Source organism: Glaciimonas sp. Gout2 (genome assembly GCF_035018905.1).
GTDB lineage: Bacteria > Pseudomonadota > Gammaproteobacteria > Burkholderiales > Burkholderiaceae_D > Glaciimonas.
In genome coordinates this window covers 115,343-230,685 of the sequence record NZ_JASJXA010000002.1, presented here as the reverse complement: position 1 = coordinate 230,685, position 115,343 = coordinate 115,343, and the positions used below count along the sequence as shown (strand labels likewise).

Sequence of the window (115,343 nt, the reverse complement as noted above, 5' to 3'; positions counted from 1 at the left end):
GACAAGATCGTTACCATTGAAGACCCGGTCGAGTACCAGTTAGCCGGCGTATTGCAAATCCCCGTCAACGAGAAAAAAGGTCTTACCTTCGCCCGCGGACTGCGCTCGATTCTGCGCCACGATCCTGACAAGATTATGGTGGGTGAGATTCGTGATCCGGAAACAGCCCAGATTGCGGTGCAGGCCGCGCTGACCGGGCACCAAGTATTTACGACCGTCCATGCCAATAATGTATTTGATGTCATTGGACGATTTGCCAATATGGGGGTTGACTCATACAGCTTCGTGTCGGCACTGAACGGTATTCTGGCCCAGCGTCTGGTGCGTATTAACTGTCCGATGTGCTCAGTCCCGGACACTCCGTCTGCAGAACTAATTGCACGCTCCGGACTGACGGACATTGCGTTCGCATCCGTTGACTTCAAGCGCGGGCTGGGATGCGGACATTGCCGTGGAACAGGCTTCAAGGGACGACGTGCCATCGCCGAAACTTTGGCGCTGGACGATATCCTGCGCGACCTGATGGGTGAACGCGCAGCGTTATCCAGAATCAAGCACGCTGCCAGGCAAGCAGGACTCAGAACGCTGCGTGAAGCTGCGGTCGATTTAGCCACCCAAGGTTTGACTACTCTCGAGGAGATCAATCGTGTTACACCTGTGGAATAAAACGGCTACGCTGGTGATCGATACCGATCAAGTTAGGGCGAAAATTGGCCCTCTTGAAAACCTCATCGTGGAAGTCGCGGGAAGCGTAACCGATATGCCCTATGGCGTGGCCCGCTCCGAGCATCTCAGCGCGGCTATAAAAGAGGCACTGGCCGATCTGACGACCAAAGTTAAACGACCATTTCACGCGGTCAACGTCGTGATCGCCGACACTCTGGTGTTTTACGATGTGCTGGAGATCGATGCCCGCATCATCTCATCAGTTGAATTACAGCGGCTAGCTGGATTGAGCTTGGCCGATACCCTTGGGCTGGATGCGGCTGATCTGATGCTGCGCTGCTCGATTCAAAAAGGTGGTCTGAGCGTAGTAATGTGCGGTATTCCTATCCCGATACTTGACGCTATCAAGCATGCGATACAACAGGCCGGATATACCTTAAATCGGGTAGAACCCGCATTCGCAGAATTTTTAAATTGCCGCGCCACGCTGCTGACCCAACCGAATGCGATGGTGGCTAAACTGCGCCATCATTCATTGACACTAGGATTAATACGAGAAGGGAAATGGCAGGCCTTCGCGAACGAACGTTTGTCGCGGCCGGTGTGGACAGAGTTGCGCGATAGCTGCGATGCTTTTTGCAGTCGGGTAGGAATCCCGGATCCGCATCTGTTACCGATATTATTCGACGCCGATATCGAACAAATTCCGACTGATGCAACCGGTCGCTGGCAACCGTTACTACTCACAACGACGCTGTCGTAGGAGTCATTATTGTGTCCTCATTTTATCGTCTTCATTTGAACTTCGGGGCGCCGCAGCGAGCTACGCAACCATTCGCAATAGCCTTGTTATCCGTCGGTTTTTTAGCCAGCGGATACGGGGTACTACAGTTAAGTTCGGCCTATACGAATCGCCAAAATCAAATGATGGAAAGCGATGCATTGACGCTTCGCAAGAGCGCTTTCCAACAAAGTGACGAGACCCCCACGAAGGTTTCAGCAGTCCAACTTCAGCGCTTTCGTAATGCTGCGCTAGTGGTGAATGAATTGCGGATGCCGTGGGATGATTTACTCCAGATACTAGAGTCAGCGCCGATGGAACAGATTGCGCTACTGTCGATTGAACCGATCGCCTCGCGCCACCAGCTGCGGCTTTCTGCGGAAGCGCGCAACGTGTCGACGATGCTGGATTATTTGGTCTATCTACAGCGCCAACCCTCATTGCATCAAGTGATTCTGAGTTCGCATCAGGTCCAGCGTCAGATACCGGGATCGCCAGTGCGCTTTCAGATACAAGCCCGTTGGAGCGAGAAATGAACATCTCATCCGCTTTGGTCACCGCCAATTATGCTTTAACCCGTCGATTGGGAATGAAGGGGCTGATCGGGCTTGTCCTGATCATTTTTACTTTACTGGCAGTGCTAGTGGTTACGCCACGTTTGCAACAAACTACACGCCGTCTGCAATTGCAAACCGCAGTGCAACAGAAGGCCTTGAATCGTGACCGTCGGATCAAGAAAGTGGCGCCAAAATCAATTGATCAGCTTGCACAATTCAATGACTGGTTTCCCACTATTAATCAGAATGCTGGCGATCTACGGCGCGTTTTGGACGAAGCAAGCAAAGCAAAACTTGACATTAACAAAGGAGATTATCAAATCTCGACTGAAGCAAGTACCGAATTTATCAAGTACGAGATCGTATTTCCAGTCAAAGCCAACTACAGCACGCTGCGCAGTTTTGTCGCAGGAGTACTCAATGCGGTACCGAATGCCTCACTTGCGGAACTCCACATGGAACGCCCTGCGGCAAGTAACGACATGCTTGATGCCCGCATTCACTTCACACTTTTTTATCGAGGAGCATGATATGCGAGTCGACATTCCCCGCCCCCGGATAGTGTTGCTGCTGATTGTCGGCATGCTGACGGCATATTTGGCAAACCATTTTCGCAGTGGCCCAGGTGAGGCCACGATAGTGGAACCACTCAGTCGCACGCATGCCAAGGTTGCATCTGATCCGCATACCGGATCATCATCTTCATCGACCTCATCGCTTGTGCTGCCTAAGCGTGCCGATCTGGATCAGGTCTCAAAAAATAATTTATTCGCAGCTACCGACTGGACCCCTCCACTGCCACCGCCACCGGCACCGCCAAAGGCTGCACCAGCGCCACCACCGCAAGCGCCGCCGATGCCTTACCGTTTTGTAGGGATGTTGGAGGATCGCACCAAACCGGCCGCCTTTCTCGCCAAGGGAGAAGCGCTTCTGATCGTCTCCGCTGGCGATACCATTGATGGCAACTACCACGTTGACACAGTCAGTTCCAAGGAAATCGCACTGACGTATCTGCCGTTAAATCAGAAACAAGTCATCCGAATCCAAGGAGAACTCTAGTGATCCACCTCAAAACCAACAACATCCGTCTGCACCGCGCACTATTACCGTTGCTGATCGCAGCTGCGCTCGCAGGATGCGCGGCGCAACGGCTTAACAAGGACGGACAAAGGCAGGTGCAAGAAGGCCGATATGAACAAGGACTGGTAAGCCTGCGACAAGCGAGTCTGTTAGAACCGGATAATTTGCGTTATCGCCGTGATTATCTGGATCGCCTGGATGATGAGACCAAAAATTTGAACCAGCGTGGGGAGGCTTTGCGTTTAGCCGGTGACTTCACCGGTGCGCATTATGCTTTTCTGACGGCGCTCAATCTCGATCAATCGAATGAGCGTTCACGTCGCGGCATAGTTGATGTGGCGCGGGATGTCCGCCATAGCGATATTCTTGCAGATGCCGATAAATTGACCGCTGCCGGGAAGCTCGACGCTGCTAAGGATCGCATCCGGGTCGTTTTGCTGAGCGACCCGGCGAATAAACGCGCCAATGAGGCAATGCGCAAGATAGATGACCAACTGGATGCCCAGCACCGTGCAAAAGAGGCGGTGATCGTGAGCCAGTCAATATTAAAAAAACCGGTCACACTACAATTTCGGGATGCCAATTTGCGTATGGTGTTTGAGGCACTCTCACGTACGACAGGTCTGAATGTCATCTTTGACCGCGATGTCAGGGCTGATTTAAAAACCACTATATTTGTCCGCGACGGGTCCATCGAAGATACCGTCGATTTAATTTTGCTGCAAAACCAGCTTGAAAAAAGAATTCTTAACGCCAACACGATGTTCATTTATCCGGCGATAGCGACAAAGCAAAAAGAGTATCAAGAACTCAAAGTACGTACCTTCCAGATTTCCAACGGTGATGCAAAATATATTCAGGGGATGCTGAAGAGCGTGCTGAAGATCAAGGAAGTACAGGTCGACGAGCATACGAACACGCTGGTACTGCGCGACACGCCAGAAGCATTGTCGGTCGCGGCGCGGGTAATTGCAGCCCATGATCTTCCCGATGCAGAGGTAATGCTTGAAGTCGAAGTACTTGAAATTTCGCGTGATCGACTTTCCAACCTTGGCATCGTATGGCCTGACAACTTCAACGTGTCGACCCCAACCGATGTAAATGGTGGCGCGTTGACATTGGGTGCATTGAAACGTCTTTCTTCCAACAGCTTGCTCACAACGCCGCTCCAAGCCGGATTGAATCTCAAACTTCAGGACACCGACGCCAATCTTCTTGCGAGTCCGCGCATTCGTGTGCGCGAGCACGAAAAAGCGAAAATACTCATCGGCGATAAAGTCCCTATCATTACCAATACGGTAACGCCGGTGTCAACCGGTACGCCAGTGATCACCGGCTCCGTTCAATACATTGATGTCGGTATAAAGCTTGAGGCTGAACCGCATGTCTACGCTGAAGGGGACGTCGGGATCAAATTAAATCTTGAAGTCAGCAATATCGTTAAAGAAATTTCGGGTCCTGGTGGCTCGTTGGCATATCAAATTGGCACACGAATGGTTTCTACCAGTCTGCGACTGCATGATGGAGAGACCCAGATATTAGGTGGGCTGATCAGCGATTCGGATCGTAATACCGCAGCCAAAGTGCCAGGAATTGGTCAGCTTCCGATACTTGGCCGCTTGTTCTCAAACAACAATGGTAACCATACCAAAACTGAAATCGTACTGTCGATCACGCCGCGTATTTTACGGGCGAAAGGGATTGCTGAAGATACCATGGCCGATGTCTGGTCTGGGACGGAAGGCACCATTCGAGAAAATCCGTTACGTCTGGACCCTATTTCAAGTGTCAGCGCAAGTCCAAATAGTCCCGCAGCGAATAGCGCTGCCCGGATCGAACCCATGCCGCTAACCTTGCCCGCCAAGCCGATTGAGACAGTCAGCAATGCTGTTCCAACCGGGTCCGAAATAGTCGTTGCGGTACCCGTCCCACCGGCGCCAAAAGAACCAGCTATTTTGACCCCCACGATTATCCCGACATCTGCCCTTCCTCCGGAAAGTGCAATCGTCCAGCCCGCCCTGCCCGGCGGCACTGAGGTGGCGGCTAAAACCAGCATGACGAAGATCGATGGCGACAATAATCCTGACGCCGCTTCAACCAGCGTAGGCATACCAGTCAGCGTGGCCGCTATCATTCCGGCGGCAACTGGCGCTAGCCCAAAAATTATCTTGAGTTCGCCTGACAATGTCAAAGCCGGAGAACGGTTCAACGTGACCCTGAGCGGTGAAAATTTCGACAATATTCATGCCCTGCCGCTTTCCATTCAGTACGATGCGGTGGTCCTGACATTGGTCGAAGTTACGCTGGGGGAATTTAGCATTCGCTCCCATGTTGGTAACGTTGCCCCCTCCATCAATCAGCCTGCGGGCCGCGCCAGTATGCTGCTGACAGCTGATCAAGCAGCATCGTTCATGGGGTCTGGTGAATTACTCAATCTTGGATTTGTCGCGAAATTATCACGCAAGCGGACCCAGGTCTTGGTGGCAAAAGTCGATGTCAATGATGGGCATACTTTACTCACTATACCGCGCCCTCAGCCACTTACATTAGCCGTCAATCCTTAACAGCGGTTTGGGAGATAAGACTTTACCTGCGTTGACTTTATAGAAGAAGTTGACGCCTGTGAATACTGATAAGCGATGATCCTGAATATGTATCTTTAAGGTGCTATCGATGAATACTTTAAATTACCAGCAGATAAAGCGCGCTTCGGTTTGGCGGCTGAGGGCGCAGCCTTGGAGATGGTTGGCCAGCGCAATATATTCGTTATGTTCGCTATGTTCGCTATGTTCCCGATCCGCTCTAAGCTACCTTCCGCGGCCAACGAGGCAAGCAGGTGATGGAGCTCGCTCAACCATCGCAATTTGCCGAGTATCTGCGCGCGGGTTCACGCTGATTGAGTTGGTCGTCACGCTCGCGTTGGTGGGGGTAGTGGCACTGGTCGTTCTACCACTATATGAAATTTCATCCGTGCGGGTGAAGGAAACCGAATTAAAACTTGCCCTTCATCAAATTCGCGGCGCACTTGATGCCTACAAAAGAGCCTCAGATAATGGCCAGATTCCTAAAGCTACGGGTGAATCTGGCTATCCACCGACTCTGGAGTTGTTAGTAAATGGCGTGGAAAATCCTTCTGATATCAAACATGGGCGGTTAATCTTTCTGCGCAGTGTTCCGCGTGATCCATTTTTTTTAGATGCGACACTGCCAGCCGCCCAAACCTGGATGCTACGCAGTTATGGGAGTCCGCCTGAGGCGCCGCAACCGGGCGAAGATATCTTTGATGTTGCCTCTTTATCGCCTCGCAGGGGGCTTAACGGCATTTACTATAAGGATTGGTGATCATGAAACGTGTGCCTTCCATCCCTGCCTACTCCCGCAACAAGGCCTTTACCCTCATCGAGATGGTCATCGTCATGGCCCTCATCGGCCTGCTCCTTACCCTGGCCGTGCCACGATATTTCACGGCACTGGAAAACGGAAAAATCAAGGTTCAGCAGCAAAACCTAGCCTCAATACGTGATGCGATCGATAAATTTTATGGCGATCAGGGCCACTATCCTGAAACGCTTGATACGTTGGTGCAAAGCCGTTACCTGCGCAGCGTTCCGATCGATCCATTGACCGAAAAGAGCAATTGGACGATTGTGGCGCCTGTGGATACAGTATCCAGTAGGGAACCGAACCCTGCAACGGGCACAGATGCAAACGGGAATAGTGGAGGAATAAGTGGCGTTTATGACGTGCATAGCGCCGCAGAGGTAAGTGATGCAAAATAAATATCTAACCACCCGACCCAGTCGCGGTATTGTATTACTTGCGTTGCTATTAACGCTGGCACTAATGGGGATTGCTCTGATGGGGGCCGTTAGCTGGTGGTCTCTGGAACGCCAGCGTGAAAACGAAGAAGACCTGCTTTTTATCGGTAATCAATATAGGCTAGCGATTGAACGGTATTACTATGCAACCCCTGGCAATGCCAAGGCGTTGCCGATGCGTTTGGATGAGCTGATTGAAGACCAGAGATTTCCCATACCTGTGCGGCATTTACGCCGCCTCTACCTCGACCCGATGACGGGCGAGCCGTTTGAATTAATCCATATCGGGGAACAGATTCATGGTGTGGCGAGCACATCGCAGAAAAAAGCCATTAAACGAAGCGGTTTTTTTCCACCTTACACAGCGTTCGAAGGCATAGAAACATACGATCAGTGGAAGTTTTTATTCACCCCGCCGCGAGGCAGAAAAGCAATATCTGTCACACCGAAAGTAGCAGCAAAACAAGAAAAAAATCAGGGAGTAAAACCATGAGCCATCGCGTGTTAATCGTTGAAAATCATAATTTATTACGAGAAGGCCTCCGATCCATGATCATGCGACTGCCCAACTATGAAGTTGTTGGTACAGCGCGGGACGGCAAGGAGGCAATACAGAATGCTGTTCTTTTGCAACCCGATCTGATTTTAATGGATCTGTCCATGCCTGGCATCAATGGGATTGAAGCTACTGCACAAATAAAACGACGCCTGCCTAACATCCGTATCCTTGCGCTGACAGGATATAAAACCGACGAATACGTACGCGAGGCGTTTCGGGCCGGGGCGGATGGCTATGCACTCAAAGATTCTTCGTATGAAGAATTTATTGGTGCGATGCATACCGTCGTTACCGGGAAAAAATTCATCTGTCCAGACTTGTCTGTGCACCTGATCGATATTATTTTACGCGGCGACGCAGAGCCAGCAACCGTTGCCCCGTGGAGTACACTGACCTCCCGTGAACGCAGCATTATTAAGCTAATCGCGGAAGGTCGTACGAATCGCTTGGCTGCTGAGTTTCTTAACATCAGCTCTAAGACAGTCGAAAAGCATCGGGCCAATTTGATGCACAAACTTGGGCTTAAGAATGCAACAGAACTTGTGCTATTTGCGTTGAATATGGGATTAATTGAAAACAAAAACGAACCCAAGACTGTAGTAATCTCGGATTAGCTAATCGCACAACCACTCGAGTATAGGCAGACTCCCTATCCACTGCCGCGAATAGCTTCCATTGATCACTAAATCGATAAGATGTTCCCGCGCCAGTCCGCTTTACTTTATAAACTAAGAATGTATTACTAATCTCTTCATAATTAACGCCAATATACAGTGGCCCTTTTTCGTATTCGGCCGCCAAATGCATATTGTTATTGCCACTAACCTCCGGCAACGGTGTGCCGCCGCCAACAGCTACTCTCGCAAACGCCCCCTGGATTTTGAACCCGCTCATATCTGGCGAAAAAATACCAATCGCATTGTCCACTCGGGGACTGCACCGAACATATCTTTTGGCGTGCGGTTCATTTACTGTAGACACCATCATCCACTCCGCAACGCGCACAATAGACGCCGCTGACGGACCGCTTATGATGAATGGATACATGCTTCCCAGCACTAAGCCATTGATAATTTGTTAGATAAAGGTATCCGTGATTTCCTTGTTATGTAACGATTTTTATGTTGGATTTTGGTAAATCCCCGACAAAGTCGAGGATTACCTTATGGATGGCTACAAGCGTTGAGGTTATTGATAAATGCGGCAGTTCCCCACAGTGAAGCTATCCATCGAACTTGTACTGTTCAAATTAAAACTTGTGCCGCAGACCGATACCTACACCGTTGCGCGTTGAGGCGGCATTGGCGCTGCCGGCTCCGAGGCTGGCGCCGGCAAACGGCATGACCCCGTTGACATCCTGGATTTCACCGCCGGACAGGGACGTGCGGTCGATTTCAACGTAGATATCTGTGCGCTTGGAGAAATTGTAATCAGCAACCGCATAGAGGGTCGAGACCCTGCCGCTGTCGCCTGCGGACGAAACGTTTTTAATCGAATCACTCATGTAGCCGAGGATAAAGCTAGTAACCGCTGTAGCCTGATACAAGATGCCCGCAGTCCACACGCTATCGGTACGCTTGAGCGTATTGCCTGCGTTGGAAAGCAAGGTGGTATTGGCAAGCGCCCCACCACTATTGGACGCCGCCTTGGCGAAACCAGGATCACGCTTGGCGTTGAAGTATTGCACGTACAGGGTCGCTGGACCAGCAACATACGATCCGCCCAAGCCGGCGACCTTGAGCAACGCAGAGTTGGCATCCTTCGATTGCTGATAAACGCCGCCGATGCTCAACGGGCCTTGCGTATAACTCAGTGCGGCACCGCTTGTTGCGCCAATGCTGGTTTGCCCTGCCCTCTCTCCGACCGAGTATTGAAGTTCAGCCGTGACCGGGCCAAAGCTCTTGGTGTACTTCAATGTGTTGTCAAAGCGGGTGCCATAGTAGAAGGAGGCCCATTCGTTTTCGTTGAAGTTACCAATCCCCAAAGGATCGTAGTTGCTCAGTAGGTCATTAGCAATACCATATTGGCGCCCAAGGTCGAGCTCACCCCAACTCTTGTCCTTTAGACCGACAAATGCCTGACGGCCGAAGATCTGCCCTTGCTGGTCAATCGCGCCATTGTTGCTCTGGAAACCGTTTTCAAGTTTAAACACGGCGGAGGTCCCTCCACCCAGGTCTTCCTCTCCCTTAAATCCAACACGCGAACCCTGAAAAGCCCCTTCGGTCATCGCCGTCTGGCTGCCTAATTTACCGTTTGATGTCACCTGATTATTTGTGTAACGGATGGCAGTATCGATCACGCCATACATCGTGACGTTCGTTTGCGCAAATGCCGTAGAGGATAATGTGCCCATTACGGACAGTGTTAATATTGTTTTTTTCATTGAATAACCCTGGATATAAGTTATAAAAAATTTTTCAGAAGCGAGACACAATGCGCACTAATGCGCACTTCTTCCACGCTTTAATTCCCCACACCTTTGCATGAGCGTTTCAAACGCTCTCTACCAGAATGACGTCAAATTATCTTCATAAATATCCTCGTGAAAATTCTAAAAATAAGAAACTAAGGTAATTGGAACGACTTGAATTTGATGTATTTTTTGATCAATATCAGACTGAATTTTCAGAGAAGATATGAAAGCAGCCCTTCTATGAACTACACCAGAATCAAGCAGCCACTGATGTAACGTCAGACGGACTGATGGCGCATGCACCCTCCCTTGGGCTAAAGTTGAAATACTGTTTGATCATCTCATCGGTGATATGCGGATCGCAGTTACGCCCGCCTGTAAGCGACCTGCCCCACTTCGTTCAGTCGACAATTACTTTCGCAATGGCCTCAGCGACGTACTCGACGTTTCGGCTATTAATGCCGGCGACACAAATACGACCGGAGCGAACCAGATAGATACCAAATTCATCCCGCAAACGGTCGACCTGATCTGCAGAAAGTCCTGTGTAGCTAAACATGCCTCGCTGCTTCAGGAGGTACTGCAGATCCCAACCCGCAAGCCTGCTTGATAATGCATAGAAAAGCTTCTGACGCATCGTCTTGATCCGAACCCGCATGGCGGTAACCTCAGCCTCCCATTCTTCGCGTAGCAAAGGATCCAGAAGCACGCGAGCGACAATCTGCCCCCCGTGGTTTGGTGGGCTCGAATAATTCGTTCCTACCGTGCACTTCAACTGTCCAAGAACGCGCGCGGCTTCCGATTTGTCTGCGCAGACTACCGACAGGCTGCCGCATCGTTCACTATAGAAGGAAAGATTTTTGGAAAAAGAATTGCTAACGAGGAATCGCGCACCAGTTTGCGCCATCGCACGGATTACAAACGCATCTTCGTCAAGGCCGTCGCCAAAGCCCTGGTACGCCATATCAAGAAATGAAATCAGTTTACGATCGAGCACGACTGAGAGAATTTCTTCCCATTGATTATTAGAAAGGTCCGCGCCCGTCGGATTATGACAACAGGGCTGAAGGAGAATCACGGTTTGTTCAGGCATGCTCTTGAGCGCCGCAAGCATGTCGTCGAAACGAACACTGGCTGTAACCGGATCGTAATAGGGGTACGTCCTGACCTTAAATCCTGCACCCTCAAATATCGCATGATGGCTGCCCCAGGTTGGATCGGATAGCCATACCTCACTGTCGGGGAAGTAGCGTTTTAGAAAATCGGCGCCGACCTTTAGCGCACCAGAGCCTCCAACCGTTTGAATGGTGGCAATGCGACCGGAGGTTACCGCCTCATGCGACGCGCCGAACACCATGTCTTGAACGGCCTCTCGATACGCAGCAATTCCCTCCATCGGAAGATACGGCCGAGCATGGACCTCCAAAGCCAGCGCCGCTTCCGCCTTTGCAACTACCGGCAACAAGGGAATGCGCCCATCCTCATCATGGTAAAGACCAATCCCTAGGTTGATTTTGTGGGAGCGGGGGTCCTTCTGCAATGCATCAGTTAGGCCAAAGACGGGATCTCCAGCATAGGAAGCTATGTGGTCAAACATACTGTTTCTTTCCTTGAATTTGTTCAGACCTGAGTAGCCTGAAATGATAAAACGATGAACGCAACCCAAGCATCAGTTGCTCCTGAGACAAGCCCAGATTACGATTGGAACCCATGCAAAGAAACCGGCGAAAGAGAGGCGTTCCGTTCCTGTGCACGCGTCTTCCACTTCGTAAGCTTCACCATCCTGAGAACGGGCTCCGCGAGGGCCATCCGCCATCAATTGCTAGGGATGCATGCGGGCACCGTCGGTGATCTTGTCAACCCGCTTCTTGCTGTCTCGCAAGGCGACGCCGACGATGCGAGCGTCCTCCTTCCCGAACTTGGCGAACACCGCTCGGTTTGCCCCATCGTGTCCCGTCGTAAACATCTCTTCGGTATAGGCGGATGTAGTTACCCCTTTTTCGATCGCTCGCCGGTGGATCGTGCGCAGCGTGTCGGCATTGGCCGCCATGCAAATGATCGGCTGGCGGCACAACCGGTTGTAGACCTGACCGTCGGCATCTACGTAGGGCTCGCCCATGATGTCCGGGTGCTGCGCGGCAATGCCACTGACCAGAAATGCCGTGACGTTTAGCTTCTGCCAGACAGGCAGATCCTCTAGCACGACAACGGCAATCTTCGTGTCGAATCGGACGACTTCAGTGGCTTCAGTGGCTTCGGATGGGAGGTTGGTTTTCATTGTTGACATAAAAAGTGATGTGGAAGATTAAAGGGACTCGCGGTCGCCGCCGAACGACTTCTTCAATACGACGGCTTGGTGACGCGCGGGCGAAACTGCTCGTCAAACGCCTCCAGCGATGGCATCGGAAGAGTGGGCCTCCGGTCGACTACGCGCATCTCGCGATCGAGCTGGTCCAGCATAGCGCCACGCGCCTGGTCATCGACATAGGGTACGTGGTGGGCATAGAACGGTTCGCACACGTCGAACCCCACGTATCCGAGGGTTCCCTGCAGCAGATGTCTCAGCATGCCGTTGAGTTCGCCATGGATAGCTTCTGGCCCGAACATGTGGCTTTGGCCTCCGAGCGAAGTGACCACCATCGCGCGCTTGCCTACCATACCGCCCTGGTCGTAGATACGGCGGCCGCCGAAGAAGGTACCCGAGAGGAAGACCCGGTCGACCCAGCCTTTGAGTTGCGCGGGCATCGAATACCAGAACAACGGGAAGACCAGCACCAGGAGTTCTGCATCGACGATCTTCTCAACCTCCGCGGCGATGTCCTTCGCGATGGTTTTGTGTTGCCAGCCATGCCGCTGCTCAAGGCTGTACACGAGATGGTCGGAGCGTTCGCGCTGGCCGAAGTCTGCGGCGGAAGCCACAGGGTTGAACTGGCTCGCGTGAAGGTCGCTTAGAGTGACCTGCCAGCCCGATTCACTCAGGGCGTGACATACTGTGTCGCGCATCGACCCGACGAACGACTTCGGCTCCGGATGGCAGTACACTACATGCACTTTTTTCATACTTCGGCCTCGTTATCAGTTGGGTTGACCGCTGCTGCGGCGCAACACTGTCTCGTTGATGGCAGCGATTTCCGCGTCGATCTGCGCCGTGTAGCCACCAGCGGGATGCAGCCAGCTTTTGATTTGACGCAAGGCATGAGCATCTTTGGCGGCGAGCATCCGTGCGCGCTGCCAAGCTGTCACCCGAACTTGGTCAGCTTCGGCAAGCTCGGTGACCAGGCCCCACTCATGCGCTTGCTTCCCTGTGAACGGCTCGCCGCCCATCAGTAGGCACCGTGCACGCTGGAGCCCGATGGCGCGCGCAAGCAGTATGCTGCTCGCGGCCTCGGGCGCGATGGCGAGGTCGACAAAGGGCAATCGCAGCGCAGCATCGGGGCTACAAATCACCCAATCGGCATGAAGCATCCAAGTCACCCCGATACCTGCGGCGCTGCCATGCACCGCGAGCACTAGCGGCTTGCGTAGTTCGGCGATGGCATGCAGGAAACGCGGCACCGGGTCGCCGCGACCCTGCGGCCACTCGGCAAAAGCTTGAAGATCGTGGCCTGCGCAGAAGGCCTGACCGGTACCCGTCACGAGGACGGCCTTGACATCTTCCCGGGACTCGGCAAGCGCCAGGGATTCGGCAAGTGCTACGAACATGGGCATCGTGAGCGCATTGCGCTTGTCGGGACGATTGATCTCGATGTGGCAGATGCCGCCTTCGAAAGCGCATGCGATCTCCTGTGCCGACGTGGCCGTCACAACTTCTACCGAACTCATGAGGGATCCCCTTCGGGGTTAGTGTCGCTTGCCTCAAGCGCCAGCACCGCCGCCTTGACGTCGGTTTGAAAGCGCTGAAGCGCCTCCAACGGGTAGGGCCGCGAACCGAAGCCGGCCACGAACACGTCGGTCAACTGCTGGGTCGTCTCGTCGAGCGAGGGCTTGCGACCCGATGCGACATAGCCCCACAGCACGTGCTCCATGGCGCCATACACCATGTCTCGCATCAGACGGACGGGAATGTCGCCGCGCAACTCGCCGGTCGCCTGAGCTTCATGCAAGGCGCGCACGAGGGGCGCCGTGTACCGCCGCTTGAATTCCAGGATGACAGCGGAGAACGCCTCGTCGACCGTACGCCCCTCGCCCAACACCAGAGCGCAAAGTCCGGTGCCTTCCCCCATCAGATGCGTAAGGTGCCTGCGAATGACGAACTGCAGGCGCGCACGCATGCCGGGAAGCGCGGGCACGTCACGCTCCAGTTCTGCGCTGATCTCGTCGTACCAGCGGCGAAGCACCTCGATGCACAGTTGCCGCTTGCTGCCGAAGTAGGCAAAGACATTAGCCTCGGAGACACCGGCCTTTTGAGCGATCTCAGCGGTCGTCGCTCGCTCATAGCCTGACGCGACAAACACGGCTTGCGCGGCGACCATCAGGGCTTCGACTGTGCGCTCGGATTTCTGTCCTTTAGCCTTCCGTGTACCAGTCGTAAGAGTAGAAGATGGCATGATACCTCGATCGTTTGTAAGTGACACTCACAATATATATCAAAAGAAGATAAAAGGCAAAATCCTTATAAAAATCAAGAAAATACTTGCATAAAGCAAATGCCGAATCAAAATAAATGAGTGTAAATCACATTTGGTGATGCCTTGGTTTTGACGACAATCGATGGACGCCAGATGTGCGGCCCGGGCGCACCCCGTCAGGCCCGTAATCGTGGTCAAGCTGCGCAGTCAAGGTCAGCAGGATTTCCTTGAGGTAACCTAAAAAAAACAGACCTACGCGTTTGATAAACTGAATTCAAAGGAGTGCGGATAACAAACGCAAAATAAACAATCTGAACTCGGCTCCCGTTCTGGCGTCGAAGTAAATATAGACAACTATTCTGGAGGCATTATGAAACGTCTCTCTATTTTGCTGATGCTAGCCGCACTATTGGGCGGGTGCGTCGCAGAACCATGGGGTCCCGGTGGTGGAGACTATTATCACGGCGCTGGCGGCGACCGCGGCCATGATCGAGACCGAGACAGGGATAGAGGTGGAGACGATTATCATCGGCCAGGAGATGGTTACGGCCGCGGTAATAGCTATCATTAGGACGTTTTTTTGGTTCTGTCGCATTGTTGAGCCTGACACGGATTAATCATGTTGAACATGACCCGGCTTACACTGGACGGACTTGCCCTGCCAGCGCATAAAATTGGTCGGCGAATGACATCTCATTTGCGCCATTGGTCGCGAACTGGCCCTTGCGGATCATGTGCATGAGCTCGATGCCGGCAAGTACGCAGCGAGCGGAGCGAAACGATTTGAAGTTGAGCATCGGCTTGGTCACTCGCTTGATGGCGCGGTGGTCTTGTTCGACAATGTTGTTGAGATATTTGACCTGGCGCACCAGGATATTTGTTCCCTCACGATCCATTGAGGAGGTTGTCATGCGGATGATCATCGAGGCGCGAATTGACGATGGCGATGGCGTTGGCGGCGGCGAGGCAATACGCTTGGCTGAATTTGAACGGCTTGACGGCGATCTGAAGCAGCTAGGCCTCAGCTTGGCTGAAGGTCGAGGTCTGGTGTACGAGGCGCAGCACGCTTTGGTCAACGCACAGGCGCACGTTTTTGTTGTCGCTTCCAGGGCTTGCCCGTAGTGCGGTGCGGCGTTGTCGATCAAAGCGAAGCACACGATCCGATACCGAACGGTCTTCGGTAAGGTTTCGATCGACAGTCCGCAGCTGCGCGCGTGCAACTGCGCTCAACACCACAGCACCAAGTCGTTCAGTCCGCTTGCGCTTACCATTCCGCTGTGAACTGCACCCCAAAAGTTGGACACCTATGGTAGAGAATCACTCAGTATTATCGTGCGCTCTGGTCATCAAGCGCTTGCGAAACGGTCGTTGTCAGTATGACCCTCGCGCCAAGCGCGAATTAGTGGAAGCCGGTTTGCGACCGGGTGTATCGGTGGCCAAACTGGCGTATCAGCACGCCCTCAATGCTAATTTGTTGCGCAAGTGGATCGTCCAGTATCAGCGCGAAGGGGGTGCGGCATCCACTACGGTGGGGTGCGTGCCAGCGATTGCCTCTGCGTTTATCCCCGTGGTGGCGGTTAGCGCCGCAGCGCCGATGACGGTTGCGACGCTGCGTGCCAGATTACCCAACGGCGTTGAGATCGATACCAGCTTCCCGGCTTGCGATGACTTATTCTCGCTCCTTCAGATGCTCTGCCAATTGCCATGTTCCGCTTCGACCCGGGACTGAAGGTATTTCTGCACCGGGATGCAGTCGATGGCCGCAAGAGCATTAACGGACTTGCCGCATTAGTGGAGCAGGCCTTGGGGCTGAATCCGTTTGCGGCTGCGGTCTATGTCTTCTGCAACAAGCGCCGCGACCGTATCAAACTCTTGCTCTGGGATCGCACCGGATTCTGGCTTCTCTTAAAGCGCCTGGAAGCAGACCGGTTCGCATGGCCACGCGAGGTGGCAATGCTGGAACTGACGGTCGAGCAGTTACACTGGCTGCTCGATGGCATTGACCTGACGGCCATGCGCAAACACCCGCACCTCAGCTATGAACGCGCCAGTTAATTTCTTTCGCTGACTAAAACAGCGTTATTTCACCCGGTTGTTGTGGGCAAACGACGGGTGATGGAATTATTTAAAAATGACGTAAACCTACGGCGTGATGAAATCCGCTATGTTAACGATCATGACCAGTTCCCCTCTTACTGCCGAACAATCCCGTGCGCTCATCGCTGAGCTTGATGCGGTACGTGGCGAACTGCGGGTTACGCAAGTCGAGCGCGATCTGCTCAAGGAACAACCCAAAGCCTTTCAGCGCCGATTATTTGGTGCCAAGAGCGAAGCCCGCAGCGCCGATCAACGTGACCTGTTTCTCAATGAGGCAGAGGCGCTGGCCGCAAACACTGCCCTGCCATCGCAAGAGAGCGACGTAGAAATTACCGTTCCCGGTCATTTGCGCAAGAAACCGGGCCGCAAGCCGCTGGACCCGGCGTTGCCACGCGTAGACGAAAGCAAATTCGTCCAAAAATTTTACCCTCCTTTCATATCGGAGCCATCGCGCATTTGGACAAATTTACTTTCTTATTTGTGTGGGTAAATTTGTCCTTTGGCAGCGGGACTGTTAAAAATGTGGGGGTAATTGCCTATAATCATGATGAGCAGAGTGTTCGGGTGTTGGAAACGAGGGGTTAGTAAGCAACTCTCGGGAGAGCAGCATGAAGATCGTCGTTCGGGCTGAGCTGGTGACGGATTGGGGCGAAATCCCAATAATCGAAGTAGCGCGGTTTGATCGCCCTGTCCAGTTACTCGACCCAGAGTCGATTGGATTATCGCTTGCCGACGGCAAGCAATTGCTCTCCGGGTTACAGCAAGTAGTGATTCCGGCGCAAGCGGATGAGTACTGCGAAATACGACGCGTGTGCAGTCATTGTCAACGATAGACGCAACTGAAGGACTACCGACGACTCAAGATCGATACCGTATTCGGTACAGTCAGCGTTCTTAGCCCGAGACTCATGTCGTGTCCCTACGAACCGCCATTCTATTTGGAGGTTCTGTTTAGCCCGTTATCGCAAATCATACCGGAACGTGCTGCACTGGACCTGCTCCTGCTGCAGTCAAGACTGGCCGCGCAGATGCCATACCGGCAGGTGGTTGTGATAATGAAAGAATTCTTGCCAGGGACCGAAAAGCTGAATCATGTGACAGTACGGAATAGGACATTACGGGTAGGGGTAAGGATAGACGCTATTGAATTGGCACCCAGCGAAGCACTATCACCGCACACGGAGTGGTCAATCGCAGTCGACGGCGGATTCGTGCGAGGACGAGAGAAGGTACGGCCGGCCTCGTTCGAGATGCTGACGGGACGTCTTGCTGCTTCAGCGGTGAAGCCTCGGGTTTTCGCTTGTGTGCGTAGCGAAGTTCCGTCGATTGCAGACAGATTTGCCGCATTGCTTCAAACATGTGCAGGAACCACGTCTCCGAAAGTTTGTGTGATTTCGGATGGCGGCAATGGCGTCCAGAGCATACATCGCCAGCTGCCGTTTCCCGTAACGCCCATCCTGGACTGGTTCCATCTCTCTATGCGCATCCGATATCTGGAGCAAATCTCGCAAGGTATGCAGGCATGTTCCGAGACAGAAACACATATAAAGAATCTCCTGCGTCGAGAGATAACAAAACTGCGATGGTGCTTTTGGCATGCCAGCTTTGAGAAAGCTGAGGACAAGATCCGACAGGCGCTTGTGCTCTGTCGAATCATCGTCGCAGAAACGCCTGCTTTTGAAGAGAGCTTGCGTCATCTGGACTATCGATTGCGAGATCTTTGGGGATACATCGAAGGCAACAAGACTTCACTTGTCGCCTATGCAAAGCGACAGGAAGCAAACAAGCCGATTTCAACAGCGATGGCAGAATCTGCGGTCAACCTAATCATCAATGCCCGAATGTGCAAGCGCCAACAGATGAGGTGGACACCCGCGGGGCGCATTTGCTGGCACAAGTACGGTGTGCCGTGATCAATCACGATCTCCCGGCGAAGCTTGCCGCTTATTACAAGAAAATGAGCGAATTGCCTGAGCACATAAGCCGATTCCTTGAACTTTTACGTCAGGGGGCTGACCAAGAATCCCAGCCTTTTTAACAGTCCCCTTTAAGTTCTGCAATCACCTCGGCACGCGTCTTAGTTGAAACAAAAGGTTTTTCAATAGGATAAGGCGCGCCAGCGAATACAGCACTGGAAGTGAAAGCGAGGGTGGCGATGGCGATAATATGCTTTATGTTCATGGTGATTTTTCGCTAGATTTATGTTCTATTTCGTAACAATGACTCATTCATCGTTGAACATAAGTGTAAAGAGGCCAGCACAACCAGAACGTTACACGGACATTACAAGTTTGTAACGCAGCACAAAATAATCGGGCAATACGCGCCAGAAAAAAACGCAATGCGCGCGGTGATTAGCACTTTATTTGTCAAATCGAGAAATCGCTCTCATCGATCTCGTCACCCCTAATTGCCCTGTTTGTTCATCGATCACTGCCAATTCGGCACGGACGGTATTGAACAGCAAGCTGAGTGATAACTCTACATACAGCAGCTTTTTCGCCAGAACATTGATCTGAATTTCTCCTTCTCTGTCGGCCAGAGCACGGATGCAGTGCAGTCCGGGTGAGACGTCGATTGCTACATAGGTATAGGGAGCGATTTCGGCGAGAGGTTTGCCATCAAATAGTATTTTTGAGGTTTGTCGTCGAACACTGATGGAAGGGCGAAGAATATAGATTCTTGCCTGACCGTCATTAGGCTTTGAGAATCCTTTCGCGGTGATATCTTCCGAATTACTTGCCAGCGGTACCGTGACACATTGTTGATGGGAGCGAGCATAACGACACGTGTTGTCGCCCTTGGCATGCGCTTGTGGCACCGCCAGCGCAAGCAACGAAGTGATAGCCAGAATCCCTCTTTTTGAATTATTCACATTCTGCTCTCGCCGGTTGAACGATTTGCCGTAAATATCTTTATAGCTTTTGCCTATTTGCAAACATTACCTTTACAGTTCGGTCCACCGGAGGCGTAACGCGTTGCTAATAACCGATACCGAGCTGAGACTCATGGCTGCGCTGGCGATCATCGGATTGAGAAGGACACCAAGCCAAGGGTAGAGTAAGCCGGCGGCGATGGGGATACCTAGCAAGTTATAGACAAACGCAAAGAACAAGTTTTGGCGTATGTTCTTCATGGTGCGCTGGCTTAATACTCTCGCCTTGGCAATACCGCGCAAGTCCCCTTTCACCAGTACAATCCGCGCGCTGTGCATGGCCACGTCCGTGCCAGTGCCCATCGCGATACCGACGTTTGCCTGGGCGAGCGCAGGCGCGTCATTGACGCCATCACCAGCCATGGCCACGATCTGCCCTTGCGTTTGCAACTCCTGAATGTAACGAAATTTATTTTCTGGGAGCACATCGGCCCTTACATCGGTCAGCCCCAGCTGCTTCGCCACCGCCGCGGCCGTAGTGGCGTTGTCGCCTGTGAGCACGACAATACGAATACCTGCTGACTGAAGTTGCGCAAGCGCCTCCGCAGTGGTGGCCTTGATCGGGTCGGCCACACTGACGAGTCCCGCCAGGCGATTGTTAATTGACAGGAACATCACGGTTTGCCCGCGTTCACGCAGACTTTCCGCCTGCGTCTGAAGTGGACCCACATCGATTCCGGCGTCCTGCATCATTTTGATGTTGCCCAATGCAGCCTGTTGCGTACCCACCCGACCTTGTACCCCTTTACCGGTAATAGATTCAAAATGTTGAACCGGATCAAATGCCGCGTTCTTTTCGGCAGCATAAGCGAGGATCGCCTGCGCAAGCGGATGCTCGCTCATTTTTTCTAGCGCCGCTGCCAGGGCAAGCACCGTACTTTCGTTGAAGCCCTCAGCAGCGATAACACTTTGCACCTTGGGTGCACCTTCGGTCAAAGTGCCCGTTTTGTCGACAACCAAGGTGGTGACTTTCTCCATCAGTTCCAGTGCCTCGGCGTCCTTGATCAATACGCCTTCCTTGGCGCCGCGCCCGATACCGACCATAATCGAAATCGGCGTTGCAAGTCCTAGTGCGCAAGGGCATGCAATGATCAATACCGATACGGCGACGACCAGCGCATTGGCAAACGCCGGACTGGGGCCGGCAAGCGCCCAGACGAATGCGGAAATCACGGCGATTGCAATTACCACAGGCACAAACCAACCCGACACTCGATCCGCAATTTTTTGAATCGGTGCCCGCGAACGGCTCGCTTCGTTAACCATATTGACGATTTGCGCCAGCAATGTATCGGCACCCACCTTGTCGGCGCGTAGCAGGAAAGACCCGGTCTGATTGACAGTCCCTGCACTCACTTTGCTGCCGGGTCGTTTTTCTACTGGCATCGGTTCTCCAGTGATCATCGACTCGTCCACATTTGAACGTCCGTCGGTCACTTCACCGTCGACCGGGACTTTACTACCCGGCTTTACCCGCAGTAGATCGCCGGTAACGACTTGATCGAGATCGACTTCCTCCTCAGCACCTTCGGCATTAATACGTAAGGCAGTATTTGGGGCCAGTGCCAGCAATGCTTTGATGGCACTGTTCGTTTGCGACCGCGCGCGCAACTCAAGCACCTGTCCAACTAACACCAGCGTAACAATGAAAGCCGCAGCTTCAAAATACAGCGGCACCGTGTCATGCATTTTGAAGGCTGCAGGTAACAGGCCAGGAAAGAGGAGCGCCATGACACTGAACAGATAGGCGGCGGCAGTCCCCAAGCCGATCAGACTGAACATATTCAGATTCCACGTCTTAAATGAGGCCCACCCACGGACAAAGAACGGCCAGCCTCCCCACAGCACAACCGGTGTTGCCAGCGCTGCCTGTAGCCAGTTCGACAACGTTATCCCTAGCCGTTGCGGTAAATTTATGCCGGGTAGGAATTCGCTCATCGTAATGATCACTATAGGCAAGGTCAATACGAGGCTGACCACAAGACGTCGCCGCATATCATCATATTCAGATGTGTCTTCGTCAGCCGTTGCCAGCAGGGGTTCTAAAGCCATCCCGCATTTTGGGCAAGCGCCGGGGCTAACCTGCCGGACTTCCGGGTGCATCGGGCAGGTATAGATTGTGCCTTTTGGTGGTGTTATATCAATGCCTTGGTATATTTCCGCATACTCGTCTGGATGGGCGTGAAATGTTGATAAACAGCCCTCGCTACAGAAGTAAAAAGGCTTACTCTTGTATTCAACATATTTTTTGGGGTCCGGGACGACGTTCATTCCACAGACAGGATCTGTATAGATGTTTTCTGTGGATGCAGGAACGATGAGCGGATGTGTACTATCATCGTCTTGATGCAGAGAGTTAGTAGCATGATCATGTTTCATTCAGGACTCCTTTTTGCTGGGTTCTGAGAGCGCAATAGGTCTCACTGAACCAACCTCACACCCGTCCCTTACTAGTGGCACGGACCGTTTGTGAATCGTGTAGAAAAGGTTGCGAAATAATGAGGCACAAACCTAAGCGAGTGAGCCAATTCCGGTTTGTGTCTCTTTCTGGGCCATCGCCCTGACAAGAGCGACATGTGACTTCGTCGCACCCGATTCAAAAAGGAAGCGTTGTCGTCAGATAAGACCGTTGGTAATTAGCCGTCGGTTTGCATCTTGGTCACCGTCAATGCGCCATTGGCTTTTTCCGCGACAAAATGAATCTTGTCTCCCGGTTTCACCTGATCGAGCATAGCAGCGTCCTGCACCCGAAAAACCATCGTCATGGCGGGCATCCCCAGGTTGTCCAGGGGACCGTGTTTGATCGTGATCTTGCCTGCGTCTTTGTCGACTTTCTTCACTTCTCCGGTCGACATCGCCGCAGCGTCCGTGGATTTCATTTGTGCCATGTCGGTTTTGGTCATTTCCTCGGCGGCAATGGCGCCGAACGGCATAGCGACGGAGACCGCGAGTGTCAGGGCGAGTGTTGCAAATAGAATGGAACGGGTGTTCATCGGAATTCCTTTACGGTGTTTATGTGTGAAAAATTATTGAACGACGATCTTGCCGCGCATGCCGGCTTCGAAATGCCCCGGCTGCAAGCAGGCAAAATCAAACGTGCCAGCTTTACTGAACTTCCATACCAGTTCGCCGGTTTTACCGGGCTCCACCGCTATCTGATTTGGATCGGAATGTTCCATTTCCGGAAATTTAATCATTAATGCCGCGTGCTCCTTGAGCTCGTTGATTGATCCCAGGACCATTTCATGCTTGACCTTGCCGGTATTTTTGACAACAAACTTGACAGTGTCCCCGCGTTTGACCGAGATGGTCGATGGCGTGAATCGCATGGCGTCGCTCATATCGACTTCCATCGTTTTTGATACCTTGTTAGCGTCGCCGGGTCGGCCCATTGTTGCGGCATGGCCTTCCTTTTCACCCGATGCTGCATGGCCTTCATCACCATGGGCAAAAGCATTCAGTGACAATAATGAGAGAGCTAGAGCAGATGCAATTAAAACGGATTTCATAGAATGATCCTTACAGGTGAAAAGTGGATGTTGTGGTGCTTGAAATAGAAGAAACGGAAAAATGGTTTAGTGACCGCTATGTCCGCTTCCTTTAATGACTTTCAGAATTTTTTCGCCTGGCTGTGCGGCCATGCGCCTGGCATCGGGTGCTTGCGTGGCGTCCGGCATCGCGGCATCGTCGCCTTTCCATTCATAGGCCGAGGTGCCAGCAGGATGCTTGTACCAACCAGGGTCCTTGTAATCATTACGCGCTATCCCTTGACGTATTTTTACGGTGGTAAACATGCCACCCATTTCAATGCCGCCAAACGGACCGGTACCGGTCATCATCGGTAACGTGTTGTCGGGCAAAGGCATTTCCATCTCGCCCATTGAACCGCCTTTGTCCCCCATCACCATGTAGTCAGGTACCAGCTTGTTAATTTTGCTGAGTACATCGCGCTGATCGACCCCGATCATAGTTGGTACGTCATGCCCCATCGCGTTCATCGTGTGATGAGATTTATGACAATGAAATGCCCAGTCACCCAACTCATTGGCATCGAATTCAATGGCCCGCATTTGACCGACAGCGATATCTGCCGTCACTTCCGGCCAGCGCGATCCCGGTGGGGTCCAGCCGCCATCGGTCCCGGCGACCACAAATTCATGCCCATGCAAATGGATCGGATGATTGGTCATGGTCAGGTTGCCCATGCGAACGCGTACCCTGTCATTCTGGTTGCACACGATCGGATCTATGCCCGGAAATGCGCGGCTGTTAAACGTCCACAAATTGAAGTCCAGCATCGTGCTGGTTTTCGGGGTGTAGCTGCCCGGGTCGATGTCGTACGCATTGAGCAGAAAGCAGAAATCGCGATCGACCCGGTGCTGACTTGGGTCTTTCGGATGCGTTATCCAGAACCCCATCATGCCCATCGCCATTTGCGTCATTTCATCCGCATGCGGGTGGTACATAAAGGTACCAGGCCGTTTTGCAATAAATTCATATACGTATGTTTTACCCGGTTGAATACCGGGTTGGGTCAGGCCGGTCACACCATCCATGCCATTGGGCAGGCGTTGCCCGTGCCAATGCACACTGGTGTGTTCGGGTAATTTATTGGTGACAAAGATGCGAACACGATCCCCTTCGACTACTTCAATGGTGGGTCCCGGAGACTGACCGTTATAGCCCCATAAATTGGCCTTCATGCCGGGCGATATTTCGCGCACCACCGGTTCGGCCACCAGGTGAAACTCCTTGACGCCGTTTTTCATGCGCCACGGCAAGGTCCAGCCATTAAGGGTCACCACCGGATTATAGGGCCGGCCGTTAGGGGGCGACAAAGGGGGTTGTGTGGCAGCCCCGTCCATTGTGACGGCTTCAGGAAGTGACGCTGCGCCAACCCGGCTGACTAAACCGGCACCAATCGCGACAGCACCCGCACCGTTAATAAAATTTCTACGTGAGACCATAATATGTATCCTTGTATTGTTCGTCGATTAATCTGTGGACATAGCGGCAGAATTGCTTGCCTTAGCACCACTGCCAGCAGACGACCGGCCGGTCTGCGCCATTTTTAATGCCGAATCGGCGATCCAGTAATCACGTAGTGCTTCGATAGCGCCATTGACGCTGATGACTTGCGCGCGGGCGTCGGCCAACAAGGTAAATACGCCGATCAGCATGCCGTTGTAACGCAGCATTTGTTCATCTGAAATGCGTTTCTTGAGGGGCACGATTTCATCGCGATAATGGCGGGCAATATCGTAGGTGCTGCGATAGTCGGCATACGCTACACGCACCTCTGAGCGGGCGTTCACTGCCAGCTCTGCGGCACGATTGACTGCTTGCATGTACAACGCCTCGGATTTTGCCACCCGTGCACCGCCCCAATCGAACAAGGGAATTTCAAGCTGGATCGAATAGCCGTTCTCACGCGAGGGGCTCTGGTTATAGTTGTTATGCATCAGGCCGACGTCGAGGATATTGATGAACCGCGTCGTCTTGGTTAGTCCTAACGAGGAGGCGAGACCTGCCAGTTCGCGCTTCGCCATCATGATATCGAGCCGATTTTGCATGGCCTGGACTTCGATATCGCCAATCGCGTCTGGTGCTTTGGGTAAATCAGGCAGGCGATCCGGTAGTTGAAATCCGGTATTGCTGCCCCAGAGGCCCAGCAAACGCGTCAGCTTTTCTCGTTCAGCAACTTGCATCTGCGCCGCCCGTGCTAACTGTACGGTCACGTCGGCATAGAAAGACTGCTGTCGCATTTGCTCCAGTTTGCTCCAGTTGCCGACCGCCGCCATTTTGTTTGCCAGTTGCGCCCCACCTTCCGCGGAAGCGGTGACTTGTGTCATATATTTCACCGTTTCCTGCGCGGAGACCGCAGAAAAATAGGCGTGACGGGTTGCATCGGCAACCGCTAACGCTTCCGCGGCTGCACGCAATTGTGCCTGCTCGAAGTAGCGCCGTTCAATCTTGCTGGCGATGGGCATGGTCAATAAGCTCATCACCGGCAACATCAACGAGCGATCGATTTCGATATCGTCGCCGCGGCGCAGACGACCAAACGTGAACGAAGGATTCTTGAGACGTCCAGCCTGGACTAAATTGGCTTCAGCGATACCCAGTTCGCTATAGCTCGCTTGCAAACCTTTGTTGTTGAGCAAGGCGATCTTCACCGCATCGTCGACGCTTAACGGTTGCGCAAGCAGCGGTTGGATGGTCGTGGCAACGCTGTTCGCATCAGCGTCAGACTTGACCCATTTGACTTCCTGACCGATGCGCTCCTTCGTCATCGACTGTACCGACGAAAAGCCGCTATCCTGCGACAGCGAAGCGCAGCCTCCCAGGAATAATACTGAGGCTGACAGGAAAAGCGGGCGAAAAGAAACAAAAGATAATGGCATGATCGTTCCTTAGCGGGATGGCATGCCGTCGTGCGCTGGCATGGAGGGCATGGAGGGTGGCATTTGATCAGACGGCGATATTGTTTTTTTGCCTGCGGGTGCGAGACTGTTTGCTTTCATATCGCCCATGCTTTTGTCCGACATGCCTTTCATATCTCTCATACTTTTGTCCGACATACCTTTCATATCACCCATACTTTTGTCGGGCATACCTTTCATATCACCCATACTTTTGTCGGGCATGCCTTTCATATCTCCCATGTTTTTGTCTGACATGCCTTTCATACCTCCCATGCCGGAGGACTTCATTGAATCGGACTGGCGGACGTCAGCATTAGACTTTTTCCAGGACTGTACATCCGGATCCTGATAGCTTTTGTAATCTGAAAAAACCGAGTGATACGGCGGGGCGGAAACCGCAGCATCCGGATTTTTCGGATCGTCCGTTACGGTCTGTGCGCTCACGGCGAGCGGAATTAACGCGATAGCGGCAAACATCGCGCGCCTCGCTGAGAGGGTAAAAATCATGTTCGTCCTCGATGATAAAAATAGAATTGTGTGCAAGCTGCGCCCGCAAGCGCATGTCTAACGCAAAGGCTGCGCGGCGGAGAAAAGATGCCATACGGCAACCTTGCCGACAGGAGTTCGCTTTTTAACTATCGAGGGAATGGGGAGGCCGTTCGAGGCCTTCGGGAAAGTAGGCGGTGAATCGACCTTCTGACTGGCCATTGAATTCCCGGCCTGTTTGGAGCGGAGCAATCGGATCAAGCCATACGGGAAAACTGATCGCCGTAGTCAGACAGCAACTGGAGCAGGCATTACATTTGGCGGTGCCGTGATGATGACTGCCGTCCCCTGATTGATCTGAGGAGATATGCGCTTCCCCTGCGGTGTCTTGATGAAAACTGCTGAAAGAAAATTGCCCATTGTGATCAGCATGATCTCGTGCCACATCCGAATCCTGCCCGTCATGCTGTAATACCGTCGACATCACGTGATGATGTGCACCACCGCACGCAAGCATTCCGGACGATGCAAAGCCTTGCAGAGGCAGAGCAAAGACCAACAGCCAGAATATTACGATTTTGAGTGTGCGGGACATAGAAAAGAGTATAGGTCAAAATTAAATGCCGAACAATCTGGCTTGCGCTGTTAAGTTAAAATTACACCGTAAAAGGTGATCTGTTGGAGGTCAATCACTCAATGGGGCGTTGCGCTATATTTATGCTCCATCATATATGCTGGCATCATAGCCACTTGCATTAGCGTGAACATTTGTTGATTGAAACTGATCGCGCGTTTTTCTTGGTGCTGTCAGTATGATCGGATAATTATTACGATTGGTGATTAACCCCTGCGCCTGCGCCTGTTTTAATTCAGCAACAACTTCTGCCCGTGTCTTCGTGGATATCGAGGGAATGACAGGATAGTCGTTACGCGGATACGCCAAATGTGTGGATTTTCCCGATATCGCGGCGCTAGCTGGCTGAGCAAATACGGCAGCGGAAGATATAGAAATAACAAGAATGGCGATCAGGTGATTGGTCTTCATAACAATTCTCCAAAAAAAAAATTAAATTCCCGGCAAACAACCGAGTATTTATCGGCTATTCACAACTGTAAGGGACGGATACGATACGTCGTTAAAGCTATCAAGCAATTACTGTATCGTTGGGATGAATTATAGAAAAATTACTCGCACAAGAACATTGCAATCACATTACAGATTTGTAATCTTTTTCCCCTCGTTTTTTCGAGAAAATGCTGGGATATCAATTTCTATACAGGAAAATCTATGCGCATTCTTTTGGTGGAAGACGAACCTAAAGCCGGTGAGTATTTACGTAAAGGTCTGGCAGAATCAGGCTTTATTGTCGATTGGGCGCAAACTGGTCCGGAGGGACTGCACCATGCGTTACAGGAAACCTACGATCTGATTATTCTCGATGTCATGTTGCCTGGGTTGGATGGCTGGCAGTTGCTAAAAGAGTTGCGAAAAACACGCGAGACGCCGGTTCTTTTTTTAACAGCGCGCGATGATGTCGAGGATAGAGTCAAGGGCTTGGAGTTGGGCGCCGACGACTATTTGGTTAAACCGTTCGCATTTACGGAATTGATGGCACGAGTACGTACCTTGTTGCGTCGCGGTCCTATCCGAGAATTACAAATCATTGACATTGCCGACATGCAGATCGATGTCTTAAAACGCCGCGTCACTCGTAATGGGGAACGATTGGATCTGACCGCCAAGGAATTTGCGTTACTTTATTTTTTGGCAAAACATCCTGGAGAGGTGCTGTCACGCTCGTTGATCGCCTCTCAGGTGTGGGATATGAATTTTGACAGTGACACCAATGTTGTTGACGTCGCAGTGCGTCGCTTGCGCGCAAAACTCGATGACCCGCATACGCGTAAACTTATTCGCACGGTCCGTGGCATGGGATATACCATTGAGTCGATACAGTGAAGATATTCCGCGATACATCCTTGAGTACCAGACTAGGAATCCTTCTCGCACTGGTTGCCATTATTACCTTTGCTGGCGTCGGTACTTATCTATATCATTCATTGTCAAACCAACTTGAAGCGCGCGACGACCAGGAACTAATTGGAAAAATAGGGTTGATGCGCCACTTGGCACAAGAAGCGACTTCAATCGATGCTATTCGGCGTAACCCGCACTTGTTCTTGGATGCAGTAGTCAGTCACGACCAAATGATCGTCTTATTGAAAGCTGCTGATGGTAAGTTGGTGTTGGAAAACTTGCGTGGTCAAGGAGAGTTACCTCGAATAAAAGTTGTGCCTGTCGGCATTGCCCCCCCTCATGATGCCATTGCCCAGATCACAACTTCGGCTGGTCTCAACGTACGGGCGGTTGCAGCACAAGCGAATGTGGGCAACAGCGACGAAAAACTTACTATTACCATCGCTCGTCCTCTTTCAGATAGAGTGGAATTGCTTAACGCATATCGGATTGAAGTATGGATTGCTGCCATATGCGGAACACTGTTCGTGACCAGTCTTGGTTATCTACTAGTCCGTCAAGGGTTGTCTCCAGTTCGTATTATCGCCCGTCAGGCAAGCATGATTACGGCAAATCGGTTGGATACACGCCTTGATCCCGCATTGGCGCCCCGCGAGTTACAGGATATGGCACAGGCTTTTAATGCTATGCTTGATCGACTACGCGATAGCTTTCAACGGCTGAGCCAGTTTTCTGCTGACCTTGCACATGATCTCCGCACTCCTTTAAATAATCTCATGGTGCAAACGCAAGTTGTACTGTCTCAAGCGAGAACTACGGACGATTATCAAAATTTGTTGATCTCGAATGTGGAAGAATATGAACGACTAGCACGCATGGTGGAGAGCATGCTTTTTCTCGCCCGTGCAGAGCATGCTACTGTCGCAGTCAAGGTAGTTCCCCTTGACTCCTTAATCGAATTAAAACGTATTGCAGATTATTTTGAAGGCGTCGCTGAAGATGCCGGAGTTTCTATTGTCGTCAAGGCAAACGGCCTTATTCACGCGGATGCCATCCTATTGCGCCGTGCGGTCAGTAATTTAACCGCGAATGCCATTCGTTATACTCCGCCCGGTGGCGTCATTCAGTTACAGGCAGAAACGAACGAATACGACGCAACCATTAGCGTAACCAACCCTGGAGTCGGCATTGATGAGGATCATATACCACGACTATTTGATCGTTTTTATCGCGTAGACACCGCGCGTGCAAACTCGTCTTCGTCTACTGGACTAGGATTAGCTATCGTTCAGTCGATCATGACTTTACATGGTGGTACAACAAACGCTGCGAGTCAGATAAATGGTCTGACTATTTTTAAATTAAATTTTCCTACTACACCGGCGAAAAGCAGTCCCGAATTGCCCGCCGAGACAGCAAGAACTATAATTGTGAGCAGCACTAGCGGCTAGAATGGTAAACAAAATGAATTGTTTTTCGATGATGAGTGGAGATGGCGTCATGATGTGGGTAATGGGTTCGTTTGCCTTACTCACTGCGGTCGCCTTATTATTGGGCTCGGCGGCACTCATAAAATATCTATTTGTTTGCGGCAAACAAGGACCAAAAGACGATCGTCTTACATCAAGGTGAACTTAATGCGCCACAGGACCGAGTTCGGACTTGCGTTGGCCAAGAAAGTGTCGGCCGTCCTATATGGCTCTGGTTGTTTAGATTCGTTTTATCATGCACCAGTTCGGAGCTGACCTCTCTTTAAAGCCAGAGAGGCTTAGAATATACTCTTTAACGATTGCTCAGTAAGCGTCCGACGCAACCGACTTGACTTCATCTCATTTTTTCAACGGCAACAATTCATCAATACGTGAGTAAGGTCAAGTCGGCAGTTTTTCAAGCGTCTCTTTAAGCCATGCATAAGGTTCAATGCCATTGAGTTTGGCGGTGGCGAGTAAGCTGTGAATGGCCGCTGCGCGTTTTCCTGCCCACTCAGAACCTGTAAAGAGCCAATTCTTTTTTCCAATGGCTATAGGGCGAATCACATTTTCTACCCGGTTATTGTCGATCGGCAGATCGCCTCTTTGGGCGTAGCGGGCCAATGCTGGCCAGCGTCTTAAACTGTAGTCGATCGCTTTGGGCAGGCCACTACCGTCGGCGGTGGCGATACTTGTACGAGAGCAGTCAAAGCCGGAGGCAGCGCTAGGCAAAGCGTTCGCAACGAACGCTACTTTTCTCCTCCGGTGTAAATCGTCGCGGCTCAGGCATTTCGCGCATTTTGAGCTCGCCATTTAGCACCGCGCCCCGAACCTGAACAAGCAGGTGTGCACCCTTATTCGTCCAGCGCATCTGCCGCTTCTTTGCGCACCGCCAGCTCACCACTTCGTTGACCGCCGATTCGGCAATACTACTGCTGATCGGCATGCCGTGCCGATACCGCCATCCATAATTGACAAGGTATTGGCCATTGGACTCCAGGTACCAATACGTTCCACAAAAATTCCACCATAGCGTCGAGTACGCCGGATGTTCGGGCGTCACCTCGAGCATGTCGTGGATGCTCTTGATTCTCTCGACGGCTTCGGAACCTTTGCCATGCCACGTCAGCCATTTGGCCGACGCAATTTCGTCTTGTACGGAGCGTCCGTTCGGCGCCAACAAATAGGGAAATTTCCACGACGCATGTTAGATGGCACGAAATTTCATGGCGATGTGAAACCAATCCAAAATCCGATTCAACGGCCTCCTGGATCCATCGACTGCTTTCTCAAATTCGCCTGCGCCGTCAGATACGATCGTGATTTTCTGATCATTGGCGACGCCCTGTTCCGAGAGAAAATGATCCAGTCGGCTCGCTGTCGACGTGACCTCCCTGTTCACGTATCCATACACTTTGCAACTACCATCGTCGCGCACCGCACGGCCGGCGATGATGTTCACGTGTGGCCCAGTAGGCGGCGGGCGCTTGGAAGGGAAATACTGCGCAAGCCTGGCTTCATCCTGTTCTTGGCGAGAGGGCCGGTGGCGTAGCCATGCGGAATCCACCGCAAGAGCGACAATCTTGACGTGGGGATCGGCCGGCGGATAGTCTCGTTCACCGTGGATCGCGCTTTCGGCGTGATCGTCGAGTTCCTGGCCGACCGCCCATACGCGATTACGCAATCCGGATGTGGAGATGGTTTGATCGATCGGTAAAATCTCTTTCAGCAACCTCGTCGCCACCGCATAGGAAGATGGGCTGCCCACTTGACTTGCAAGTATTCGAGCTCAGGACTAACGCGCAGCGGCATCGCTAATGCGAGCGGGCTGAACGATTTTGGACTGTCGTCTTGAACGCACTTGCAGACGCGCAGCTGCGGACTGACGATCGTTACTTTGCCGAAAACCGTTCGGTATCGGATCGCATGGGTTGCTTTGATCCATAAGGCCCTACCGCACTGCGGACAATTCAGGAATGCCAAAACCACGAAGCGACTCTGTGCGCCGACAATGCACACTGCGCCTCATGTATCAAACTTCTGCCTTCAGCCAGGTTTAGGCCAAGTTGTTTCAGATCGCAGTCGAGCCGTTCAAATTCAGCCAATCGTATTGCCTCGCCGCCACCGCCTTCAATTCGCGCCTCGATGATCATCCGCATGACAACCTCCTCAATGGATCGTGAGGGAACAAATATATCGCGAATCCGCCTTATCGGCTGCCTCCGGTTTTAACTGGACTCCTGCCTGGAATTGTAGAACCTTCGCCATACGGAACATCGCGGGTCGCCAACTGCTATACGGTTTCCAAAGAAGGGGAAGATGATTGCCACCACCCCATACACGTATCGCCTCACAATCCACTCGTAATTTCTCCAGATCGCCGTGCGGTGCGAGCAGATCGCGCGCACGCTGGCCGGTGGCAGCGTCGTCAAGGCCTTCGGCCAGAATCTCCAGCACTTGTTCCAGCGTGGCACCTAGCTCTTCGCTGAGTTCCCGCTGACGCGCCTGAACTGCCTGCAGTTCTTCGCGCGCGCTCTTATGCATCGTACCGATTCGGCGAATGAACATTTCGGCAATATCATCGCGAGTACCGATACGCATTTGACGAATTAACGCCAGAATTAACGTGTACCGCTTGGCCGGGCGAAGGTCTTTCATATCGCCAGCATCGAGCGCCGAGGCCATGTCCGCCATATGCTTGAGTTTGGTTGCCGGCACACCCTCCAGCAGCATGCTGTCTGGCAGGGATTCCAGCCAGCTGAGTTGATCTAGCACCAGGTCAAGGTGCTTGCGTGAGGCCTTCTTTGCCGAGCGTTTGATCTGGTTATACAGTGTCCTACGTACTGGCAATTCGGCAGTCAGAAGCTGGTCGAGCCACTTACACTGCTCCAAAAATAGTCAGGTCGCGACACCCGGATTCACCACCATAGAGCAATGGACGCCGACGTTATTGTATGGCAGCGCTCTAGATTTGTTAACCCTTTAAGGTAACGGCAATCTCAGCGTTGCTAACCCGATAGACATAACAGTTGCCTTTGGCATCGTTGAGCGCATAGTGTTCCAAGAGATGGTTGTCCGGCAAGAACTGCGCCACAACTGTCTGGTCGATGTCGCGATAAATGTTCTGACATGTGAGCCAGTCCGGGACGCGGCCGCTTAACGCATCCCGGAACAGTTGTCAATCGCCGTCAAAATAAAAGCAGATTGTGACTTCGATGCAGTGCTTAAATTGCTCCAACCATGATCGCAACTTGACTTCCAGTTACTCAGAGCTGCGCTGGGCACCTGGTGCCTTTCCAAGCTGTGGCAAGACGGTTTCGATGACAAAGTCACTGCATTTTCGTCGATTCACCGGCAGCTCCGCATAGAATTCATGCTCACCACTATCGGTGATCAAGCCAATGCTAATCAATTCCGTGTCCGCGAAATCCGTGAATTCAGTATCAATAAAAATTAGCATGGTTTGTTTTTCTCCCCGATCATCGCATTTGGCAATAAACTGAGATCTGCTTCGATTCGGTGTTTGTTGAACGGATCGACACTTTCGATGTAGCGCATGGCAGAGTTGACGCTTTTCCAGCCAACATACTCATCAACATTTTCAGATCCCATCCGTTGGCCGTGGCCCAGTTGGCAAAGCCACGACGCAGCGAGTGGCCGCTGTAGAGTTCGGCCGATGCGATGCCGGCCTCCGCTAGGAGCCGGCGCAACAACTGTACCAGGCTATTCGGATGCAAGCCATCGCTGCCCACATGGTCCCAGCGATCAATCGACCGGAACACGGGACCAGTGGTAAGCCCAGCAAGTGCAATCCAGTCCAGATACGCCGTCACCGGACATAGCCGCGACAGTGCTGGGGCCTTGAAGCTCGTCCCTTTTAGCTGTCGATCGCCTTTGGTTTTTGGAAAAAACATGTCATGCCTTCGCCCGGGAGGGCCTCCACATATTCGATCTGCAGGTGCGTCAACTCGTCTCCGCGAAAACCACGCCAAAATCCCAATAATAGCAATGCTTTATCGCGTGTGCGACGGACTTGGACGCTACGGTCGTTCGCATTGCGGCCGACCATGATCTCTCGATCAAGCCAATTGACTACCTGATCCAGTTGCGCTATCTGAAATGGTTTGGCGCGCTTTTCTTGAGCTGGATGCAGCGCTTGGACACCGCGAAACACTTTGCGTACAACCGGTGTTTTAGTAGGATCGGGAAAACCCTCGTCGATATGCCATTGCGCCAGCGCGGCCAACCGTTGCCTCAACGTGTTAATCGATAATGACTCAGCTTGATCTACCAGGTAGCGCGCAACACTATCCGCGGTAGCGGGCAAAAAACCGCCCCATTCCGTCTCAAAATGTCGGATGGCGGATTGATAGCTGCGACGGGTATTGTCACGCGTGGCTGCATGAATATATGGATCAAGCTTGCTCATTGTTTTCTAGTATTCAATACGTAGGCATGACGTTAAAACTGAGTGAACAGAACACGAGATGACCTTATATACAGTCACAGCAGGAAAATTGGCGAGCTCGCTATTTTAGGTTGAAACGTCGGTGCGAACGACTGTTCTGGCTAAGCCAACGAGTGCCACCACACAAAAAATCGCACCAGCATAGAAGGTGAACGATGCGCCAAGTCGATCCCACAACAATCCAGCCACGACACTTGCCAGCAACATGGCGAGTCCGCTGATCAGGTTAAAGAATCCGTACGCGGTACCTCGCAAATCGGCCGGCGCAGTATGCGCCACCATCGTTGCCAGCAAGCCTTGTGTCATGCCCATGTGGAGGCCCCAGAGGGCTACACCGGCGAGCACGATACCCCAGTGATTGCTGGCGGCCAGCACCAGATCGGATGCTATCAACACGGCCAAGCCGATTGCCAGCAGCTTTCTATGGCTCATTCTGTCAGAGAGCTTGCCGAACGGGTACGCAGACAAGGCATAGATCACATTCATCGCCACCATGACGAGTGGTACCAAGGCAATGGGAATGCCGCTCTGCTGGGCGCGCAGAACCAGAAACGCTTCGCTAAACCGCGCCAGCGTGAACACTGCGCCAATACCGACCACCCACCAATAAGAACCACTAAGCCGCTTTAGGTTTTCCCGCCGAATCGGATTAGTGCGCTTTTCGACCTGCTGATGCTCTGGCTCACGCAAGCCAACGAAGAGCAACACGACCGCCATCAAACCGGGAATCACCGCCACCCAGAACACGGCCCGGAAATCATTGGCCCAAAGCAGCATCAAACCAACCGCCAACAAAGGACCAAGGAATGCACCCACGGTATCAATAGATTGGCGCAACCCAAATGCCGCGCCGCGCAGATGTGGCGGCGTAATGTCAGCCACCAAGGCATCCCTTGGCGCTCCGCGCACACCTTTGCCGACCCGGTCCAGGAGGCGAGCTGACAGCACGATGCCCACCGTTGGTGCAATGGCAAAAAAATGGCTTGCTCAGTGCCCCCAGCGCATAGCCAAACACCGCCAATCCTTTGCGCTTGCCAAGGTAGTCGCTCAATGTACCCGAGAACACCTTGACAATCAGCGCGGTCGATTCGGCTAGTCCTTCAACCAGGCCTACAGCAAAGGCGCTGGCGCCGAGTGTCGTCACCATGAACAGCGGCAGTAGGCTATGGATCATTTCCGACGAAATATCCATCAACATGCTAACGAATCCGAGTATCCATACTCCGGTTGGGATCTGGCTCAATGTACTTTTTGCGGTGTCGGTGGTTTGCAAGTAACACTCCAAAAACAATGGGGAAAAACAACCGCTAATTTTTAGCGATTTCAACTGGCCTCATCTATCAAACGAGGTTGACATCGATTGCTGTATGCCATCCCGTCCTGCAACTGCAATGACCGCGGGTGGGAAACGGACCTGGATCTTGAGTCCCTTGCCATTTGCTCCCGTATCCAGCGAAATGGTTGCGCCGTGCTGCTCAGCGATGCGCTTGACAATGGACAGTCCCAATCCGCTACCAGCTTCGGTGGAATTGCCGCCTCGATAAAATCGCTCTGTCACCCGCATACGTTCGGCTTCCGGAATGCCTGGACCGTCGTCGCAGACTTCCAGAACGAGACCGTGCGATGCGCGGCGCACAGAAATATCGACGCGCCCCCCACGGCCGGTGTAGTGAATCGCATTATCCACCAGGTTATTGAGCAAAATGCGTAGATTGTCGATATTTCCCCACACTTCCACAACCGCTTGCTCGGCCAATCCCAAATCAATCTGTTTGACTTCCGCCAGGCGGGCCTGGTCGATAATCACCGACTTGCACAGTGCAGCCAACTCAACAGGCTTCATGGCAACGTTCTCTTGCGGATCCAGTCTGGCTAGTGCCAGCAATTGCTGGGCCAGGTGGGCTAGTCGATCAATCCCTGTCTGCAGCTGGCCTTGTGCTGCCTGCCGTTCTTCGTCATTGTCAGCGCGCTGTGCCAGCTGCGCCTGAATGCGTAATCCCATAATTGGCGTCCGTAATTCATGGGCAGCGTCTCCAATAAAATTCTTTTGCATGGTGAACGCCTGTTCCAGCCGCAACAGCAAATCATTCACCGCCCCGGCAAAGGGCGCGATTTCACTTGGCAATGAAACGGAGTCAATCGGCTCCATACTGTTAGCGTTACGTTGGGCCAGTTCCGCCGTAATCTTCCGCAGCGGCTTGAGCCCATAACCAATACCGAACCACAGGAACAACGCCATGAGTGGAATCAACGACAGCACCGGCCAGAACAGGTGTATCGATACCTTGGCCAACGCCTCCCAGCGCGCATCCTTAGCTTGAGCGACACGAACCCATCGGTCGCCGCGCTCACTCGCCACGGTGTGCCAAGTTTGGTCTCCAGCCAGAACGTCGTGCAATCCCGATTGCTGTGGTGGCGGTAATACCACGGCGGAATTCGTGGTGTATTCCAGTTTTCCGTTACGCCACACCTGCAGCAGCACTTCGTCTGCATTGTCTTCAGCAAGAGGGTCTTGCATACGTTGGACGGGTGGCTGGAGAGACACCTTGCTGTCGCCGTCCACACTGACCTGTTCGGCGATATAGCGCATTTGATCATTGAGCAAGTCGCTCAACTCAATCAATGCGCCCCAGTAGGTGCCTACGCTGGCCAATACCCCAACCAGGAAGGTCGCCGGCAACAGCCAGAGCAGCAGGCGGCGACGCAGCGACTTCATGCGTCGTCCCCAATCCGGTAGCCGACGCCGCGTATGGTCCGAATGACCTCGGCCCCTAGCTTTTTACGCAGGTTATAGATATGGACTTCCACCGCATTACTGGCAACTTCTTCGTCCCATCCATACAGGCGATCCTCAAGTTGTTCGCGTGAAATCACGGCATCCGGTTCCAGCATCAACTCATTCAGCAATGCAAATTCTTTGGGCGACACCGATATGGCTTCGTTGCGCAGCCAAAGCAGATGCCGAACGGGGTCAAGCCGCAAGGCGCCGGCAGCAAGTTCTGTCTGCACCTGCCTTGTCTGGCGGCGGCTCACGGCACGAATCCGGGAAACCAGCTCCTCCAGTGCAAACGGTTTCACCAAATAATCGTCAGCCCCGCTATCCAGGCCGGTGAGCCTGTCGGGCAACGCGTCGCGCGCGGTAATAATGATCACCGGTAAAAGGTTGTCGCGCTGCCGTAACGTTTTAAGCAGCGTCATGCCATCCTGCCGCGGCAGGCCAAGGTCGAGTAATAACAGAGCGTAAGTCGTGCTGTCCAGCGCCAGCGCGGCCGCATGACCGTCCTGCACCCAGTCCACAGTAAAACCTTCCTGGCGCAGTCCTTGCTGCAAGCCCTGGCCGATCAAGGAATCGTCTTCCGCCAACAATAAGCGCATCGTGCTTCCATCCCTTTAGCTTTTGACCCGCGAGCCAATCGGCGCCAATTTCATGATTTTCCGACTTCATGCCAAACAAGGCACCGCTTTATGTGTCGATGCTCTCCACATTGCCCCCATTTCAACAAGAGAAAGCTTGCCGTTTGGTCATTTTCTCATAGAGTTGACACATACCTTTTGGTGTTACGGAGCGAGAATAGACCAAGTTCGCTTAAAAATTGCTTAAGGTGCTGCGTGGTGAGGTGAAATGCACCCCGGGTGGGCTTGTCCAGAAATCACCGCAACCTTAAGCAAAATTTCATCTGTATCCGGCTAGCATGTCGACAGCCTCCTGATTTGTCTTGGCGACTTATTGTGGCATGGGTACTGGCTTCGGCACTGTGGGATACGACGATTGAATAAAAATATGCAAAAAAACATCATTTTTGCCGGCCTGATCTGCTTGATGCTGGCGGGGTGCGCGACCTATCAACCTCGGCCGATCAAGCCCGTAACGCTAACGGCGACTTTTGAAGCGCGCTCTCTTACCAGCGACGAATTGCACGCGTATTTTATTCAGCAGCGGGGCCACGACGCACCTGCATGGCCGCCACAGCGGTGGAACCGTGACATGCTCACGCTTGCCGCGTTCTATTACAGTCCGGCACTGGACATTGCGCGAGCTCAATGGGGAACAGCCAAAGCCGGAGTCAATGTGGCGGGCGCCGTGCCAAATCCGATATTACAACTGCCGTTTGAGTACAGCTCCAACTCGACTGCACCAGGTCGCCCCTACACGACAGGTTTGGCACTCGACATCCCGATCGAGACTGCGCACAAACGTGGTTACCGGGTCGATCAAAGTTCACACCTGTCGGAAGCTACTCGTTTGAACATCCGGAATGAAGCGTGGAAAGTGCGCAGCCAGGTACGCGACGCAATGCTCCGGATGTATGGCGCGCGTGAACGCATTGCATTTTTGACACAAAAGGTCACAGATCAACAACAGATCCTCGCCATGACGCAGAAGCGTCTGGCAGTTGGCGATGCCTCCGGGCCGGACGTGCATCAGGTGATGATTGCACTTACGCAAGCACAAACCGATTTGATGGCCGCACAAGGCGCATCACAAGATGCGAATGCACGACTGGCGAACGTGATCGGCATACCGCTGAGTGCCCTGCAGTCGGTTCAATTGGATCTCGATGAATTTGTGCAGACCGGCACAGTCCCTTCTTCGAGCGAGGTGCAGCGGACGGCGATCTTTAATCGTGCCGATCTGCAAAGTTCGCTGGCGGAATATGAGGCCACTCAGGCGGCGCTGCAACTCGAGATCGCCAAACAATACCCGGACATACATATCGGTCTAGGCTACACGTATGACGTTGGCACCAATAAATTTGGCTTAGGTATTCCAGGCATCACGCTGCCAGTCTTCGACCAGAATCAGGGCGAAATTGCACAGGCGGAAGCAAAACGCACCGAAGCGGCTGCCAGAACCGCGGCGCTGCAAGACACCATCATCAACGACCTCGACCATGCACTTGCCCATTATCAGGCCAGTCTCGACGCTTTGACTGTGTCCAGTCAGCGGCTCACCGTAGCGCGGAAACAGCTGGAGAGTCAGGAAACCGGTTTTCGTATCGGCGCCGTTGATCGCCTGGCGCTGACCCAGTTCAAGGCGGATTTCGCACTCAGCCAGATCGATCACCTCAATGGTGTGGTGGCAGTACAGCAGGCAGCAGGTGCGCTGGAGGATGCGATGCAACGGCCATTAACTGCGGCGAATTCGCCGAATGCCATAGACGGAAAAGACACCGGAAAAGAGATATCACGATGAAAATCAAAATAACGCTGCTGACTGCCGCCGTGCTGCTGTTGGCCGGGACAGGATGGTATGGCTATCGCGCGATGAGCGCCGCGCCGACTGCTCCCGTTGCGACGGTTCCCACGCCATCTCAGGACCTGCAGCGCGTGCAGGTTGTGAACGGCGAGACGGTGGTAATGGTCGGCGTTGATGCACAACGCGCAAGTCATATCGTCGTGCAAGCGGTCGAGGCTGCAATGGACCAGCCAGAAATCACGGTCTACGCCACGGTCGTTGATCTGCAGCCATTGTTCGACTTGCGCAATCGCCATGCTGCAGCGCGGGCCGATCGTGAGAGTGCGCGAGCGCATGCCGACGCCTCACGCTTGCAATATGAACGGACCCGTATCTTGTTTCAGGACGATCGCAACGCATCGCAGAAAAGCCTGCAAGACGCCCAGGTGATGATGCAAACAGACGAGGCAAAACTGCAGGCCGCCGAGGCAATGCTGGGCGGTCTCGACGCCGCATTGCGCCAGCAATACGGCAATGAGCTGGCGGCAGCAGCAGTCGCACCTCGTTCCGCGCTCTCTGACCGTCTCCTTAGCGGGCGCGCCGCTATAGTGCGGGTCACGCTGCCGGGTGGCAGTTCAGCACCAGCGCCAGAGCAGATCACCATGGATGGCAGCGATGGTCAGCCTAGTGTGACTCACAAGTTGTCGCCATCACCCCTGGTCGACCCTGCTGTGCAAGGCAATCCCTATTTGTACGTGGCCGATAGCGCTTTACCGGTTGGCACACATACCCTGGCACATGTGCCCCTGCGAGAGAAAAATGTATCAGGCACCCCAGGTTTTCGTATTCCAGAGGCGGCAATCGTCTGGTACGGCGGACAGTCATGGACTTATGTCAAGACCGACGCCAATCACTTTACGCGCCGACATGTACCGCTCGAACCGGCAACGCAGCGCGGACTGGTCGTCACCAGCGGCTTTCACACCGGCGATCAAGTCGTGACCAGCGGTGCGCAGTTGTTGTTGTCGGAAGAACTGCGGCCCCAGGGAATCGCCGCACAGCAGTGCAAAGATCCGCCGGAATGTGATGACTGATTTTGCTTATCTTCGCAACGTGCCATCCCACCGCATCACCTAACAACAACCATTGCCCATGCTAAACGCCATCGTCCGTTTCTCACTTCGCTTCCGTGGCGTCATTTTTGCCTTGGCTGTCGTGGTGGCCGCCTATGGGTTCTATACTTTCACACACGCAAGGCTCGATGTCTTCCCCGAGTTCGCCCCCCCCATGGCGGTGGTGCAGACCGAGGCCCCGGGGCTATCCAGTGAGCAGGTCGAAACATTGGTCACTCAACCAATAGAAAACGCCTTGAATGGAACGCTTGGCGTACAGTCCATGCGCTCAAAGTCATTACAAGGATTATCCGTCGTGACGCTGGTCTTCAGTGATAATTACAGCGTCTATCAGGTGCGGCAGTTGGTGAGCGAACGTGTTAATGCGCTGGCAGCTACCTTGCCGCAGGGCGTGCATCCTCCCAAATTATTGCCCCTGACGACGGCGACCAGTAACGCACTGGTGATCGGCCTGACCTCCAAAACACGCTCCCTGATGGAGTTAAACGATGCAGCCCAATGGACGGTCAGGCCGCAGCTGCTGAGCGCATCAGGCGTGGCCGACGCGATCGTGTTTGGCGGCGATGTCCGCCAACTGCAAATCCAGGTCGATCCGCAAAAACTGACACGTTACGGCCTGTCAATCCAGGATGTGGTCGCTGCAGCGCGTACTGCCACTGGCGTACGCGGCGCCGGCTTCGTCGAAAATACGAATCAACGCATCGTGCTCAATACCGATGGCCAGGTCGTGACACCCGATGCACTTGCAGGCGTAGTGCTGAAGTGGAGTAACGGCACCGGGATTCGTATGGGTGACGTCGCCACTGTCTCTTTCGCAGCGGCTCCCGCTGCAGGGGCTGCATCCATTATGGGGACACCCGGCGTGCTACTGATGCTGGAGAGCCAGTACGGCAGCAACACGCTATCCGTAACGAAGGCGCTGGAAGGCACGCTGGCCGCACTAAAGCCGGTACTCGCAAAGCAAGGGATTGAACTGCATGCCGACATATTCCGCCCAGCGAGCTTTGTCGATGCGGCGATCAGTCATTTGCGAACAGCGTTGTTAATCGGCGCAGCACTTGTTGTCATCGTGTTATTTCTTTTTCTCCAAAACACCAGAACAGCGATTATTTCCGCTGTGGCGATCCCACTCTCGCTGTTGGTCGCCGTTATCGTTTTGCATGCCTTTGGCGTCACGCTCAACACGATGACCTTGGGCGGCCTGGCCATTGCGCTGGGCGAGGTCGTCGACGACGCCATCATTGATGTGGAAAATATCTTGCGACGATTACGCCAGAACCGGAATCTGCCGCAACCGTTGCCGGCGTTCAAGGTCGTCTTGCGCGCCTCGATCGAGGTGCGCAGCGCGGTCGTGTACGCAACTTTCATCGTGATTCTGATTTTCCTGCCGATCTTATCGCTGTCAGGAGTAGGCGGCAAACTCTTCGCACCACTCGGCATGGCGTACATTCTGGCGGTACTGGCTTCACTGGGTGTCGCACTCACCCTCACGCCGGCGATGGCTCTCGCTTTGCTGACTAAATCCCCTCCGTATGCCCAGGAACCAAGGCTCATTACATCGATCAAGGCGCGTTACATAGGGCTAATGACGGCCGTTGAACGCCGTTCGGGCCCGATTATCTTCCTGGTTGGGATCATGTCGGTCGGTGCGCTGACCACGTTGCCATTTTTTAGCGGCAACTTCATTCCTGAGTTAAAAGAAGGTCACTATATCGTCCATATGGTGCTGGCGCCCGGCTCGTCGCTGACCGAATCGATGCGCATCGGGACGGCAATGTCCAAGGCGTTAATGGATGTTCCCGGCATTCGCCTGGTGGCGCAACATAGCGGCCGGGCAAGCGAGATTGTCGATCCTACCGGCGTGAACATCGGTGAATTTGAAGTTGATCTCAAGCCGATGAGCGGCCGGGAACAAAATGTTACCTTACAACGGATTCGTGACACGCTAGCCAAGTTTCCCGGCGTCTCCACTTCCGTCAATACATTCCTGACTGAGCGCATTAACGAGACGATTTCAGGCAATACAGCGCCTGTGGTAATCAATATATTTGGCGACAACCTCGACGTCATCGACAGGAAGGCACAGGAAATAGCCCAGTTGGTCGGGACAATCCCTGGTGCGGCGAATGTCCGCCTGGAGGCGCCGCCGGGTACGCCGGAGCTGGATGTAAAACTAAAACAGGAGCAGTTGAGCCGCTGGGGATTCAAACCGGTGGACGTGCTGGACGCTATCCAAAGCGCTTATCAGGGAGTGCCCGTCGCACAAGCGTATAAAGATAACCGGACATTCGACATCTCCGTGATGCTAGCGCCTGCCGCGCGAACAAATATTACCCAGATCAGAGCGCTGCCGTTGCATAATCCAGATGGCATGATGGTGCCGCTATCTGAACTGGCGAACATCGTTCAAACCTCGGGGCGCTACCAGATTACCCATAACCGCGGCCAGCGCATGCAAACCGTATCGGTCAATGTGGCAGGACGGCCTATCAGCGATTTTGTCAGTGAGGCGCAAGTGCGCGTCAACCGGGACATCGCTATGCCCGCTGGGACCTATGCGTTGTTTTCCGGCGAGGATGATGCCCGGGTGCAGTCGCAAAGGGATCTTTTAGCCTATGGCGCCATGGCTGGACTCGGGATTGTGCTCTTGCTGTTCATGGCGCTCAAGAGCCGTCGTAGCGTGGCGCTGGTGTTGGCAAATCTGCCGTTCGCGCTCGTCGGCGGGGTGTTGATCGTCGCGCTGACTGGTGGCAATCTCACTCTCGGCAGCATGGTTGGTTTCGTCACGCTCTTTGGCATATCTCTGCGCAATTCGATCATGCTGATCAGTCACTATGAGAATCTGGTGCACGTCGAAGGAATGTCTTGGAATATCGAGACGGCTGTGCAAGGTGCTGCCGAGCGCTTAATTCCAATCCTGATGACCGCGCTGGTCACCGCATTGGCGTTATTGCCGTTGGCGCTGTCGAGCGGAGAACCGGGCAATGAAATCGAAGGGCCCATGGCCATTGTCATCCTTGGGGGCCTGGCGACCTCCACGCTGCTCAATTTGATCGTGCTGCCGACGCTCTCGCTACGCTTCGGGCAATTCGGTAGTGACGTCCAGCGGTATAGCGACGACAGTCTGTCGACTGGGTAAGGAATTGCGAATGCACGCGCTACTTAACGATATTGCCGTTCACCCGCATTGGATACTGCTTGTCATCTTTCTTGTCGCGTTTGCTGAATCGCTGGTACTCATTGGCACGCTTGTCCCCGCCGGGATAGTGATGTTCACCGCGGGTGCGTTGATTGGTGCCGGGGTCTTGAATGTCTGGCTAACTCTGAGTATTGCGGCATTCGGCGCGGTGGCTGGCGACGGCCTGAGTTACGAAGTGGGACGTGCGTATTACGAACGCTTCAGAACCTGGCAATTTGTTCAGCGGCGTAGCGCCATGCTCAATCGCGGAGAACAGTTTGTTCAACGGCACGGTGGCAAGAGCATCTTGTTCGCACGATTCTTCGCGCCGGTGCGAGCGGTCGTACCCGTCATTGCCGGCATCACCCATATGCCGCGCACCAGGTTCTATGCGGTGAATGTCGGTTCTGCGCTGGCATGGTCTCCCGCACACATCCTGCCAGGCGTCATCTTCGGCGCCTCGATCCAGCTCGCCGAAGCGGTAAGCGGGAGATTGGCGGTGATCTTGATCATGATGGCCGGGCTCGTGTGGTTTGCAAGCTGGGTGACGCGCGCAGGTATCAGGACCGGTCTGCCGGTTGTCGAGAGCGGGCGTGATCGTCTCTTGCAATGGTCCAGCCGGCAACCTGCCGGACGATTTGCACGCGTCAAGGGCTGGGTATTTTTCTTCCTCGATCCGCGTCGTCCGGAGTCGCAGATATTACTCGTCTTGACGCTGCTGCTGGTCGGCAGCAGCTGGCTTTTCCTAGGCGTCATGGAGGACGTCATCACAAGCGATCCATTGGTGGGAGCGGATGCAGCCATTTTCCATTGGCTGCAAGGGCTGCGGACTTCACCGGTTGATAAACTGATGGTCGGCATCACCGAGCTGGGCGGCGCCGGCGTTCTGTGGGTGGTTGCGCTCACGATTCTGGGCTGGTTGCTGGTGCGACGCTGTTGGCGCACAGCCGGCTATTGGGTGGTCACGACCGCTTTCGCTCAGGTCCTGGTCAAGCTGTTTAAATGGACGATAGGCCGGCCACGCCCGTTGAATCTGTATAGCGGCGTCGAACAGTATGCCTTTCCGAGCGGCCATGCGACGTCCAGTATGGTCATCTACGGTTTCCTGGCGTTTTTAATCACTAGCCGCCAACCACCGCTGATTCGGATGTTGATCGCCGCGATCACCGTGGTTGGCATCGTACTCATCGGCTTCTCTCGCCTGTATCTAGGCGCGCACTGGTTATCGGATGTATTGGCAGGATGGAGTCTTGGACTGGCGTGGATTGCATTGATGGCCATCATCTATACCCGTCAACAGGTGAAGGAAGAGCTGCACCCAAGAATCCTGGGTGCGCTGGCGGCAGTGGCATTGCTGGTTGGAGCGATTTGGACCATGCACAACCAATTCTCAGCCGATCTGACCAGCTATACCCCGGCAGCAGCACTGGTTAAGACTGTTACGTTGGATCAATGGAACCATGGTGATTGGCGCCAATTGCCTCAGCAGCGAACAGAGATCAGTGGGGATAATGAGGAGTTTTTCCCTCTGCAATGGGCGGACAGCACGGCAACGCTGCAAAGGCGCCTGACATTTGCCGGTTGGCAGCCGGCAGCAGCTTGGTCGATACCAGCGGCACTGCTGTGGCTTACGCCCAATACCGAGGCGAAGAATCTGCCTGTTCTACCGAAATACGATCAGGGCAAGAGCTCGGAGTTGGCTTTCGTTGCCGTCGACCCGGCGCGGCCTATGACACGGATGATACTGAGGCTGTGGCGTTCCGACTATCTGTTGGAGGCCCCTGAGCATAAGGGCAGCGCCCCAATCTGGTATGGCGCGCTCTATCAGGAAGAGTTGCAGCGGCCGTGGCATCTTTTTACGCTGGGCAGCACGATTAATTTTTTAGATGCATCGGTTATTCCACGTCTGCTGCTAGGTATGCAAACCGTCCCCCCCCCGATCACGCAGAACGGACTGCTTCGTCAGGTTGTTCTGGTTCTGCCGGAGGACCAGAAAGTTCTGACGCAGTAAATTTCCGCTCGGAAAAAGATCATGAAAAAACTCGTCTCGCTGTTGCAACCCATTTATTCTTGAAGGAGTCTCAATGTTGGAAACACTGAGTCAGACCTTGTTTTTGATGGTCAATCCTGCCCAGCCATCCCAACTCACACTGTCCGTCGCCACGTTTTTTGCCAACTGGCTGCTCGATTTTACGCCGTTGTTGCTGGCCGGACTTTGGTTGTGGGAGGGACGTCGAACTCGCTTTGCCGTACTGGCCGCCGGATTGAGCATGGCACTCGGGCTTGCGTTGAATCAATTGATCGGTCTGATCTATTTTCACCCCAGACCATTCATGATGGGCATCGGCCACGCCTACGTCGCGCATGTGCCAGAAGCATCATTGCCGAGCGATCACGGAACCTGGATGTTCTCGATGGCGTTGGCGTTGTTCGTTCACGCACAGCGGCGGGCAGCTGCTGCTGTGGTGCAAGCGGCCGTGCTGGTTACCTGGGCGCGTATCTATGTTGGACTCCATGTCCCGTTCGACTTTGTCGGTTCGTTCCTGGTCGCAGGCTGCAGCACGTTACTCGTCGCTTGCTTACTCCCGCGTTGGTATGGCGAACGCTTGCTGATCTGGCAAGAATCTCTCTACCGGCGGTTTTTTGGTTTTGTCGCAATAACGTCACTAGTTTAGAATTTGTGTTTTGCCAGACGACAAATATCTGCAATGAACCTATCTGTAATATCTAATGACGAGCTGATTCCCGAAATGACAAAGGCATTGAAACGTCTGCATTATCCGTTGGAAATAATGTTGATGTGCGTGCGTTGGTATATTGCGTATTCATTGAGCCTGCGCCATCTGGAACAGATGATGGCTGAGCGCGGCATCGAAGTGGATCATTCGACAGTGCATCGGTGGGCGCTCAAACTGTTGCCGATATTTGAAAAAAAGTTTCGCAAAGTGAAGCGTCCGGTGGGGACTAGCTGGCGTATGGATGAGACCTATATAAAGGTCAAAGGTAACTGGAAATATCTGTATCGTGCGGTAGACAAAGACGGTCAAACTGTTGATTCTCTATTGACAGCAAAGCGCGATAAGCAAGCCGCTATGCACTTCTTTCGCAAAGCCATACTTGACAAAGGCATTCCTGAAAAAGTGGTGATGGACAAGAGCGGTGCCAATAAAGCAGCCATTAATACGATCAACATCAGCCATGGAATTGCCATCATCGTGCGCCAGGTAAAGTATCTCAACAACATCGTTGAACAAGATCATCGCGCCGTTAAACGCATCACCAAACCGATGATGGGATTCAAATCTTTTCGGGCTGCTAAAATCATACTTGCTGGTATTGAGATCATGCACATGATACGCAAAGGACAACTAATGCACAGGGGCTTCCAGAAAATAACCGCAGCGCAACAATTTTATGCACTCGTTGGATCAGGCCGTCCAGCATAAGAGCGGGTAGACCATCCACGGCTTCAATTCAGCTTTTTTCCTTAATGCGACAACTATCAGTTGCGCAAGGATGACGTGCTGGTGGTCTGGAAGCTCGATCGTCTATCGCGTTCGCTAAAAGATGTGCTGACACTGATGGAGAAAATCGAGCTGGCGGGGGCTGGTTTCCTCAGCATGACCGAAGCCATCGATACGACTTCACCGGCAGGAAGAATGATGATGCAAATCGTTGGTACGTTCGCTGAGTTCGAGCGTGCCATGCTGCGCGAGCGTACCCGTAGCGGCTTGTTGCCCGCCCGTGAGGAAGGTCGCATCGGCGGTCGCAGACCCAAGCTCACGCCAAGACAACAAGAAGAAATCCTTCACCTGGTCAATTCCAGTCAAAAAACGGCTGCTGATGCTGCTCGACTCTTCAACGTCCATCCGTCCACCGTTGCTCGGCTATTAGCTCGAATCAGGCTAGAAAAGCAGTCATAGAGGCTTAACGCACTATTTTCTCCGTTTCCCCTATTCTCCCCTTCTAGAATCTGGCCTATTTTCTGACCAGCAGATCCATCCCTGACAGAGTTACTAAATTCAGCATTAGGAAATTTGACATTCAGTAGCATTCGCATCATTACCTCCTGGATTGGTGTGTTTGTGCGGTCACTGGCTTTAATGCGTTTCTGTGAAGCGTATTTCCATTCTAGGATTTCTTGATTATTTCGCTAGTTGGCAATTCACTTATTTTCACAACTTCTGAGAGTTGACCAGCTTGCCCAGAATGCTGCAATGCATTGACATTGTTAAGTGAAAAATGATTTCCATCTTCCCACCCGTCATCCGATTGCCATACGTGAAAAAGCCCGCTAGATACTGCGGGCTTCTGAATTGGTGCTGGTATGTTTCCCGACCGCCAGCCCCGGTAGTGCGAATAAAACGCAGGCAAGGCTGCATAATAATTAGAAAGAATTACAGCGCCATGACATGAAGCAACGATTAGATGATTTTTATCCAAGTATTCTGCGAAAAAAATCCCCGCTTCAGACTACCGTGTAGCCGATTAAGGCGCTACTTGCTAGCCATTTGATTCTTGCATTAGCGGTTTTTATTGCCTAAAATTTATTTCTTTAAAGCATTACCAGGCTGCAAAAGCCTTCATCCGCATCGCCTACAGAAAATTCATTGAAACCGCTTACCGCTTAGCTTGTCCAAACATTTAACGACAACATCTATTGGAGGTGAATACTATGCATCAACATGTTGATTGGAAGGAAGCACCGAAAAGTGCGCGTTGGTGGGCAATTGATGCCAATGGGTATGCTCACTGGTTCCTTGCTCCGCATGTGGCTAGCTTTACTGATTTTTGGTTTGCGGAGGAAATACCGGCACCGACGTTCGGTTATCGGGATATTTGGCAAAAGAGTCTGACGGAGAGACCTCCGGAATAGGGATTTGCAACCTGCGAGATATTTGCTGAGATAGCATTGAGCGCTAAAAAGCCCGCTGTAAAGCGGGCTTGGTAAGTTTTTTATTATCCTATACCACTATACAACCGCGTACATCAACAAAACGCAAACGCCAACATAGCTGCATCCTCATCCAAAAATAGAAGGGCCGTAACTGACCAGAGCAACGCGTAAGCGGGCGCGCATCTGACCATGAAGATTAGTCGCTTATTGAAGGACATTCTTTCTCACAATACATCACATTATTTTACTAATACACACATTAAGTCCCTACCTTTGGCTTCTTGCTATCGCTGTCGTCAAGTCGATCAATCCGCCTCTCGGCAACGTCCGCCAGCATGTGCGATGACGTTAAGGCGAGGCGCAGCAAGCGTTCCGTGTCAAGAATTGTCAACGTTGGTGCATCAGATGTGCCTTTATCCGAGTTGCTCATATGGGCCAGATTAATGCATGTCTGCACCCCACGGCAGACATCTACTGTGAGCGCATAAAATTGCGCCACCGGGTTATTTTTATGATGAGAAGGCAGCCATGTGAACGATTGATGAAATGCTTTGGACGGGTCGCTCATGATTGTGTCATCCTAACGTCACGGGCGAAATTATCCAAATTTGCGGGTGAAAATCCAGCAACGGCATTAACAGAATGACCTGAATTTTTCGGCGTCTCGACTGTACTGCTAAAAATAGCAACTGCATCACTTTCGCAGTTTCGTAGGTCGGATGAGATAGGTTTAACGATATTAAGCAATGTCTTTCCTTTGTGTGTATTTTTCATCCGCTTCCCGTTATCAAGCGGGTGGGCGGCAAAATGGCAGGGTTGATAAACTGGCACACAAAAGAAAACCAGCAAGTCCGCGGACTTCCCCGTCACCGCCGCCCATTGAGGCGAACGAAGACGACCGCACGAAAAAAAACGGCATTGCGCCGTTTGTGCGCTTTTGTGTATTCAGGTTATCAAGCCTGTTCACTTTTTTATTCGGGGACGAAAAGAGTATAGAGCATTGCAACGCGATTTGTAAAATCGAGCACCACATTTTTCTAAAGATCGTCGGCTGTGGACGCGTCAGGCAAGGACAGGAAATACCACAGCATGAATGTAAAGTCCGGCTGAATTTTTATGAAGGGTATCGACCAATACCGTCAACACCCTTCTTGCATCTCTTACACTATGCTGTATCTTGACCGCACACCTGCATCAGGGAACGTCGAACATATTTCCTGCCGCGCTATGCGGACTCAACGATTGAGATGGGTACGAAGGTGTGCCATCGGACGGCACCTTCCGCCCGAGAAACGCGATGACTTCCGTACCGAAAACGTCGTTGCGATCACCAGCCACCATATGCCCTGCCGAGGTCACGTTCACATATTCACTATGCGGACAAAGCCGTAGAAAATCCTGCGCGCCCTCTTCGGTCAACACGTCCGACAAGCCGCCGCGCACCAGCAATGTCGGCAACCGAAGCCGACGTGCGCACTCTGTCAGCCGAATTTCGCGGGCGACAAAATCGTGCCGTTGCGGCCGAAACCGCGGGTCCCAATGCCAGCGATATTTGCCATCGCTGCCGAGTCGTACATTTTTGGCCAATCCATCGAGATTTTTTGGGGCCTCACGATGCGGCTGATAACTCGCAATCGCGTCGGCGACTTCTTGCAGGGAGTCGAATCCATCCGGCTTTAGGCTCATGAACGCCTGAATTTTGTCGATACCTTCGGTCTCGACACGCGGCGCGATATCCACCAATACCAGGGCCGTGGCATTGACATGTTCTTCACCAATCGCCACCAGGCTGGTTCCGCCGCCCATTGATGCACCGACCAATACCGGCCGCCCTTTGCCCAGCGCGGCGATGACACACTTCAGATCCTCGACCATGACATCCTGACCGTATAATCCGTCCGGTGCCCACTCCGAATCACCGTGACCACGTGCATCAAAAGCCACCGCGTGATAACCCGCCGCGCCCAGTAGGCGACCAGTGCGCTTCCATGCGTGACGGGTCTGTCCGCCGCCATGTTGCAAGATCACCAAATGACCGCTGGGATCGCCCCATGAATCGCCTGCAATCTTCACGCCGCCAGCACCCTCCCACACATGCATAGGATCAATGGTTCCTGCTAGTCTTTTACCTGCGCTCATTAGATGATTCCTTTTGTTTAGTCGTATTTCTATTATTTGTAATGCGTGCAGAGCTTACGAATATGTGGTTAGCGCGATACCACGCTAATGCAACCGATGTCAGCGACGAAGATCATTCGGCAAGCCTCATCATGTCGGAAAATATGGGTGTTGATGGTTCAAACCTTATTATAAGGCCGCATCAGATTCGAGGGGTTCGCCCAGTCTGTCGATGACAATCACGTCGTTAAGCGAATTATTGACAAGCAAGAATGATGTCGTCTAAAGTAAGGAAAAAATTTATAACCTCCATGCGATCCAAACACCCTCTTCAAGCCTTTGGGCCAAATATGCAGTTGCGTCGTCTTCACCACATCTGACCTACACATCTGACCTACACATATGAAACGCCATATTGACGCTTATAGTCTTCAACTGCTGGTAACTGCCGCTCAGGAAGGATCGATCACGCGTGCTGCAGCCAAGGAGCATATCGCGCCCTCCGCACTGAGTCGACGCATAGCTGATCTTGAAGAGGCAATTGGTGCGCCGCTGCTGGTGCGCTCGCCACGCGGTATAACCTTGACCGAGGCGGGACACCTGACAACCGCGCTGGCGACCAGAATTGAGGGTGATCTGGAAGCATTGGTGCGTCAAATACAGGCACTAAGCGGCGAGATCGCCGGCACTGTCAGATTGTTTGCCAATCCGTCGTCGGTCGTGGGCTTTTTGCCCGAACGACTCAAGCGTTTTGCTGCGCAATATCCGCATGTGGACGTGGCATTAAGTGAGGGCAGCAGTATGGAAATCGTGCGCGCCTGCCTGGACGACCGCGCTGATCTGGGGATCGGCGTCAATATTCAGATACCGGCAGGCATCGAGTCGTGGCACTTTGCGGACGATCCGCTGCTGGTGGTATTACCTGCCGGTCACGTACTGGCAAAGAAGAAGAGCCTGCGTTTCGCCGAAGTATTGGCGTATCCGTTAATTTCGATCCATATCGGTGGCACGCTGGATTTATTATTGCATGAGCGCGCCGCGGCTGCATCGAGAACGCCAAAATTTGCGGTGTCTGTCAGCAGTTTTGATGCTGCTTGCCGGATGGTCGAGGCTGGGCTTGGCATTACCGTGCTACCCGAAAGTGCGGCATCTGCATACGCGGGTGCGAATCGCTTCGTGCGCCGTTTACTGGACGAGCGTTGGGCTGGGCGCGAATTACGACTCTTCGCCTTGCGTAAAACACCACGTCCGCGCGTGGTCGATGCTTTGATCGACGTGTTGCAGGGCTAGGCCAAGGTTGTAAGAGTGAGAGAAAATCGAACCTAGAATGGTCGCCTCCCGGGGGCATCGTCGCCCGCGATGCCCCCCTTGCTGACAAAGCACTTCCTCTAAAAGTGTTTGTAACCGTAAATTGCGTCTCAGGAGACTGACATGACACAACTTACGCTCACAGGGCGAATCCTTTTTCTTAGCACTGACCCGACTATTATTACAGCGCAACTTGCTGGGAGCGACCTGGTGTTGTCGCAAGCAGGAAAGCTACGCGATGATATTTCTACCGATGAAATCACGCCGATGCCATTGCTGGTGCATTACGACGAGAAGCTCGCCGCCTATCCTTATGTGGGCCTGAAAGTCGGCGATAGTTTGCCGATTGGCCGCAACGCGGTGCGCTCAGCGGACTTCAGCGTGACCGTTGCGGGCAAAAACTATGGCAAGGGCTCATCCCGCGAGCACAGTCCGGTGGCGGAGCGCGCTGCGGGAATTCAACTGGTGATCGCCGAAAGTTTTGCGCGTATTTATCGTCAGAATGCGGACAACGTCGGTTTATTCACATCCACCGATTTTTCTCTGATTGAACGCATTCAGCGCGGCGAATCGATTGACATCGCAGAAATTGTCGGCTCGCGGGATACGCTGGCGGCGGCGATCCTGCGTTGCGGCGGCTTATTGCGCTATGGGCAACAGCGCATGCGGTCGGTATCGGCCCTCGCACCGTCACTCGACATTCACCAGCCCAAAACGCTTTTTGAAAAAATTTTGGCACGTCATGCGATCAAGACCGATGACGTGGATGGCGCATTGCAGCACGGCAGCGGCGCATTCGTACGGGCCGACTGGCGCTTCATCGTCGATTATTACACCGGTATGTGTGCGCACATGCTGCATTCAAGCTTTGGCACGCCGCTAGTCTTGCATCAGCCTGAGGCCATCGTCACCTTCGAAGATCATCTGTCCTACGCCGAGCGCAGCCCGATGCATGCAACCAACGGTTTGTTACCGGATTTGCGTGGTCTGTCGATTGCTCACCGCACTTTTGTAAAAGATTACGGCTTGCGCTCGCATGGTCATTTGCAAGATGACTGGGCGCATGGCGCTGAGGGTATCTCGCATCCGATCATGACCGAGACTTACGCGCTGCCGGGCCAAGTGCTGGTCGCCACCGATTCTCATACGCCGCATAGTGGGTCACTCGGCTGTGTGGCTTTTGGCGTCGGCACCACCGATATGGCTAACGCATTTGTGACCGGCGCCGTGCGCATCACGGTTCCGCAGGTGATGCGCGTTGAATTGACCGGCCCCATCCCGGCCGGTGTGACGGCAAAAGATATCGTGCTGTATCTGCTTGCGCATCAGGACATCAAGGCCGGTGTTGGCGCTGGACGGGTATTTGAATTTGGTGGATCGGCAGTCACGCTGATGAGTACGGACGAACGCGCAACCCTGACCAATATGACCGCCGAGTTAGGTGGATTTACAGGAATCGTCGCACCCGACGCCGAAACGGTGCGCTTTTTGCGAGAGCGGCGAGACATAGAGTTTATCATCGAACCGTGGATGTGCAGCGATCCTGGCGCTAACTATGCTCACGTGATCACAGTTAACTGCGCCAAACTCACGCCAATGGTCGCGCTTCCCGGTGACCCGGGAAACGGCATTCCTTTGCACCAGTTATCGGATCGGGTGGAGGTCGATATCGCCTACGGCGGCTCCTGTACGGCAGGCAAACGCGAGGACTTTGATCATTATCATGCCGTATTGTCGTGGGCTGCAAAACATGATCTGCGTGTGGCTGACGGCGTCAAACTCTATCTGCAGTTCGGCACAATTGCAGTGCGCGACTACTGCATGGCGCAAGGTTATATGGCGGCCTTTGAAGCGGTCGGTGCGGAGATTCTGCAACCGTCATGCGGTTCCTGTGCGAATTGTGGGCCGGGCGCATCAACGGCATCCGATCAAATTACGGTGAGTGCGATCAATCGCAATTTTCCCGGACGATCAGGTCCCGGACAGGTGTGGCTGGCCAGTCCGCCCACTGTGGTTGCCAGCGCTATCGCCGGTGAACTGATCTCGTTCGAAGAACTTTGTCAGCGTTACACACATCAGACAGCGTCAGCATAACATGATGAAAATTGCACTTTTTCTGGGCGATGGAATCGGCCCCGAGAGGGGGGAAGCAATCGCGCAAGCGGTTCATGACACCCAACCTTAGCTATTGAATATTGACTGTAGACGTTAGCTGTATCGACAGGATTTAAGCGCAAAAGGTTGCCGTGTTGCTGCGGTAGTGTTGTGTAAATCCTGATCAAATTAAAAATAGATGGAGACAAGACATGGCCTATTCACCCCCCTTTTTCTTCCGCGTCGCTAGCGACTGTAGAGGTTGCACACTTAACCGCGCCAACGGTGCCACTCGACAGCGGCAGTATTTCCGCCAGACTTGATCGTCTCCCCGCTTCGCGAACAGTATGGAAACTCATCGTGCTGTTGAGCCTTGGCTTCTTTTTTGAAATTTACGATTTGTTGTTTACCGGATATATTGCACCAGGTCTGGTCAAAAGTGGGATTCTCACGGCTACCACGGCCGGGTTGTTCGGTACTTCCGGTGTCGCCAGTTTTATTGCTTCGCTATTTTCCGGACTATTTGTCGGCACGATAGCTTGCGGCTTTCTGGCAGATCGTTTTGGACGTAGAGCCATTTTTACCTACGCCTTGCTGTGGTACGCAATCGCCAATACAATCATGGTGTTCCAAACGACGGCATTAGGCCTCAACAGCTGGCGCTTTGTATCAGGCCTTGGGATCGGCGTCGAACTGATCACCATCGGTACCTATTTATCTGAACTGGCCCCAAAACACTTGCGCGGACGAGCCTTCGCGGTATGTCAGGCAACCGGCTTCGCAGCGGTTCCCGTAGTGGCTTTCTTATCGTATCTGCTCGTACCAAACGCGCCTTTCGGCGTGGCTGGCTGGCGCTGGGTCGTGTTACTGGGCGGTTTTGGCGCAGTGTTGGTGTGGTGGATCCGTCGCAACGTGCCAGAAAGTCCACGCTGGTTGGCAAGCAAAGGTCGCCTGAAAGAAGCAGACGAGATCCTGCGTGCGCTAGAACTCAAAGTACAAACAGAAACTGGCAAACCCTTGCCTGCGCCCGGCCCGTCGGAACCAATCGCCGTTGTGGGCCGCTTTGTTGACATGTGGAAACCGCCTTACCGCAAGCGTTCCATTATGCTGATTATTTTTCACATCTTCCAGACCATCGGTTTTTTTGGCTTTGCCAACTGGGTACCAACCTTGCTGGTCAAACAGGGTATCACCGTCACCTCCAGTCTTCTTTACACAACGCTGATCGGTTTGGCAGCACCTATCGGTCCGTTAATTGGCTATTGGATTGCCGATCGTTTCGAACGTAAACATGTGATCGTCGTGATGGCGGGTGTCAATGTCGTGTGCGGACTGATTTTTAGCCAAGTCAGCGCACCGGCGATGATCGTGGCACTGGGCATCTCTCTCACGCTGGCGGGCAATATTATTTCTTTCACTTATCACACCTATCAGCAGGAACTCTATCCAACCGGCATCAGAGCGCGCGCGGTTGGTTTCGTCTATTCATGGAGCAGACTGTCGGCCGTGTTGAGTTCTTTTGTCATTGCCCATATTCTTGGGCGATTCGGGGTCGAGGGCGTATTCATCTTCATCGCCGGTGCGATGCTGATCGTGATGATCACCATCGGTGTGATGGGACCGCGCACCCGGGGCAAATCGCTCGAAAGCATTTCGCATTGAAAATGATAGACTCCATCGCAAAGCCCGATATCAGCGGCTACAACTTTGGAGCAATGAATCGTGATTACTTTGTATCACTGCATGAGCGCACGCTCGTTCCGACCACTTTGGATGTTGGAGGAACTGGGTATTCCCTATGAATTAAAGATGCTGCCGTTCCCGCCCCGCGTGCTCGCACGGCCTTTTCTTGCCATCAATCCTTTAGGCACGGTTCCGGCCTTCTCCGACGACGCCACGCAGATGACCGAATCGACCGCCATTTGTCAGTATCTGGCGGCCCGATTTTCACCAAAATCCTTAAACGTGGAGATTGATGAACCGGACTTCGGGGCGTATCTGAATTATCTGCATTTTGGTGAAGCAACGCTGACTTTTCCGCAAACGTTAGTGTTGCGCTATGGGCGGTTCGAATCACCGGATCGACTGTTACCGCAGGCGGTGGAGGACTATACAAAATGGTTTCTGGCGCGCCTGAGAACGCTCGAAACCCTATTGGCGCAACAGAAATTTTTATGCGCGGGACGCTTTACTGCCGCCGACGTCTCGGTTGGCTATGCGTTGTTACTGGCGGAACATCTGGATTTGAGCCAGCGCTTTACGCCCTCAGTTTTGGCCTATTGGGAGCGCCTGCGAAGTCGGATAGGATTTCAGCGCGCCATACAAGCGCAAGAGCGGGCAGCCATCGATCAGGACGTTTCGTTGATACCTGCGCCCGACATGCTGCCTCCCTGAGCGTGATACGAAAAGAGACTACTACCTAGGAAAACACACCAGGAGGGTCGCATATAATATTTGCAGAAGACTTGATCACACTTCTGCCCCTAAACATCAAGTACAACCTAAGCTAACTATCCCACGTAAAAAACAACACTATTTATTCTCGCCGCTTTATTAACACCACCTTACCTTCAGCGACTTGAATTTCGTCTCCAGATTGCAACCATTGCGTTGCATATTTGGTTTGTACCACGCAAGGAATTCCCCGTTCACGACAAATAATCGCAGCGTGCGACAACACGCCACCTTCATCAGTTACCACAGCCGAACAACGCTCTATCAAGTTAAACATAAGAGGTTGCGCCATATCCGTGACTAAAATATCGCCATCGTTAAAATATTTTTCTGCATCGGAAAGTGCCTCGGGATTATTGCAAAGTATGACCCGTGCAATACCGGCTGCGTATCCATCTTGCGCCACTATGCCAGGCAAATAGTCGGGCATCTCTGAGGTTTGATTTGGGCACAACCATAACCATGATGATCCGGTGAGAAAACTATTTTCATTAGATTGTTTAATCCAAATGCATAGATCATCACGCCTTATTTTCTCTGCGACCGAGAGTATTTGTCCGTGAAGAATCAACGCCAATAATTCTTCATAAAGATAATAACCGTAGATATCTAATATTGGAATGTTGCGACTTATAGCTATCTGCTCAAGAAAAGGAAACATGAAAAAAGTGAGGCCAGCCCATCCATTTTTAATTCTCATCCGTTGATCAGATAGAGTGAGAAATAAGGTTAATTTTTGTTGATCCTGATCAGACAGAGTGATGCCGCTTTCCAAAGAAGTTGATGCTGGAGTTGGCGTAGTTTTTTTGGTCAAAGAGCGTGCTGCAGTAATGTAATACATGCGTATTAAATAATGATTTAATGCATCACGATCATGAAAACCAAGTGCAAGAAAAGGGAAAGATCGGACGTGCGCGAACAAGCTATTCTCATCGAAAGGTTTATTGGTCAGCGCCAGCCAGCTATCGTGCTCTTCACAAATAAGATCACGCTTTGCCGTCGCCATCGCTTGCAAGAAAGCAATATCACCCATTCGTGTTCTGAGATAGTCTTCTAAAGGCCGTATGACACTGCTTTCCGTGGCCGTATAGGCGGCGATATGGAGGCAATAGAAATCAGCGCAGGACTCTAGCAAATTGACTATCCCAATATTGGTAAGCTCTGTAACGCAGGTCGTATCCAGCTTATCAAAAAAATCCGTTTGCTGCGTAATGAGCGATTCGGTATTTTTACAAAATTGCGCGAGCCTGGCCGTGGTCTTATCAAGTGGAATATCAGAAATGTGATCACCTTCAAAACAGACGTAGCGTCCTTTTTTTACGTAGATCAGCGGTTGGTGCGGTTCAAAAGGTTCGCTCCCGCGGGTATTTATTAACTCCCCGGTACGTACCTTGAACCCCAAATCCATCGTCCACATAGGCTCATCTGTAGACCAGGCATACTGATAATGAAATTCGCTTAGCGTATAGGATTTGGCGGTGATGGGACGTGCTTGCAGAATAAAAATTCTGTTTTGATGTAACGCCCATTCAATATCTACCGGATGCCCAAACATCTGCTCGATGCTAACAAAATGTTGACAGAGTAAATCGATATACTCGTCAGCAAAATCAAGATCCGCTTGTAAATAGCGATAAATACAAGCACTTGTCGCACGACTCCATACGTAGCTGGATGGAGATATTTTGCCGGAAACAAGCGCATCACACCCCCCTTTTACGACTTCCAGGCGCAGATTATCTGAATCTATTGTTGTTGGATCACAGGTAAAACAAACGCCTGCTATTTCCGCGATCACCATAGTTTGAATGATGACGGCAATAGACTCACCTTTAATCTGTGCATCCTCCCGAACGGCCGCAATCGCTTTCAATAAGCCGCTACGATCAATATTTAATAATGTGGTGAACTGGCCCGCCCTTGACGAATACACTGAATCTTCGTTACGACTGCTTGAGCGAACTGAAACAAGCGGAGTCTGCAGACTGTCAAAATGGAAAAGTATTTCTGCATCGAAGGCAGAAAGGTTAATAACAATGTCTGCAATGACGACGCCATTGGGGACATTAAATCCTCCGCCTATCAGTTGCGCCAAAGAACATGCTTTACGCCCAAAATGTAAGTCACTTGCATCTTTTAGACTGCTTAAGTAGTTCATCCGAAGAGGATCCTCAACAAAATTGGTGGCTTTTTTATTTAAAAATAGCTTTTAAGCTTCACCCTAGTTTTTATCCCCTTACTTCACTACCTCCAAATAGCGACACACCAACGTACGCTTGAAACAAGCGTCGAGAGTAAATCGACATGAGAAGCTTCAACATTTCCTCCAAACAAGCGGCGCTGATATCTCTCGTTCAAATAGGATCACCGAGAATAAAGATGTGGCATTGATCCATCAAGGCCTCCCGGTTCCATCGCTATTTAATGGGTCATCGCCATCTTTCCGCACCAAGATGAGCCAGATGTTTGCGCAGATTTGATGCAGACACCCACTAACCATTTCCACTAAGAAATATTATAGTAACCGCACTTCCTCTAAATATCTGATTTTAATAAAAATGACTATTTCACTACGCGTTGGCACGTAGATTGCTTAGCTAATTGCGGAGTAGAAGCTGGCAATTGTGAGGTCTTCCTGGATCGCATAACGGGTCATTGCTCTGGTAACGGTCGGTTTGATGACCGTTGCGCGTCCGCCATATGGACGCTTGTGTTCGTTACGGAGCGCAACGGGGACCCAACGATTGCTTTGGCATTTTTGCGCTTTTACGCCTGTCGCTTGGTCGCCCTCTTGTGTTCCGGTTCATCGCATGGCTTTGCTGTGCGCAACCTCTCAACGGAGAACCGAAATGCTGCTCGCCCTTGCCCGTCATTTGTCCCCTTCTCGTACCTCCACGCGTTACGGTGTGCTGCTGCGTCGTGTTGCGACTGCGATGGCACTCGTCACCACCACGCTGATTGCACCGCTGGCCCATGCTGAGGATAAAGTTATTTTCCTTACGTCGTGGTACGCACAAGCGGAGCATGGCGGTTTTTATCAAGCTGTGGCAAAAGGTATTTACAAAAAATATGGCCTCGACGTCACCGTCAAGATGGGTGGTCCGCAGATCAATGGTATGCAGCTGCTGGCTGCGGGTCAGGCCGACTTCATCATGGGCTACGATCTGCAGGTGTTGAGCGCGGTTGAAAAAGGGATGCCGGTCACCACCGTCGCCACCTCGTTTCAGAAAGATTTGCAGGGCATGATGACGCACGAGAATGTCAAAAGTCTGGCCGATATGAAGGGCAAAACTATTTTGGCAGGCAGCACGGCGCACGCAACCTGGTTGCCTTGGCTTGAGGCTAAATACGGCTATACCGATGCTCAGGTGCGGGCGTATACATTTAATCTGCAACCGTTTTTCGCCGATCCAAACGTGGCGCAGCAAGCCTATCCTTCTTCCGAGCCATTTCAGGCGATGAAGGGCAACGTCAAAACCAATTTCTTCCTGTTTGCAGATGATGGCTATCCACCCTACGGCAGCACGATTGTGACGATGCAGAAGACGATCATGGACAAACCAGACATGGTGGCGCGCTTTGTGAAAGCATCGATTGAAGGCTGGAAAAGTTACCTCGCCGACCCAACCGCTGGTAATGAACTGATCAAAAAAGAAAATCCTAAAATGGATGACGAGCAGATCGCCTATGGCGTCAAACGGATGAAAGAACTAAAGGTTTTTGACGGCGGCGACGCAGCCAAACTAGGCGCAGGCGTGATGACCGACGCACGCTGGGAACAGACCTACAAATTCATGGTATCGGCCGGATTATTGAAATCCGACACCGACTGGAAAAAGGCCTACACGACACGGTTTGTTAAAGACCTGAAAATCATGCCTTGATTTTTACGGAGATGAGCATGGTTTAAACGAACTTACGTTGAAACACTTTCCTCATTTTCGATCGAATAAAAATAATCAATAATTAAATAATTAAATAATTAAATTTAGGACTCAGGAAAAACCGTCCCAGCAAGGCGTGCCGACGAAGTCAGTACGCGAGTACGGCTAGGAGAGCACAACGCCGCTGGGGCGATTTTGCGAAAGTCCTAAACAGTAAGGAGTACCGCCATGTTAGTTACAAAACAGCCTGTCCTGCGTCGCTTCTGGTATGCATTAATGCCAATGAGCAGTCTTGAAGATGGTCCGAAGCCTTTTACGCTTCTTGGTGAAAATATCGTTTTATGGAAAAAAGAGGATGGGACGCCAGCTGCATTGCGCGACCGTTGCTGCCATCGCACAGCCAAGCTTTCCAAGGGTTTTGTTGAGGGCGATAACATCGTCTGCGGGTATCACGGTTGGACGTATGACTGTTCTGGCGCCTGTGTAAAAATTCCGCAAAATCCAGGCAATGCCATCCCCGCCGGGGCCAAAGTACCATCGTTTCATTGCCAGGAAAAATACGGTTATGTCTGGGTGGCACTGGAAGATCCATTACGTCCGATTCCGGATTTTCCTGAAGACGGTGCGCCAGGCTATCGACGCATATTTCAGTTCTATGAGGAATGGAAAACCAGTCCGGTACGGATGATGGAAAACTCGTTCGACAATGCGCATTTTTCTTTTGTTCATAAAGCTAATTTTGGTATTCTGGATCAACCCACGCCAGCCCCTTATACATTCACCGATACCGACTATGGTTTCGAAGCCGAAACGATGGTGCCGATCCGCAATCCGCAAGCTGGTCACCAGATCACGGGCACCAGTGATGCGATCACCAATCGGCACCTGATCAATCGCTACTATCTGCCTTTTTGCCGCCGCTTCGGCTGCATGTACCCAACTAGCGGTATCGATCATATTATCTATAACTGTGCCACGCCAATTGATGATGATCACATGATTTTGGTGCAATGGCTGTATCGCAATGACAGCGAAGAGGCTGTTAGCACGCAGACGCTGATCGATTGGGATGCAGCCATTACGGCCGAGGACCGCGGCATTTTGGAAGCGACTGATCCAGACGCCTGTATCGATACCCGACGCCGCATAGAGTTTCACATGCCGTCGGACAAACCCGGATTGATGATCCGCAAGCAGCTTTTGGATTTGCTCACCGCACATGGTGAAGTCGAAGTTTTTCGTACCTGAACCGGACCGCCAAGGAGAACGCTATGCTGATGAAATATAATCCGATTACTTCTGCGGAACGTGCGATCAACCCTGATGCTGACAGCGTTTTGTTCGCTAACAAGGTAGAAAAAATCTACCCCAACGGAACGCATGCGCTTAACGACGTGCGCCTCAATGTGAAGCGCCGCGAGTTTGTCTCTTTACTTGGTCCATCCGGTTGTGGAAAGAGTACGCTGCTGCGGATGTTTGCAGGTCTGGATCAACCGAGCGCTGGACATGTGCGCTGGTGGAATGAGGGTGCCATTCCATTGCGCCAGCCTGGTCGCGGTATGTCGATGGTGTTTCAGGAAGCGACATTAATGCCATGGGCAAGTGTGGCCGCTAACACCCGCCTGCCGCTGAATCTTGCGGGAATACCAAAATTGGAAAGCGATGCCCGTGTAGCACGTGCGCTGGATTTGGTGGGTCTGTCAAAATTTCATCATGCGTGGCCGCGCGAGCTTTCTGGTGGCATGCAGATGCGCGCGTCGATCGCACGGGCACTGGCGACCGAACCCAACTTGTTGTTGATGGACGAGCCGTTTGGTGCGCTGGATGAATTCACCCGCAACAAGTTGGACGCCGATCTGCGCGATCTCTGGAGTAAGCAGGATCTGACCGTTGTTTTTGTCACGCATAGTATTTATGAGGCGGTATTTTTGTCGACGAAGGTGGTGGTGATGGGCGCGCGACCCGGCCACGTGATTGCCGAGGTTGAGATTGACGGACCAGCGCATCGCGACGAGGCGTTTCGCGTCTCGCCTGAATTTGTGCAGCACTGCCAAACTCTTTCCGAACTGCTGATCCGTGCCAACGCGCTTGACGCGTAAAAGGAGACTACTATGAAATTGCCACTCATTCATAACCCGCGTGCGCTGCGTTTCTTTGCGCCGCTGCTGGTAGGGTTTTTATTGCTAGGCACGTGGCAGACGTTGTGCGTTATCTGGAAAGTACCCACTTATCTGATACCAACGCCACTGGAAATTATGTATGCGCTATTTGCTAACTGGAGCGCGCTGTTTGGCGCATTGCTAGTCACGCTGAAGGTGACTGCGCTGGCGTTTTTAAGTGCAACAATTCTAGGCGTCGTCGTCGCGTTCCTTTTGGTGCAGAGTCGCCTGATCGAAATCAGTCTTTTTCCTTATGCCGTTCTGTTGCAGGTGACGCCCATCGTTGCGATTGCGCCGCTGATCATTATATGGGTCAAGCAGCCGACAGCGGCATTGGTGATCTGCTCTGCCATGGTCGCGCTATTTCCTATTATTTCCAATACCTTATTAGGCTTGCGGAGTGTCAATCCTGGCTTGCTGAACCTGTTTAAACTGAACCGTGCGACGCCATCGCAGATATTGCTGCGGCTGCGCATTCCAAGTGCTTTGCCATATTTTTTTGGCGGCTTGCGGATCTCCAGCGGATTAGCGTTAATCGGTGCGGTCGTCGCTGAATTCGTCGCTGGCACGGGTGGCAACGGTGCGGGTCTGGCTTATCAGATATTGCAGGCAGGCTTTCAATTAAACATTCCGGTAATGTTTGCAGCGTTGTTGCTGATCGCGGTCACTGGCGTGCTACTCTTTCTTAGCATGGCCGCGATCTCCCGCTTGTGCCTGCGCCACTGGCATGAAAGCGAGTTATCGTGAACAACTTATTGATCCGTAATGCCAATAGCATCCTCACTGGTTTAAGCGGCGATGCGGCCCGCCATATCGGACCTGATATCCGTGTAACGGATGGGCGTATTGCCGCAATCGGCAGCCTGACGCCACTTTCCGGCGAACGAACACTGGACGCCACCGATTGTGTGATTTATCCGGCTTGGGTGAATACCCATCATCATCTGTTTCAGGCGCTGCTCAAAGGCGATCCGCTTGGTATCAATGCGACGCTGACGCCTTGGCTGGCGGCGACGCCGTACCGCTTCCGTGCTGCGTTTGACGCGAAGCTGTTTCGACTGGCGGCGCGTATTGGATTGATTGAATTAGTTTTATCAGGCTGCGCGACGGTTGCAGATCACAACTATCTTTATTATCCGGGACAAGATTTCGATTCTTCGGCGATTTTGTTCGAGGAGGCAGAGAAACTCGGTCTACGCTTTGTACTGTGCCGCGGCGGTGCCACACTCACACGCCAGCTTGAATCGACATTACCGCAAGCGATGCGGGCCGAGACCTTTGATGGCTATCTGGCCGATATCGAACGTCTGGCAGCGCGCTATCACGATCCCGCACCCGACGCGATGCGCCGCATTGTGGTTGCCCCGACCACGCCACCATATTCGATGCGACCGCACGAATTGCGTGAGTGTGCTGCGGTTGCGCGTCGGCTGGGCTTGCGCCTGCATTCGCACCTTTCGGAAACGGTGGGCTATCAAGATAGCGTGCAAAGTATGCACAATATGAGTCCGGTGCGCTTTTGTGAGAGTGTTGACTGGGTTGGTGAGGATGTATGGTTCGCGCACATGGTCAAACTTGATGCGGATGAGATCGCGTTGCTGGGTCAGACCCGCACCGGCATTGCGCATTGCCCGCAAAGTAATGGTCGACTCGGCAGTGGCATTGCACCCATCCGCGCATTGGAAGACGCTGGCGTGCCTATCTCTCTCGGGGTGGACGGCGCGGCCTCAAATGAAGCCGCCGATATGATTTCGGAAGTGCACGCAGCGTGGCTGATGCAACGTGCCAAGGGTGGCGAAGCGGCGCGGCCCGTCTATCAAAATGGCAAAGGCGAAGCTGGCGCTGATGCAGCAACCGTCGAGGATGTGGTGCGCTGGGGTACTGCAGGCGGCGCGGCCGTGTTGGGTTTATCTGCTGTCGGCACATTGGTGCCCGGGCAAGCGGCTGATATCGCGATCTACGACCTTAGCCGCAACCCGCGTTATTTTGGCCTGCACGATCCCGCCATCGGTCCGGTTGCCAGTGGTGGTGCGGCGCATTTGCGCGCGCTGCTGATCGGCGGGCGCGAAGTTGTGCGCGATGGCGCTGTGCCGGGTCTGGACATGCAGGCACTCGCAGCCGAGGCGCGCGACGCTGTGTGCACAATGCTTGCACGTGCGGAGAATATTTGATGAGATAAATTCGCTTGAAATCGACTGTTCTGTGATTCAGTCTGTGTGGCTCTGTCAATCAGGTTAAAAATAAGGTTAATAAGGTGGTGATATTCAAGAAACATATAGTAGAGATGGGTATTCGAAATTGGCATTCGAACGGCTTCTTTTTTATACTTGTGGCTATCGATTTAACCCTTATTTCTTGGAGCCACAACATGAGCACACTTCAATATTTTCCAGTCGTTTTAGCAGTCGTCGCCTTTGCTCTACGCTTTTATGTTTCATCAAAATCAGTATCGCAGCAAGATAACAAATCGATCTAATATGGCGACGTTGCAGTGTTGCAGCGTGGTTTTAAAAACATACTTAGAAAACATACTAAGATTCAGCAACGCTTAGCTTAGTGTCTGAATATTAGTATTTTCTTGCAGGAACAAATGCACCTACCTGGTGCGTAGATTGCGATAGTCGTTATATTCGCAGCACAGTGCCCGATACAATACGTTCGATGTGTATTGTCATCAAAATCCTCCCCTCAGTCTGAATAGTATTTTCCATAAACCAGTCTGTACGGCGTCACCATACCTCAATCCACTATCGCAACATTCCAGACCTTGTGTCAGACGACCTCATATTTGGGCTTGTACTGCGCTTTAATGTGTCGACAAAGTCACCGATTGTGTGAGTATGTTATGCGCCGGAAACACTGGTTGCATGTTTACCGCCCTTAACCCGTTGTATTACGGAGAATCACGGCGTGCAAGCTTGATAACGGTTTAAAATGTCGCAAAATCAGCATTTACCTCTCATCACGATCTCCCATCCTTGCCTGTAGTACGCCATTGGCATCGATCGCAACCTTTCCCTTTGTCATTCGCAGAATAGGAAAACTACCATGCAACAACTTTCTCCAAACGGTCGTCTGGCAATCGAAGAAATCGCAAGACGTCACGGCTTCAGCTTTGATGCGGTGTTAAGCATGCTTGAGTCGGTCATCAATGGAAATGGCGGGATGGCACAGTTTAATCACCCTGAATTCAGCGGCTCGGGCCAATGGATGCAAGGCGGGATGACGATGGTGTCTGACATGTTTAATAATTACCTTAAAAACCGTGTTGATAGCCTATGCTCAGAGCTTGCGCGCCTGGTCGCGAATCAGCCTGACTTGCTGAGAACGGGAAGCTTTCAGTCGCAAAGCCAAGGCGGTTCGCGTCAGGGCGGCCAACAGCAAAACAATTATGCAAATACGCAATATCAGGACGCAAGTTTTACGCAAATGGATCATTCGGCGAGCCTGTTCGTGCCGCCAGCTCTAGGTAAATCTGCTGATTGGTGGCCCGCCGATTTGCGCTGGCCGAATAGCACCGGCGCGCAAAACGACGTGCGCTACGCTTACTTCGCCCAAGCGCGTCGGCTGGTGATTGAGCTGAACGGAAGAGTTACCGTTTATGACACGCTAGACCATCAAATCGGCGGCTTCTCGCAGCAACAATCGTACGGTGGTTCGATCTGTTTTAACAGCCAGTACGGACTGATTGATGTAGCCCGCTTACCGATTATCTCAATCGATGGCATCCCGCAAGCAAGTCAAGCCAACAATAACATCAACCAGTCTACAAACATGCCAATACCAGTGGCAGTGCAAGATAATAATGTGCAACCGGTGGCAGCAACGCAGCAACAACAGCAGCCGTCACAGCCACAACCGAAATCTGGCAACACTGCCGACGCCGATATATTTGTCATGATTGAGAAATTGGCCGACTTGCGCAGCAGAGATCTCCTCAGCGAAGCAGAATTCGTCACCAAAAAAACGGAATTACTTGCGCGACTGTAAGCTGCTTTTTTTTCAACTAGCAATATAAAAAAGCTCTCAATCTTGAGAGCTTTTTTATTTCCGCGTTTGAGCTAACGACGGTTTAACGAGGCCTGCAATCTTAATAGCCGACTATCAATTTCTTTGCCACCAAAAATATTGATAACCCTGATCGCCTGCGTCGTTGATTTTTTTCAACATTATTTAATTAACCCATCTTTTTTGTCGACCCGGCAATTCAAAAACCCCGCTACATTTATTTTCAAAAGAAACGCTTACTTTAAGAATGTTCTTACATCTTTTTTAACGTAAGACGTTTATTATTTAGGCAGAGTTTTTCACCTCCACGATTACAGTCAATCGTCCTCACGTTCGTTGCGGAAGGTCTTCCCCCATGTCCAGCAGTCGCACTTTCAGCGCTTTTAGCAGCGCTATTCCAACACGCCTGAACCAACCTGCATCGACACCGATCAACCCCCGAGAACGACAGAGCGATAAGCATAAGTCCATTAAAAAAAGGGGAGATGCGCCATGAGTGCAGAAATCAAATTGACCGCATTAGAGGTCGCCGATGATATCTGGGAACGTGCGCATCGGGTAGGAAATCAGGCCGTGAACCAGATCGGCAACGGGGCACAGTGGATCGGCGGGGCATTAAAAGGAGAGTTTAAAACCAAGCCAACGGTGGGCCAAATTGTCGTCGACGCAGTGGTCAGCATGTTTCCTGTAGCGGGCGAAATCACGGCTGCCCGCGATGCCATTGCGATTAGCTTGCGCATGGCCGATAGCGATAAAGAGGCGAAAGACATCTGGAACTGGGTCGCATTGGTATTGTGTTTAATGGCCGTGGTACCAGTGTTAGGCGGGATCGTGAAAGGTGTCGGCAGATTGCTATTACAGGCGGCATATGACTCCGCCAAACTATCACACATAGGCGAACAGATATTGGCCTTCCTGCGCAAAATGGGCTACGGAAATACACGCGTTTTTTTTAACACGCTGGACTTTACAGCGTATCAGGCAACCGTCACGTCAGCTTATTATGTATTGATGCGCCGTCTACGCGACACGAGTATTTTTACGGCCCGTGAGTTGGGCGCGGTATTGCCCGCCCCGGTCAAAAGCTGGTTGCAAGCGCTGCCGCCAAAGCTCGACAAATTACAGCTTCTGGCCGACAAAATGATTCCACAAGCTTTTAAAGAACTGAACGCTTTACTCAATAAAGTGCGCAGCAATTTAATTGAGGGTAATGTTTTTCCCATCACAGTCGGTGCGGGTCCAATCAAAATTCGCACCACCGAGGCGCGCATTGGCGAGGTGTCACCTATTCATATTGCGAGTAAGGGACATACATCGGCGACGCGAGCGCATTATAAGCATAAGGAGGGATGGCCTCGATTGGATGGACGTAAGGATAAAATTGGGGACCTTACTATTTACCCAAACTTATATGCCTTCAGTAGTAAAGCATCAATAGAACCGGTATTGCTCCCCGCAGGAAAGAAGGTCTATCTGCCAAGAATAGTTGAAACAGAAGAGCCCAGAAAAATCGGAGGTTTTTGGGCAGATAAAATGCCGGTAAATGGCAAAGCATGGCGGTTGGATTACGCAGTCAAGCAAGGCTGGAGTAAAAACGGCGCTTATCTGGTGCTGGAACACGTACCATCCGCAGACGACATGCGCAAACTGGGTATTCATGTTGACGACAGCTGGGAGGGTATTCGTGCATGGCGCGGCAAAGTGGCCGAGCAAATTGATTCGCAGGGGGCGAAAGCCACCGGTATCTTGTTGCCGGGTGGCGAGATTCAGCTGTATATCGACTTTCATGACGCCTATCACAAGCCGCTGCGTGAATACGTTGAAAAACATGTACCGGTAAAGCCGACCAACTGGACGGACGCAAACATTACACATCATGTGCGGCCAACCGCCGTCTTTTTGGCCCCTAACGAACGCTCCGCCAAGATCGTCCAGGAAGGTTATCTATTACGCGGTGCGGCCACGGCGGGTAGGCAAACAAATAACTAACAGATAGGGAAATAATATGCAAAACCGACAATCGATGACACCAGAGCAGGAACAGCAAGCACGGAATCAGGCGTTTTACTTACTTAAAAAATATACCAGTTTTACTTTTCTGGATCAGGTCAGATTGCGGTATCAAGGTTTTTTGGATGTGTTTGTTAAGCAACTTAAGAATCCGCCGCTTACGGTACAAAACTATCGCTATGCCGCCCATACTCAGATCCGGCACGAATATGAATATAAAGAATTCCTGCGCCAGATGATACCAATGGAGCAAGGGCTGGCGCTGCTCCGTTCCTCGCCTCATAAGCAAGAGGCGTATAAAACGATGTCTCACGCAGGTTTTATGGGGCTATTATTTGGTCGCTACGCTGATGAACATGGATTGGAAGATGACCCTTTTTATATTGCTTTAGGCATGGTCTGTGAACATCCGGGAAATAGCATTCATCCGAGCAATCATACCGCCTTCATCAAGGACGTCATGATCGCGTCGGAAATGCAATCTGCTCGGGGAATCACAATGAGGGAGTTTAAAGATTACGACCCTTTTCGTTTAGTGGATGAGGATAGCCTACGTCAGTCCCAAAAATGGACCTATGAAACCCTCTTCTTCGAACCCGAATGGCCGATCCCTCGTATCTTCCCGGATTACCTTCCATCATGCCCGCCTTATAACCATAACCATCAGGATCAAATCTTCAGCGGCGGGACCATTCCCACTGACGGTATCTGGGAACCGTGGTTTATCATGCCGATCTTCACCAATACCGATCCGGCAAAAATGGCCGCAAAAGTCGGTTGCCCTAATTATTTTTTAGCGGGTGCGGTCGCCACCGAATATCAATTGGAAGGCACGGATAAGTGGGAGGAAGTCTGGTGGCGTTTGCTGTGGGAAGACAAGCGCTATCTGGATGGCACGATTCCCGCTGAAGAAGCGGACTATGTAAAAACCCGGCCACCGGTCGCACCGCCAATATTCGCCGATCAAAAAGCTTATCCGGGCGATGTGTGTCCAATAACCGGCAACTGGCATGCACCGCATATGCAAGGCAAAACGGTGCGATTGGAGGCCGGGAATGTCATACCCGGATCAAAAATTAACGCCGCGGGAAATGCTGTGACCTGGTATCTCAAAGTGTAAAGTCTTCAGACTATTTTATAGTTGCTTTTAGCGGCTATTTTTTCTCGCAGATAATGGTCAATTAAGTTTGTTCACATACCCGCTTTTGGGAACCGCGAGAGACTCCCCCAAAAAGCGGGCACTCTACTTCGCCAAAATGTTATCTGATTAGTTGTTGCTAAGCAGTCGTGAGGACGCCGGATGGCAAGTAGGGAAGTAGGGATATCCCGTCGGAAAGGCTTAACTTGCGGCCGTAACTTGCACGCATTGTGAGCACTTGGCTCTATCTGTTGCTAAATGTCTTTAAATAACGTTGACCGGTTCGTTAACACCGCATACAAAAGGGCTTTAGCCGATAAACTACTATTTCGGAATGCTATAATCCCGCCCGAGTACCGATTCCCGCAACACTGTCTCTGTAAATGGTGAGCTTAATTGCAGCTATTTATGCTGAAGTTGCCGAATAGACTGAACCAACGAGCGGCATAGGTTCTTGGCGCATGATCTCACTATGCTGCATTAGCTGTATTTTGCCGGTCGATCATCGGGATAAATGCGAGAAGCACAGAATTGCGCTTCTAAATATTTATGCAACACGCAATCTGGCTCGATACTGACAAAATTAAACACACAACTCAATGGAGTTCATCTATGCAGACAACGATGTGGTTAAAACGCTGGTTGATTGCAGTATCAATGGCAACATTGGCCCTTCCCGCAGTCGCTTTTGACCGCACGTTTCCGCAGACCACCTTGCGTGGCAAAATGACGATTACCGCCTATCCTGCGATCGTCATTGACAAGGCCAATTTGCAGCTTTCCCCCGGTTCACGGATTTGGGGTCAAAATCATCTGACGCAAATTCCCGTATCTCTGGGCGCTAGTACTTATTTAGTAAATTACACACAAAATATCCAGGGTGACATAGATCGCGTCTGGATACTGACCACCGACGAAGCGAGTCAGTCAGTCGAGAGTCAACGCAGCAATTTGAAATGGTAGTCATGGAAAACACGATACAAAAGAAAGTCTACATAAAAACGTTCGGCTGTCAGATGAACGAATACGACTCGGATAAAATGGCCGATGTCCTTAACGCGTCCCATGGCTTGGTTAAAACTGATCGCCCGGAAGATGCCGACGTTATTTTATTGAACACTTGTTCGGTCCGCGAAAAAGCGCAAGAGAAGGTATTTTCCGATCTTGGCCGTTTGCGTGAACTTAAATTCAAAAATCCTGATCTGTTAATCGGCGTCGGCGGTTGTGTTGCCTCACAGGAAGGCGCGGCAATCGTTAAACGTGCGCCGTATGTTGACATCGTATTTGGCCCGCAAACTCTGCATCGTTTGCCAGAAATGATCAAGCAACGCCGCATGACCGGCAATTCTCAGGTTGATATCAGCTTTCCTGAAATCGAAAAGTTTGATCACATGCCACCGGCCAAGGTGGATGGCGCGACCGCGTTCGTCTCCATCATGGAAGGTTGTAGCAAATATTGCAGTTATTGCGTGGTGCCCTACACGCGCGGTGAAGAAGTCTCGCGCCGCTTTGAGGATGTATTGACTGAAGTCGCTGGTCTGGCCGAGCAAGGTGTCAAAGAAATTACGTTACTGGGTCAAAACGTGAATGCATTCCGCGGCGAAATGGCCGATGGAGAAATCGCTGACTTTGCGCTGCTGATCGAATTTATTGCCGAGATACCGGGTATCGAACGTATCCGCTTTGTGACCAGCCACCCGAAAGAATTCACGCAACGGTTGATTGATACCTACGCCAAAGTGCCTAAGTTGGTCGATCATTTATATTTGCCGGCGCAGCATGGTTCAGACCGCATTTTAGCGGCGATGAAACGTGGATATACCGTCCTTGAATACAAATCAGTGATCCGACGTTTGCGTAAGGTGCGCCCTAACATTTGTATTTCCAGTGATTTTATCGTTGGTTTTCCGGGTGAAACGGATGAAGATTTTGATGCATTGATGAAACTGATCCACGAGACCGGTTACGACAATAGCTTCAGCTTTATTTTTAGTCCGCGCCCTGGTACGCCTGCCGCTAATCTGGTCGACGACACGCCGCATGAGGTCAAGTTGAAGCGTTTGCAACATTTGCAAGCGGCAATTCAGGCCAATACAATCCGCATCAGCGAAGAGATGATTGGGACCGTGCAACGTATATTGGTTGAAGGCCCATCTAAAAAGGACGCTGAGGAATTGCAAGGACGCTCTGAAAACAATCGTGTGGTGAACTTTGATGGCGGCCCAAACGGCGCACGACTGATCGGACAACTGATCGACGTCACCATCACAGAGAGTTATAAATACACCTTGCGTGGCGAATTGTTGATGACCGCAGATGTCAATGCAGCTTAACGTGTTGCTGAATGTCGTTGCTGTCGCTGGTTGCTGACTATTACCGAGGTTCAGGCCATACAGATCGCATAGATCGTGTAATCTGGCCCTTGTATTTGCACGATTGACGCCGCCATAGCAAAAAGTATAACGCTTTTTTCTCTCATTTTGATGCAATCACTTAAGAGCAGACATTCGCTTGAAAACCAAAACTAAAACCCCATCGCAGCCGTTCTACTTCACTCCCGAACCGCTGGATAATACCCGGCTGGCGCATTTATGCGGGCCACTGGATGAGAACTTGCGTCAAATTTCTGCTGCTCTGGACGTGACACTTTTTCGTCGCGGTGAGAAATTTATTGCCTCTGGCGCTAACGCCGAACGCGCAGTTTCCATGCTGGAACAGTTTTATGCACTGGCACACCGCGTCATTTCAGTGGATGAAATTCAGTTGGCGCTGGTCGAACAACGGGCTAATCAGGCGCATAAGCGGAGTAATGGCGTAAATGGTGGCGAGGACGGCGATGAGGATGTTGATGACATCATTAGCGACCCTTACATTACAACGCCGATACCACCATCGCAAATAGAGAGCCCTGTACTAAAGACGCGTCGGGCTGATCTACGTGGTCGCACACCGCATCAAATAGCTTATATTCGCGCGATTTTGGAGCACGATGTGACGTTGGGCATCGGGCCTGCCGGTACTGGCAAAACGTATCTGGCGGTGGCATGCGCGGTTGATGCACTCGAACGCGACGCAGTAAAACGTATCGTCCTGACGAGACCGGCGGTTGAGGCTGGCGAGCGACTAGGATTTTTGCCGGGTGATCTTGCACAAAAAGTCGACCCTTATCTGCGCCCCTTGTATGACGCATTGTATGACTTACTTGGTTTTGATCGCACCCAAAAAATGTTTGAAAAGCAGGCAATTGAAATTGCCCCGCTCGCTTATATGCGCGGCCGTACGTTAAACCACGCCTTCATTATTCTGGACGAAGCACAAAATACGACGCCGGAACAAATGAAAATGTTTTTGACACGTATCGGTTTTGGCAGCAAGGCCGTCGTCACTGGCGATGTCACCCAAATCGACTTGCAGCGCGGCCAGAAGAGTGGTTTGATTGATGCGATGAACATCATGAAAGACGTGCGCGGTATCGCTTTCACCCGTTTTAATAGTACCGACGTAGTGCGTCATCCGCTGGTAGCAAGAATCGTGGATGCCTATGAAGCTGCGTCATTAGCAACGCCGGTGGCATCAACCCATGGCGTGCTTGATCCAGTGTCGCCGCCGATCAAGGCAATCAAACTTCCTAAACCGATTGAAACAGGTATCACCAAACGTGCTCGCAGCCGCAATGTCGCAAAAAAATAAACCTCCAGCTAACAAATTGTCGTTGTCGGTGCAATATCCCGATCCCCGTTTAAAAGAAATCATTTTGCGTCCGCAAGTACGGCGCTGGGTGAAGGCGGCGCTGCTGGCGCCAGCCGAATTGACTATTCGTTTTGTTGATGTAGAGGAAGGCCGAACCCTTAACCGCGATTATCGCGGCAAGGATTACGCCACCAATGTGCTGACCTTCGCTTACACCGAAGATGAAGACGCAGAAACGACCGAGGCCGATATTGTTCTCTGCACCGACGTTCTGCAACGCGAAGCCGCTGAACAAAACAAATCGGTCGAAGAACACACCGCCCATCTGGTCGTTCATGGCGTTTTGCATGCACAGGGCTACGACCATGAAGATGATGAAGAAGCGACCGAGATGGAAAGCCTCGAAATTGAGATTTTGACCGCTTTAGGTTGGCCTAATCCCTATGCGGATGAAGATGCTGGTATTGCACTGCTTTAATCGAACCTACGCAAAGTGACGTCCGAGATATAAAGGCATAACTATCATCCATGCCAGCCGATGCCTTAACACCGGGCGATTAACATAGCGTTGCGCCTTTTTTTAGAAAAAGGCGTAGACGTTCCGACCAACTTCAGCAAACCCTCATAGCCGACGAGCTACAAACACAGTCCGTATAGGCGCATCGATTCATCCGGTCGGTAATCGCCCCTTACAGACGATAAGCACATCAAGCTAGAAACTCCCCCTTAATTTACCCAGCACCAATAAGCAATTTCAGAAAATAACATTTCTTTTTTGGACACATATTCTATTCTTTTTTACAAAAAAAGGTCTAGCATAGACGTATAGGACCGCCCAAAAATCATCCCTGCAACGAACTTCACGCGCCTGCCAACGAAGAGATTATCGCTATAGCATAAGCAAGAAAGCACGACGCTGGCGGGGGTTTGCGAAAATTCTAAAATAATGTGTAAGGAATCGTTTGTGGCCCCGACTATGTTTCATTCAAGCATTTTGGGTGCATTGCATGCAAACCTTTGGACAAAATTACATTCCGCTTCTTGACCTCACCTTCTTTAATGTTGGGAGACAAAAATGAATACATTAGCGACCGACGCGTCAAGCCACGCTATCATCCATCCGGCCTGGTTACGTATCACCCACTGGCTCAATGCCGTTGCAGTGATCTTGATGATCTTAAGCGGATGGCGTATCTATGACGCGTCACCGATATTCGCCTTTCGTATTCCAGCCAACCTGACATTAGGAGGTTGGCTTGGAGGTGCATTGCAATGGCATTTTGCTGCGATGTGGCTCTTATTTTTTAACGGACTGATTTACCTGCTGTTCAATGGGGCAACAGGACGTCTTTGGAGGAAGTTTTTTCCGCTAACACCGGGCGCTGTATTGCGAGACGTTAAGAAAGCACTGACGGGCAAGCTACAACACGATGCCCTCGACAAATATAACGCGGTACAAAAACTGGCCTACGTTTCAGTCATTCTCGACCTGATACTTTTAGTTATCTCCGGACTCGCCATTTGGAAATCGGTGCAATTTCCGCTTCTGCGCGATCTCATGGGTGGCTATGACAATGCACGCATCGTGCACTTCTTTGCAATGAGTTTTTTGGTTCTATTTATCGTGGTCCACATCGTCATGGTGGCCTTGGTCCCACGCACCTTGCTGGCCATGCTGCGCGGACGGTGAGCTTGATCCGAATCCGATAAACATGCAGATAAATGCTCAGACACTCAGATAGTGATACAAGGAGATCCGATCATGATCAAGAAATCGCGATTAATCATCGCAGCATCCCAACTCGATACCGAGTCGATTTTAAAAGATGCGCGGCATGAACTATCAATGCCATCGCGGCGCCTATTTGGTAAGCGGGCGCTGACTCTGGGTGGTCTGTCATTGCTGACAGGGTGCAATATCAGCGACGATTTGTCCGTCAATCGGATGCTGGAACGTGTTTCACGCATGAATGATGGCGTGCAAGCATGGCTGTTTGATCCCAACAAATTGGCACCGACATATCCAGCGTCGATGATCACGAGACCGTTTCCATTCAATGCCTACTACGGTGAAGAAGATGTTCCGGAAATTCCGGCAGAAGACTACTTGCTGAAAGTGGGTGGGCTGGTGAGCAATAAGCGTCCATGGACACTCGATGCTTTGCATCAGTTGCCGCAAAATGAGCAAATTACGCGACATATCTGCGTGGAGGGATGGAGTGCAATCGGGCGCTGGGGCGGCGTGCCATTTTCTCTTTTTTTGAAGCAGATTGGTGCCGATCTGAGTGCCAAATATGTCGAGTTTAAATGCGGTGACGATTATCACACCAGCATCGATATGCCGACTGCACTACATCCACAAACCCAATTGACATTAACCTACGATGGCCAAATCTTGCCACCAAAGTACGGCTTTCCGATGAAGCTGCGGATGCCGACCAAACTCGGATACAAAAACCCCAAACATATTATGTCGCTTGAAGTAACAAACACGTACCCCGGTGGTTATTGGGAAGACCAAGGGTACAACTGGTTCGGTGGGGCCTAAGAATCTGTTCAATATCTCGCTAAAACCAGATCTTGAAGGTTCTGAAACAACTCTCCAAATCGCGAGAGATGCTTTATGAGCCGGTGCAGACTCTCTCGCAGAGTCAAGATAGTCTGCACCCACTCACTAGATAACCACTGATTGATAGGGCACTTTTGCCGCATTTATTTATATGGAGATTTACATGAAAAAGCAATTATCGGCCGTCTTGATGGGCTGTCTGTTATTGGCCGCTACAAGCGTCTATGCGCAGGATGCAATGAAACCGGATGCGATGGGAAAAGACAGTATGGCCAAGGATAGTATGTCAAAGGATCAAATGTCCAACGACAAAATGACCAAAAAAGCCCATACCATGAAGAAAAAATCGAGCATGGACAAAGATGCGATGGGTAAAGACGCCATGAGCAAGGATGGCATGGCAAAAGATGAAATGAAGAAATAATTGCGTTGTAAATAGCACTTTTGGCAATGCAATCAATGCATTGCCTTTTTTTTATTTGTGGTTAAATTATCGACAATTAACCTTATATATTGCTGCAAACGGGCACGTTTCTTCGTCCTGTCACATATTTGTTGTATCCTATCGCATTCGAAATAACGTAAATCCAAGGCTAACGCCATATGCCCGAGCACTCTAGTAGCGTCAAATCCTTTGACGCTAAACCCCATAGGTCTTTGTTTGAACGCCTGACCGCCCTCATTTCTCCCGAGCCTGAAAACCGCGCCGAACTTCTTGATGTATTGCAAGATGCGCACGAGCGCAACCTGATTGACGCCGACGCTTTGTCGATGATCGAAGGTGTATTTCAGGTATCCGATCTTTCCGCGCGCGACATCATGGTGCCGCGTTCGCAAATGGATATGATCGATATCACCAAACCCATCGAAGAATGGATGCCGGAAGTGTTATCTACCGCGCACTCACGCTTTCCCGCGGTCGACGGTGATCGTGACAAAGTCATCGGTGTCCTATTGGCGAAAGATCTGCTTCGCTATTACGCAGAAGAATCGTTCGACGTACGTGACATGTTGCGCCCTGCCATCTTTATTCCTGAATCCAAACGTCTCAATGTATTGCTGCGCGACTTTCGCGCCAACCGCAATCACATGGCCATCGTTGTCGATGAATATGGTGGCGTCGCTGGCCTCATCACCATCGAAGACGTGCTGGAACAGATTGTGGGCGATATCGAAGACGAATACGACTTCGATGAAGAAGAAGATAACATTCTGGTCATCCGCGACGGCGATCATGGCGCACGCTGGCGCGTCAAAGCATTAACAGAAATTGCGCAATTTAACGAAGCACTGGATACCCATTTTTCTGACGAAGATGTTGATACGATTGGCGGCCTGATTGCGAATCATTTGGGCCGGGTACCGCGTAAAGGAGACCAATTCGTCTTCGATCACGTGCGCTTTGAAGTCTTGCGCGCCGACCCTCGTCAGGTCCATGTATTGCTGGTCGAAAAAATACAGGGCGTGCTTCCAGAAGATGACGCGTAAGTTGGTGGGTTTGGCGAGTTCGGTATCCTGAATGCATGTGCTGGCCTGGCCGAACTAACTAAATAACTGGCACCCGAGACCAGTCAACGTGTTACCTGTAGATGCACAACTGAACCGAGAGTCCCTCCTCACACCATGGCTCTCGTTTTGCCCCATTCAAGCGACGCGAATCAGTCCTGGCAAATCGTCATTAAGACGACTCCAACAGGACGATTCAACTGATACGCTTAAATCGATATGATTTAAGCGTATTGATCGCATAACTTCTCACCAGTCTAACGCCAACCGATGACCTTGCGCTTCACCTCGAGACAACTCCCGCTAGCCACTCTGCTCGGCGCACTCAATGTACTGGCCTTTGCGCCTTTTGGCGCGTGGCCGATCCAATTGCTGACGCTGGCGCTTTTGATATGGCGGTTGCTAAAAATCGACTCAGTTAAACAAGGTATGTTACTGGGCTGGGCATTTGGCTTTGGTTGGAGTGTCTGCGGCGTGTACTGGCTGTATATCAGCATGCACGTCTATGGCGGAATGCCAGCATGGATTACAGCGTTAGCAGTGGGATTGCTGGCGCTATTCGTAGGTCTGCACGCGGCCACGGCGGCTGGCTTAACAATCTGGTTGCGCCGTCGCTGGTCAGCCTCGCCAGCGATGACTGCGCTGGCGATTTTTCCGTCGCTATGGGCTTTGAGCGAATGGGTTCGTGGGTGGATTTTTACCGGCTTTCCCTGGCTGGTATCCGGCTATGCCCACACCGCCAGCCCACTCGCCGGTTACGCCCCGATAATTGGTGTCTACGGCCTTGGCATGATCGCGGCGTTGATCGGCGGCTGTCTGGCCTTGCTGCTCAACAAAAATGAGCAGGGAAAACTGGCAGGAATAGCAGCCATTGTGATTCTGTTGATCGGCGTGGGTCTACACAAGATCGATTGGACCAAACCCACGGGGCAACCGATATCGGTACGATTACTACAAGGCAACATTGCTCAGGAGATGAAGTTTGATCCGGCAAAAATCGATCAGACACTCGGTCTTTACAAGGATTTGATCAGCGCCGCGCCAGCTGACCTGATCGCCACCCCAGAAACAGCGATACCGCTATTGCAGACGCAGCTACCGCCAGAATATCTTCCTGCAATCGCACAGTTTGCACGGCAATCCGGCAGTTATATTGCGGTGGGCATCCCCATCACGGATGGTCCCAATTTGTATGCAAACAGCGTCCTTGGATTTTCGCCGAACACTGCCGAAAATTCAGACGCTAGCGCCGATAGACCGCACATTTATCGCTATGACAAACACCATTTGGTCCCATTCGGCGAGTTTATTCCTTATGGCTTCCACTGGTTTGTCGATTTGATGAATATCCCGTTGGGCGACTTTACCCGTGGCGCGCCGGTGCAACCGCCGTTCGCGGTAAAGGATCAATGGGTGTTGCCTAACATTTGCTATGAAGATTTATTTGGAGAAGAAATCGCGGCACAACTGGCGGCATCCGCGTCTGCCGGTCATCCTGCTGCGACGATATTGCTCAATATGTCGAACATCGCGTGGTTCGGCGATTCGATTGCTTTACCACAACATTTGCAGATTTCACAAATGCGCAGTATCGAAACCGGCCGCCCAATGTTGCGGGCAACCAATACCGGCACAACCGCCGTCATTGATCCGCATGGCAATGTGACCGCCCACTTAGCGCCGCTCAGTCGTGATGCACTTGCGGCCTCGATACAAGGTTTTACGGGTAATACACCTTATATACTGCTTGGCAACCGCTTACTGTTAATGTTAGCCACGGTATTGTTGGCTATCACGAGACTGTCTGGACGCCAGCGTAAGACCAAAAAAGAGTGAATCAAATACGTTTGCACCGGTCGATTGCTGAGCAATGATTCGTGCGCTCTAAAAAGTCATTCGATGGTCAGTTACTAATGTCTTAACTATAACGTAACTACAACATTATGCAGCCGTAACAGAAGTCGTAACCCAAGCCAGTCACATAAGGCTGCCAAAACCCGCTAAAATCGCTCCTTTAGCGAAACTCACTTTGCTTTTTAGCAACCGGCCCTGCCGCATGGAGCAGCACAAAAAATAATGCTTACATTTCAACAAATTATTCTCAAATTGCAAGACTATTGGGGCGCTCAAGGTTGCGCGCTATTGCAACCTTACGACATGGAAGTCGGCGCTGGCACCTCGCACACCGCGACCTTTTTACGCGCTATTGGGCCAGAACCGTGGCGCGCTGCCTATGTGCAGCCATCACGTCGGCCTAAAGATGGTCGATACGGCAACAATCCTAATCGCATGCAACATTACTATCAATATCAGGTAGTGCTAAAACCTGCGCCAGAAAACATTCTCGATCTTTATCTCGGCTCGCTTGAGGCCCTCGGCCTTGATCTGCAAAAGAACGATGTCCGCTTCGTTGAGGATGACTGGGAAAATCCGACCTTGGGTGCATGGGGTCTGGGTTGGGAAGTCTGGCTGAACGGCATGGAAGTGACGCAATTCACCTATTTTCAGCAGGTCGGTGGTCTGGATTGCAAGCCTGTATTGGGCGAAATCACTTACGGCATTGAACGATTGGCAATGTATTTGCAAGGTGTCGAAAACGTCTACGATTTGGTCTGGACGGAATGGATCGAAAATGACGTCAAGAAGCATCTAAGCTATGGCGATGTCTTTCACCAAAATGAAGTCGAGCAATCGACTTACAACTTTGAGTATGCCGATACCGAATTCTTGTTCCCGCTATTTGGTAGCTACGAAGCACAGGCCAAGAAATTGCTAGCCGTGCCGCTGGCACTGCCAGCCTATGAAATGGTGTTAAAAGCGGCGCACACCTTCAATTTGCTGGATGCACGTGGCGCGATCTCAGTGACTGAGCGGGCTGCCTATATGGGCCGGATTCGCAACCTTTCACGCGAAGTCGCGAAGGCCTATTACGAATCGCGCGAAACACTCGGCTTTCCGATGTGGGAACTCAGCGAAAAAAATGCGCCGTTATTGTTAAAAGAATTTGGCGACGAGTACACCACGACGGTGGCACGCCGCGCAGGGAGTGAAGCAGCATGAGTTCTACCCTTTTAATCGAAATTTTTACTGAAGAATTGCCGCCAAAGGCGCTCGAAAAACTTGGTAACGCTTTCGCCAGCGGCATTTTTAATGGTCTGAAAGCGCGTGATTTTTTAAACACCGATGCCATCGCCACGACTTACGCGACGCCACGACGTCTCGCTGTCATTATCAGTAACGTCCGTGCAGTCTCGCTGGATAAGACCATGCGCGAGAAAGTGCTGCCGGTTTCAGTAGCACTCGACACACAAGGTCAGCCCAGCGTGCCGCTGATCAAAAAACTCGCCGCATTAGCTGCTGCGACCAACGCTGTACTGATCACGCCAGATCAACTGGAACGTGCCGTCGATGGCAAGGCCGAAAGCTTTTTCTACAGCTATACCGCGAAAGGTGCAGCGCTGGAAACTGGCTTGCAAGTCATTCTGGATGACACCGTTGCCAAATTGCCGATTCCGAAGCAAATGAGCTATCAGCTTCAGTACGGCCCGGCCGCTGGCGAAACAGTGCATTTCGTCCGTCCGGCACACCGTCTGATTGTCTTGCATGGCGACGCCGTGGTGCCGTTACGCTTGTTGGGACTGAACGCGGGTCGGATCACCGGCGGTCATCGCTTTTTGTCAAAAGGCGCTATCACGATTGCAAATGCAGAGAGCTACGTCGAAGTATTGGCAAGCCAAGGCAAGGTCATCGCCAGTTTCAGCCAACGCAAGGAACAAATCCGTACAGCGTTGCTGGCCGCAGCCGGTGGTGATCAAGTGTTGATGCCAGAATCGTTGCTGGATGAAGTGACCGCTCTGGTCGAATGGCCGGTGGTCTATCCATGCCATTTTGAAGACGAATATCTGACGGTTCCGCAGGAATGTCTGATCCTGACCATGCAAACCAATCAGAAATATTTTGCGCTGACTGATGCGACCGGCAAATTGCGTTCGCGCTTTTTGATCGTCTCGAATCTGGAAACTAAAGATCCGCAATACATTATTCAAGGCAATGAACGTGTGGTGCGACCGCGGCTTGCAGATGCCAAATTTTTCTTTGAGCAAGATCAGAAAAAAACCTTGGCAGATCGCGTACCGCTACTCGCCAACGTGGTGTATCACAACAAGCTGGGTAATCAGTTTGAACGCACACAACGCGTTCAGACAATCGCGGTTGCTATCGCCACCCTTCTCAGCTCTGATCCTCTGTTGGCAGTGCGTGCGGCCCGTGGTGCAGAACTAGCCAAAGCCGATTTACTGACCGATATGGTGGGCGAGTTCCCGGAACTGCAAGGCATTATGGGAACGTACTACGCGCGCCATGACGGCGAGGCAGATCAGGTTGCGCTGGCGATCTCGGAACATTATCAACCGCGCTTTGCAGGTGATGCGCTACCGACGACCGATACCAGTACCGCAGTTGCGCTTGCCGACAAACTGGAAACGCTGGTCGGTATCTGGGGTATCGGCTTACAACCAACCGGCGACAAAGATCCATTTGCGCTACGTCGCCACGCATTAGGCGTATTGCGCATGTTGCTCGAAAAACGTCTGCCGTTATCGTTACAACATTTGTTGCAAACGACAGCGGCTTCGTTCGCCGACAATGCTAACTTCAAAGATCCCGGCACAGATGTGCTGAGCTTCATGTACGACCGCTTGCGTGGCATATTGCGCGAGCGCGGATACGCACCGAACCAGATCGAAGCGGTTGTCGCGCAACAGCCTGATACGCTGACCAACATCATTGAACGCCTGGATGCTGTGCAGGCATTTGCAGCTTTACCGGAGGCCGAAGCATTGGCAGGGGCCAACAAGCGAATCACCAACATTCTGAAAAAGAATAATGTGGTCCAGACCGGTGCAGTACAAGCAAACTTATTACAGGACGCCGCAGAAAAAAATCTCGTAGCAGCGATGACCAATGTCAAACCGCAAGTCGATGCAGCCTTTGCCCAAGGCGATTTTGCTGGCGCACTGCAATCGCTCGCACGTTTACGATCCGAAGTTGACGCCTTTTTTAATGAGGTGATGGTGATGGCAGAAGACGAACAGTTGCGTAACAACCGTTTGGCGTTACTGTCCAATCTGCACCTGATGCTGAATCAGGTCGCTGACATCTCCAAGCTGGTTGCCTGAGATCAACATGGGACAGACAATCAAACTGATCATTCTTGACCGCGATGGCGTGATTAATCAAGATTCCGATGCCTTCATCAAGTCACCCGATGAATGGATTCCGATCAAAGGCTCGCTAGAAGCCATTGCGCGTCTGAATCAGGCGGGGTATCACGTCGTCGTGGCAACCAATCAATCGGGCGTTGCCCGTGGTTTGCTTAGCATGCAAACGCTGAATGAAATCCATCAAAAGATGCACAATGCGGCACAAATGGTCGGTGCAGAAATTGATGCGGTCTTCTTTTGCCCACATGCCGCTGAAGATAATTGCGACTGTCGCAAGCCGAAGCCAGGAATGTTTATCGACATTGCCAAACGTTTTGATATCAGTCTGCGTGGCGGCGTGCCCGTGATCGGCGACTCCCTGCGCGATTTACAAGCCGGTTTCGTAGCAGGATGCGCGCCGTTTTTGGTATTGACCGGCAAAGGTGAGACTACGCGAGAAAAAGGTGGCCTTCCCCCCGGGACCATGGTGTTTCCGGATTTAGCGGCGGTGGTCGATTTTCTATTGAAAAAGTCGGTAGAAATGTCGGTTTGAAGCACGTAATCTGAGCGCTGGAGTGGGGTACTCAAGTGACTCCAACATACCGCGCCTTTCAACCTGCTGATGGTATAGACATTCTGTGACAACGTTGATGGCTTTGGTTAAGGCTTAAGCTGGTTTGACGTTGCTGCGATTAATATTTTTGGAGTATGTATGCAGTTTTTCTTGTTTCTAAGGTCCGTGTTGTTCTTTGCGATCATGACTATCGCGACGGTTATATGGGCTATCGCCTGTCTTTTTTTCGCGCCCTTTCCTTACGCCAGAAGATATTATCTTACGTCACGCTGGAACGTCTTTATCATCTGGTTAGCGAAGGTAATTTGCGGCATTCATTATCAAATCAAAGGCGCTGAAAATTTTCCAGACGCCCCCGCTATCGTGCTATCCAAGCATCAGTCAGCGTGGGAAACCATTTTTTTACTGCCGATGACGCCGCGCCCGTTAGTGTTCGTCTTCAAGAAATCGCTTACCTACATTCCGTTCTTTGGTTGGGGCATTGCATTGTTGCGCATGATTCCTATTGATCGCAAAGGCCGTGATGCGTTCGCGCAAGTGGTTACGCAAGGACGCCGCCGTCTGGCCGATGGCCAGTGGATAATCATGTTTCCGGAAGGAACACGGATTCCTGTTGGTCAAAAAGGTAAGTATAAACACGGCGGCACACGGCTTGCCATCGAAACCAACTCGGTAGTCGTACCCATCGCCGTTAATGCGGGTGAGTGCTGGCCGAAGAACTCATTTATCAAAAAACCGGGGATGATTACTGTCTCAATTGGCAAACCGATCTCACCAGAAGGCCTAAATAGTGCCGAGATGATGGAAAAAGTTGAAAATTGGATAGAATCAGAGATGCGGGTCATTTCACCGCACGTCTACTCAAAGTAGCACGCCAGACCGTTGATCAGCATTGTTAACAATAACAGCCGCCAATCTTGAAATTTTTGCATCAAAAATCGAAACAACCGACGCCCGACCTTAAGCCGCATCTGCGGCCGCTGGTTTCTCTGCAGCAACCGCTCGCCCGCCAACTGGATCTGTTCAGTATCGAGCCGCCTCACGCAGATCAGGAATCAGAGGCCTCGACAAATCTGACAGTTGCGCCGATAACGCCGCCGGAATCGAAACGCATTCCATCACCGACTGTACCGGTATCACCGCCCGACATTCACACGTCGCTAATGCAGCTTCCGCTCGCTGCTGGCAAACGTCGCCTGCACATCGACGCGCACGTGCTGGACTACGCGCTACTGCGCTCTAAACGGCGTTCAATCGGTTTTGTGATTAGTGACGATGGTCTGCGGGTGACTGCGCCAAAGTGGGTCACGGTCGTTGAAATTGAAAGTGCCATTCGCGAAAAGAAACGTTGGATTTTTGCCAAACTCCACGAATACCGCGATCGCTCGGCACGTCGTCTGCAGCCACAAATGACATGGTGCGATGGTGAAACATTACCTTATCTTGGTAATGACATCACATTACGCATCCGCTCAACCCAAGTCGCCGGTATTGAATTCGATGCCGAAGCTGGTACATTAACGGTTTGCCTTCCTGTTGATGCCAGTGAGCAACAATTGAAAGATCGTGTGTTGGGCTGGTTGCAACTTGAAGCCAAACGCGTATTCGGTGAACGGCTTCCGTTGTACGCAAGCAAGCTGGGAGTGACCTACAAATCGTATGCGCTCTCGTCTGCCACCACGCAATGGGGCTCTTGCACCGCGGACGGCAAAATACGCCTGAACTGGCGACTGATGCACTTTGCCTTGCCGCTGATTGATTACGTGATCGCGCATGAATTAGCCCATCTCCGTGAAATGAATCACAGCCCGCGCTTTTGGGCGACAGTACAATCCATATTCCCAGAGTTTGAAACGGCTAGACGCACACTACGCGATAGTGCACAAGAAACGTTACCTATTTTTTAAGCTACGGATGTTAGGTCTAAAATTCGGATATTGAAAATTCGTTTACCATCAGCATCTGTTATCTGGAATCATCTCTAAAGTCGTCACTCAACGCAGTACGTAAATGCGGCATTAAAAGAGGGATACTATTACCCTCCGCATGCTCTAAGCATTTCCCTTCCCACTACCGAGAAAATTTATGCTACTCCTACACACTATGCTGCGCGTCGGCAACCTGCAACGTTCTATCGATTTTTACACCAAAGTGCTCGGCATGAAATTGCTGCGTACCAACGATAACCCTGAATATAAATACACACTTGCTTTCGTCGGTTATGGCACCAATCCGGACCACGCAGAATTAGAATTGACCTACAACTACGGAGTCGATAGTTATGAACAAGGCACGGCTTACGGCCATATTGCTTTAGCCGTTGAAGACGTGCATAAGGCTTGCGCGGATGTCAAATTGCAAGGTGGCAATGTTACCCGCGAAGCAGGCCCGGTCAAAGGTGGCACAACCAATATCGCGTTCGTACAAGACCCGGACGGCTATAAAATTGAGTTAATTGAGCGCAAACCCGGCCATTGGCCGAATGCAAAGCTATAACGCGGTATAGCAGTCCGCCCCAATGTCTTTTACTTCATTCGGTTCGCAAGGCCAACGAACAGTTCCATTGAAACAGTTTCAGGTCTTGCTTGCGGGTCGATACCGGCATCGATCAGATCATTTTCGGTAAACATCCCCGAAAGACTGTTACGAATCACCTTGCGACGCTGGGTAAAAGCTTTTAACACCACATCTTCCAGCTTCTGTTGATCACACGCCAAGGGCTCTGCAATCGGAATCATACGCACAATTGCAGACTCAACGCGTGGCGGTGGATCAAATGCTGTCGGAGGTACGATAAACATTAATTGCATTTTGTAGCGCCACTGCAGCATCACAGAAAGTCGACCAAACGTTTTGCTGCCGGGCTCTGCCACCATCCGCTGGACAACTTCTTTTTGCAACATAAAATGCTGATCCTGGACCAAAGGGGCGATCTCAGTCAATTGGAATAGCAGTGGACTTGAAATGTTGTACGGCAAATTGCCAACCACACGCAGTTTGCCCTCACCCACCAATGGAATGCTACTGAAATCAAATTTCAATGCATCTGCGGAATGCACATGAAGACGGGCAGGATCGAAAGTTTTTTCCAGCCGCGTCACCAAATCTCGATCCAGTTCGACCACGTGCAACTGCTTTAACGATTTGAGCAGCAAACTGGTCATCGCCGCCAAACCAGGCCCAATCTCAACCATGTTGTCATCTGCTTGTGGTGCTATTGCACTGATGATGTCGGTCAATACCTGCTTGTCAGTGAGAAAATTTTGGCCGAAGCGCTTACGTGCGATATGTTTCATGTTATGGGTGCAATACGCTGATCAAAGGTAATACTAATAAGGTGATGGGATTCTGTGCCGAGTGGCTGAAAAAATCTCGCACAAAAAAATAAATGCCGCATTTTTTTTACACTATTGCGGAGTGCATTCGGCAATCCACTTTGGACGGCGATGATGATTCTTTATCCCTCTGGATTATGCAACGGCACTTTTAAGGGCGTATAAAACTAAGTTATTCTGCCGTGCTAACGCTAAGGCCCACGGCGTCGGAAGTGGCAGTCGCGCGCACCATCTGAGCCGCAGAATGCAGCGCAGCCAGCATACTGCCATGATCCGCTTTGCCTAATCCCGCAGCCGCTAAGTCAAGAGCGGTTCCGTGATCGACCGACGTCCGAATGATGGGTAAGCCAAGCGTAATATTAATGCCGTGCCCAAAGCTGGCATATTTGAGGACTGGCAAACCTTGGTCGTGATACATCGCCAACACGCAATCTGCCTGATCCAGATACTTTTGCTGAAACAGTGTGTCGGCCGGATAAGGGCCACTGACCAGCATTCCTTTAGCCTTTGCTGCCGCCAATACCGGTGTGATGATCTCAATTTCTTCACGTCCGAGGTAACCGCCCTCACCCGCATGCGGATTAAGCCCAGTTACCATAATACGCGGCTGCGCTATACCAAATTTGGTTTGTAAATCGTGGTACAAAATATCTAACGTGCGGCTCAAACTGTCTGTAGTAATCGCCGCAGCCACGTCCTTCAACGCCAGATGCGTAGTCGCTAAGGCAACCCGCAACGGCGGCGTGGTGCGATCAGTCGCCAGCATCATCACTACTTGCGCTGTACCGGTTTTTTCTGCCAGGTATTCGGTATGACCGGTGAAATGAACGCCAGCATCGTTGATAGTGCTCTTTTGCAGAGGCGCAGTGACGATACCGTCAAAGCTTTTTGCGGCGGCACCTGCAATCGCGATATCCAGCGTCTTTAAGATGGCGCGACCGTTACGCGGATCAAGTTTGCCCGGCTGCACATGCACGCTAAAAGGCGAGTCAATCACAGCAATACGATCTGGACCAAAATTGGGCAAACCGCTAAAAAGAAAGGCCTGCTCCGAGAGCGCAACCAATTTAATCGCCGGATCAATCTCAGCCGCGATCATCGCTAAAAAAGCAGCGTCACCTATAAGAACGCTATTGATGTCAGCCCGCAATTCCCACGCCGCCTTGATAGAAATCTCAGGCCCGACGCCAGCTGGCTCGCCGCAGGTGATCGCGAGGATAGGACGACGCGCATTAGCGCTAGGGGATAGTGTTGCGGTACTAACAAATTTTTGATCTGTCATTGAATGGTCAATAAGTAAGTCATTACGATCATGCCGGTTTTACTTGAGTTTTACTTGAGTTGCATTTGAGTTGAGCTTGTTACCCCGCGCACTCACAGGAAGTCTCGATGCGCGCGGGGCTAACGATCAATTATTATCTTCGGTACGGTATTCAACATAAGCGCGATCGCGTAGCTCACGCAACCAGTCATTGGTAGCTTCTTCCGTTTTTCGGTCACGAATGGCAGCACGGGCCGCGAGTCGCTTACGATCAGCCGAAACAGTGTCGGTTTTGCGTTCCAACACCTGAATCAGGTGATAACCGAAAGGTGTTTCAATCGGCTCACTAATTTGTCCGGGTTTCAAAGCGTCCATGGCGCGCTGAAATTCAGGTACCGTGTCGCCAGGATAAATCCAACCAAGATCGCCACCTTTAGATGCTGACAGATCATTTGAGTAGAGTTTTGCCAGATCCTCAAATTTCGCAGCATGATTATCCAGACGATCTTTTAATTCAAGCAAGCGCTTTTTCGCTTCTGCAGCGGAAACTGTTGGCGTAACCTTGATCAAAATATGGCGCGCATGCGTTTGCTCAACTGGCGCAGCGGCTGGTTTTTCAACATTGGTAGCAGCACGTTTGTCGTTAAGTCGGATGACGTAAAATCCGTTTGCACTCTGCAAGATAGGTGAGACCTGTCCTGGCGTCAGCGTGGCGGCTGCATCAAGAAACATTTTTGGCAAACGATCCTGTGAACGCCATCCCAGTTCTCCACCGGTCAATGCATCGGGTGCATCAGAGTAGGTTGCCGCAATTTTGCCAAAATTTCCGCCTGATTTAAGTTGCTGCAAGACCTCTTCAGCACGCTTGCGTCGGGCGCTGACTTGCGCTGGCGAGGCATTTTCTGGTACCCGCACTAAAATTTGCGCCAGGTTTAACTCCTGCTGCGCTTGTTGCGATTGCTTGTTGCTAGCTTCAGCGATCATGTAATTGTCGACTTCTGATTCGGTAATTTGAATCTTGTTGTCGACTTCCCGCTCACGTAAACGTTGTAGCAAAATTTCGCGGCGAATGTCATCTCGAAAAGCAGGATACGGAATATTGTCATGAACCAATTGCTTGCGGAAGTCGCTCATGGACAGCTTGTTTTGTTCCGCAATACGGCCAATGGCAGCATCCAGCATTTTGTCATCAACTGACAAGCCTAATTCTTTGGCTGCCTGCACTTGTGCGCGCTCAAGAATCAGGCGCTCCAACAGTTGTTTTTGCAATTCAGCCGGTGGCGGTGCTTCGATACCCTGACTTTTCATCCGTTGAATCACATCCTTCAGGCGTAAGGCTAATTCCTGACGCGTGATAACTTCGTTGTTAACGACCGCCACGATGACATCGATAGTCTGCGGAGTATTGGCCGTTGTTGCTCTCGAAGCGGGCGCAGTTGAGGGCGCTGGCGCCGTGTCAGAAGTAGTTGGTGAGGCCATGACGGGCGGACTTGATGGGCTCGCCGCTGGCTTTTGTGCCCACGCACTGGATGTGACGCTAAACAGCATTGCCACAATGATCGAGGCTAGCTGCAGCTTATTGGAGTGATTGGACTGATTGGTTTTGCGCATAGTGATGAGAGCATTCATATATAAGTATGACGGATTCAATTACTGATGATCTTGTCTGGTTGATTTACATTCTGATAACCTGGGATGCTGCCTTTTAACGCCTGCATCGGATTAGAGCCGAGTTTTGTCAATCCATTCAATTCAAGCTGGAAAAATAATGCCGAGCTAGTCTGTGCCGTAGACGTCGGTGTGCGCTGCGCTACTACGCGGAAAACCCAACAATCCGCTTTGTACTCTATTCCGATCAGCCCCTCAGCGACCCGACGATCCTGAAGCGAGTAGTTGATACGACCAACACCATACCAGCGTTTAGCTATCGGCCACTGCGCCGAGAGATCAACCTGCTTCAATATCTCGTTATTATTGAGAGCAACATCTGCCGGAGTACGATCCAGACGGTAAGCCAGATTAATCACTTCTTTAGGCGCGGGCTGCCAGCGCATACTGAAGTTTGCACGCTGAACGGTGTTAATACTTTGACTGTATTGGAGGTTACTATCTATCCCTAAAGTGCGCGTGAGTTGACCACTGGCTCCAAGTAATAAATCAGAGCGACTATTGACAACACTGTTATCTAAAGATACCAACGGTGGTGTGAAATAAAAGCGCTGACCGACTGCCAAGCGCAAACGCTCAATGCCACTTTCTTCGATAAAGCGGGAGGTGATTGCTGTGGTTAGCTGATTTGCATCACCAATACGATCATGGCCGGAAAAGCTGTTTTCAGTAAAAATCTGCGCAAAATTAAAGTCTGATACGCCTGTGTCGAACAGCGGATAGTTATTTTGATCTTTGTACGGCGTGCGCACGTAAAACATCCGCGGCTCCAACGTTTGTGTCACGGCATTACCAAACAATTTAGCCTCACGTTCAAACGTCAGACCACCATCGAGAGAGAACGTCGGCAAGACACGGCTAAAACTCGTCGGCGAACCCGGCACCACATCCGTGAGGCTGTACGACGTCGCATCCAATTGAAGTTTTGGTGTCAAAAAATAACTTGCACCAATAATCGGATAGGAAATCTGCGGATTAATGTAAAGACGATCACCCTCACCCGGCAATTGTATGGTCTTTGGCACATCGTAAGAACTATTCTTAAATCGGGTGTATTGCGCATTCACAGACCAGTCAAATCCACCGACATCCTGACGACTGAAGTTGTAACTCACTTGCGGCAGCCGGTCATATGGACGCACGATCAATGGATTCCCGTTAGCGTCATAATCTTGCAAAACCTGGTAACGCGATGCCACCGCGGACACGTTGCCATATGCGCCACCGTAGGTCAGGTCTAATTCACGGTTCAACAAGCGTTGTGCACTTTGCGTAATCGACCGAGAGAAATCATCCGGATATTGATTGTCGGATGCATAGTTGACATTCCATCCCAAGCCAAAGCCACCACCCAAGGTCTGCGTATGATTCGATTGAATCGCATAGCGATTGGTCTTGGTCAACAGATCATTCGGCAGATATTCGAGTTTGGTTATCCCGCTGTATGTATCGCCAAGATAACGTCCTTCCAGGCCCAACTGCACACCGCGTTTGGTAATCACATTCGGGGTGAACGTCAAGTCTCGGTTGGGCGCGATATTAAAGTAATACGGCATACTGACTTCGAACCCGCCCGTGCTGGTGGCGCCAATCGTCGGCGGCAAAAATCCGGATTGACGGTCGCTTGACAGGGGGAAGGATAAAATAGGTGAGGCCAGAATCGGCACATCTTTAAAATACAGCACTCCACCATGGGCTAAACCTTCGCCACGACCGCTGTCGATATCCATGGTACTGGACTTAATGTACCAATCAGGGTTAGTACCGGGACAAGTCGTGTACGTGCCCGTAATCGCTCTAGCGTGATCTTCATCCTGAAAATCATAACGTTCAGCGGTGCCGTGACCTCCGTTTATCCCAAATTTATACGTCGGTTGCGTCAAAAATCCCTGCCCCGAATCCATATTTAGCTTGAGATCGTTTCCAGTATATTCGTCTCCGTAACGATTCATGCGCACGCAACCGTGGGCTTCGACTTCGTTTTCGATGATCCGGTAAGTCCCCTTGTCGGATTTAACTTCTGTCTGACCACGTGTTAGATCAACATCGTTGTCGAGATTCAACACCCGATCAGGACGTCCCGTCATCTGCTCGGCCTCCACCGTCGTTGGCAAATTGCTCTCATCGACGCGCGGCTGCCGGACCAATGTGGTTTGCGCCACCGCTGCCGACGACACAAATATTGGCACTGAAGAAGCTAGTACTGAGGCAATCAGCCATGCGAGACGTCGCATACGCGGCAAGGGCAACCGCACCATCTGGTGTTTCCGCATGGCCACATGCCCACGAAAAGGCGAGCGAAGTGGAGGCGACAGCAAGGATTGCGGCGACGATTGTGAAAGGGATACTGATGAAAACCGTGTCAAGAAATGCATTGAGCAAACGCCATCGTAGGGATTTTTTAAAATTAATCCCTTATTATATGGGAACTGACTACCTACAACCGTATTCCTGGACTGCTTAATGACATCACCTGAATTATCGCCTCAATCTACGCCGCCAAGCACGCCCTCTTTAACTTCCGCTACACCGGATGTGCGCCTGACACAAATAATTGACTGGTTATCAACTTTAGTTGACCATCCTACTCTGGCGGAGTCGATCCGCCCTGCATCTGCTGACGCCAGTTTCAGACGATATTTCCGCATTGATGCTGCTAATTCAGGCGATGCTAAAACCTTGATAGTGATGGATGCACCTCAACCGCAAGAGGACGTGCGCCCATTTATTTCAATTGCCGCCCTATTTCATAATGCGGGCATGTCAACGCCGGACATTCTGGCGCAGGACGTTGAGCGCGGTTTTTTGTTGTTATCCGACCTCGGCCCGACAACTTATTTGCAACAACTCAATGATGAGAAAGCTGACCCTAACGCGCTCTATCTGGATGCAATTGATGCATTAGTTACAATGCAAACGCATAGCAAACCAGATGTTCTGCCAGAATATGACCGCGCTTTTTTATCAAAAGAATTACACATATTTTCTGAGTGGTACATCGGCAAGCATTTAAATGTCACATTGACCACAGAGCAAAGCGCTAGCCTCGATGGCGTCTTCAATGTCATTCTGGCCAACAATATGGCGCAACCGCAAGTCTACGTACACCGCGATTATCACTCACGCAACTTAATGGTATTGCCCAACGGCAATCCTGGCGTACTAGACTTTCAAGGTGCGCTGTACGGGCCCATCACGTATGACCTGGCTTCGTTGTTCCGCGATGTCTATCGCTCCTGGGACGAAGCACAGGTACTCGATTGGGTCATCCGTTATTGGGAACGTGCCAAACGCGTCGGCTTACCGGTTGCCCCTGATATCGACACCTTTTATCGGGATTTTGAATACATCGGCTTACAGCGTCATCTAAAAATTCTCGGATTATTTGCGCGCTTGAATTATCGCGATGGAAAGCCGGAATACATGCAACACATTCCGCAGGTTATGGACTATGTCCGAAAAGCGGCATTGCGCTATCGCGAATTGATTCCCCTGGTTCGCTTGATTGATAAACTGGAAGACACGCCACAGAAAATTGGCTATACGTTCTAAACCAGTATTTTTAAACCAGTTCAACCACTATTTTTTGTTGAATATATTGACGTATAAATACGCTAACAAAATAACTGAGACACCGAGCATTCCATGAAAGCAATGATTTTTGCCGCCGGTCGCGGAGAGCGCATGCGCCCGCTGACCGATACCACCCCCAAGCCGCTTTTAAAAGTCCGCGGCCGTCCACTCATCGTCTGGCATATCGTCAATCTGGTGCGCGCGGGCATCACCGACATCATTATTAATCACGCTCACCTGGGCCAATTAATTGAAGATACCATCGGTGATGGCAGCAAATACGGTGCCAAAATCACCTATTCAGCCGAAGGCACAGCGCTGGAGACCGCCGGCGCCGTCGCGAAGGCCCGCCATTTGCTCGGCGATGCGGCATTTGTCGCAGTCTCCGCCGACATTTACTGCCCTTACTTTAATTTTGAACAGGTTAAAACTACGTTAGAAGATAACGACTTATGGGGCGTTCCCCACCCGATTGAAACCCGCGATGTAGCATGGTTATATCTGGTAAAAAATCCGGCGCATCATCCCGAAGGAGACTTTGTAGTCAACAGCTTTTCAGTCTCCAATAAAGGAAACGAAGGCGAACCGCGCTTCACTTATTCCGGCATCGGCGTCTTCCGTCCGATGATGTTCGATTCCATTGCTGCGGGCGAATTCGGAAAACTGGCACCAATATTGCGGCAATATGCTGATCTCAACCAAATCGGTGGAGAGGTGTATCGTGGAGACTGGACGGATGTTGGCACTATCGCGCGGCTGGAGCAATTGAACGCACCGTTGTAAACACATTTTGTAAAAAAGGCCGCAATTTCCAGGCGGCTGCCGCAAGCATTCGTAGCAACGATTTGTTGCAACGATTTGTTGCAACATTAAGATCAGCATCAAATGACCGGTACTTCCCGACATAGCGCGCATCATCGACATTAACTCAAACGCAAGGATGCACATGACCCCTTACTCCACACGACGTGCCCAGCTAATCGCCCTGATGCAAGCCAAGGGTGGTGGCGTCGCGATCATTCCGACTGCACCTGAAGTCATGCGCAACCGCGATGCCGACTATCCTTATCGCCACGACAGCTATTTCTATTATCTGTCAGGCTTTATGGAGCCGGAAGCGGTCGTCGTGCTAATCGCGGGAGAGCATCCAAAAGCCATTTTATTTTGCCGTGAAAAAAATCTGGAACGCGAAATCTGGGATGGCGTCCGTTATGGTCCTGTTGCTGCACGCGAAAAATTTGGCTTTGATGCCACATTTCCGATCGAATCGCTGTCCACTGAAATGCCAAAACTGTTGGCCGATACGCCCTCCGTTTTTTATGCACTTGGCCATCAGAGCGAATACGATGAAAAACTGCAAGGTTGGTTAGGCAGCGTGCGTGCCATGGGTCGCGCCGGGGTTGTTGCCCCGTCTGCCATCCATAACGTTCAGGTATTGATGGACGAAATGCGCTTGTTCAAAGACGCCGATGAAATCGCCTTGATGCGACGGGCCGGTGAGATTTCCGCTGAAGGTCATTGTCGCGCCATGCGATTCTCCGGACCTGGTTTGCGCGAATACGAACTTGAAGCAGAATTGCTCCACGAATTCCGTCGCCAGGGGTCGCAATATCCCGCCTACGGATCGATTGTCGCTACCGGCGCTAATGCTTGCGTCCTGCACTACCGCGCCAGCGATGCGATCCTGAAAGACGGCGATCTGGTTCTCATTGATGCTGGCTGCGAATTCGATAGCTATGCGGGTGATATTACGCGCACTTTTCCTGCAAACGGCATCTTCTCCGGCCCGCAAAAAGAACTCTACGAGATTGTGCTGGCCTCGCAAAATGCTGCCATTGAAGTTACGCGTCCGGGCAAGCATTTTATGGACGGTCATGACGCCGCCGTTCGCGTACTGGCACAAGGCATGCTGGATACAGGACTGCTCAACAAAAACAAAGTCGGGTCACTGGATGACGTCATTACCAACGGTGATTTCAGGCAATTTTATATGCATCGCACCGGTCATTGGCTGGGCATGGATGTGCACGATGTCGGCGAATATCGCGACCTGGATGCGTCAATCGCTGAAGGCGAACCGAAACCCTGGCGTGGTTTGCAACCCGGCATGGTGACCACTATCGAACCGGGTATTTATGTGCGACCGGCAGAAGGCGTTCCAGAAAAATACTGGAACATCGGCATCCGGATTGAAGACGATGCTTTAATCACCAACACGGGCTGCGAACTCATGACCACTGGCGCACCACGCACTGTTGCTGATATCGAAGCGCTGATGCGGAAATAACCACCTGATAATGACAGACAACACACATATACCGCTGCATACAGACATCGCCATTTGTGGAGCCGGTCCGGTTGGCGTCACACTCGCCGCCCTGTTAATCAAGCGCGGCGTCGCACCGGATCGCATTGCCCTGATCGATGGAAAAACCATTGATCAGGCGCGCCTTGATCCACGCGCAATTGCCCTCTCGTATGGCAGCCGTCAAATTCTGGAAGATGTCCGCGCGTGGCCGTTAGCGGCGACCGCGATTCATCAAATCCATGTTTCGCGTCGGGGGCATTTCGGCCGCACGCTCATTGAGCGCGCCGACTATCAAATACCGGCATTAGGCTACGTTTGCCGTTATGGCGATTTGATTACGACATTGACCGCGTTACCCGAATTACATGGTATTACTTTGCTGCGTCCAGTTCAGGTCAGCGCCAGCAACGAACAAAGCGACGGTGTCACCATCACATTATCGGATGGTCGCGTGCTGCGCAGCAAGATAATGGTGCAGGCTGAGGGCGGATTGTTTGGCGCGCAAACGAACAAAGAATTACAACGTGATTACGATCAGATCGCTATTGTCGCGCACGTGCAAACCAGTGCGCCTGTTCCACATCGCGCATTTGAGCGCTTCACCGATCAAGGGCCGCTGGCGCTTTTGCCGCAAGATGATGGCTACGCGTTGGTCTGGTGCGTACGTCCTGATAACGCTGCGAAATTGCTCACGCTGCCTGATGAACTATTTCTGAAAGCACTTGAAAATGCTTTTGGCGGTCGAGTCGGACACTTCATTCGTATGTCGTCTCGCAATAGTTTCCCCCTGGGCTTAAATGCCCATCCCGCCACTTCAGTACACACGGTCGCCATTGGCAATGCCGCACAAACACTGCATCCCGTCGCTGGCCAAGGTCTTAATCTGGGCTTGCGCGACGCAGCCGTCCTGGCGAAATTGTTGGCGCAAGAAGTTTCACCTTTAACGTTGGAGAAATTTTCTAACAGTAGAAAAACCGATCGCAGCATGACGATTCATATGACCGACCTGATGGCAAGGGTTTTTGCCAGTGCACCACAAGGCGCACTCTCGCAAACACTACTCGGGTTATCACTAGGTCTTGTAGACGCAATCAAGCCAGCGAAAAATATGCTGGCTGAGCAGATGATGTTTGGGCGGCGTTGAGATCAATTTGAGCGTTTTAATCGGCATCTGATAAATTTATTAAATGCCGATCTGCGTGTCTGGCAACTCAGACCAAGATCATCGATTCATTACCTGACACATGACATGACCATGTGCTTACTCAAATAATGCTCAGCGGAGCAAACGATTTAACCAAATCGTCCAAAGCCTTAAGTTGTAGCAGGAAAGGCTCCAACTTATCGAGAGGTAATGCGCTTGGTCCATCACATTTAGCCGAGTCGGGATCTGGATGCGCCTCTAAAAAAAGACCCGCAAGCCCGGTAGCCAGACCAGCGCGAGCCAACTCAGCAACTTGCTGACGCCGACCGCCTGAAGCGGCTCCCATCGGATCGCGCTGCTGTAGTGCATGCGTCACATCGAAGATAATCGGCAGATCATTGCAGACCTTTTTCATAACACCAAAACCTAGCATATCCACCACCAGATTATCATATCCAAAACAGGTACCGCGATCACATAAGATGAGTTGATCGTTACCTGCTTCTTTAAATTTTTCGACGATGTTAGCCACTTGCGTTGGACTCAAAAATTGTGGCTTCTTAATATTGATCACCCGCCCGGTCTTCGCTAACGCGACCACCAGATCGGTTTGGCGCGCCAGAAAAGCCGGCAACTGCAATACATCAACAACTTCCGCCAAGGGTGCTGCTTGCCACGATTCATGCACGTCAGTGATGATAGGTACGCCAAAGGTCGACTTGACTGCTTCGAATATCTTTAGCCCCTCTTCAAGCCCCGGACCGCGGTAAGAGTGAATCGAAGAGCGATTAGCTTTATCGAAACTAGCTTTAAATACGAACGGAATACCAAGCTTCTGGGTGACACGGACGTATTCCTCACAAGTACGCAAGGCAAAATCTTTTGATTCGAGGACGTTGATCCCACCGAATAAAACAAACGGCGCAGCATTGTCCACATCAATAATGTTATTAATTTTAATCATCAGAACCTTTGTAGATTTTTTAAAGGCACAAAATACAACTATTATTTTGCACCGAAATTAGATAGATCATCCTCACATACAAGCAATTACACGACTTATTTCGGAAGTCCTGACGCACTGCACGCACGGGAAAAACTGAGCGCTTCAAAGCGTTATTTCCAGCGACGCCCCAAGAAATAACAAGGCTTGCTGGAGAATCAATAAAACTACCTAAAAGGCAATATTTAACATCTACAAACCTCAAAAACGTAGTATTCCATGAAAAATGGGAAAAAGTATTTTGCGATGGAAAGATTTCCAGAAAATAAATCAAAAATACAAGAAGAAGAATCTGGCTGAATTTATTATAAAAAGGGACTTCATGCAAAATATAGTGAGAAAATTAATTTAAGCCAACGCAACAAAAATCGCTCCAATAAAAAACCGCGCTGATGAATGTGTATTCATCAACGCGGTTTTATACGTACAAACACGAGATTTATTCGACCGCTTTCACCATCGCCTCAATCACCTTCTTAGCATCCCCAAACACCATCATGGTTTTATCCATATAGAACAACTCGTTGTCCAGACCGGCATAACCAGAGGCCATTGAGCGTTTGTTGACGATGACGGTTTTGGCTTTGTAGACTTCCAGAATCGGCATGCCTGCAATCGATGATTTTGGATCTTTAGCAGCAGGATTAACCACATCATTCGCACCCAGCACCAGCACCACATCAGCCTGACTGAAATCGTTGTTGATGTCTTCCATCTCGAACACTTGATCGTACGGCACTTCGGCTTCTGCCAGCAGTACGTTCATGTGTCCCGGCATACGTCCTGCCACCGGATGGATCGCATACTTCACGATCACGCCTTTGTGCGTCAGCTTCTCGGTCAGTTCCTTTAACGCATGTTGCGCGCGTGCTACAGCCAAGCCATAACCAGGAACGATGATGACAGTTTCTGCGTTACCTAGCAGAAACGCAGCGTCATCAGCCGAGCCGGATTTGACTGGACGCTGAACTTGCGACCCGGCGGCGGCAACGGCACTCGTGTCGCCACCAAAGCCACCCAGAATCACATTAAAGAACGAACGATTCATCGCCTTGCACATGATGTAAGACAAAATCGCACCGGAAGAACCGACCAGTGAACCGGCAATAATCAGCATCGAATTGTTGAGCGAGAAACCGATTCCGGCCGCTGCCCAACCAGAGTAACTGTTCAGCATCGACACGACCACCGGCATATCCGCGCCACCGATTGGAATGATGATCAGTACGCCGAGTACAAACGCGATGAGCGCCATCAAAATAAATGGCAGCCATGCTTGCGTCATGACAAAGATAATGCCCAGAATCAGCATTGCTACAGCCAGCAACAGATTAATAAAGTGCTGACCGGCAAAACTTACCGGCGCACCCTGAAACAGACGGAACTTGTATTTTCCAGAAAGTTTACCAAATGCGATGACCGAACCAGAAAATGTAATGGCACCTACAAAAGTACCAATAAACAGTTCGATGCGATTACCGACTGGCAATGCCGCACCATGCGCCGCAATCCCGAAAGCCCAAGGCTCCGAGACCGCTGCGACCGCGATACAAACCGCAGCCAGACCAATCAACGAATGCATCGCTGCAACCAATTCCGGCATTTTAGTCATCTCAACGCTTTTGGCCAGATACGCGCCAATACCGCCACCGACTACTACACCACCAGCGACCAGCCAGAAGCCAAATCCAGCACCTTGCGATTCAACTTTCAATTTGATGATCAACGCTATCGTGGTCACAATCGCCAGCGCCATCCCACCCATACCGAACGCGTTTCCGCGCCGTGCAGTGGACGGATGCGATAGACCCTTTAGCGCCTGGATAAAACAAACCGACGCAATCAGATAAAACATTGTGACCAGATTCATACTTAACAAGTTAGCGATTTCGGCACCCATTAATGCGCTCCCTTATTGGTATCTGCATCTGCAGCTTTGGTCTTAGGCTCTTTTTTCTTGAACATTTCCAACATGCGCTGCGTGACCAAAAAGCCACCGAACACATTGACCGCAGCGAGTGCGACAGCTAATGTTCCGGCGATCTGACCGACCAGACCTTCAGTCAATCCGGCGGCCAACATTGCGCCGATAATAATGATCGCAGAAATCGCATTGGTAACGGCCATCAACGGCGTATGTAACGCCGGTGTGACAGTCCAGACCACGTGATAACCGACATAGATCGCCAGTACAAAGATGATCAAATTGGTGATGGTGTGCGACACTTCCATGTGTTCTCCCCCTTATTTTTTGACAGACCGCAGATTCAAAATGGTTGGTATGCGGTTGCTATCGGTTAGCCTTATTTCATCCCTGTCATGCGATTTTTATCGTCGACAAATACAACTTTCGGTACGTAAATCGCCGCATCCGCATCCGAAAATGGGGAATACGTACAAATAATCAACAAATCTCCCAGATGGGCGCAACGGGCGGCAGCGCCGTTGAGCGCAATCGCACCGCTGCCGCGCTCGGCACGGATTGCATAGGTCGAAAAGCGCTGACCATTATTGACATTATAAAGTTCGATTTTTTCGCCCTCAATAATATCGGCCGCTTCCAGCAGGTCTGGATCAATACCACATGATCCCTCGTAATGAAGGTCGGCTTGGGTAACAGTTGCGCGATGAATTTTCGCGCGTAACATGATGCGTTGCATTACTTCTTTCTCCTGTGTTCGATGGTGTCTGCCCGTTTTTACCTGCGCAGATCCACCGAAAATATGTAATGTTATTTGCGAAGAACTTCACCGCCGCTGCACAACAAGGTCGCGACAACAATATCGTCTTCACGGTTAATCACCAATCCACCCTCAGGATTGACGATCAACTTTAAGAAATCCAGTACATTGCGGGAATACAGCGCCGAGGCATCCGCGGCCACTAGCGCTGCCAGATTGCCTTCGCCGATAATGTGCACGCCGTGCTTGATGACGGTCTTGCCAGATTCCGATAAGGGACAATTGCCACCTTGATCGACTGCCATATCGAGAATCACCGACCCTGGCTTCATCGCCTTGACGGTCTCTTCACTGATCAGAATGGGTGCTTTGCGACCAGGAATCAATGCCGTTGTGATAATGATGTCGGCTAATTTGGCGCGCTCATGCACCAACTCAGCCTGACGTCGCATCCAGTCCGCTGGCATTTGGCGTGCATATCCACCGACGCCTTGGGCGATTTCTTTCTCTTCATCAGTAATAAAAGGCACATCGAGAAACTTGGCGCCCAGAGACTCAATCTGCTCTTTTACCGCTGGCCGCACGTCGGATGCTTCAATTACTGCGCCCAAACGTTTTGCCGTAGCGATTGCCTGCAAACCGGCCACACCCGCGCCCATGATCAGCATCCGCGCGGCCTTGACGGTTCCGGCGGCGGTCATCAACATCGGCATGAAGCGTTGGTAGGTATTCGCCGCCATCAGCACCGCTTTGTAGCCAGCAATGTTCGCCTGGGACGAAAGAACGTCCATCGATTGTGCACGTGAAGTCCGCGGTGCGGCTTCGAGTGCAAAAGCCGTCAGACCATGGCTTGCCATTACAACAATGTTTTCGGCATCAAAAGGGTTCAACATGCCGATAATGACCGTGCCGCTTTTGAGATGCGCGTACTCTTCTACCGCAGGAGCACGTACTTTTAACACCGTCTCTACACCAAACGCGTCTGCGACAGTGCCAATTTGCGCACCAGCCGCTGCATAAGCCTCGTCAGTGATACTCGACGAGATACCGGCACCAGCTTGCACTACAACGTGATGCTTTGCTGCTACTAACTTTTTGACCGTCTCTGGGGTCGCTGCAACCCGGGTTTCGCCAGGCCGCGTTTCGGCGGGGATGCCGATTTTCATAAGATTCTCCCTTATTGTGTAAAAATTCTTGTGGTAAATACACACTATTAATTTGTTGCCAACAGATGATATACCACGATGCTAAACCATACTGAATGACACAACGACAGCGACAACGACAACGTCAATGCCAATCTACCGTAGAGAGTCCAATCAATTCAGACAGCGCGCTCCGATAACGGGTGGTAGGGATATTACACGGAATATTTATTGCTAAACAATATGAAACTAGTCATAACGCTCTATCAGGTCGTCATTTAATGAACATCGGCATTCTGTTGTGGTGGATACACGATATTGAAGGGGTTTGATCGAAAATTTGACAGCCACGTTAAAATGTCGGATTACCCGAGGAATTTATGACTGAAGTTTGGAAACCCTCTGCCACGGTAGCAGCCATTATTGAGCGTGACGGCCATTTTTTGTTAGTAGAAGAACACACAAATGACGGCCTTCGTATTAATCAGCCGGCCGGGCACCTGGATCCCCATGAATCACTGATTCAGGCGGTGGTGCGGGAAACGTTGGAAGAAACTGCACACGATTTCACCCCAACTGCGTTAATTGGTACCTATCTGGCCAGCTATTACTCTGCCCGCACAGGCGAAAGTGCCACATATTTACGATTTGTATTTTGTGGCACTGTCGGCAAAATACACAACCAACCACTCGACGAGGGTATTGTCGGCGTGCTGTGGATGTCGCGAGATGAATTAGCCGCTTGTCCAGAACGCCATCGCAGTCCGCAGGTTCTGCAATGTATAGATGATTACTTGCGTGGCGACCGAGTGCCGCTATCAACGCTGCACACCCACGCCAGCGCGCTCACCCATCACAATGACAGCGGGAGCGACCATGTCTAAAGCAAAAAAACGCGTCGTTATCGGCATGTCGGGCGGTGTCGATTCGTCCGTCTCGGCATGGCTATTGAAGCAACAAGGCTATGAAGTGATCGGCCTGTTCATGAAAAATTGGGAGGATGATGACGACTCCGAATATTGCTCAACACGGGAGGACTGGATTGATGCTGTCAGCGTCGCCGACGTCATCGGCGTAGATATTGAAGCTGTCAACTTTGCGGCTGAGTACAAAGATCGCGTCTTCGCAGAATTTTTGCGCGAATATCAAGCCGGTCGCACCCCGAATCCTGACGTATTGTGTAATGCCGAGATCAAATTTAAAGCCTTTCTTGATCACGCAATGAAGCTCGGCGCTGACCTGATCGCGACCGGCCATTATGCCCGCGTACGTCAAGCGCCAGCTGGCAATTTTGAGTTATTAAAAGCGCTGGATGCCAGCAAAGATCAGAGTTATTTTTTGCATCGGCTGAATCAGGCCCAATTGTCGAAGACCTTATTTCCTCTGGGCGAAATCCAGAAAACGGAAGTACGTAAAATCGCTGAACAAATTCAGCTCCCGAACGCAAAAAAGAAAGATTCGACAGGTATCTGTTTTATTGGTGAACGGCCGTTTCGAGAATTCTTGAATCGCTATCTTTCGTATCAACCCGGCCCGATGAAAACCGACGCTGGCGACACCGTTGGTGAACACGTTGGCCTGAGTTTTTACACACTCGGCCAGCGCAAAGGAATCGGCATTGGTGGAATGCAGTCACATAAAAATGCTGCTGGTGATAGCGACCCTTGGTACGTCGCAAAAAAAGACATTGAAAGTAACACGCTGCACATAGTGCAAGGCCACGATCATCCTTGGCTGCTCTCATCGACGTTAGAGGCGGGACAAGTCAGTTGGGTCGCAGGTGAAGCGCCAAAACAAGCGCAATTATCTGCAAAGACCCGCTATCGCCAGGCCGATATGGCATGTAACTTTAATGGCAACTTCGCCAATACCGCAGCTGACACGACCGAAACTTTTTCCCTCAACTTCGACGCTGCCCAATGGGCAGTCACGCCGGGACAGTCTGCAGTGCTATATGACGGCGATGTTTGTCTGGGCGGAGGAATTATCATGTCATCTGGAGACGAAAAATAAAGCAAAGACATGCAATATAGATAATATGACAACCTCTTAAAGCGTTAATGGACACCCCCCAGCCAGCGACCTGACAACCCACTTGTTGGAATTCGTCGCACATCCTTTACGGACCTTCGCGCTAAGAACGCCTCCGTTAATGCGTCGCGCTATTAACGTTACTTTTTGCAGTGCACCGGGTGGAAGATTAGCAATAGCTTCCATTCGCCTTCGCGACCTGCTGCATGTCGCTTGGTGATTGCCTTTCGCGCCTATCCATCTTGCTATTTCCCCTTAGCCGAGCCAGAAGACCCTACCAAAAAGTTTTCCCGATACAACAAATGGAAACACCACCCAAAATTTCAACCCCTTTATTATTTCTAATAATGAAATAGTGAATTATGAATTTTGCTGTTTATTGACGGGAAAGGATTATTTATAATTCATTTCATCGAGGAAACGACAACAGCTTCCCGCCAATATGACACAGTCAGGCGGAAGAAAGTAAAGAAGTACTCGTTCACTGAGGCAGGACCCGATAGGCGTTAATCGCCCGTTCCGCCAAGCCCGGTGTTGAAATTAACTTTATGGAGAAATATATGAACACCAAACAATTGATCGCTGGTTTAGTTGTCTTAGCTGCCGCTGGTAGTGCTTTTGCTGAAATGCCTTACCCTGCGGATGATCATTTCGTTTCAACCAAAACCCGCGCCGAAGTGAAGACCGAATTAGTGGCAGCACAAGCACAAGGTTTGTTGAATCAAAACCACGCCCGTTATCCAATTCTGCCTTCAGAACAAAGCTCGCTAACACGCGCTCAGGTTGAACAACAAGTTTCTGAAAAAACAGATATGTCAATTAACACGGGCAACTAATCAACCGAGTCAAAGACAGGTATGCGATAGTATGAATATCGCTGCTAAAAAAAACGCCACCACAAGTGGCGTTTTGCTGTTTTATTAACACTTTAGATAGTCGTGATTAGATAGTTGTGACTTTTCATAAAAAATAAGCGGCTAGTACAACAATCACGTAAGCACGTATTCAAAATGCGAACTGATGTAGTTACTGATACGCGTAGCAACATCTCATCACTCATCGGGTTTCACCATGTGGTTCCTAGCTTCCTTCTTGCCTCAGCATCTGCTAACAGATTCATGTCCAGCGCCGTTATCTCCGAAACGCTCCTTCGCTTCGCTGACAGCATTGCTGACATCATGGCTGACATCAAAATCGACCAACGGATTTCTCGTTGCCAGCACTTTGGCAGTTTCGCTTAGCGGGTGTGCAAGTTATTCAGGCATCGACCCTATCGCCAAACTCAGCGATGGTCAGAGCATCGACGGCCGCGCACTCAATAACAGCGCAGCCATGACCGCCACGCAAATAAACGCACAATGGCCGACCGTCACCTGGTGGAAAGCTTACCGCGACCCGCAACTCGATACGCTGGTAAAACAGGCAATTGCGGACAGCCCATCTATTAAAATCGCCCAAGCGCGGATTCGTCAGGCCACCGCGTTGGCTGGTGTGGCAGAAGCGGGAACCTTACCGAAGGTTGGTGCCGCAGCGTCAGTCACGCGCGAATTGTTCACCACCGACGGCTTATATCCAGCACCGTTAGGTGGCGGTTGGGACTGGAGCAACGATGCACGCATCAAGGCCAGTTATAACCTCGATCTATGGGATAAGGATCGCAACACATTGGAAGCTGCGCTTGATAATGTACACGTCAGCGCGGCAGAGGCACGTGCGGCACAACTGAATCTGGAAGGCATGGTAGTGCGCAGCTATTTGCAGCTCGCATCCCAGTTTGTACTAAAAGATATTGCCGAAGCATCGCTGGCACAGCAGCAAGCTATCGCTAACATTGCACAACGTCGCCTGCATGCTGGCATCGGTACCGGGCTTGAGGTGAATCAAGCCGAAACCAGCTTACCGACCACCCGCGCTGCGATTGAAAAGATCAACGAAGCCATCGCGCTTTCGCGCAATCAAATTGCCGCGTTGACGGGCCAAGGGCCCTCCGCTGGCGACGCTATAGCGCGTCCGATCCTATCGCGCAGTATGGTGAATAGTCAACTTGCCAGTAACGCAGAACTACCGATCAGCCTTCCCGACAATGTGCCGGCCAATCTAATCGGGCGGCGTCCTGACGTTATTGCTCAACGCTGGCGCGTCGAATCGCTGACCAAAAACATCGCCGTCGCCAAGGCAGCGTTTTATCCTGATATCAATATTTCGGCTTTCATCGGGTTCGAATCAATCGGCTTAAGCCGCTTCCTGACCACCGACTCCAATGTTCGTGGTTTTGCCCCTGCAATCTCGTTGCCCATCTTTGATGGCGGCCGTTTGCGCGCTAATCTGGGCGCACAAACGGCGACGCTGGATGCTGCTATTGAGACCTACAACAATACCTTGTTGCAGTCGTTGCAAAGCGTGGCCGACCAGATCGTCAAATTGAAATCTGTTGAGTTGCAGCGCAATCAATCCGAACGCGCTATGGCACTCGCCGAAAAATCGGCAAGTTTTGCGCAGCGTGCGTTTAAGGCGGGTCTTACCTCCTATCTCAATGTCATTCAAACTCAAACGGCGTTGCTGCAAGAGCAGCAACGTGTCGCACAAACCCGCGCCGCATATTTGGATGCATGGGCACAACTCATGCAAGCACTGGGCGGCGGACTTGGTGACGATTTGCCGCATCCCAAAGTTGAGGTTGCAAAAGCTGCCTCTTTCGCTAAATAAGGCTGACCTCACGCCATGAGTGAACTCGCCCAAAAACTGGATAGCGCCAATGACGCGTGGTTACCGCGCTTGAAAAAAATCAGCGGTGCCTGGATTCACGCGCAAGCGCCGACTCTGTTACACATGACAAAAATGTTGCTAGCGATTTTTCTGGCGATGGGTTTGTCGATGTTATTCAATTTATCCAAGCCATCCACCGCGATGGTCACCGTCGTGATTGTGACCCAGCCGGGTAGCGGGCTGGTCATGGCGAAAGGTTTCTACCGTTTCATCGGCACCTTCATCGGCGTAGTATTTTCTCTGGTAATGGCGGCCTGCTTCACGCAGGAACCGGTACTATTTTTGATTGCTGGAATGTGTTGGATGGGATTTTGCACTGCGGGCGCAATTACTTTCCGCAACTTTCAGTCTTACGCGTTTGTACTGGCCGGTTATACCCTGGTGATCGTTGGTTTACCGGCTGCGCTAGACCCGGCTAATGCGTTCGATATCGCCGCAACACGGCTCAGCGAAGTAGTGTTGGGGTTGCTATGTGCTGGCGTCGTTAGCGACGTATTGTTTCCTAAACGTCTGTCAGAAATGATTCTTGCCACGGTCGCTCATCGCTTCGCCCATTTTTCTACGTTTGTGCAAAACAACGCAATCGACCCGCATTCTCAACGCTCGCAATTGGATCGCGATAGCTTGATGCTGCGCCTCATCGGCGAGGTCATCGCGCTAGAAAGTCTGCGCACCTCATCGACTTTCGAAAGTTCAACTGGCCATGTAAAAGCAGACCATTTACGTCTGTTAAATACGACGTTCATGACGGTCTCCACCACCTTTCACTCCCTTGACCAACTTTTTCTACGACTACAAAATACCGGAAAAATAAATACATTTAATGCCGTGATGATGGAGTACAACGCCATTGTTAGCATTATGAGCAACAGCCGAGTCGATATCCCGCTGAAGTTGCAGGAATGCCGCCAACAACTTTCAGAACGGCTTGCTGCGTTACGGCGTGGATTAACATTGAGCTTTGCCGAAATGCTGCACCTTGATGAGACTTACATCAACGATGCCTTGCTAGACTTCGATGCCGCCGCGGCCTTATTACAACGTTTTACCGATGAATTGCGTCTTTACACGCGGGTTCACAACGCCGTGCTGGCGCGCGACCATACATTACCCGCGGATATCGCCCTCACCGCTCATTACGTCAATCGTACCGATCCCATCATGGTGGCCATGTCATCGTTAAGGGCAATGATCGGTTTCGGCGTATCGATGCTGTTTTGGTGGCAAACCGGCTGGCCTTCAGGCGTGGATGCCGTAGTGTTCGCCACCGTCGTCAGCGCCTTATTTGCGGCGTCGCCATCCCCGACCAAAACCGTTATCGGCTTTATGCAAGGCGCATTCATCGGCGGCGTTTGTGGCTTTATCTGCGCGTATTACATTCAGCCCGGCGCGCAAAATTTCGTTATGTTGTGCTTATCGCTGACACCATTTTTGCTCTTTTTTTCATGGCTTGCTGCCAAACCGAAATACACAGGACCCGGCTTGGGAATGCTGTTATTTTTTCTGTCCTATGCCGCGGTAGGCAATGTCTATGAGTTCGACTATGTCGGCTTTTTGAATGGCATGACAGGTGGTCTGATTGGATGCGCGATCGCCGCAGCGATGTATATGATTATCGACCCTGTCGATAGTCGCTGGGAACGAGCAAGACTGATCCGAGCGCTACGGCGCCAGGTAGTCGAAGGCTGCAATAAACCTCTTACCGGTTTATTGGCACGCTTCGAAAGTGGTACGCGTGATCTGGTCGGACGGTTTGCCATGGGGCATTTGGTGCCAAGTGATGATGATCGGGAAGTCATGACATGGTTACTCTCCGTGTTTGAAATCGGGCGTGCGGTAATTCACTTGCGAGAAGATATCGCCCCGCAAAACCGCTACCGAAATAACATGTCCGTCATACAGGATCAATCGGCACAGTCCACAGAGTCGGTCAATTATGCCCATACCGCGATTGAACGCAGTATCACCACCGTTTCGCAATTCTTTTCCCGCCCTAATCCGCGTAATATGGACAGTGCATTGGTGGCTGTTATCGCTGCTATTGCCGCTTGCCGTGTCGTTTCCACGGTGCAGATTCAGGCCTTGCAAAATTACTCCGCAGTCTTGGCCAATCTCCATCTGATCCGAACTTCGCTTCTGGAGCACGGCCCAACTGATCCAATGCGCAACACTTCATCATCAGGATCTGACAATGCCCCGTGAAATCGCAATTTTTGATGCCCTCGTACCGACCCTGCTTGCTGTATTCATTGGCTGTGTCATCTTGCAATTCGGCGTTGACTGGCTACTAACGCGATTACGTCTGTATCGTTTCGTCTGGCATCCTAGTCTGTTTAGGATTGCCATGTTTTTTTGTATTTTTGGTGGTTTTGGCCTTTTACTGCACGCTGCTTGAGACTCATATGAACTTATCGCTATTTATTAAAAACGTCCTAAAAATCGTCATCACACTGATCGTCGTCGTCATTGCCTGCTGGTTGACCCGAGCGCTGTGGGATCACTACATGAATTCACCATGGACCCGTGACGGTAGAGTCCGCGCAGATGTCATTAGTGTTGCTGCCGATGTCGCCGGTCGCGTGATCGAAGTACCGGTCGGCGACAATGCCTACGTCCACAAAGGCGACATCCTGATGAAAATAGATCCGGCCCACTACGCGCTGGCATTGGTGCAAGCCGACGCAATGGTGGCCCAAAGCCGCGTTGCGCTGACAATTAAACAGCGCGATGCAGCGCGCCGTGCCATGCTTGACGGTGATGTTATTTCAAATGAAAGTCGCGAAAATTCCAGTTCCGACGCATCGGCCGCTGAAGCGGTGCATCGGGCGGCATTGGCATCACGCGACATGGCAAAACTCAATCTTGAGCGCACTAACGTGCTCGCACCGGCCGATGGCTGGGTTGCTAACCTCAACGTTCACGCTGGCGATTTTGCCCAGGTTGGTGTTCCTAAAATGACAGTGATTGACGCTAATTCATTTTGGATTTACGGCTATTTTGAAGAAAATAAACTCCCGTTGATGCAAGTTGGTGACAAGGCCGAAATGCGTCTTCTGGGCAGCGACAAGCTTTTGACCGGACACATTGAAAGTATCGCCCGCGGCATCACCGATCGCGACAACGGGCCTAGTAGCAATGGACTGGCAAACGTGAACCCAAGCTTCAACTGGGTGCGACTGGCGCAACGCGTACCAGTCAGAATTCATATCGATAAAGTGCCAGACGGGATCACGCTGGCGGCTGGGATGACATGCACGGTGGTTGTCAAACCAGGTGAAAAAAGCGCATCGCAGCCACCAACAGTAGAGGCAAAAAAAGCTGGATGAATACCAGAGAAAATATATCTATCAACGCAATATTGCAGTGATAAAAGATTGAATGGATTAACCGCGGGATAAGATATTCCGATTGATCCACGCATTTTTTTACAATCGGTATCAATAAAGCTTGCCAAGTTGTAGCCTTCGATACTCTTGGCCGCCCTTCCCCGTATCGCCCCACAGCGTGGGCGTGGCATTTCCCACTCCTAGTATCAACAATACATCCTCAAAACGCCGTTTTGCTGCCATAGATCAAAGTGCAACTCTCGGCAGGCTTCGGTCGTTCCAAATAAATACACGCTCTAAGCGACCTTCTGTCATTCGTCAGATTGCGCTTGCATTTCTGATATATTACGAATAATCTACTGATATATCACAACATCACCTAATTAAAAGACCAGACTTCAGCAAAAAACGTCACAGCCAGGACAGCACAAGGCCGCTGGGCGATTGCATAAGTCCTTAGAAATTTAACTTAATGGAGTGGCCATGTCGCCATTCGAGGCGCGGAGGCCATTTCAGCATGACAACATTTATGGACAAAGATTTTTTACTCAGCACCGCAATCGCTCGGCAGCTTTATCATGATGTTGCGGCCGATTTGCCCATCATTGATTACCACTCGCACTTGCAACAAAGCGAGATCGTAGAGCGCAAGGTGTTCCGTAATTTAACCGACTTATGGTTAAGCGGTGACCACTACAAATGGCGCTTAATGCGCGCCTCTGGCGTCAGCGAAGACTTCATTACCGGTGATCAGGACGACGAAGCCAAATTCCGGGCATTCTGCAAAATATTACCGCTCGCCATTGGTAATCCGATTTATCAGTGGAGCCACCTTGAGTTGCGTCGCCTGTTCGGTATTGAACTGACCATTAACGCCGCCAACGCCGGTGCAATCTGGGAAGCCGCGAATGCCAAGCTAGCCACGATGGATACCTGGTCCTTCCTCGAACAAGCAGGTGTTGAAATCGCCTGCACGACCGATGATCCCGCTGACGATTTGATCCAGCATGATGAAATCGCCGCCTCGCCACTGAAATGCCGCGTGCTGCCAGCCTATCGCCCAGATCGCGCGATGCGTATTAATCGCGACGATTTCGTCGATTATCTTGCCCATCTGGCGCAGGTTTCTGGCGTTAAGATTAATTCTTTTGCATCGATGATGGAAGCGTTGGCAGTCCGTGTGGCGTATTTTCATCAACGTGGCGGCCGCATCTCGGACCACGCAATTGATACTACGCTGCCGCTAATTGCAGCTACACCAGCACAACTGGAAGCCTTATTTGCCAAGCGTCTGGCGGGCGATTTACTGACGGAAGCTGAGATGGGCCAATACTTGCGCGGCCTTTTGGCTGACATCGGCAAGGTCTACGCCAAATTCGATTGGGCCATGTGTCTGCACATCGGTGCACAGCGCAACAACAATAGCCGTATGCAAGCCCGTCTTGGTTCCGATACCGGTTATGACTCCATTTCGGATATGACAATCAGTGCAGGACTAGCCGGTTTGTTGGATTCGCTTGATGCCACTGATGAGTTGCCGCGCACGATGTTGTTCTGCATGAATCCGAACATGAATGAAGTGCTCTCCAGCATGATCGGCAATTTTCAGGACGGTACTGTCGTCGGCAAGATTCAGTTCGGCCCGGCGTGGTGGTTCAACGATCATAAAGAAGGCAATCTGCAACAAATGATTAGCCTTGCAAATCACGGCGTATTGGGTACCTTCGTTGGCATGGTCACCGATTCACGTAGCTTTGCATCCTATCCACGTCACGACTATTTCCGCCGCTTGCTGTGCCGCCAACTCGGATTGTGGGTCGAAAGCGGCGAGTATCCAGCCGATATCGATGCCTTGAGTCAGATCGTGCGTGGCATTTGCTACGAAAACGCCAAGCAATACTTCAAGCTTTAATTGCCTGTAAATATTGACCACTAGCCGATATTAATTAGCCACGGAAATCTTCATGAGCAACTCGCAAAAGATACTTTGCATACATCCAGATGACAGCATGTTGGTCGCATTAGTCGATCTCGTGCCGGGCGAAGTCGTCGTATGGGAAGGCGAATCCGTCATCATCTGCACGGCGGTGAAGGGCAAGCATAAATTTGCGCGTAAAGCTTTTGCAGTAGGCGAGTTATTAGTGTTGTATGGCGTGCCTGTGGGCAAAGCTACCCAGCCGATCCGCCGTGGCGAGGCGGTCACCACTGAAAATTTGGAACATTACGCTGCCGAAGTCGAACTGGCAGATAGCGTTCCTTACCAATGGAGCGCGCCTGAAGTAAGCCGCTTTGATGGCCTCACTTTTCCGGGTGTGGTGCGCGCAGATGGTCGCGTCGGCACCGCTAATTATTGGCTGATTTTTCCACTGGTGTTCTGTGAAAATCGCAACGTTGAGCATCTACGCAATGCACTGGAAGGGCCACTCGGCTACACCAGCAACGATCTCGCTGCGTTCACCCTGTCATTGTTGGGCGAAGACATGGAAGCGCCCAAGCCGGTAGTGCGACCTTTTCCCAATCTGGACGGCGTGCGCATTATTACTCACGCTGGTGGTTGCGGCGGCACGCGTGCGGATGCCCGCTCACTGTGCAAGATTTTGGCCGCCTATGCGGATCATCCAAACGTAGCAGGCATTACCGTCTTCAGTCTCGGATGCCAGAACGCTCAAATCAAGATGTTTCAAGAGGCGCTGACACTGCAAAATCCGCACTTCGACAAGCCATGCCTGATCTACGAACAACAAGCCTGGGATAGCGAACAAGCCATGATGAAAGCTGTACTGCAAGACACGCTGAGCAATCTTAAGGCGGCCAACAATGTCTTGCGTCAGCCAGTACCGCTATCGCATTTGAAGATCGGCGTGAAATGTGGCGGTTCGGATGGTTTCTCCGGGATTTCCGCCAATCCGGTGATGGGTCAGGTATCGGACTTGGTCGTGGCGTTAGGCGGCTCATCGATTCTGGCCGAATTTCCGGAGCTGTGTGGGGTTGAAGCCAGTCTGATTGAACGCTGCGAAAGCGATGACGATAAGCGTCGCTTTCTCACTCTGATGCGTGATTTTGAAGCACGAGCCGAAGCGGTAGGCGCGCATTTTGCCGACAATCCTAGTCCCGGCAACATCCGCGATGGTTTGATTACTGACGCGATGAAGTCAGCGGGCGCGGCAAAAAAAGGCGGGACTTCTCCGATTATTTCGGTGTTGGATTATGGCGAGCAAACTGACAAGCCAGGCTTGGCTCTGCTGTGTACGCCGGGCGGCGATGTCGAATCGGTGACCGGCATAGTCGCCTCGGGCGCAAATGTGGTGTTGTTCTCAACCGGATTGGGTACGCCCACCGGTAACCCGATTGTGCCGGTACTAAAAATTTCAAGTAATAGCCGGATCGCAAACCGACTCACTGACATGATTGATTTTGATTGCGGCCCCGTTATCGACGGTGCACCCGTCCCGGAAATCGCGAATCAATTGCTCGATATGGTGGTGGCGGTAGCGGGCGGCGAATACAAGACAAAAGCCGACCGGCTGCAGCAATACGATTTCATTTTTTGGAAACGCGACATTTCGCTTTAAGACTTTGTAAGGTTTTTTAGGATTTTTTATGCAGCCACTACACCGCGACACGCCATTCTCTCTACCTATCAAATTTATCCAGTTTGGTGAAGGTAACTTCCTGCGTGCTTACATCGACTGGCAAATCGACCTGCTGAACGAACGCGTTGGCCTGAATGCTGGCGTAGTCGTAGTGCGACCACGCGGTCATACTGCCAAGCCATTGCTGGATGTGCAAGACGGTTTATTTACGACCCTGATACAGGGAATCGACGAGAAGGGCGGCGCAGTCAGGCAATACAGAAAGATCAGTTGCGTACAGCGCGAGATCAACGCGGTCACCATGTATGACGACTTTCTGGCATTAGCGCGTAACCCTGATACCAGATTTGTGGTGTCCAATACCACCGAGGCAGGCATCGTCACGAACGATACGGATGCATTGACCGATGCGCCGCCACTGTCCTTCCCTGCCAAATTAACGCAGTTGATGTTCGAACGTTTTCGACACTTCGATGGTGCACAAGACAAAGGCTGGGTCATTCTGCCCTGTGAACTGATCGATCATAATGGTCCCGCGCTGAAAGCTGCAGTGCTGCACTTTGCCGTGTTATGGAAACTCGACAGTCAATTTATTACATGGTTAGAACAAGCGAATACTTTTTGCTCCACGCTGGTCGACCGCATCGTTAGTGGATTCCCTGAAAGTCAGATAGCCGATATCGAGACAGAACTTGGCTACAAGGATCAGTTTCTCGTTGCCGCAGAATATTATTATGTCTTCATTATTCAAGGCCCTGCGTGGCTGGCCGATGAACTGCGCTTAGCCGATGCCAATCTGAACATCAAACTAGTCGACGATATTGCCCCATACAAACAAATGAAAGTCGGCATCCTCAACGGCGGACATACCACGCTCGTCCCGGTCGCATTATTGGCCGGATTGACTTCTGTTTCGAAGGCAGTGAATCATCCAACGATCGGTGACTTCCTGATTGCCGCGCTCGATAATGAAATTATTCCTGCTCTACCGTTGCCGCACGACGAAATGGTGCAATTTGCTGCCGACGTGTTACGTCGCTTCCGTAATCCCTCTATCCATCACAAGCTGGAGTCTATCGCGCTTAATAGCTGGCCTAAGTTTGCAGCGCGCGTGATGCCCCAAATACAAAGCTTTCACGCAATAACCGGCAAACTACCGCAACGTCTGGTATTGGCGCTAGCGTCAACGCTGCTTCTATACCGGGGCGACGTGATAATCCTATCCGACGATGCCGCTACTTTAACGTGGTTTCAGGACGCCTGGTCGCGCGTCAAGACGGGACAAGATACCACCAGGGATCTGGTCGGCCAGTGGCTTGCGAACACATCATTGTGGAACAGCGATTTGAATCAAATAGATGGTCTGACGAACGCAGTCGTCAGCGCGCTGGCATCGATTGAGCGCGATGGCATCCTTGCCACAATTAATGCAATTAACGTAGTTAACTAAATTTACACATTTTAGAGATTGACGGCGAAAGCTTAACAATCCGAAAACACCATTCCAGTTGGAATCATAGATAACAAAAAACAGGTGGGGACAAAATGAACAAAATTAAAGGCATGCGCTGGTGGATGGTTGGCATGGTCACGGCCGGACTAATCGTCAATTACTTGGCCAGAAATACGCTCTCGGTCGCAGCGCCGACCATGATGAAGGAATTGGATTTTACTACTCAGCAATATTCCTATGTGGTGGTCGCCTGGCAAATTTGTTATGCATTAATGCAGCCGATTGCCGGTTACATACTCGATACCGTCGGCACCAAAATTGGCTTTGCAGTCTTTGCAGTGGCATGGTCTTTAGCATGTGCCTCCGCAGCACTGGCGACCGGCTGGCAAAGTCTGGCGTTCCTGCGTGGATGCCTGGGTCTGGCTGAAGCCGCTGGTATCCCGGCTGGCGTCAAAGCGACCACCGAATGGTTTCCAGCCAAAGAACGTTCCATTGCAATCGGCTGGTTCAACATCGGTTCATCGGTCGGCGCTTTATGCGCACCACCGCTGGTCGTGTGGGCACTATTACATGGCAACTGGAAATGGGCCTTCATCATCGTCGGCGCCCTTGGAATCGTGTGGAGCTGCTTATGGATGTTGCTCTATAAGCACCCAAAA

The 115,343-nt window shown here is 51.4% G+C and carries 106 protein-coding genes and 5 pseudogenes (2 of these 111 running past the window's edge); 70 read left to right on the top strand and 41 right to left on the bottom strand.

Annotation, left to right across the window (positions count from 1 at the left end; translation table 11 throughout):
* The 10 genes from QN379_RS03555 to QN379_RS03510 form a co-directional block, all read left to right on the top strand.
* Positions 1-666 carry the 3' portion of a GspE/PulE family protein gene (locus tag QN379_RS03555; RefSeq protein WP_322232663.1) on the top strand. Its footprint begins 1,032 nt before the window's first position, so the window shows 666 of its 1,698 coding nt (coding positions 1,033-1,698); its start codon lies off the left edge, out of view; the stop codon is at positions 664-666.
* Positions 647-1,429, top strand: coding sequence for a hypothetical protein (locus tag QN379_RS03550; protein WP_322232664.1), 783 nt, complete (start codon positions 647-649; stop codon positions 1,427-1,429). Before QN379_RS03555 ends, QN379_RS03550 begins: the two co-directional genes overlap by 20 nt.
* Before the next feature lie 11 nt (positions 1,430-1,440).
* Positions 1,441-1,983, top strand: a complete 543-nt coding sequence (locus tag QN379_RS03545) for a hypothetical protein (RefSeq protein WP_322232666.1) — start codon at positions 1,441-1,443, stop codon at positions 1,981-1,983.
* On the top strand, positions 1,980-2,534 hold the full coding sequence (locus QN379_RS03540) for a hypothetical protein (RefSeq protein ID WP_322232668.1): 555 nt from the start codon (positions 1,980-1,982) through the stop codon (positions 2,532-2,534). Before QN379_RS03545 ends, QN379_RS03540 begins: the two co-directional genes overlap by 4 nt.
* A 1-nt stretch (position 2,535) precedes the next feature.
* Complete coding sequence (locus QN379_RS03535) at positions 2,536-3,063, top strand: secretion system X translation initiation factor (protein ID WP_322232670.1); 528 nt, start codon at positions 2,536-2,538, stop codon at positions 3,061-3,063.
* Positions 3,063-5,648, top strand: coding sequence for a secretin N-terminal domain-containing protein (locus QN379_RS03530; protein ID WP_323506026.1), 2,586 nt, complete (start codon positions 3,063-3,065; stop codon positions 5,646-5,648). The genes QN379_RS03535 and QN379_RS03530 overlap by 1 nt, the downstream gene beginning before the upstream one ends.
* 292 nt (positions 5,649-5,940) lie before the next feature.
* The gene (locus tag QN379_RS03525) at positions 5,941-6,426 is read left to right on the top strand and encodes a type II secretion system protein (protein WP_369124714.1); all 486 of its coding nucleotides are present in this window, start codon (positions 5,941-5,943) and stop codon (positions 6,424-6,426) included.
* A 2-nt stretch (positions 6,427-6,428) separates the two neighbouring features.
* Positions 6,429-6,863 (top strand): type II secretion system protein, encoded by a 435-nt coding sequence (locus QN379_RS03520; protein ID WP_322232676.1) that lies wholly within the window; start codon positions 6,429-6,431, stop codon positions 6,861-6,863.
* The gene (locus QN379_RS03515) at positions 6,853-7,395 is read left to right on the top strand and encodes a type II secretion system protein (protein ID WP_323506024.1); all 543 of its coding nucleotides are present in this window, start codon (positions 6,853-6,855) and stop codon (positions 7,393-7,395) included. Before QN379_RS03520 ends, QN379_RS03515 begins: the two co-directional genes overlap by 11 nt.
* An 8-nt stretch (positions 7,396-7,403) precedes the next feature.
* Positions 7,404-8,075: a response regulator transcription factor gene (locus QN379_RS03510; RefSeq protein WP_323506023.1), complete on the top strand. Its 672-nt coding sequence runs from the start codon at positions 7,404-7,406 to the stop codon at positions 8,073-8,075.
* Here QN379_RS03510 and QN379_RS23640 read toward each other — a convergent pair.
* The 7 genes from QN379_RS23640 to QN379_RS03480 all read right to left on the bottom strand — a co-directional run bounded on the left by QN379_RS23640 (position 7,984) and on the right by QN379_RS03480 (position 14,421).
* Complete coding sequence (locus QN379_RS23640) at positions 7,984-8,445, bottom strand: porin (RefSeq protein WP_369124713.1); 462 nt, start codon at positions 8,443-8,445, stop codon at positions 7,984-7,986. The genes QN379_RS03510 and QN379_RS23640 overlap by 92 nt on opposite strands.
* A gap of 265 nt (positions 8,446-8,710) precedes the next feature.
* A complete protein-coding gene (locus tag QN379_RS03505; RefSeq protein WP_323506022.1) occupies positions 8,711-9,844 on the bottom strand; it encodes a porin in 1,134 nt (377 codons plus the stop codon).
* Positions 9,845-10,274: 430 nt separating this feature from the next.
* A complete protein-coding gene (locus QN379_RS03500) occupies positions 10,275-11,471 on the bottom strand; it encodes an amino acid aminotransferase (protein ID WP_322232688.1) in 1,197 nt (398 codons plus the stop codon).
* Positions 11,472-11,696: 225 nt separating this feature from the next.
* Positions 11,697-12,152, bottom strand: coding sequence for a DUF2000 family protein (locus QN379_RS03495; protein ID WP_322232690.1), 456 nt, complete (start codon positions 12,150-12,152; stop codon positions 11,697-11,699).
* 62 nt (positions 12,153-12,214) lie between these two features.
* Positions 12,215-12,934, bottom strand: a complete 720-nt coding sequence (locus QN379_RS03490; RefSeq protein WP_322232692.1) for an NAD(P)H-dependent oxidoreductase — start codon at positions 12,932-12,934, stop codon at positions 12,215-12,217.
* Between the two features lie 15 nt (positions 12,935-12,949).
* Positions 12,950-13,696, bottom strand: coding sequence for an enoyl-CoA hydratase-related protein (locus QN379_RS03485; protein ID WP_322232694.1), 747 nt, complete (start codon positions 13,694-13,696; stop codon positions 12,950-12,952).
* On the bottom strand, positions 13,693-14,421 hold the full coding sequence (locus QN379_RS03480) for a TetR/AcrR family transcriptional regulator (RefSeq protein ID WP_323506021.1): 729 nt from the start codon (positions 14,419-14,421) through the stop codon (positions 13,693-13,695). The genes QN379_RS03485 and QN379_RS03480 overlap by 4 nt, the downstream gene beginning before the upstream one ends.
* 391 nt (positions 14,422-14,812) lie before the next feature.
* Here QN379_RS03480 and QN379_RS03475 point away from each other — a divergent pair, with 391 nt between their 5' ends.
* Positions 14,813-15,013, top strand: coding sequence for a hypothetical protein (locus tag QN379_RS03475; RefSeq protein ID WP_323506020.1), 201 nt, complete (start codon positions 14,813-14,815; stop codon positions 15,011-15,013).
* Between the two features lie 67 nt (positions 15,014-15,080).
* Here QN379_RS03475 and QN379_RS03470 read toward each other — a convergent pair.
* Positions 15,081-15,323 (bottom strand): annotated as a pseudogene (locus QN379_RS03470) (DDE-type integrase/transposase/recombinase); the annotation flags it as partial.
* A 28-nt stretch (positions 15,324-15,351) separates the two neighbouring features.
* Here QN379_RS03470 and QN379_RS03465 point away from each other — a divergent pair.
* The 6 genes and pseudogenes from QN379_RS03465 (at position 15,352) to QN379_RS03440 (ending at position 18,452) form a co-directional block, all read left to right on the top strand.
* The gene (locus tag QN379_RS03465; protein ID WP_323506019.1) at positions 15,352-15,564 is read left to right on the top strand and encodes a hypothetical protein; all 213 of its coding nucleotides are present in this window, start codon (positions 15,352-15,354) and stop codon (positions 15,562-15,564) included.
* 184 nt (positions 15,565-15,748) lie between these two features.
* Entirely contained in the window at positions 15,749-16,171 is a 423-nt protein-coding gene (locus QN379_RS03460; protein ID WP_323506018.1) for a transposase, read from the top strand.
* A complete protein-coding gene (gene tnpB / locus QN379_RS03455) occupies positions 16,147-16,497 on the top strand; it encodes an IS66 family insertion sequence element accessory protein TnpB (RefSeq protein ID WP_323506017.1) in 351 nt (116 codons plus the stop codon). Before QN379_RS03460 ends, tnpB begins: the two co-directional genes overlap by 25 nt.
* A gap of 109 nt (positions 16,498-16,606) precedes the next feature.
* Positions 16,607-16,939, top strand: a pseudogene (locus QN379_RS03450) (transposase domain-containing protein); the annotation flags it as partial.
* Positions 16,940-17,147: 208 nt separating this feature from the next.
* A complete protein-coding gene (locus QN379_RS03445) occupies positions 17,148-17,372 on the top strand; it encodes a hypothetical protein (RefSeq protein ID WP_323506016.1) in 225 nt (74 codons plus the stop codon).
* Positions 17,373-17,378: 6 nt separating this feature from the next.
* A complete protein-coding gene (locus tag QN379_RS03440; protein ID WP_323506045.1) occupies positions 17,379-18,452 on the top strand; it encodes an ISKra4 family transposase in 1,074 nt (357 codons plus the stop codon).
* Positions 18,453-18,573: 121 nt separating this feature from the next.
* Here the strand turns inward: QN379_RS03440 and QN379_RS03435 are convergent, their stop codons facing one another.
* The 10 genes from QN379_RS03435 to QN379_RS03390 all read right to left on the bottom strand — a co-directional run bounded on the left by QN379_RS03435 (position 18,574) and on the right by QN379_RS03390 (position 27,430).
* On the bottom strand, positions 18,574-18,720 hold the full coding sequence (locus tag QN379_RS03435; RefSeq protein WP_323506015.1) for a DUF4148 domain-containing protein: 147 nt from the start codon (positions 18,718-18,720) through the stop codon (positions 18,574-18,576).
* A 181-nt stretch (positions 18,721-18,901) separates the two neighbouring features.
* The gene (locus QN379_RS03430; RefSeq protein ID WP_323506014.1) at positions 18,902-19,477 is read right to left on the bottom strand and encodes a hypothetical protein; all 576 of its coding nucleotides are present in this window, start codon (positions 19,475-19,477) and stop codon (positions 18,902-18,904) included.
* Positions 19,478-19,486: 9 nt separating this feature from the next.
* A complete protein-coding gene (locus QN379_RS03425; RefSeq protein WP_323506013.1) occupies positions 19,487-21,853 on the bottom strand; it encodes a heavy metal translocating P-type ATPase in 2,367 nt (788 codons plus the stop codon).
* Positions 21,854-22,110: 257 nt separating this feature from the next.
* Positions 22,111-22,467 carry a copper-binding protein gene (locus tag QN379_RS03420; RefSeq protein WP_323506012.1) on the bottom strand — a complete coding sequence of 119 codons (357 nt, stop codon included), beginning with the start codon at positions 22,465-22,467 and terminating at the stop codon, positions 22,111-22,113.
* A gap of 33 nt (positions 22,468-22,500) precedes the next feature.
* Positions 22,501-22,983 (bottom strand): cupredoxin family protein, encoded by a 483-nt coding sequence (locus tag QN379_RS03415; RefSeq protein WP_323506011.1) that lies wholly within the window; start codon positions 22,981-22,983, stop codon positions 22,501-22,503.
* Positions 22,984-23,049: 66 nt separating this feature from the next.
* The gene (locus QN379_RS03410) at positions 23,050-24,441 is read right to left on the bottom strand and encodes a copper oxidase (protein ID WP_323506010.1); all 1,392 of its coding nucleotides are present in this window, start codon (positions 24,439-24,441) and stop codon (positions 23,050-23,052) included.
* A gap of 27 nt (positions 24,442-24,468) precedes the next feature.
* Positions 24,469-25,878 carry a TolC family protein gene (locus QN379_RS03405; protein WP_323506009.1) on the bottom strand — a complete coding sequence of 470 codons (1,410 nt, stop codon included), beginning with the start codon at positions 25,876-25,878 and terminating at the stop codon, positions 24,469-24,471.
* Positions 25,879-25,887: 9 nt separating this feature from the next.
* Complete coding sequence (locus QN379_RS03400; protein WP_323506008.1) at positions 25,888-26,406, bottom strand: hypothetical protein; 519 nt, start codon at positions 26,404-26,406, stop codon at positions 25,888-25,890.
* A gap of 124 nt (positions 26,407-26,530) precedes the next feature.
* A complete protein-coding gene (locus tag QN379_RS03395; protein WP_323506007.1) occupies positions 26,531-26,980 on the bottom strand; it encodes a hypothetical protein in 450 nt (149 codons plus the stop codon).
* Between the two features lie 120 nt (positions 26,981-27,100).
* Positions 27,101-27,430, bottom strand: a complete 330-nt coding sequence (locus QN379_RS03390; protein WP_323506006.1) for a DUF4148 domain-containing protein — start codon at positions 27,428-27,430, stop codon at positions 27,101-27,103.
* Between the two features lie 243 nt (positions 27,431-27,673).
* Here QN379_RS03390 and QN379_RS03385 point away from each other — a divergent pair, with 243 nt between their 5' ends.
* A complete protein-coding gene (locus tag QN379_RS03385) occupies positions 27,674-28,345 on the top strand; it encodes a heavy metal response regulator transcription factor (RefSeq protein WP_323506005.1) in 672 nt (223 codons plus the stop codon).
* A 20-nt stretch (positions 28,346-28,365) separates the two neighbouring features.
* A complete protein-coding gene (locus QN379_RS03380; protein ID WP_323506004.1) occupies positions 28,366-29,814 on the top strand; it encodes a heavy metal sensor histidine kinase in 1,449 nt (482 codons plus the stop codon).
* A 420-nt stretch (positions 29,815-30,234) separates the two neighbouring features.
* On the opposite strand, the pseudogene QN379_RS03375 reads toward QN379_RS03380, so the two are convergent.
* The 11 genes and pseudogenes from QN379_RS03375 to QN379_RS03325 form a co-directional block, all read right to left on the bottom strand.
* Positions 30,235-30,519 (bottom strand): annotated as a pseudogene (locus QN379_RS03375) (IS66 family transposase); the annotation flags it as partial.
* A gap of 37 nt (positions 30,520-30,556) precedes the next feature.
* On the bottom strand, positions 30,557-31,015 hold the full coding sequence (locus QN379_RS03370; RefSeq protein ID WP_323506003.1) for a hypothetical protein: 459 nt from the start codon (positions 31,013-31,015) through the stop codon (positions 30,557-30,559).
* A gap of 24 nt (positions 31,016-31,039) precedes the next feature.
* Entirely contained in the window at positions 31,040-31,600 is a 561-nt protein-coding gene (locus QN379_RS03365; protein WP_323506002.1) for a hypothetical protein, read from the bottom strand.
* A gap of 202 nt (positions 31,601-31,802) precedes the next feature.
* A complete protein-coding gene (locus tag QN379_RS03360) occupies positions 31,803-31,991 on the bottom strand; it encodes a hypothetical protein (RefSeq protein ID WP_323506001.1) in 189 nt (62 codons plus the stop codon).
* A 67-nt stretch (positions 31,992-32,058) separates the two neighbouring features.
* Positions 32,059-32,718: pseudogene (locus tag QN379_RS03355) on the bottom strand (Tn3 family transposase); the annotation flags it as partial.
* Between the two features lie 376 nt (positions 32,719-33,094).
* Positions 33,095-33,292 (bottom strand): hypothetical protein, encoded by a 198-nt coding sequence (locus QN379_RS03350; protein ID WP_323505999.1) that lies wholly within the window; start codon positions 33,290-33,292, stop codon positions 33,095-33,097.
* Positions 33,293-33,311: 19 nt separating this feature from the next.
* Complete coding sequence (locus QN379_RS03345; protein WP_323505998.1) at positions 33,312-33,746, bottom strand: hypothetical protein; 435 nt, start codon at positions 33,744-33,746, stop codon at positions 33,312-33,314.
* Positions 33,710-34,261, bottom strand: a complete 552-nt coding sequence (locus tag QN379_RS03340; RefSeq protein ID WP_323505997.1) for a hypothetical protein — start codon at positions 34,259-34,261, stop codon at positions 33,710-33,712. Before QN379_RS03340 ends, QN379_RS03345 begins: the two co-directional genes overlap by 37 nt.
* A gap of 105 nt (positions 34,262-34,366) precedes the next feature.
* Positions 34,367-35,498 (bottom strand): annotated as a pseudogene (locus QN379_RS03335) (MFS transporter).
* 135 nt (positions 35,499-35,633) lie between these two features.
* A complete protein-coding gene (locus QN379_RS03330) occupies positions 35,634-37,016 on the bottom strand; it encodes an ATP-binding protein (RefSeq protein WP_323505996.1) in 1,383 nt (460 codons plus the stop codon).
* Positions 37,013-37,675: a response regulator gene (locus QN379_RS03325; RefSeq protein WP_323505995.1), complete on the bottom strand. Its 663-nt coding sequence runs from the start codon at positions 37,673-37,675 to the stop codon at positions 37,013-37,015. The genes QN379_RS03330 and QN379_RS03325 overlap by 4 nt, the downstream gene beginning before the upstream one ends.
* 406 nt (positions 37,676-38,081) lie before the next feature.
* Between QN379_RS03325 and QN379_RS03320 the strand changes: the two genes are divergently transcribed.
* The 8 genes from QN379_RS03320 (at position 38,082) to QN379_RS03285 (ending at position 48,663) form a co-directional block, all read left to right on the top strand.
* Positions 38,082-39,494: a TolC family protein gene (locus QN379_RS03320; protein ID WP_323505994.1), complete on the top strand. Its 1,413-nt coding sequence runs from the start codon at positions 38,082-38,084 to the stop codon at positions 39,492-39,494.
* Positions 39,491-40,570, top strand: coding sequence for an efflux RND transporter periplasmic adaptor subunit (locus QN379_RS03315; RefSeq protein WP_323505993.1), 1,080 nt, complete (start codon positions 39,491-39,493; stop codon positions 40,568-40,570). The genes QN379_RS03320 and QN379_RS03315 overlap by 4 nt, the downstream gene beginning before the upstream one ends.
* 58 nt (positions 40,571-40,628) lie before the next feature.
* Positions 40,629-43,748, top strand: coding sequence for an efflux RND transporter permease subunit (locus tag QN379_RS03310; RefSeq protein WP_323505992.1), 3,120 nt, complete (start codon positions 40,629-40,631; stop codon positions 43,746-43,748).
* Between the two features lie 10 nt (positions 43,749-43,758).
* Positions 43,759-45,798, top strand: coding sequence for a bifunctional DedA family/phosphatase PAP2 family protein (locus QN379_RS03305; RefSeq protein WP_323505991.1), 2,040 nt, complete (start codon positions 43,759-43,761; stop codon positions 45,796-45,798).
* A gap of 73 nt (positions 45,799-45,871) precedes the next feature.
* A complete protein-coding gene (locus QN379_RS03300) occupies positions 45,872-46,462 on the top strand; it encodes an undecaprenyl-diphosphatase (protein ID WP_323505990.1) in 591 nt (196 codons plus the stop codon).
* Between the two features lie 75 nt (positions 46,463-46,537).
* Positions 46,538-47,233 carry an IS6 family transposase gene (locus QN379_RS03295; protein ID WP_323506044.1) on the top strand — a complete coding sequence of 232 codons (696 nt, stop codon included), beginning with the start codon at positions 46,538-46,540 and terminating at the stop codon, positions 47,231-47,233.
* A gap of 60 nt (positions 47,234-47,293) precedes the next feature.
* Complete coding sequence (locus tag QN379_RS03290) at positions 47,294-47,710, top strand: recombinase family protein (protein ID WP_323505989.1); 417 nt, start codon at positions 47,294-47,296, stop codon at positions 47,708-47,710.
* 752 nt (positions 47,711-48,462) lie between these two features.
* Complete coding sequence (locus QN379_RS03285) at positions 48,463-48,663, top strand: hypothetical protein (protein ID WP_322232700.1); 201 nt, start codon at positions 48,463-48,465, stop codon at positions 48,661-48,663.
* A gap of 280 nt (positions 48,664-48,943) precedes the next feature.
* Here the strand turns inward: QN379_RS03285 and QN379_RS03280 are convergent, their stop codons facing one another.
* Together QN379_RS03280 and QN379_RS03275 are read right to left on the bottom strand one after the other, a co-directional pair.
* On the bottom strand, positions 48,944-49,252 hold the full coding sequence (locus QN379_RS03280; RefSeq protein ID WP_323505988.1) for a hypothetical protein: 309 nt from the start codon (positions 49,250-49,252) through the stop codon (positions 48,944-48,946).
* Between the two features lie 626 nt (positions 49,253-49,878).
* On the bottom strand, positions 49,879-50,823 hold the full coding sequence (locus tag QN379_RS03275; protein WP_323505987.1) for an alpha/beta hydrolase: 945 nt from the start codon (positions 50,821-50,823) through the stop codon (positions 49,879-49,881).
* A gap of 381 nt (positions 50,824-51,204) precedes the next feature.
* Between QN379_RS03275 and QN379_RS03270 the strand changes: the two genes are divergently transcribed.
* The 4 genes from QN379_RS03270 (at position 51,205) to QN379_RS03255 (ending at position 56,598) form a co-directional block, all read left to right on the top strand.
* Positions 51,205-52,092 carry a LysR family transcriptional regulator gene (locus QN379_RS03270; RefSeq protein ID WP_323505986.1) on the top strand — a complete coding sequence of 296 codons (888 nt, stop codon included), beginning with the start codon at positions 51,205-51,207 and terminating at the stop codon, positions 52,090-52,092.
* A gap of 141 nt (positions 52,093-52,233) precedes the next feature.
* Entirely contained in the window at positions 52,234-54,204 is a 1,971-nt protein-coding gene (locus tag QN379_RS03265; protein WP_323505985.1) for an aconitase family protein, read from the top strand.
* Positions 54,205-54,489: 285 nt separating this feature from the next.
* The gene (locus QN379_RS03260; protein ID WP_323505984.1) at positions 54,490-55,866 is read left to right on the top strand and encodes an MFS transporter; all 1,377 of its coding nucleotides are present in this window, start codon (positions 54,490-54,492) and stop codon (positions 55,864-55,866) included.
* A 60-nt stretch (positions 55,867-55,926) separates the two neighbouring features.
* On the top strand, positions 55,927-56,598 hold the full coding sequence (locus QN379_RS03255; RefSeq protein WP_323505983.1) for a glutathione S-transferase family protein: 672 nt from the start codon (positions 55,927-55,929) through the stop codon (positions 56,596-56,598).
* Positions 56,599-56,740: 142 nt separating this feature from the next.
* Here the strand turns inward: QN379_RS03255 and QN379_RS03250 are convergent, their stop codons facing one another.
* Entirely contained in the window at positions 56,741-58,816 is a 2,076-nt protein-coding gene (locus QN379_RS03250; RefSeq protein ID WP_323505982.1) for a PEP/pyruvate-binding domain-containing protein, read from the bottom strand.
* 775 nt (positions 58,817-59,591) lie between these two features.
* On the opposite strand from QN379_RS03250, the gene QN379_RS03245 reads away from it, so the two are divergent.
* From QN379_RS03245 to gloA, 23 genes are all read left to right on the top strand, one after another.
* Entirely contained in the window at positions 59,592-60,542 is a 951-nt protein-coding gene (locus QN379_RS03245; protein WP_323506043.1) for an ABC transporter substrate-binding protein, read from the top strand.
* A gap of 228 nt (positions 60,543-60,770) precedes the next feature.
* Positions 60,771-61,790 carry an aromatic ring-hydroxylating dioxygenase subunit alpha gene (locus QN379_RS03240; RefSeq protein ID WP_323505981.1) on the top strand — a complete coding sequence of 340 codons (1,020 nt, stop codon included), beginning with the start codon at positions 60,771-60,773 and terminating at the stop codon, positions 61,788-61,790.
* 29 nt (positions 61,791-61,819) lie between these two features.
* On the top strand, positions 61,820-62,641 hold the full coding sequence (locus QN379_RS03235; RefSeq protein WP_322240181.1) for an ABC transporter ATP-binding protein: 822 nt from the start codon (positions 61,820-61,822) through the stop codon (positions 62,639-62,641).
* Positions 62,642-62,653: 12 nt separating this feature from the next.
* The gene (locus QN379_RS03230; protein ID WP_322232721.1) at positions 62,654-63,448 is read left to right on the top strand and encodes an ABC transporter permease; all 795 of its coding nucleotides are present in this window, start codon (positions 62,654-62,656) and stop codon (positions 63,446-63,448) included.
* Complete coding sequence (locus tag QN379_RS03225; protein ID WP_323505980.1) at positions 63,445-64,872, top strand: amidohydrolase family protein; 1,428 nt, start codon at positions 63,445-63,447, stop codon at positions 64,870-64,872. The genes QN379_RS03230 and QN379_RS03225 overlap by 4 nt, the downstream gene beginning before the upstream one ends.
* Positions 64,873-65,749: 877 nt before the next feature.
* The gene (locus QN379_RS03220) at positions 65,750-66,691 is read left to right on the top strand and encodes an SHOCT domain-containing protein (RefSeq protein ID WP_323505979.1); all 942 of its coding nucleotides are present in this window, start codon (positions 65,750-65,752) and stop codon (positions 66,689-66,691) included.
* A 510-nt stretch (positions 66,692-67,201) separates the two neighbouring features.
* Positions 67,202-68,698, top strand: coding sequence for a hypothetical protein (locus QN379_RS03215; protein WP_323505978.1), 1,497 nt, complete (start codon positions 67,202-67,204; stop codon positions 68,696-68,698).
* 16 nt (positions 68,699-68,714) lie between these two features.
* Complete coding sequence (locus tag QN379_RS03210; RefSeq protein WP_323505977.1) at positions 68,715-69,839, top strand: Imm72 family immunity protein; 1,125 nt, start codon at positions 68,715-68,717, stop codon at positions 69,837-69,839.
* 630 nt (positions 69,840-70,469) lie between these two features.
* Positions 70,470-70,820, top strand: coding sequence for a hypothetical protein (locus QN379_RS03205; RefSeq protein WP_323505976.1), 351 nt, complete (start codon positions 70,470-70,472; stop codon positions 70,818-70,820).
* A gap of 14 nt (positions 70,821-70,834) precedes the next feature.
* Positions 70,835-72,190 (top strand): tRNA (N6-isopentenyl adenosine(37)-C2)-methylthiotransferase MiaB, encoded by a 1,356-nt coding sequence (gene miaB / locus QN379_RS03200; RefSeq protein ID WP_322240183.1) that lies wholly within the window; start codon positions 70,835-70,837, stop codon positions 72,188-72,190.
* Positions 72,191-72,368: 178 nt separating this feature from the next.
* A complete protein-coding gene (locus QN379_RS03195) occupies positions 72,369-73,547 on the top strand; it encodes a PhoH family protein (protein ID WP_322232734.1) in 1,179 nt (392 codons plus the stop codon).
* The gene (gene ybeY / locus QN379_RS03190) at positions 73,531-74,025 is read left to right on the top strand and encodes an rRNA maturation RNase YbeY (RefSeq protein WP_323505975.1); all 495 of its coding nucleotides are present in this window, start codon (positions 73,531-73,533) and stop codon (positions 74,023-74,025) included. The genes QN379_RS03195 and ybeY overlap by 17 nt, the downstream gene beginning before the upstream one ends.
* A 597-nt stretch (positions 74,026-74,622) precedes the next feature.
* Complete coding sequence (locus QN379_RS03185; protein WP_323505974.1) at positions 74,623-75,237, top strand: cytochrome b/b6 domain-containing protein; 615 nt, start codon at positions 74,623-74,625, stop codon at positions 75,235-75,237.
* Between the two features lie 72 nt (positions 75,238-75,309).
* Positions 75,310-76,095: a molybdopterin-dependent oxidoreductase gene (locus tag QN379_RS03180; protein WP_322232741.1), complete on the top strand. Its 786-nt coding sequence runs from the start codon at positions 75,310-75,312 to the stop codon at positions 76,093-76,095.
* A gap of 184 nt (positions 76,096-76,279) precedes the next feature.
* Positions 76,280-76,540 (top strand): pentapeptide MXKDX repeat protein, encoded by a 261-nt coding sequence (locus QN379_RS03175; RefSeq protein ID WP_323505973.1) that lies wholly within the window; start codon positions 76,280-76,282, stop codon positions 76,538-76,540.
* A 179-nt stretch (positions 76,541-76,719) separates the two neighbouring features.
* Positions 76,720-77,604 (top strand): HlyC/CorC family transporter, encoded by an 885-nt coding sequence (locus QN379_RS03170; protein ID WP_322232745.1) that lies wholly within the window; start codon positions 76,720-76,722, stop codon positions 77,602-77,604.
* Between the two features lie 288 nt (positions 77,605-77,892).
* Entirely contained in the window at positions 77,893-79,458 is a 1,566-nt protein-coding gene (gene lnt / locus QN379_RS03165) for an apolipoprotein N-acyltransferase (protein WP_323505972.1), read from the top strand.
* Between the two features lie 240 nt (positions 79,459-79,698).
* Complete coding sequence (glyQ, locus tag QN379_RS03160) at positions 79,699-80,682, top strand: glycine--tRNA ligase subunit alpha (RefSeq protein WP_322232749.1); 984 nt, start codon at positions 79,699-79,701, stop codon at positions 80,680-80,682.
* Positions 80,679-82,799 carry a glycine--tRNA ligase subunit beta gene (gene glyS / locus QN379_RS03155; protein WP_322232751.1) on the top strand — a complete coding sequence of 707 codons (2,121 nt, stop codon included), beginning with the start codon at positions 80,679-80,681 and terminating at the stop codon, positions 82,797-82,799. Before glyQ ends, glyS begins: the two co-directional genes overlap by 4 nt.
* Before the next feature lie 19 nt (positions 82,800-82,818).
* Positions 82,819-83,376, top strand: a complete 558-nt coding sequence (gene gmhB / locus QN379_RS03150; RefSeq protein WP_322240185.1) for a D-glycero-beta-D-manno-heptose 1,7-bisphosphate 7-phosphatase — start codon at positions 82,819-82,821, stop codon at positions 83,374-83,376.
* A 159-nt stretch (positions 83,377-83,535) separates the two neighbouring features.
* Positions 83,536-84,267 (top strand): lysophospholipid acyltransferase family protein, encoded by a 732-nt coding sequence (locus QN379_RS03145; protein ID WP_322232753.1) that lies wholly within the window; start codon positions 83,536-83,538, stop codon positions 84,265-84,267.
* A gap of 47 nt (positions 84,268-84,314) precedes the next feature.
* Complete coding sequence (locus tag QN379_RS03140; RefSeq protein ID WP_322232755.1) at positions 84,315-85,304, top strand: SprT family zinc-dependent metalloprotease; 990 nt, start codon at positions 84,315-84,317, stop codon at positions 85,302-85,304.
* Positions 85,305-85,482: 178 nt separating this feature from the next.
* Positions 85,483-85,893, top strand: coding sequence for a lactoylglutathione lyase (gene gloA, locus QN379_RS03135; protein ID WP_322232757.1), 411 nt, complete (start codon positions 85,483-85,485; stop codon positions 85,891-85,893).
* Between the two features lie 29 nt (positions 85,894-85,922).
* Here the strand turns inward: gloA and rsmA are convergent, their stop codons facing one another.
* The 3 genes from rsmA to QN379_RS03120 all read right to left on the bottom strand — a co-directional run bounded on the left by rsmA (position 85,923) and on the right by QN379_RS03120 (position 89,373).
* Complete coding sequence (rsmA, locus tag QN379_RS03130; RefSeq protein ID WP_322232760.1) at positions 85,923-86,693, bottom strand: 16S rRNA (adenine(1518)-N(6)/adenine(1519)-N(6))-dimethyltransferase RsmA; 771 nt, start codon at positions 86,691-86,693, stop codon at positions 85,923-85,925.
* 211 nt (positions 86,694-86,904) lie between these two features.
* The gene (gene pdxA / locus QN379_RS03125) at positions 86,905-88,014 is read right to left on the bottom strand and encodes a 4-hydroxythreonine-4-phosphate dehydrogenase PdxA (RefSeq protein ID WP_323505971.1); all 1,110 of its coding nucleotides are present in this window, start codon (positions 88,012-88,014) and stop codon (positions 86,905-86,907) included.
* Positions 88,015-88,140: 126 nt separating this feature from the next.
* Complete coding sequence (locus tag QN379_RS03120; RefSeq protein ID WP_416348515.1) at positions 88,141-89,373, bottom strand: peptidylprolyl isomerase; 1,233 nt, start codon at positions 89,371-89,373, stop codon at positions 88,141-88,143.
* A gap of 1 nt (position 89,374) precedes the next feature.
* Here QN379_RS03120 and QN379_RS23635 point away from each other — a divergent pair, with 1 nt between their 5' ends.
* The gene (locus QN379_RS23635; protein ID WP_416348514.1) at positions 89,375-89,581 is read left to right on the top strand and encodes a hypothetical protein; all 207 of its coding nucleotides are present in this window, start codon (positions 89,375-89,377) and stop codon (positions 89,579-89,581) included.
* A 58-nt stretch (positions 89,582-89,639) separates the two neighbouring features.
* On the opposite strand, the gene QN379_RS03115 is transcribed toward QN379_RS23635, so the two are convergent.
* Positions 89,640-91,934 carry an LPS-assembly protein LptD gene (locus QN379_RS03115; protein ID WP_322232765.1) on the bottom strand — a complete coding sequence of 765 codons (2,295 nt, stop codon included), beginning with the start codon at positions 91,932-91,934 and terminating at the stop codon, positions 89,640-89,642.
* A gap of 190 nt (positions 91,935-92,124) precedes the next feature.
* Between QN379_RS03115 and QN379_RS03110 the strand changes: the two genes are divergently transcribed.
* The 4 genes from QN379_RS03110 (at position 92,125) to QN379_RS03095 (ending at position 96,686) form a co-directional block, all read left to right on the top strand.
* Positions 92,125-93,213, top strand: coding sequence for an aminoglycoside phosphotransferase family protein (locus QN379_RS03110; protein ID WP_323505969.1), 1,089 nt, complete (start codon positions 92,125-92,127; stop codon positions 93,211-93,213).
* A 93-nt stretch (positions 93,214-93,306) separates the two neighbouring features.
* Complete coding sequence (gene murU / locus QN379_RS03105; protein WP_322232769.1) at positions 93,307-94,017, top strand: N-acetylmuramate alpha-1-phosphate uridylyltransferase MurU; 711 nt, start codon at positions 93,307-93,309, stop codon at positions 94,015-94,017.
* Positions 94,018-94,180: 163 nt separating this feature from the next.
* A complete protein-coding gene (locus tag QN379_RS03100; RefSeq protein WP_323505968.1) occupies positions 94,181-95,521 on the top strand; it encodes an aminopeptidase P N-terminal domain-containing protein in 1,341 nt (446 codons plus the stop codon).
* Between the two features lie 10 nt (positions 95,522-95,531).
* Complete coding sequence (locus QN379_RS03095; RefSeq protein WP_323505967.1) at positions 95,532-96,686, top strand: UbiH/UbiF/VisC/COQ6 family ubiquinone biosynthesis hydroxylase; 1,155 nt, start codon at positions 95,532-95,534, stop codon at positions 96,684-96,686.
* 121 nt (positions 96,687-96,807) lie between these two features.
* Here the strand turns inward: QN379_RS03095 and kdsA are convergent, their stop codons facing one another.
* From kdsA to QN379_RS03070, 5 genes are all read right to left on the bottom strand, one after another.
* Complete coding sequence (gene kdsA, locus QN379_RS03090; protein WP_322232774.1) at positions 96,808-97,650, bottom strand: 3-deoxy-8-phosphooctulonate synthase; 843 nt, start codon at positions 97,648-97,650, stop codon at positions 96,808-96,810.
* 478 nt (positions 97,651-98,128) lie between these two features.
* A complete protein-coding gene (locus QN379_RS03085; RefSeq protein WP_322232776.1) occupies positions 98,129-99,589 on the bottom strand; it encodes an NAD(P)(+) transhydrogenase (Re/Si-specific) subunit beta in 1,461 nt (486 codons plus the stop codon).
* A complete protein-coding gene (locus QN379_RS03080) occupies positions 99,589-99,921 on the bottom strand; it encodes an NAD(P) transhydrogenase subunit alpha (RefSeq protein ID WP_322232778.1) in 333 nt (110 codons plus the stop codon). The genes QN379_RS03085 and QN379_RS03080 overlap by 1 nt, the downstream gene beginning before the upstream one ends.
* 71 nt (positions 99,922-99,992) lie before the next feature.
* Positions 99,993-100,349 (bottom strand): aspartate 1-decarboxylase, encoded by a 357-nt coding sequence (panD, locus tag QN379_RS03075; RefSeq protein WP_322232780.1) that lies wholly within the window; start codon positions 100,347-100,349, stop codon positions 99,993-99,995.
* 71 nt (positions 100,350-100,420) lie between these two features.
* Positions 100,421-101,536, bottom strand: coding sequence for a Re/Si-specific NAD(P)(+) transhydrogenase subunit alpha (locus tag QN379_RS03070; protein ID WP_322232782.1), 1,116 nt, complete (start codon positions 101,534-101,536; stop codon positions 100,421-100,423).
* 359 nt (positions 101,537-101,895) lie between these two features.
* Here QN379_RS03070 and QN379_RS03065 point away from each other — a divergent pair, with 359 nt between their 5' ends.
* The 11 genes from QN379_RS03065 to QN379_RS03015 all read left to right on the top strand — a co-directional run.
* On the top strand, positions 101,896-102,399 hold the full coding sequence (locus tag QN379_RS03065) for an NUDIX hydrolase (RefSeq protein WP_322232784.1): 504 nt from the start codon (positions 101,896-101,898) through the stop codon (positions 102,397-102,399).
* Positions 102,392-103,528: a tRNA 2-thiouridine(34) synthase MnmA gene (gene mnmA, locus QN379_RS03060; RefSeq protein ID WP_323505966.1), complete on the top strand. Its 1,137-nt coding sequence runs from the start codon at positions 102,392-102,394 to the stop codon at positions 103,526-103,528. Before QN379_RS03065 ends, mnmA begins: the two co-directional genes overlap by 8 nt.
* A gap of 578 nt (positions 103,529-104,106) precedes the next feature.
* Positions 104,107-104,382 carry a DUF4148 domain-containing protein gene (locus QN379_RS03055; RefSeq protein ID WP_322232789.1) on the top strand — a complete coding sequence of 92 codons (276 nt, stop codon included), beginning with the start codon at positions 104,107-104,109 and terminating at the stop codon, positions 104,380-104,382.
* 235 nt (positions 104,383-104,617) lie between these two features.
* Positions 104,618-106,252, top strand: coding sequence for an efflux transporter outer membrane subunit (locus QN379_RS03050; protein ID WP_323505965.1), 1,635 nt, complete (start codon positions 104,618-104,620; stop codon positions 106,250-106,252).
* Positions 106,253-106,267: 15 nt separating this feature from the next.
* Positions 106,268-108,514 (top strand): FUSC family protein, encoded by a 2,247-nt coding sequence (locus QN379_RS03045; RefSeq protein WP_323505964.1) that lies wholly within the window; start codon positions 106,268-106,270, stop codon positions 108,512-108,514.
* A complete protein-coding gene (locus QN379_RS03040) occupies positions 108,504-108,707 on the top strand; it encodes a DUF1656 domain-containing protein (protein ID WP_322232795.1) in 204 nt (67 codons plus the stop codon). Before QN379_RS03045 ends, QN379_RS03040 begins: the two co-directional genes overlap by 11 nt.
* A 7-nt stretch (positions 108,708-108,714) precedes the next feature.
* Positions 108,715-109,638 carry a biotin/lipoyl-binding protein gene (locus QN379_RS03035; protein WP_322232797.1) on the top strand — a complete coding sequence of 308 codons (924 nt, stop codon included), beginning with the start codon at positions 108,715-108,717 and terminating at the stop codon, positions 109,636-109,638.
* Positions 109,639-110,155: 517 nt separating this feature from the next.
* Positions 110,156-111,550: a glucuronate isomerase gene (gene uxaC, locus QN379_RS03030; RefSeq protein WP_322232798.1), complete on the top strand. Its 1,395-nt coding sequence runs from the start codon at positions 110,156-110,158 to the stop codon at positions 111,548-111,550.
* Positions 111,551-111,602: 52 nt separating this feature from the next.
* Entirely contained in the window at positions 111,603-113,210 is a 1,608-nt protein-coding gene (locus QN379_RS03025; RefSeq protein ID WP_323505963.1) for an altronate dehydratase family protein, read from the top strand.
* Between the two features lie 28 nt (positions 113,211-113,238).
* On the top strand, positions 113,239-114,681 hold the full coding sequence (locus tag QN379_RS03020; protein ID WP_323505962.1) for a tagaturonate reductase: 1,443 nt from the start codon (positions 113,239-113,241) through the stop codon (positions 114,679-114,681).
* Between the two features lie 95 nt (positions 114,682-114,776).
* Positions 114,777-115,343 carry the beginning of an MFS transporter gene (locus tag QN379_RS03015; protein WP_323505961.1) on the top strand. Its footprint extends 732 nt past the window's final position, so only the first 567 of its 1,299 coding nucleotides appear in the window; the start codon lies at positions 114,777-114,779; its stop codon lies beyond the right edge, outside the window.

Bases quoted from the DNA above. Each gene is read 5' to 3' on its own strand.
- glyS (WP_322232751.1), top strand. From the start codon at position 80,679: ATGAGTTCTACCCTTTTAATCGAAATTTTTACTGAAGAATTGCCGCCA.
- QN379_RS03330 (WP_323505996.1), bottom strand. From the start codon at position 37,016: ATGAAGTCGCTGCGTCGCCGCCTGCTGCTCTGGCTGTTGCCGGCGACC.
- QN379_RS03115 (WP_322232765.1), bottom strand. From the start codon at position 91,934: ATGCGGAAACACCAGATGGTGCGGTTGCCCTTGCCGCGTATGCGACGT.
- QN379_RS03495 (WP_322232690.1), bottom strand. From the start codon at position 12,152: ATGAAAACCAACCTCCCATCCGAAGCCACTGAAGCCACTGAAGTCGTC.
- QN379_RS03205 (WP_323505976.1), top strand. From the start codon at position 70,470: ATGCAGACAACGATGTGGTTAAAACGCTGGTTGATTGCAGTATCAATG.
- QN379_RS03230 (WP_322232721.1), top strand. From the start codon at position 62,654: ATGAAATTGCCACTCATTCATAACCCGCGTGCGCTGCGTTTCTTTGCG.
- QN379_RS03240 (WP_323505981.1), top strand. From the start codon at position 60,771: ATGTTAGTTACAAAACAGCCTGTCCTGCGTCGCTTCTGGTATGCATTA.
- QN379_RS03145 (WP_322232753.1), top strand. From the start codon at position 83,536: ATGCAGTTTTTCTTGTTTCTAAGGTCCGTGTTGTTCTTTGCGATCATG.
- QN379_RS03300 (WP_323505990.1), top strand. From the start codon at position 45,872: ATGTTGGAAACACTGAGTCAGACCTTGTTTTTGATGGTCAATCCTGCC.
- QN379_RS03050 (WP_323505965.1), top strand. From the start codon at position 104,618: ATGTGGTTCCTAGCTTCCTTCTTGCCTCAGCATCTGCTAACAGATTCA.
- QN379_RS03055 (WP_322232789.1), top strand. From the start codon at position 104,107: ATGAACACCAAACAATTGATCGCTGGTTTAGTTGTCTTAGCTGCCGCT.
- QN379_RS03415 (WP_323506011.1), bottom strand. From the start codon at position 22,983: ATGAAATCCGTTTTAATTGCATCTGCTCTAGCTCTCTCATTATTGTCA.
- QN379_RS03350 (WP_323505999.1), bottom strand. From the start codon at position 33,292: ATGCTAATTTTTATTGATACTGAATTCACGGATTTCGCGGACACGGAA.
- QN379_RS03245 (WP_323506043.1), top strand. From the start codon at position 59,592: ATGGCACTCGTCACCACCACGCTGATTGCACCGCTGGCCCATGCTGAG.
- QN379_RS03215 (WP_323505978.1), top strand. From the start codon at position 67,202: ATGAGTGCAGAAATCAAATTGACCGCATTAGAGGTCGCCGATGATATC.
- QN379_RS03505 (WP_323506022.1), bottom strand. From the start codon at position 9,844: ATGAAAAAAACAATATTAACACTGTCCGTAATGGGCACATTATCCTCT.
- QN379_RS03250 (WP_323505982.1), bottom strand. From the start codon at position 58,816: ATGAACTACTTAAGCAGTCTAAAAGATGCAAGTGACTTACATTTTGGG.
- tnpB (WP_323506017.1), top strand. From the start codon at position 16,147: ATGTTCCGCTTCGACCCGGGACTGAAGGTATTTCTGCACCGGGATGCA.
- QN379_RS03425 (WP_323506013.1), bottom strand. From the start codon at position 21,853: ATGAAACATGATCATGCTACTAACTCTCTGCATCAAGACGATGATAGT.
- QN379_RS03500 (WP_322232688.1), bottom strand. From the start codon at position 11,471: ATGTTTGACCACATAGCTTCCTATGCTGGAGATCCCGTCTTTGGCCTA.
- QN379_RS23640 (WP_369124713.1), bottom strand. From the start codon at position 8,445: ATGGTGTCTACAGTAAATGAACCGCACGCCAAAAGATATGTTCGGTGC.
- QN379_RS03540 (WP_322232668.1), top strand. From the start codon at position 1,980: ATGAACATCTCATCCGCTTTGGTCACCGCCAATTATGCTTTAACCCGT.
- lnt (WP_323505972.1), top strand. From the start codon at position 77,893: ATGACCTTGCGCTTCACCTCGAGACAACTCCCGCTAGCCACTCTGCTC.
- QN379_RS03295 (WP_323506044.1), top strand. From the start codon at position 46,538: ATGACAAAGGCATTGAAACGTCTGCATTATCCGTTGGAAATAATGTTG.
- QN379_RS03345 (WP_323505998.1), bottom strand. From the start codon at position 33,746: ATGTTTTTTCCAAAAACCAAAGGCGATCGACAGCTAAAAGGGACGAGC.
- QN379_RS03400 (WP_323506008.1), bottom strand. From the start codon at position 26,406: ATGATTTTTACCCTCTCAGCGAGGCGCGCGATGTTTGCCGCTATCGCG.
- kdsA (WP_322232774.1), bottom strand. From the start codon at position 97,650: ATGATTAAAATTAATAACATTATTGATGTGGACAATGCTGCGCCGTTT.
- QN379_RS03235 (WP_322240181.1), top strand. From the start codon at position 61,820: ATGAAATATAATCCGATTACTTCTGCGGAACGTGCGATCAACCCTGAT.
- gloA (WP_322232757.1), top strand. From the start codon at position 85,483: ATGCTACTCCTACACACTATGCTGCGCGTCGGCAACCTGCAACGTTCT.
- ybeY (WP_323505975.1), top strand. From the start codon at position 73,531: ATGTCGCAAAAAAATAAACCTCCAGCTAACAAATTGTCGTTGTCGGTG.
- QN379_RS03265 (WP_323505985.1), top strand. From the start codon at position 52,234: ATGACACAACTTACGCTCACAGGGCGAATCCTTTTTCTTAGCACTGAC.
- QN379_RS03460 (WP_323506018.1), top strand. From the start codon at position 15,749: ATGGTAGAGAATCACTCAGTATTATCGTGCGCTCTGGTCATCAAGCGC.
- QN379_RS03275 (WP_323505987.1), bottom strand. From the start codon at position 50,823: ATGAGCGCAGGTAAAAGACTAGCAGGAACCATTGATCCTATGCATGTG.
- QN379_RS03285 (WP_322232700.1), top strand. From the start codon at position 48,463: ATGCATCAACATGTTGATTGGAAGGAAGCACCGAAAAGTGCGCGTTGG.
- QN379_RS03020 (WP_323505962.1), top strand. From the start codon at position 113,239: ATGCAGCCACTACACCGCGACACGCCATTCTCTCTACCTATCAAATTT.
- QN379_RS03185 (WP_323505974.1), top strand. From the start codon at position 74,623: ATGAATACATTAGCGACCGACGCGTCAAGCCACGCTATCATCCATCCG.
- QN379_RS03095 (WP_323505967.1), top strand. From the start codon at position 95,532: ATGACAGACAACACACATATACCGCTGCATACAGACATCGCCATTTGT.
- QN379_RS03315 (WP_323505993.1), top strand. From the start codon at position 39,491: ATGAAAATCAAAATAACGCTGCTGACTGCCGCCGTGCTGCTGTTGGCC.
- QN379_RS03475 (WP_323506020.1), top strand. From the start codon at position 14,813: ATGAAACGTCTCTCTATTTTGCTGATGCTAGCCGCACTATTGGGCGGG.
- QN379_RS03325 (WP_323505995.1), bottom strand. From the start codon at position 37,675: ATGCGCTTATTGTTGGCGGAAGACGATTCCTTGATCGGCCAGGGCTTG.
- QN379_RS03035 (WP_322232797.1), top strand. From the start codon at position 108,715: ATGAACTTATCGCTATTTATTAAAAACGTCCTAAAAATCGTCATCACA.
- glyQ (WP_322232749.1), top strand. From the start codon at position 79,699: ATGCTTACATTTCAACAAATTATTCTCAAATTGCAAGACTATTGGGGC.
- QN379_RS03405 (WP_323506009.1), bottom strand. From the start codon at position 25,878: ATGCCATTATCTTTTGTTTCTTTTCGCCCGCTTTTCCTGTCAGCCTCA.
- QN379_RS03485 (WP_322232694.1), bottom strand. From the start codon at position 13,696: ATGAGTTCGGTAGAAGTTGTGACGGCCACGTCGGCACAGGAGATCGCA.
- QN379_RS03065 (WP_322232784.1), top strand. From the start codon at position 101,896: ATGACTGAAGTTTGGAAACCCTCTGCCACGGTAGCAGCCATTATTGAG.
- QN379_RS03360 (WP_323506001.1), bottom strand. From the start codon at position 31,991: ATGCGGATGATCATCGAGGCGCGAATTGAAGGCGGTGGCGGCGAGGCA.
- QN379_RS03420 (WP_323506012.1), bottom strand. From the start codon at position 22,467: ATGAACACCCGTTCCATTCTATTTGCAACACTCGCCCTGACACTCGCG.
- QN379_RS03170 (WP_322232745.1), top strand. From the start codon at position 76,720: ATGCCCGAGCACTCTAGTAGCGTCAAATCCTTTGACGCTAAACCCCAT.
- QN379_RS03445 (WP_323506016.1), top strand. From the start codon at position 17,148: ATGAAGATCGTCGTTCGGGCTGAGCTGGTGACGGATTGGGGCGAAATC.
- QN379_RS03340 (WP_323505997.1), bottom strand. From the start codon at position 34,261: ATGAGCAAGCTTGATCCATATATTCATGCAGCCACGCGTGACAATACC.
- QN379_RS03320 (WP_323505994.1), top strand. From the start codon at position 38,082: ATGCAAAAAAACATCATTTTTGCCGGCCTGATCTGCTTGATGCTGGCG.
- QN379_RS03390 (WP_323506006.1), bottom strand. From the start codon at position 27,430: ATGAAGACCAATCACCTGATCGCCATTCTTGTTATTTCTATATCTTCC.
- QN379_RS03535 (WP_322232670.1), top strand. From the start codon at position 2,536: ATGCGAGTCGACATTCCCCGCCCCCGGATAGTGTTGCTGCTGATTGTC.
- QN379_RS23635 (WP_416348514.1), top strand. From the start codon at position 89,375: ATGACATCGATAGTCTGCGGAGTATTGGCCGTTGTTGCTCTCGAAGCG.
- QN379_RS03210 (WP_323505977.1), top strand. From the start codon at position 68,715: ATGCAAAACCGACAATCGATGACACCAGAGCAGGAACAGCAAGCACGG.
- pdxA (WP_323505971.1), bottom strand. From the start codon at position 88,014: ATGACAGATCAAAAATTTGTTAGTACCGCAACACTATCCCCTAGCGCT.
- QN379_RS03435 (WP_323506015.1), bottom strand. From the start codon at position 18,720: ATGAACATAAAGCATATTATCGCCATCGCCACCCTCGCTTTCACTTCC.
- QN379_RS03080 (WP_322232778.1), bottom strand. From the start codon at position 99,921: ATGGAAGTGTCGCACACCATCACCAATTTGATCATCTTTGTACTGGCG.
- QN379_RS03270 (WP_323505986.1), top strand. From the start codon at position 51,205: ATGAAACGCCATATTGACGCTTATAGTCTTCAACTGCTGGTAACTGCC.
- rsmA (WP_322232760.1), bottom strand. From the start codon at position 86,693: ATGAAACATATCGCACGTAAGCGCTTCGGCCAAAATTTTCTCACTGAC.
- QN379_RS03180 (WP_322232741.1), top strand. From the start codon at position 75,310: ATGATCAAGAAATCGCGATTAATCATCGCAGCATCCCAACTCGATACC.
- QN379_RS03385 (WP_323506005.1), top strand. From the start codon at position 27,674: ATGCGCATTCTTTTGGTGGAAGACGAACCTAAAGCCGGTGAGTATTTA.
- QN379_RS03110 (WP_323505969.1), top strand. From the start codon at position 92,125: ATGACATCACCTGAATTATCGCCTCAATCTACGCCGCCAAGCACGCCC.
- QN379_RS03490 (WP_322232692.1), bottom strand. From the start codon at position 12,934: ATGAAAAAAGTGCATGTAGTGTACTGCCATCCGGAGCCGAAGTCGTTC.
- QN379_RS03520 (WP_322232676.1), top strand. From the start codon at position 6,429: ATGAAACGTGTGCCTTCCATCCCTGCCTACTCCCGCAACAAGGCCTTT.
- QN379_RS03085 (WP_322232776.1), bottom strand. From the start codon at position 99,589: ATGGGTGCCGAAATCGCTAACTTGTTAAGTATGAATCTGGTCACAATG.
- QN379_RS03305 (WP_323505991.1), top strand. From the start codon at position 43,759: ATGCACGCGCTACTTAACGATATTGCCGTTCACCCGCATTGGATACTG.
- QN379_RS03045 (WP_323505964.1), top strand. From the start codon at position 106,268: ATGAGTGAACTCGCCCAAAAACTGGATAGCGCCAATGACGCGTGGTTA.
- QN379_RS03395 (WP_323506007.1), bottom strand. From the start codon at position 26,980: ATGTCCCGCACACTCAAAATCGTAATATTCTGGCTGTTGGTCTTTGCT.
- QN379_RS03280 (WP_323505988.1), bottom strand. From the start codon at position 49,252: ATGAGCGACCCGTCCAAAGCATTTCATCAATCGTTCACATGGCTGCCT.
- QN379_RS03480 (WP_323506021.1), bottom strand. From the start codon at position 14,421: ATGCCATCTTCTACTCTTACGACTGGTACACGGAAGGCTAAAGGACAG.
- QN379_RS03025 (WP_323505963.1), top strand. From the start codon at position 111,603: ATGAGCAACTCGCAAAAGATACTTTGCATACATCCAGATGACAGCATG.
- QN379_RS03515 (WP_323506024.1), top strand. From the start codon at position 6,853: ATGCAAAATAAATATCTAACCACCCGACCCAGTCGCGGTATTGTATTA.
- QN379_RS03465 (WP_323506019.1), top strand. From the start codon at position 15,352: ATGCGGATGATCATCGAGGCGCGAATTGACGATGGCGATGGCGTTGGC.
- QN379_RS03070 (WP_322232782.1), bottom strand. From the start codon at position 101,536: ATGAAAATCGGCATCCCCGCCGAAACGCGGCCTGGCGAAACCCGGGTT.
- QN379_RS03220 (WP_323505979.1), top strand. From the start codon at position 65,750: ATGCAACAACTTTCTCCAAACGGTCGTCTGGCAATCGAAGAAATCGCA.
- panD (WP_322232780.1), bottom strand. From the start codon at position 100,349: ATGCAACGCATCATGTTACGCGCGAAAATTCATCGCGCAACTGTTACC.
- mnmA (WP_323505966.1), top strand. From the start codon at position 102,392: ATGTCTAAAGCAAAAAAACGCGTCGTTATCGGCATGTCGGGCGGTGTC.
- murU (WP_322232769.1), top strand. From the start codon at position 93,307: ATGAAAGCAATGATTTTTGCCGCCGGTCGCGGAGAGCGCATGCGCCCG.
- QN379_RS03175 (WP_323505973.1), top strand. From the start codon at position 76,280: ATGAAAAAGCAATTATCGGCCGTCTTGATGGGCTGTCTGTTATTGGCC.
- QN379_RS03040 (WP_322232795.1), top strand. From the start codon at position 108,504: ATGCCCCGTGAAATCGCAATTTTTGATGCCCTCGTACCGACCCTGCTT.
- QN379_RS03310 (WP_323505992.1), top strand. From the start codon at position 40,629: ATGCTAAACGCCATCGTCCGTTTCTCACTTCGCTTCCGTGGCGTCATT.
- QN379_RS03100 (WP_323505968.1), top strand. From the start codon at position 94,181: ATGACCCCTTACTCCACACGACGTGCCCAGCTAATCGCCCTGATGCAA.
- uxaC (WP_322232798.1), top strand. From the start codon at position 110,156: ATGACAACATTTATGGACAAAGATTTTTTACTCAGCACCGCAATCGCT.
- QN379_RS03410 (WP_323506010.1), bottom strand. From the start codon at position 24,441: ATGGTCTCACGTAGAAATTTTATTAACGGTGCGGGTGCTGTCGCGATT.